At 46.5% G+C, this 97210-nt stretch carries 91 protein-coding genes and 1 pseudogene; 52 read left to right on the top strand and 40 right to left on the bottom strand.

Annotated elements, in window-relative coordinates; genetic code table 11:
• Nucleotides 1-884 (bottom strand): catalase (locus tag KIT90_RS12600; RefSeq protein ID WP_285376930.1); only part of this gene is annotated, 884 nt, incomplete at its 3' end.
• A gap of 259 nt (nucleotides 885-1143) precedes the next feature.
• Between KIT90_RS12600 and KIT90_RS12595 the strand changes: the two genes are divergently transcribed.
• The 4 genes from KIT90_RS12595 (at nucleotide 1144) to KIT90_RS12580 (ending at nucleotide 5249) form a co-directional block, all read left to right on the top strand.
• Nucleotides 1144-1500 (top strand): VOC family protein, encoded by a 357-nt coding sequence (locus KIT90_RS12595; RefSeq protein WP_285376928.1) that lies wholly within the window; start codon nucleotides 1144-1146, stop codon nucleotides 1498-1500.
• 187 nt (nucleotides 1501-1687) lie between these two features.
• Nucleotides 1688-2497: an alpha/beta hydrolase gene (locus tag KIT90_RS12590; RefSeq protein ID WP_285376926.1), complete on the top strand. Its 810-nt coding sequence runs from the start codon at nucleotides 1688-1690 to the stop codon at nucleotides 2495-2497.
• 134 nt (nucleotides 2498-2631) lie between these two features.
• Entirely contained in the window at nucleotides 2632-3525 is an 894-nt protein-coding gene (locus KIT90_RS12585) for a DMT family transporter (protein WP_285376924.1), read from the top strand.
• A gap of 80 nt (nucleotides 3526-3605) precedes the next feature.
• On the top strand, nucleotides 3606-5249 hold the full coding sequence (locus KIT90_RS12580; protein ID WP_285376923.1) for a hypothetical protein: 1644 nt from the start codon (nucleotides 3606-3608) through the stop codon (nucleotides 5247-5249).
• 35 nt (nucleotides 5250-5284) lie between these two features.
• Here the strand turns inward: KIT90_RS12580 and manA are convergent, their stop codons facing one another.
• The 3 genes from manA to malX all read right to left on the bottom strand — a co-directional run bounded on the left by manA (nucleotide 5285) and on the right by malX (nucleotide 9336).
• Nucleotides 5285-6472 (bottom strand): mannose-6-phosphate isomerase, class I, encoded by a 1188-nt coding sequence (gene manA / locus KIT90_RS12575; RefSeq protein ID WP_285376922.1) that lies wholly within the window; start codon nucleotides 6470-6472, stop codon nucleotides 5285-5287.
• 21 nt (nucleotides 6473-6493) lie between these two features.
• Entirely contained in the window at nucleotides 6494-7672 is a 1179-nt protein-coding gene (locus KIT90_RS12570) for a MalY/PatB family protein (protein WP_285376921.1), read from the bottom strand.
• A gap of 92 nt (nucleotides 7673-7764) precedes the next feature.
• Nucleotides 7765-9336, bottom strand: coding sequence for a maltose/glucose-specific PTS transporter subunit IIBC (gene malX / locus KIT90_RS12565; protein WP_020196124.1), 1572 nt, complete (start codon nucleotides 9334-9336; stop codon nucleotides 7765-7767).
• A 237-nt stretch (nucleotides 9337-9573) separates the two neighbouring features.
• Here malX and malI point away from each other — a divergent pair, with 237 nt between their 5' ends.
• Entirely contained in the window at nucleotides 9574-10596 is a 1023-nt protein-coding gene (gene malI / locus KIT90_RS12560; protein ID WP_285376919.1) for a Mal regulon transcriptional regulator MalI, read from the top strand.
• Here malI and KIT90_RS12555 read toward each other — a convergent pair.
• Both KIT90_RS12555 and KIT90_RS12550 read right to left on the bottom strand, forming a co-directional pair.
• Nucleotides 10593-11333, bottom strand: coding sequence for a DNA-binding transcriptional regulator YciT (locus KIT90_RS12555; RefSeq protein ID WP_005436345.1), 741 nt, complete (start codon nucleotides 11331-11333; stop codon nucleotides 10593-10595). The two genes, malI and KIT90_RS12555, sit on opposite strands and share 4 nt — an antisense overlap.
• Nucleotides 11334-11424: 91 nt before the next feature.
• Nucleotides 11425-11814 (bottom strand): VOC family protein, encoded by a 390-nt coding sequence (locus tag KIT90_RS12550; protein WP_285376918.1) that lies wholly within the window; start codon nucleotides 11812-11814, stop codon nucleotides 11425-11427.
• Nucleotides 11815-11972: 158 nt separating this feature from the next.
• Here KIT90_RS12550 and KIT90_RS12545 point away from each other — a divergent pair, with 158 nt between their 5' ends.
• From KIT90_RS12545 to KIT90_RS12490, 12 genes are all read left to right on the top strand, one after another.
• A complete protein-coding gene (locus tag KIT90_RS12545) occupies nucleotides 11973-12452 on the top strand; it encodes a peptide-methionine (S)-S-oxide reductase (RefSeq protein ID WP_050904512.1) in 480 nt (159 codons plus the stop codon).
• A 716-nt stretch (nucleotides 12453-13168) separates the two neighbouring features.
• Nucleotides 13169-13609 (top strand): PTS sugar transporter subunit IIA, encoded by a 441-nt coding sequence (locus KIT90_RS12540; RefSeq protein WP_285376948.1) that lies wholly within the window; start codon nucleotides 13169-13171, stop codon nucleotides 13607-13609.
• A gap of 11 nt (nucleotides 13610-13620) precedes the next feature.
• Complete coding sequence (locus tag KIT90_RS12535) at nucleotides 13621-15021, top strand: fructose-specific PTS transporter subunit EIIC (RefSeq protein WP_005453038.1); 1401 nt, start codon at nucleotides 13621-13623, stop codon at nucleotides 15019-15021.
• A 121-nt stretch (nucleotides 15022-15142) separates the two neighbouring features.
• Nucleotides 15143-17974, top strand: a complete 2832-nt coding sequence (locus KIT90_RS12530) for a GH92 family glycosyl hydrolase (RefSeq protein WP_005429443.1) — start codon at nucleotides 15143-15145, stop codon at nucleotides 17972-17974.
• Between the two features lie 133 nt (nucleotides 17975-18107).
• Nucleotides 18108-20528, top strand: a complete 2421-nt coding sequence (locus KIT90_RS12525) for a GH92 family glycosyl hydrolase (protein ID WP_285376914.1) — start codon at nucleotides 18108-18110, stop codon at nucleotides 20526-20528.
• A gap of 47 nt (nucleotides 20529-20575) precedes the next feature.
• A complete protein-coding gene (locus KIT90_RS12520; RefSeq protein ID WP_203491320.1) occupies nucleotides 20576-23281 on the top strand; it encodes a GH92 family glycosyl hydrolase in 2706 nt (901 codons plus the stop codon).
• A gap of 72 nt (nucleotides 23282-23353) precedes the next feature.
• Nucleotides 23354-25810 (top strand): GH92 family glycosyl hydrolase, encoded by a 2457-nt coding sequence (locus tag KIT90_RS12515; RefSeq protein ID WP_285376911.1) that lies wholly within the window; start codon nucleotides 23354-23356, stop codon nucleotides 25808-25810.
• An 89-nt stretch (nucleotides 25811-25899) separates the two neighbouring features.
• Entirely contained in the window at nucleotides 25900-28380 is a 2481-nt protein-coding gene (locus KIT90_RS12510; protein WP_285376910.1) for a GH92 family glycosyl hydrolase, read from the top strand.
• Between the two features lie 216 nt (nucleotides 28381-28596).
• Nucleotides 28597-30159, top strand: coding sequence for a bifunctional UDP-sugar hydrolase/5'-nucleotidase (locus tag KIT90_RS12505; RefSeq protein WP_285376909.1), 1563 nt, complete (start codon nucleotides 28597-28599; stop codon nucleotides 30157-30159).
• A 34-nt stretch (nucleotides 30160-30193) separates the two neighbouring features.
• Nucleotides 30194-31615 carry a hypothetical protein gene (locus KIT90_RS12500; RefSeq protein WP_285376907.1) on the top strand — a complete coding sequence of 474 codons (1422 nt, stop codon included), beginning with the start codon at nucleotides 30194-30196 and terminating at the stop codon, nucleotides 31613-31615.
• 135 nt (nucleotides 31616-31750) lie between these two features.
• Nucleotides 31751-31930, top strand: coding sequence for a hypothetical protein (locus KIT90_RS12495; RefSeq protein ID WP_009706408.1), 180 nt, complete (start codon nucleotides 31751-31753; stop codon nucleotides 31928-31930).
• Between the two features lie 108 nt (nucleotides 31931-32038).
• Entirely contained in the window at nucleotides 32039-32542 is a 504-nt protein-coding gene (locus tag KIT90_RS12490; RefSeq protein WP_050567178.1) for an ankyrin repeat domain-containing protein, read from the top strand.
• A 53-nt stretch (nucleotides 32543-32595) separates the two neighbouring features.
• Here the strand turns inward: KIT90_RS12490 and KIT90_RS12485 are convergent, their stop codons facing one another.
• Both KIT90_RS12485 and KIT90_RS12480 read right to left on the bottom strand, forming a co-directional pair.
• Entirely contained in the window at nucleotides 32596-32961 is a 366-nt protein-coding gene (locus KIT90_RS12485; protein ID WP_285376904.1) for a VOC family protein, read from the bottom strand.
• A gap of 81 nt (nucleotides 32962-33042) precedes the next feature.
• The gene (locus KIT90_RS12480) at nucleotides 33043-33909 is read right to left on the bottom strand and encodes a LysR family transcriptional regulator (protein ID WP_285376902.1); all 867 of its coding nucleotides are present in this window, start codon (nucleotides 33907-33909) and stop codon (nucleotides 33043-33045) included.
• Between the two features lie 103 nt (nucleotides 33910-34012).
• Between KIT90_RS12480 and KIT90_RS12475 the strand changes: the two genes are divergently transcribed.
• A complete protein-coding gene (locus KIT90_RS12475; protein ID WP_009706412.1) occupies nucleotides 34013-34624 on the top strand; it encodes a LysE family translocator in 612 nt (203 codons plus the stop codon).
• Nucleotides 34625-34732: 108 nt separating this feature from the next.
• A complete protein-coding gene (locus tag KIT90_RS12470; protein ID WP_054822284.1) occupies nucleotides 34733-35083 on the top strand; it encodes a rhodanese-like domain-containing protein in 351 nt (116 codons plus the stop codon).
• 77 nt (nucleotides 35084-35160) lie between these two features.
• On the opposite strand, the gene KIT90_RS12465 is transcribed toward KIT90_RS12470, so the two are convergent.
• Nucleotides 35161-36243 (bottom strand): AarF/UbiB family protein, encoded by a 1083-nt coding sequence (locus tag KIT90_RS12465; protein ID WP_285376900.1) that lies wholly within the window; start codon nucleotides 36241-36243, stop codon nucleotides 35161-35163.
• A 249-nt stretch (nucleotides 36244-36492) separates the two neighbouring features.
• On the opposite strand from KIT90_RS12465, the gene KIT90_RS12460 reads away from it, so the two are divergent.
• Both KIT90_RS12460 and KIT90_RS12455 read left to right on the top strand, forming a co-directional pair.
• Nucleotides 36493-37395 (top strand): LysR family transcriptional regulator, encoded by a 903-nt coding sequence (locus KIT90_RS12460; protein WP_285376899.1) that lies wholly within the window; start codon nucleotides 36493-36495, stop codon nucleotides 37393-37395.
• Nucleotides 37396-37473: 78 nt separating this feature from the next.
• Nucleotides 37474-38469, top strand: a complete 996-nt coding sequence (locus KIT90_RS12455; RefSeq protein ID WP_285376897.1) for a linear amide C-N hydrolase — start codon at nucleotides 37474-37476, stop codon at nucleotides 38467-38469.
• An 84-nt stretch (nucleotides 38470-38553) separates the two neighbouring features.
• On the opposite strand, the gene KIT90_RS12450 is transcribed toward KIT90_RS12455, so the two are convergent.
• A complete protein-coding gene (locus KIT90_RS12450; RefSeq protein WP_285376895.1) occupies nucleotides 38554-39504 on the bottom strand; it encodes a LysR family transcriptional regulator in 951 nt (316 codons plus the stop codon).
• A gap of 189 nt (nucleotides 39505-39693) precedes the next feature.
• Here KIT90_RS12450 and KIT90_RS12445 point away from each other — a divergent pair, with 189 nt between their 5' ends.
• The 3 genes and pseudogenes from KIT90_RS12445 (at nucleotide 39694) to KIT90_RS12435 (ending at nucleotide 42824) form a co-directional block, all read left to right on the top strand.
• Nucleotides 39694-40509 (top strand): enoyl-CoA hydratase/isomerase family protein, encoded by an 816-nt coding sequence (locus KIT90_RS12445; protein WP_285376894.1) that lies wholly within the window; start codon nucleotides 39694-39696, stop codon nucleotides 40507-40509.
• Nucleotides 40510-40630: 121 nt separating this feature from the next.
• Nucleotides 40631-40747: pseudogene (locus tag KIT90_RS12440) on the top strand (DUF2000 family protein); the annotation flags it as partial.
• Between the two features lie 340 nt (nucleotides 40748-41087).
• The gene (locus KIT90_RS12435; RefSeq protein WP_285376892.1) at nucleotides 41088-42824 is read left to right on the top strand and encodes an ABC-F family ATP-binding cassette domain-containing protein; all 1737 of its coding nucleotides are present in this window, start codon (nucleotides 41088-41090) and stop codon (nucleotides 42822-42824) included.
• 52 nt (nucleotides 42825-42876) lie between these two features.
• On the opposite strand, the gene KIT90_RS12430 is transcribed toward KIT90_RS12435, so the two are convergent.
• On the bottom strand, nucleotides 42877-43047 hold the full coding sequence (locus tag KIT90_RS12430) for a hypothetical protein (RefSeq protein WP_162998343.1): 171 nt from the start codon (nucleotides 43045-43047) through the stop codon (nucleotides 42877-42879).
• 98 nt (nucleotides 43048-43145) lie between these two features.
• Here KIT90_RS12430 and KIT90_RS12425 point away from each other — a divergent pair, with 98 nt between their 5' ends.
• On the top strand, nucleotides 43146-44021 hold the full coding sequence (locus tag KIT90_RS12425; protein WP_285376891.1) for a LysR family transcriptional regulator: 876 nt from the start codon (nucleotides 43146-43148) through the stop codon (nucleotides 44019-44021).
• 148 nt (nucleotides 44022-44169) lie between these two features.
• On the opposite strand, the gene KIT90_RS12420 is transcribed toward KIT90_RS12425, so the two are convergent.
• Together KIT90_RS12420 and KIT90_RS12415 are read right to left on the bottom strand one after the other, a co-directional pair.
• Nucleotides 44170-45054 carry a glutathione S-transferase C-terminal domain-containing protein gene (locus tag KIT90_RS12420; RefSeq protein WP_285376889.1) on the bottom strand — a complete coding sequence of 295 codons (885 nt, stop codon included), beginning with the start codon at nucleotides 45052-45054 and terminating at the stop codon, nucleotides 44170-44172.
• A gap of 63 nt (nucleotides 45055-45117) precedes the next feature.
• Nucleotides 45118-45657 (bottom strand): NADPH-dependent FMN reductase, encoded by a 540-nt coding sequence (locus KIT90_RS12415; protein WP_039840493.1) that lies wholly within the window; start codon nucleotides 45655-45657, stop codon nucleotides 45118-45120.
• A 149-nt stretch (nucleotides 45658-45806) separates the two neighbouring features.
• Between KIT90_RS12415 and KIT90_RS12410 the strand changes: the two genes are divergently transcribed.
• Nucleotides 45807-46757: a LysR family transcriptional regulator gene (locus tag KIT90_RS12410; RefSeq protein WP_285376886.1), complete on the top strand. Its 951-nt coding sequence runs from the start codon at nucleotides 45807-45809 to the stop codon at nucleotides 46755-46757.
• Between the two features lie 116 nt (nucleotides 46758-46873).
• On the opposite strand, the gene KIT90_RS12405 is transcribed toward KIT90_RS12410, so the two are convergent.
• The 6 genes from KIT90_RS12405 to KIT90_RS12380 all read right to left on the bottom strand — a co-directional run bounded on the left by KIT90_RS12405 (nucleotide 46874) and on the right by KIT90_RS12380 (nucleotide 52888).
• Entirely contained in the window at nucleotides 46874-47305 is a 432-nt protein-coding gene (locus KIT90_RS12405; protein ID WP_005436283.1) for a VF530 family DNA-binding protein, read from the bottom strand.
• 165 nt (nucleotides 47306-47470) lie between these two features.
• Nucleotides 47471-49075, bottom strand: coding sequence for an ABC-F family ATPase (locus KIT90_RS12400; protein ID WP_078609968.1), 1605 nt, complete (start codon nucleotides 49073-49075; stop codon nucleotides 47471-47473).
• Nucleotides 49076-49281: 206 nt separating this feature from the next.
• Nucleotides 49282-49740 carry a hypothetical protein gene (locus KIT90_RS12395; protein WP_285376885.1) on the bottom strand — a complete coding sequence of 153 codons (459 nt, stop codon included), beginning with the start codon at nucleotides 49738-49740 and terminating at the stop codon, nucleotides 49282-49284.
• Nucleotides 49741-49753: 13 nt separating this feature from the next.
• Nucleotides 49754-51427, bottom strand: coding sequence for an LruC domain-containing protein (locus KIT90_RS12390; RefSeq protein ID WP_009706428.1), 1674 nt, complete (start codon nucleotides 51425-51427; stop codon nucleotides 49754-49756).
• 236 nt (nucleotides 51428-51663) lie between these two features.
• Complete coding sequence (locus tag KIT90_RS12385; RefSeq protein ID WP_078609969.1) at nucleotides 51664-52083, bottom strand: VOC family protein; 420 nt, start codon at nucleotides 52081-52083, stop codon at nucleotides 51664-51666.
• Between the two features lie 4 nt (nucleotides 52084-52087).
• Nucleotides 52088-52888, bottom strand: coding sequence for a PhzF family phenazine biosynthesis protein (locus KIT90_RS12380; RefSeq protein WP_264407738.1), 801 nt, complete (start codon nucleotides 52886-52888; stop codon nucleotides 52088-52090).
• Between the two features lie 168 nt (nucleotides 52889-53056).
• Between KIT90_RS12380 and KIT90_RS12375 the strand changes: the two genes are divergently transcribed.
• From KIT90_RS12375 to cydX, 9 genes are all read left to right on the top strand, one after another.
• The gene (locus KIT90_RS12375; protein WP_050567645.1) at nucleotides 53057-53731 is read left to right on the top strand and encodes a hypothetical protein; all 675 of its coding nucleotides are present in this window, start codon (nucleotides 53057-53059) and stop codon (nucleotides 53729-53731) included.
• Nucleotides 53732-53996: 265 nt separating this feature from the next.
• Nucleotides 53997-54953 (top strand): MBL fold metallo-hydrolase, encoded by a 957-nt coding sequence (locus KIT90_RS12370; RefSeq protein ID WP_005429413.1) that lies wholly within the window; start codon nucleotides 53997-53999, stop codon nucleotides 54951-54953.
• Nucleotides 54943-55257: a hypothetical protein gene (locus KIT90_RS12365; protein WP_005436274.1), complete on the top strand. Its 315-nt coding sequence runs from the start codon at nucleotides 54943-54945 to the stop codon at nucleotides 55255-55257. The genes KIT90_RS12370 and KIT90_RS12365 overlap by 11 nt, the downstream gene beginning before the upstream one ends.
• Nucleotides 55245-56111 (top strand): DUF692 domain-containing protein, encoded by an 867-nt coding sequence (locus KIT90_RS12360; RefSeq protein ID WP_285376881.1) that lies wholly within the window; start codon nucleotides 55245-55247, stop codon nucleotides 56109-56111. Before KIT90_RS12365 ends, KIT90_RS12360 begins: the two co-directional genes overlap by 13 nt.
• Nucleotides 56104-56835: a putative DNA-binding domain-containing protein gene (locus tag KIT90_RS12355; RefSeq protein WP_285376880.1), complete on the top strand. Its 732-nt coding sequence runs from the start codon at nucleotides 56104-56106 to the stop codon at nucleotides 56833-56835. The genes KIT90_RS12360 and KIT90_RS12355 overlap by 8 nt, the downstream gene beginning before the upstream one ends.
• A complete protein-coding gene (locus tag KIT90_RS12350; protein WP_005429408.1) occupies nucleotides 56832-57431 on the top strand; it encodes a DoxX family protein in 600 nt (199 codons plus the stop codon). The genes KIT90_RS12355 and KIT90_RS12350 overlap by 4 nt, the downstream gene beginning before the upstream one ends.
• Nucleotides 57432-57518: 87 nt before the next feature.
• Nucleotides 57519-59114, top strand: coding sequence for a cytochrome ubiquinol oxidase subunit I (locus KIT90_RS12345; protein ID WP_285376878.1), 1596 nt, complete (start codon nucleotides 57519-57521; stop codon nucleotides 59112-59114).
• 9 nt (nucleotides 59115-59123) lie between these two features.
• A complete protein-coding gene (gene cydB / locus KIT90_RS12340; RefSeq protein WP_077262750.1) occupies nucleotides 59124-60260 on the top strand; it encodes a cytochrome d ubiquinol oxidase subunit II in 1137 nt (378 codons plus the stop codon).
• Between the two features lie 10 nt (nucleotides 60261-60270).
• Nucleotides 60271-60378: a cytochrome bd-I oxidase subunit CydX gene (cydX, locus tag KIT90_RS12335; protein ID WP_010453186.1), complete on the top strand. Its 108-nt coding sequence runs from the start codon at nucleotides 60271-60273 to the stop codon at nucleotides 60376-60378.
• Nucleotides 60379-60453: 75 nt separating this feature from the next.
• Here the strand turns inward: cydX and KIT90_RS12330 are convergent, their stop codons facing one another.
• The 5 genes from KIT90_RS12330 to KIT90_RS12310 form a co-directional block, all read right to left on the bottom strand.
• Nucleotides 60454-60948, bottom strand: a complete 495-nt coding sequence (locus KIT90_RS12330) for a GNAT family N-acetyltransferase (protein ID WP_285376876.1) — start codon at nucleotides 60946-60948, stop codon at nucleotides 60454-60456.
• A 33-nt stretch (nucleotides 60949-60981) separates the two neighbouring features.
• Nucleotides 60982-61446, bottom strand: a complete 465-nt coding sequence (locus KIT90_RS12325) for an NUDIX domain-containing protein (RefSeq protein WP_045416085.1) — start codon at nucleotides 61444-61446, stop codon at nucleotides 60982-60984.
• 30 nt (nucleotides 61447-61476) lie between these two features.
• A complete protein-coding gene (locus KIT90_RS12320) occupies nucleotides 61477-61806 on the bottom strand; it encodes a hypothetical protein (protein ID WP_285376875.1) in 330 nt (109 codons plus the stop codon).
• A 141-nt stretch (nucleotides 61807-61947) separates the two neighbouring features.
• Entirely contained in the window at nucleotides 61948-62496 is a 549-nt protein-coding gene (locus KIT90_RS12315) for a nuclear transport factor 2 family protein (protein WP_285376874.1), read from the bottom strand.
• Nucleotides 62497-62507: 11 nt separating this feature from the next.
• Complete coding sequence (locus KIT90_RS12310) at nucleotides 62508-63371, bottom strand: alpha/beta hydrolase (protein WP_306310047.1); 864 nt, start codon at nucleotides 63369-63371, stop codon at nucleotides 62508-62510.
• A 302-nt stretch (nucleotides 63372-63673) separates the two neighbouring features.
• Here KIT90_RS12310 and KIT90_RS12305 point away from each other — a divergent pair, with 302 nt between their 5' ends.
• Complete coding sequence (locus tag KIT90_RS12305; RefSeq protein ID WP_285376872.1) at nucleotides 63674-64579, top strand: helix-turn-helix transcriptional regulator; 906 nt, start codon at nucleotides 63674-63676, stop codon at nucleotides 64577-64579.
• 2 nt (nucleotides 64580-64581) lie between these two features.
• Here the strand turns inward: KIT90_RS12305 and KIT90_RS12300 are convergent, their stop codons facing one another.
• Nucleotides 64582-65496: an AraC family transcriptional regulator gene (locus KIT90_RS12300; protein WP_285376871.1), complete on the bottom strand. Its 915-nt coding sequence runs from the start codon at nucleotides 65494-65496 to the stop codon at nucleotides 64582-64584.
• Between the two features lie 339 nt (nucleotides 65497-65835).
• On the opposite strand from KIT90_RS12300, the gene KIT90_RS12295 reads away from it, so the two are divergent.
• Entirely contained in the window at nucleotides 65836-67080 is a 1245-nt protein-coding gene (locus KIT90_RS12295) for a dipeptidase (RefSeq protein WP_285376870.1), read from the top strand.
• Between the two features lie 61 nt (nucleotides 67081-67141).
• On the opposite strand, the gene KIT90_RS12290 is transcribed toward KIT90_RS12295, so the two are convergent.
• Nucleotides 67142-69565, bottom strand: a complete 2424-nt coding sequence (locus KIT90_RS12290) for a formate C-acetyltransferase/glycerol dehydratase family glycyl radical enzyme (protein WP_045486243.1) — start codon at nucleotides 69563-69565, stop codon at nucleotides 67142-67144.
• Nucleotides 69566-69567: 2 nt separating this feature from the next.
• Nucleotides 69568-70509 carry a glycyl-radical enzyme activating protein gene (locus tag KIT90_RS12285; protein WP_285376869.1) on the bottom strand — a complete coding sequence of 314 codons (942 nt, stop codon included), beginning with the start codon at nucleotides 70507-70509 and terminating at the stop codon, nucleotides 69568-69570.
• A 254-nt stretch (nucleotides 70510-70763) separates the two neighbouring features.
• On the opposite strand from KIT90_RS12285, the gene KIT90_RS12280 reads away from it, so the two are divergent.
• Nucleotides 70764-71438, top strand: coding sequence for a fructose-6-phosphate aldolase (locus tag KIT90_RS12280; RefSeq protein ID WP_285376868.1), 675 nt, complete (start codon nucleotides 70764-70766; stop codon nucleotides 71436-71438).
• A gap of 109 nt (nucleotides 71439-71547) precedes the next feature.
• On the opposite strand, the gene KIT90_RS12275 is transcribed toward KIT90_RS12280, so the two are convergent.
• From KIT90_RS12275 to KIT90_RS12255, 5 genes are all read right to left on the bottom strand, one after another.
• A complete protein-coding gene (locus KIT90_RS12275) occupies nucleotides 71548-71682 on the bottom strand; it encodes a hypothetical protein (protein WP_281419932.1) in 135 nt (44 codons plus the stop codon).
• Nucleotides 71679-72107: a DUF2809 domain-containing protein gene (locus tag KIT90_RS12270; protein ID WP_285376866.1), complete on the bottom strand. Its 429-nt coding sequence runs from the start codon at nucleotides 72105-72107 to the stop codon at nucleotides 71679-71681. Before KIT90_RS12270 ends, KIT90_RS12275 begins: the two co-directional genes overlap by 4 nt.
• Nucleotides 72094-73434 (bottom strand): cell envelope integrity protein CreD, encoded by a 1341-nt coding sequence (gene creD / locus KIT90_RS12265; RefSeq protein ID WP_285376864.1) that lies wholly within the window; start codon nucleotides 73432-73434, stop codon nucleotides 72094-72096. The genes KIT90_RS12270 and creD overlap by 14 nt, the downstream gene beginning before the upstream one ends.
• Before the next feature lie 75 nt (nucleotides 73435-73509).
• The gene (creC, locus tag KIT90_RS12260) at nucleotides 73510-74952 is read right to left on the bottom strand and encodes a two-component system sensor histidine kinase CreC (protein WP_285376947.1); all 1443 of its coding nucleotides are present in this window, start codon (nucleotides 74950-74952) and stop codon (nucleotides 73510-73512) included.
• On the bottom strand, nucleotides 74952-75662 hold the full coding sequence (locus KIT90_RS12255; protein ID WP_285376863.1) for a response regulator: 711 nt from the start codon (nucleotides 75660-75662) through the stop codon (nucleotides 74952-74954). Before KIT90_RS12255 ends, creC begins: the two co-directional genes overlap by 1 nt.
• A 260-nt stretch (nucleotides 75663-75922) precedes the next feature.
• Here KIT90_RS12255 and KIT90_RS12250 point away from each other — a divergent pair, with 260 nt between their 5' ends.
• On the top strand, nucleotides 75923-76435 hold the full coding sequence (locus KIT90_RS12250; RefSeq protein ID WP_009706451.1) for a DUF2799 domain-containing protein: 513 nt from the start codon (nucleotides 75923-75925) through the stop codon (nucleotides 76433-76435).
• 34 nt (nucleotides 76436-76469) lie between these two features.
• On the opposite strand, the gene KIT90_RS12245 is transcribed toward KIT90_RS12250, so the two are convergent.
• The gene (locus KIT90_RS12245) at nucleotides 76470-76928 is read right to left on the bottom strand and encodes a GNAT family N-acetyltransferase (RefSeq protein WP_180826893.1); all 459 of its coding nucleotides are present in this window, start codon (nucleotides 76926-76928) and stop codon (nucleotides 76470-76472) included.
• 162 nt (nucleotides 76929-77090) lie between these two features.
• Between KIT90_RS12245 and eno the strand changes: the two genes are divergently transcribed.
• Entirely contained in the window at nucleotides 77091-78374 is a 1284-nt protein-coding gene (gene eno / locus KIT90_RS12240) for a phosphopyruvate hydratase (RefSeq protein WP_038879500.1), read from the top strand.
• Between the two features lie 70 nt (nucleotides 78375-78444).
• On the opposite strand, the gene KIT90_RS12235 is transcribed toward eno, so the two are convergent.
• Complete coding sequence (locus tag KIT90_RS12235) at nucleotides 78445-78915, bottom strand: GNAT family N-acetyltransferase (RefSeq protein WP_285376861.1); 471 nt, start codon at nucleotides 78913-78915, stop codon at nucleotides 78445-78447.
• 132 nt (nucleotides 78916-79047) lie between these two features.
• Here KIT90_RS12235 and KIT90_RS12230 point away from each other — a divergent pair, with 132 nt between their 5' ends.
• From KIT90_RS12230 to KIT90_RS12220, 3 genes are all read left to right on the top strand, one after another.
• Entirely contained in the window at nucleotides 79048-80238 is a 1191-nt protein-coding gene (locus tag KIT90_RS12230) for an MFS transporter (RefSeq protein WP_285376859.1), read from the top strand.
• Complete coding sequence (yidZ, locus tag KIT90_RS12225) at nucleotides 80213-81184, top strand: HTH-type transcriptional regulator YidZ (protein WP_041056374.1); 972 nt, start codon at nucleotides 80213-80215, stop codon at nucleotides 81182-81184. The genes KIT90_RS12230 and yidZ overlap by 26 nt, the downstream gene beginning before the upstream one ends.
• Nucleotides 81185-81367: 183 nt before the next feature.
• Nucleotides 81368-82207, top strand: a complete 840-nt coding sequence (locus KIT90_RS12220; RefSeq protein WP_285376858.1) for a class I SAM-dependent methyltransferase — start codon at nucleotides 81368-81370, stop codon at nucleotides 82205-82207.
• Between the two features lie 75 nt (nucleotides 82208-82282).
• Here the strand turns inward: KIT90_RS12220 and KIT90_RS12215 are convergent, their stop codons facing one another.
• Together KIT90_RS12215 and KIT90_RS12210 are read right to left on the bottom strand one after the other, a co-directional pair.
• Nucleotides 82283-82408, bottom strand: a complete 126-nt coding sequence (locus KIT90_RS12215; protein WP_285376857.1) for a hypothetical protein — start codon at nucleotides 82406-82408, stop codon at nucleotides 82283-82285.
• A 342-nt stretch (nucleotides 82409-82750) separates the two neighbouring features.
• Nucleotides 82751-83641: an alpha/beta hydrolase gene (locus KIT90_RS12210; RefSeq protein ID WP_285376856.1), complete on the bottom strand. Its 891-nt coding sequence runs from the start codon at nucleotides 83639-83641 to the stop codon at nucleotides 82751-82753.
• A gap of 148 nt (nucleotides 83642-83789) precedes the next feature.
• Here KIT90_RS12210 and KIT90_RS12205 point away from each other — a divergent pair, with 148 nt between their 5' ends.
• The gene (locus KIT90_RS12205) at nucleotides 83790-84707 is read left to right on the top strand and encodes a LysR family transcriptional regulator (RefSeq protein ID WP_285376855.1); all 918 of its coding nucleotides are present in this window, start codon (nucleotides 83790-83792) and stop codon (nucleotides 84705-84707) included.
• 12 nt (nucleotides 84708-84719) lie between these two features.
• Here the strand turns inward: KIT90_RS12205 and KIT90_RS12200 are convergent, their stop codons facing one another.
• Both KIT90_RS12200 and KIT90_RS12195 read right to left on the bottom strand, forming a co-directional pair.
• Entirely contained in the window at nucleotides 84720-85592 is an 873-nt protein-coding gene (locus KIT90_RS12200) for an aspartoacylase (protein WP_199481921.1), read from the bottom strand.
• A 61-nt stretch (nucleotides 85593-85653) separates the two neighbouring features.
• The gene (locus KIT90_RS12195) at nucleotides 85654-86532 is read right to left on the bottom strand and encodes a 6-carboxytetrahydropterin synthase (RefSeq protein ID WP_180826885.1); all 879 of its coding nucleotides are present in this window, start codon (nucleotides 86530-86532) and stop codon (nucleotides 85654-85656) included.
• Nucleotides 86533-86734: 202 nt separating this feature from the next.
• On the opposite strand from KIT90_RS12195, the gene KIT90_RS12190 reads away from it, so the two are divergent.
• The 8 genes from KIT90_RS12190 to KIT90_RS12155 all read left to right on the top strand — a co-directional run bounded on the left by KIT90_RS12190 (nucleotide 86735) and on the right by KIT90_RS12155 (nucleotide 95690).
• Nucleotides 86735-87604: a DMT family transporter gene (locus tag KIT90_RS12190; protein ID WP_285376853.1), complete on the top strand. Its 870-nt coding sequence runs from the start codon at nucleotides 86735-86737 to the stop codon at nucleotides 87602-87604.
• Nucleotides 87605-87995: 391 nt separating this feature from the next.
• On the top strand, nucleotides 87996-90176 hold the full coding sequence (locus KIT90_RS12185) for an FUSC family protein (protein WP_285376852.1): 2181 nt from the start codon (nucleotides 87996-87998) through the stop codon (nucleotides 90174-90176).
• Between the two features lie 10 nt (nucleotides 90177-90186).
• A complete protein-coding gene (locus KIT90_RS12180; RefSeq protein WP_285376850.1) occupies nucleotides 90187-91872 on the top strand; it encodes a TolC family protein in 1686 nt (561 codons plus the stop codon).
• A complete protein-coding gene (locus tag KIT90_RS12175) occupies nucleotides 91872-92075 on the top strand; it encodes a DUF1656 domain-containing protein (RefSeq protein ID WP_005453214.1) in 204 nt (67 codons plus the stop codon). Before KIT90_RS12180 ends, KIT90_RS12175 begins: the two co-directional genes overlap by 1 nt.
• 12 nt (nucleotides 92076-92087) lie before the next feature.
• Nucleotides 92088-92975 (top strand): HlyD family secretion protein, encoded by an 888-nt coding sequence (locus KIT90_RS12170; RefSeq protein ID WP_005436231.1) that lies wholly within the window; start codon nucleotides 92088-92090, stop codon nucleotides 92973-92975.
• A gap of 19 nt (nucleotides 92976-92994) precedes the next feature.
• Nucleotides 92995-93681, top strand: a complete 687-nt coding sequence (locus tag KIT90_RS12165) for a potassium channel family protein (protein WP_005436230.1) — start codon at nucleotides 92995-92997, stop codon at nucleotides 93679-93681.
• On the top strand, nucleotides 93674-94825 hold the full coding sequence (locus KIT90_RS12160) for an AI-2E family transporter (protein ID WP_005436229.1): 1152 nt from the start codon (nucleotides 93674-93676) through the stop codon (nucleotides 94823-94825). Before KIT90_RS12165 ends, KIT90_RS12160 begins: the two co-directional genes overlap by 8 nt.
• Nucleotides 94826-95018: 193 nt before the next feature.
• Entirely contained in the window at nucleotides 95019-95690 is a 672-nt protein-coding gene (locus KIT90_RS12155) for a DUF2057 domain-containing protein (protein WP_045416167.1), read from the top strand.
• 64 nt (nucleotides 95691-95754) lie between these two features.
• Here KIT90_RS12155 and KIT90_RS12150 read toward each other — a convergent pair whose 3' ends face one another.
• A complete protein-coding gene (locus KIT90_RS12150; RefSeq protein WP_285376847.1) occupies nucleotides 95755-96591 on the bottom strand; it encodes a DUF481 domain-containing protein in 837 nt (278 codons plus the stop codon).
• A gap of 126 nt (nucleotides 96592-96717) precedes the next feature.
• Entirely contained in the window at nucleotides 96718-97161 is a 444-nt protein-coding gene (locus KIT90_RS12145) for an RDD family protein (protein ID WP_038894516.1), read from the bottom strand.
• Between the last annotated feature and the right edge of the window lie 49 nt (nucleotides 97162-97210).

Here is a 97210-nt window from a genome sequence, read left to right as displayed (position 1 = left end):
TCCAACCCGTTGTAATCCAGCTTGCTCAGAGCTTCTGGTGACAGCACCTTCACGTAGAGATCCCACTTAGGGTAGTTACCACGCCCAATTTCTTTATACAGGTCATTGGTTAAATGGTTGAAGTCCTTACCCTGCATCGCAGTTACTTCATCAGGACGAAGGCTTTCAATACCTTGTTGGCTCTTCCATTGGAACTTCACGTAGTTCACATCGCCTTGCTTATTGATCCACTTGTAAGCGTGCACACCAAAGCCATCCATCGTGCGATAGCTTGCTGGCGTACCTAGGTTGCTATAAACCCAAGTCAGCATGTTGGTCGCACTCGGCTCATGACTGAAGAAATCAAAAAATCGGTTTGGATCCTGAACGTTGGTAACAGGAGACGGTTTTAGAGAGTGCACCATATCCGGAAACTTAATTGAATCGCGGATGAAGAACACAGGCAGGTTGTTCCCTACCAGATCCCAGTTACCCTGTTCAGTATAAAATTTAGTGGCGAAACCACGAGGATCGCGAAGTGTCTCAGGTGATCCTTTTGAGTGAATAACGGTCGAAAAACGAACGAAAACAGGGGTTACTTTTCCTTTGTTAGTAAAAGGAACGGAAACCGTTAAGTCACTAAAATCACCCGATGCAACAAACTCACCATGAGCACCCGTACCACGAGCATGCACCACACGCTCAGGAATACGCTCTCTGGCAAAACGCTGCAATTTTTGGATTAGGTGAACGTCTTGCAGTAATACACTGCCGTTTTCACCTGCTGTGATTGAATTCTGGTTGTCACCGACTGGTGCACCGTTGTCTCTTGTCAGGGTTTGCGCCTGTAGAGATGTGCTGGCTAAGCCAACTGTAATTAATAAAAAGCTTTTTGACATCTGCATGGTTGCTCTCCAATGCGTGCTAACCATTTGACCAGTCGAGTGGTCAATGGATACTCAAAAGCTCTTTTCTGCCCACGAAGAATATATCTTCAATGATTACATTTGTTTAATGGGAAATAACGATAGATTTAATAGGGATAACCAATGAAATTTTTGAGGTTTTATCAGTTTGATTAATAAAACCTAGACTCGGGCTGAGAAACTAGACCGAAGAGTTAATACACTGACAGAAAAGCACAGCGATGAAAAGGACACCAGAATGCACCAACATGAAAAGTTAAATTACGTTGAGTTTGGCACGCGAGACATCAATGCGACTAAACAGTTTTTCGAGCAAACCTTTGGATGGAGTTTCGTTGATTATGGTCCTGAGTACAGCGCCTTTTCAGGTCAAGGCTTGGACGGCGGCTTTTATGCAGCAGAGCAAGTCAGCCAAACAACAAATGGGGCAGCATTATTGGTGTTCTATAGCTCAGATATTCACGCCACGTTAGCCAAAGTCGAACAGTTCGGGGGGCAAATCATCCGCCCTATCTTCGAATTTCCGGGAGGTTGTCGTTTCCATTTTGCCGAACCAAGTGGCAACGAGTTCGCGGTCTGGTCTGAAAACCAATAATTAGTGACAAGTAAAACAGTAATTAATGACAGGTAAAACAATAACGTACCACCGCATTCGATAATTGACTCGAAGAGTTACAAACCCGCTCGCCCCGCCTTTTCATTTATTGATAGCGCGGGGCTTTTTGACTGCTCAAGTCTTATACAGTTGTTTTTGTTCTTTAAATCAAAAGCAAAGGTAAAACATGGAAGTTTTGAAGCGTTGGTTCATCGCCCTTTCTTTAGGGCTAGTGTTATCGGCATGCGGAGGTGGTGATGGCTCCGGTGTGGATTCCTCAACATCGGACAACAATCTCAATCAAATACAGGCAAGCATCTTTTCCAACATCACGGGCGTCACCTACCCGTATGATGTTTATTTGCCTGAGAACTACGAAGACCGACTTAGTTCTTTGCCCGTCATCTTTGTCTCGGATGGTGGAGGCACGGGATTGAGCTTCGCAGAGCTTATCGATGATTACGGTGCTGAAGTCATTCTCGTTGCCGTTCACGAAGGCCCACCGGGACGCAGAGACATTGATTACTTGCCTCCGGGCGTAGATGACTACTATCTCTTTCTTACGCAGGAACTCATTCCTATTGTTGAAGCAGAGTACGATATCGATCCGACTCAGCGCACGTTAGCTGGACATTCGTTTGGAGGTGCGAAATCCGCTTATGTGATGCTTACGGAAGATGTTGGTGCCGAGTTTTTCTCAAACTTTATCATCTCTGATGGTTCTTTTTGGCGTATTGAAGACACCATTTACCCTGTAGAGGAAGAGCGCTATCTTATTTCTCCTTGGCTCGAAGTGACGGCGATTTTTAGCGCCACATCTGGCAGAACAGGGAATTTTTATTGGGTAGATATCTTCTACAGCCATATTAAATCGAAAGAGTACCAAGGTTTCACTCTCCCTCCTTTGATTCACTACAACGGATTAAATCACGGCGTGATGTGGTACCACACTTATAGAGACAGTCTGCCAATCTTGTTTCCAAAAGAAGAAACTTAAGATCATCAAAACAAGTCAGCGGTAGCCAGATTCGGAACTGGCGTTGCATTTCTGGTTGATCTCATCCTTGGTTTAATCCACTGTTAGCGCAACAATTAATCAATGAGGCGCTAGACCTCGACCAAGGATGTAACATGACCGCAGCCAGTTTTTTTCGCTTACTTTGTCTCGCTGCTATTTGGGGTGGCTCGTTTCTATTTATGCGAGTCGCCGCCAATACGTTCGGACCGGCTTACTTAATCGAATTTCGAGTGGGGTTTGCAGCAATTGCCTTGTTGCTCATCTCCATTTATCTCAAAAAGAGACTCTCCTTCACCGCGCATACCAAACATTTCTTTATTATTGGATTGTTTAACACCGCGGCACCGTTTCTGTTTTTCGCCTATGCAGCACAAACACTCAATGCCTCAACTTTATCGATACTCAATTCAACGGCTCCTATTTGGGGCGCACTGATTGGCTTTATCTGGTATCGCAGCCCGCTGACCAAGAAAGCGATTCTTGGTATGGCGATTGGTATCGCTGGCGTCGCAGTATTGGTCGGTTGGAGTGCGGTGAAGATTGGTGAGGAGGCGATTCTCCCGATCATTGCTAGCTTGTTGGCCGCATGTAGCTATGGAATCGCGACCAACTACACTAAGAATGCTCCTCAGATACCAGCGTTCAATAATGCGCACGGCAGTATGTGGGCAGCAGTGATTTGGGTTCTTCCGCTACTGCCATTTTTACCAATGCGTGCAGAGCCAACCAGTATAGAGTGGAGCTCTGTGGTTGCCCTCGGTGTGGTTTGTACCGGTTTGGCGTATTTGCTTTACTTCCGTTTGGTATCAGAAGTAGGACCAGCATCGGCACTTTCGGTTACCTTTCTCATTCCAGTTTTCGGAATCTTATGGGGCTATCTGATTCTAGATGAGCCAATCGGCTTCAATACCATCATAGGGACCATTCTGGTGCTTAGTGGGACAATGTTGGTAACAGGCTTTTCTCCCGCCGCGATGCTGGCGAAACGAAAAGAGAAAGTGATTTAAAGTATTGTTTCTAACTAATCAAATTCACGAACCAACTTAAAAGTTTAACTACTAAAATTTATTTATAGATTGCATAAAAGATGACCTTTATTGAAGTGAAAAAAATCCCCTACTCTCACCAAGAAAGAGTGAAAGAACTAAATAACATTTTCCATAAAGAAAACATTCCCATACAAATAATTTCCATCGAGTATTTAACGGAGAAACCTAACTCACTAAGCCATGCAAGAGTTGCTTTAGTTTGCAATTATCATGGAGTAACCTTAGATTTCGACAATCCTTACACTCCAACCTTTGACAACTTAAAAAAGAAGACATCTAACAAGAAAAATAAATTCAATGGATGTAATAAGTGTTCAGGAAAATATCATCGAACAGAAAAAGAAACAGTTGAATTATTACAATCAAGTTTAGCAAACAAAAAAGCAGCATTCGTAAGGTTTTATGGAATGGATGTGGGCTGCAAAGGTAAATTCATATATAAATGCCTACAATGTAATAATCTCAGCGATCCTGTTTCTATAAATGCAGGAATAAATGGAAAGGCTGGCTGTAAAAAATGCACATTAGAAAAAATATGGAAACCTAAGTTAGCAATAGGAGAGGATGTTAAACTATTTCTTGATTCTCGGTTTGGCGAGAAAAAATTTCATTGGCTCATAGACCTTAAAAAAAACTATAAAGGTGACGACTTAGTATCTGGTATTTGTCTAAAACACCAAAAAATGGTAACAAAAAAATTAAGAAGCTTACGCCATCGATTTACTTATTCCCCATGCCAAAAATGCTCTGAGGAACATAAAGTAGAAAAAATGACATTAGAATTTGAAGAACAAGAAAATAGAATAAAAAACGCTTTAGCAGATCGACCTTGGATTAAATATAAGCTTGAACATGTAGATAGAGGAAACGAGACAAGAATTGAACTTTATTGCACCATGCATTGTTATCCATTTTCAGCAAAAATTAGTAATGTTGTTCATGGAAAAGCAAATTGCAAGCTTTGCGGTAACAACACTCACCACTTGTCACAAATAATGAGGCAAAGTTCTGTCGACTTTCTACGTAAAAGACAAACGCTATATTCTTTAGAGTTTGTTAATAATAAAACACAACAAAGCTGGTACAAAATAGGAGTAACCGCGAATAATATTCAAGGACGTTACAGTCCAAAGCAACTAAGAATGGATGATTTAAGCATAAAAACTGTAATTTTGAACTTCCAAACTGATGTTTTCACAGCTTCGCTAACAGAACTATTTTTATTATGCGACCTTAGAACAAACACATATAGAATCGACAAAACAAAATATATGAAAAATGTTGGAGGTGGAACTGAGTGCTTTAGAAAATCAATACTGAATATTGACAATGTATCAACATTGATTAATTCTGCATATGCTTCTTATGAGAAGTTACTTACTTATGCATTAAAAGATGAAGAATTAAAATCTGCTCTTAATATCGCTAATGATTATTTTAAGAATTCAGAAACAAGTTCAAATAAAATCTATAAATTAATAACAATAAGAAAATTAGGTAAACTAAGAAAAGCACCAGATGGAATGAGTGAAAAGTCTCTATTAAATATAGTGATAGATAACAATTACGATAAAAGGGAAACGGCTAAATCATTAGGTATTACAATCACGACACTAAACAATTGGTTACGTCGATTCAACTTAACTGAACAAGTTAAAATGGGAGAAAGCAAGTTGAAGTAATGTTTTATTTCAATAAATTTCAAAAAGATCAACAACTAGTTATACGCCCTCGCCAACGTACCATTCCCTTGATATTGGTAGAACTTACAATCGTTAGTGATAAACGCGGATTCTCCGGCTTTAAGAGTCAGACTTGTCTCTGAAGCCGTCACCTCAACACTACCTTCAACACAAAAAACAATCTCAGCACCACGCACAAACTGTTGCTTACATTCATCATCGGAAGAGAGAATATCAAATCCAAAATCGTCCACCGGAATTGGATAGCTCAACTTGCCCTCTTTGTGGATTGGCGGCAGCTTAATCTGTTCCGGTTGCGTGGTGTGAAATGCTGTATTGGCGATAAGCTCATTTACATCAATGTATTTGGGAGTTAGCCCAGCTCTAAGCACGTTGTCAGAATTCGCCATGATTTCCAACGCTGTACCTTGCACATACGCATGAGGCGTTTCGGCATGGAGGAACATCGCTTCACCAGGTGCAAGCTCTATCGTGTTCAACATCAACGGAGACAGCAATCCAATGTCTTGCGGGTAGTGCTTTTGAAATTCCGCCACATAACTGAGCACTTCTCTTTCCAATGCCGTCTTTGGACCACGCTCTAACGCTGCGTCCAGTTCTGCCAAGGCTTGAATTTTATGAGCTTCGCTCAAGGTCATGATCGCCGTGAAGAAGCCTTTCAACCCGTCTTGATTTGGGTGCTCGGCTAACGCTGCCACCTCACCATCTAAACTGCGAATACCAAATTGGCGGAACAGCGTCAGTATTTGTTCTATCGGACGAAAGCCATTCATCGCCTTATAAAAAGTCAGTGCGTAGACCAACTCTGGCTTGTGATTAACGTCTTTGTAGTTGCGATTAGGAGCATCAAGTGGAATACCTTGTTCATTCTCTCGTGCAAAACCAAGCTCAGCTTTACGCTTGCTAGGATGAACTTGAATCGAGAGCGGAGAATCCGCCGCAAGCACTTTGAATAGGTACGGAAGTTCACCGAAGCGCATCATGGTGTAATCACCAAACATGCTTGCTTTGTCTCTCGCAATCACATCAGATAATAACTCACCAGTTGCTGCAAGGCGCGAGCAACCATTAGGGTGTGCTCCCATCCAAATTTCAGCTTGAGGTTGATGGTTCGCATTGTCGATGCCAAATAGTTTAGAAATCGACTCTTTACTTCCCCAAGCGTAGTTTTGAATCACGTTATCTAACTTGAACAGTGACATCTCACTCTCTCCCGCGGTGTTTTAACACTGCAATTTGATCGCTTGAATCAAGGCTGAAACGCCCTGCTCGACTTTGCTTCTTGGGCAACCTAGATTGAGTCTGAGATAGCCTTTCCCAGAATCGCCATAAACATCTCCAGACATGATGGCAATATTGAATTGCTCAATTAACGCCTGATTAAGCAGCGTCATATCTAGATTCAAAACAGATAAGTCAATCCATGCTAAATAGGTCGCGTCTGGGACAAGGTAACTCACTTCAGGAAAGGCGCTTTCCAGTGCTTCTTTCACGTATTGATGGTTAGCCAACACATACTCGTTGAGCGCCTTTAGCCAAGGCTCACCGTGACGATAAGCCGCCATCGTACCAAGCACGCCCATGATAGAAGGCGATGAAAGGCCATCCACCTCTTTGAGTTTATGCAGATAACGTTCGCGAGTTGGTGAATCCGCGATCAACGCATACGCACCATTCAAGGCTGGAATATTGAACGATTTAGACGCCGATGTAACGACAGCCCAATCTTGTGAACGGCCAAACCCCACGTAAGGGATGTGACGCTTAAAGCACACGTCCATGTGGATCTCATCCGAAATCACTTTGACTTGGTGTTGGTTACAAAGCTCCGCCATTTTTTCCAATTCGCTTTGATTCCACACTCGCCCTGTTGGGTTATGAGGGCTGCACAACAACAGCACAGTGTTGTTCTGGTCAGCGAGTTTGGTTTCCAGATCTTGCCAGTCAATTTCAAATCGACCTTGCTGCTTGATGAGCGGACTGCGAACGCACGCACGACCTTGCCCTTCAATCATTTTGTCGAACGCATCATAAGCTGGTGTATGGAACACCACGCCTTGTCCCGGCTGGCTCCATTGCTCAATCAACTTTGACACAATGTAGATAACCGATGGTCCGTACACCACTTGCTGAGTGTCGATTTTGCAGTCAAAACGAGTTTGATACCAGTAGCGAATCGCCGACTTAAAATCCTCATGGTTCCAGCGGCTATAACCTAATACCGGATGCTCTAAACGTTGTTTAAGCACATTCATCACAGGCTCTGGCGCAGCAAAATCCATATCTGAAATGGTAAACGGGAGTAGACCCGCTTTACCAAATCTATCCTGAACGTAGTCCCACTGCGTGCAGTAAGTGCCAGTGCGGTCAATTGGTGTATCAAAGTCGAAATTCTGAGTCATACGAATATTCCAATATTAAGGTCCCTCGTCACAATCTCATTGGGGGGGAGGATGGAGATTGTGCCGAGGGGGAGCATCTATCAAGGCAGTGATTAGCTTGCAGACATGATGGCTTGCATTTCGTTCTTCACTAGGTGAACTTGCGTACCAATCACGACTTGCAGGTTGTGCTCATCAAGCTTCACAACACCGAGTGCGCCGTTGGCTTTCAACTTAGCGTCGTCGACCAAACTCATGTCGTTAACAGACAAGCGAAGACGAGTGATGCAGTTATCCAGAGCCGTGATGTTCTCTTTGCCACCAAGAGCTGCCAGTACTGCGGCACCTTTGCCAGATTCATTGATGAAAGCGGCTTCAAGCTCTTTGTCCACTTCCGCCGTGTCGACTTCACGGCCTGGTGTTTTTAGGTTGAACTTAGTGATCGCAAACTTAAATACTGAGTAATAAACCACGAACCAAACACCCGCCACCAGCGGTACTAAGTACCATTTCGTTGCCGTGCCTTGCAGGATACCGAACACCAAGAAGTCAATCAGGTTGCCGTCTGTGTTACCGATGGTGACATCAAGCAAGCCCATCACCATAAAGCCCAGACCAGTCAGAATCGCATGGACGAAGTAAAGCACTGGCGCAACAAATAGGAACAAGAATTCAAGCGGCTCAGTGATGCCACCTACCACACAAGCTACGACGCCAGAGATAAGCAGTGCTTTAATTTTTGAGCGGTTCTCAGGGCGAGCACAGTGGTACATCGCAAGTGCTGCACCCGGTAAACCGCCTAGGAAGGTTGGCATTTTACCTTGAGACAAGAATGCAGTGACTTCCGGAGTAAACCCCGTTGTATCAGGACAAGACAGTTCAGAGTAGAAGATGTTTAGTGCGCCAGACACGGTTTGACCACACACGTCCATAGTACCGCCTGCTTCAGTGAATCGAATCAGCGCAACTAAGATGTGGTGAAGACCGATTGGCAGCAACAAACGTTCGCCCGTACCAAACAGCATTGGACCGAAATCACCCGCGCCTTCAATTACATGACCGATACCATTGATGCCTGCAGCAAAGTAAGGCCATACAAATGGGATAAACACACCGACAACGCCCAGTACCAATGCAGAAATGATTGGAACAAAACGAGCGCCACCAAAGAACGCTAGCGCATCTGGCATTTTGAAGGTGTAAAAACGCTGGTGAAGTTTCGCAACAATTACACCAACGATCACCGCGCCAAGGATACCAGTATCGATCGATTCAATCCCGATGATGCTTTTCACACCGTAGGCGGCACGTTCCGCTTCACTGTCTAGTACACCTGCGACGGTTAGGAAGAAGTTGATCGCAAGGTTGAAGGCAGCATAACCAACGAACCCCGCGAAACCTGCCACGCCTTTTTCTTCACGCGCTAGTCCAAGCGGGATAGCTACGGCGAACATCACAGGCAAGTAGATGAATGCGACAAGACCGATTTTGGTCATCCACATAAACAGGTATTGCAGAGGGGTGTTGTCTAAAAATGGGATGGCTTCTTTGATAGCGGCGCTAGAAAACGAGCTGCCGACACCAAGAAGAATACCTGAGAATGCCAGCAGCGCGACTGGCAACATGAAGGTCTTGCCGAGGCTTTGCAAGAACTCCCACATGGTCGATTTATTGCTTTTAGACATAGTTTGTCTCCGGAAATTGAGAACTTGTAGGGCTCATACACATCACATTATGTGCGCATGAAGTGTTGTTTTTATGCACTCAATATACGCTGCTAAAAATTTTGATAAAACGTTTTACCAAAAATTCTGTGATCGAGTTAGATATCTTTTTCCACAAACTGTGTAGGGCTTTTAAAATCAACCTAATAGGGTTACAGTTTGATGATAAAACGTTTTTCTAATCCATAAAGTGAATCTATGTCGTCAAAAAAAGTGACCATTACAGAAGTCGCTAAACATGCTGGCGTGTCAGTTACCACCGTCTCTATGGTGTTGGGGAATAAAGGGCGGATCTCTCCAGACACGATAGAAAAGGTCAACGCTGCGGTAGAAGAGCTCGGCTATATCCGTAACCGTGCCGCTGCCAACCTACGATCCAATTCCAGCGAAATCATTGGATTAATCCTCAAAGACATCAGTGATCCCTATTACGCAGAAGTCGCAGCAGGATTGAGTGAAGAAATCGAGCAGCAAGGTTACATGCTGTTTCTGGCTCAAAGTGGGGATAGCCAAGAAAAGTTTGAGAAGTGTGTATTAACCATGGCACGCCAAGGTGTCGGTGGTATCGCCTTTTGCCCGATTGGTGAAAGCCAGCAGTCCAATGTCGAAAACCTCAAGCAGCACAATCTGCCAATGGTGTGCATTTCACGCGCTTCGGTGGATAAGCAAATCGACTACGTGGGACCAGACAACATGTACGCCGCCAAGTTGGCGACGGAGCATCTGGTTAAGCAAGGTCATCGCAGAATCGCTTATGTCGGCGGCGCGAGCAGTTCTTTGTGCCGTGCTGAGCGTATTGGTGGGTATTGCTCAACTCTGATGCAGTTTGGTTTGCCTTTCAAACCAGAGTGGGTGGTCGAGTGTGAGAAAAGCCAAGCGTCTGCCGCTCAAACTGTGCAGCAATTGTTGTTGGAGCATCCACAGATTACTGCAGTCCTTTGTCACCATTCCTCGACGGCACTAGGCGCGGTCTATGGCATACATCGAGCAGGACGTTCCATCGGTAAAGATCAGTTTATCGGCGAGCAAGTATCGGTAATTGGTTTTGATGATGTTGAAGAAGCAGAGTTAATTGAACCACCGCTCACCTTCGTTAATTCCAATGCACGAGAGATGGGAAGACAAGCGGCAAAACGATTGATCAATCAATTGAAGCAAGAAGACAGCGAGCCTTACAGCTTGATCCTACCTCCCAAACTCATTGTTCGTGAGTCGGCTTAACCCAACACCACTTCCACACCTTGCTTTCTCAACTGTTCGAGGTCGCTTTTCGGAGCGGCTTCGTCGGTTAACAGCACCGAGATTTCACTCGTTTTACCAATCGAAGATGGGTAGATTTGCCCAAACTTGCTTGAGTCCGTCAACACGATGTTACGACGCTTTTTCGCAATGATGGTTTCAGCGATTTCTGCGCGCATCATGTCTCGGCTAGTAAAGCCAGTATCTTGATGGAAGCCGTCAATACCCAGGAAAGCCGTGCTGAAGTGAATATTCTCGATACACAGCTTAGTCAGCGGTCCAACTAAGCTCTCGCCTTGATGTTGGTACACACCACCAAGCAAGATGATGTTGGCTGAAGTGTTTCGGATGAGATGGGCGATGTACGCCGATGGGGTAATGATGGTGACGTCACCACGTTCAGCCAACGTGCGAGCCAAGAGCGCATTAGCACTGCCGCCTTCGATTAACACGGTTTCGTTTGGTGATACCAAATCTGCCGCTTTGTTGGCTAACGCTTGTTTGATGTCGAAGCGCACTTCGAGTCGCGTATCAATATCGTCACTTTGTAGCGCCGTCGCAGCGCCGTGTACACGCTTCAAGTAGCCTTGTTGCTCAAGGAAATTCAAATCCTGCCTGATGGTCACGCCCGACACGCCAATGATGTCAGAAAGCTCCGTCACTTGAACGCGTTTGCGGTCATTAACCAATTGCAGGATTTCATTTTGTCTTGAGTTCACAGGCTCGCTCCTTATTGATGAGCTTGCAGTATACGCCCGAACACTTTCATATGAAAGCAGCCTGTGAACGATAGAAATAAGCTAAGTCGCGTTACACCGTAAGCTCAAGACGGTTGCCATCCGGATCTAAGATGCAGCTTTCGTAGTAACCGTCACCTGTTTGTCTCGGACCGTCGATCCATTGGTAGCCATCATCCACTAAGGTTTTGGTTAATTGATCCACTGCCTGCTCTGTTCCTAAGGCGAAGGCAAAGTGTGCCAACCCTGTTACCTGCATCGCATGAGATTTTTCACACGCGCTCACACCCTCCATCGACATCAACTCCAATCGTGCACCACTTTCAAACGAAAGAAAGTAAGATGAAAACTGCTTAGTTGGGTTGTGGTATTTATCGTTAGACACCGCGTTAAAGTATTTCTCATAGAAGGCTTTTAGCTCTTCCAAACGTTCAGTCCAAATCGCGATATGTTCAATTTTCATTAGGATTCCCCCTAGCTCTTAACTGCGTTCAATCTAACGAGGAAAAGCAGCACAAAAAAGAGAGCAAATCACTTCTGAGTTGTTCCTGTTTTATGGTTGGAGTTGTGTTTGAGTGAAAGTGATGCCCATAATGGCGCAAAGATTTTCAGGACAGAATGATGGAAGAAATCTACTTCGCAGGCGGCTGCCTTTGGGGCGTTCAAGAATTTATGCGCCACCTTCCGGGCGTAATTAGCACCGAAGCAGGACGAGCAAATGGCTCAACGGATAACACTCAATCCGAATACGATGGCTACGCAGAATGCGTGAAAACCCAGTTCGACCCTAAGCAGGTTTCGGTTGAAACTTTGATGGGATATCTGTTTGAGATCATCGACCCGCACAGCGTTAACAAGCAAGGTGAAGACGTAGGTGAGAAGTACCGTACTGGTGTCTATAGCCAAAACGAACAACATCTAGCGATTGCTAAAGCATTTATCGCAGCAAGACCAGATGCCGAGAAGATCGCCGTAGAAGTGCTGCCACTCACAAACTACGTGCCAAGTGATGATGAGCACCAAGACCGACTCACGCGCTTTCCCAATGACTACTGCCATATCCCGTTAGATTTGCTGCACAAGTACAAAAATCCGTCTTAATGGATAAGCTAAATCCAGCGTACCAACCTCTCCTAACCTCCCCTTGGCTTCAAATTAGGAGCTTACATTCGCCAATGTGTATCAAGGGGAGGAACTAGCTGGGTTCACTATCAGCTCTCCAAAGCGCTTTATTTCTTTTCTCAAAGAGACAGAAAATTACGTTAATAAAAGGGTTACTATACCCAAGTGACTTCAAGATGCAGGATTCAGAGCGTTGTCATTGATTCGAGGTCAAGGAAAACAACGCAGCGTAATAGCCAGCTCTTTCCAAGTTGTTTGACGCAGAAGTCGAGTCAATGACACGCTCCCAAAGGGCGAGTTGTCTTGGCTTGTATACTTTGTTGTCGATTCTTGATTTAGACCCACTAGACCTTTAAATCGCCGCCGCGTCTACAAACCAAGTCATTCTCGCTGAACCTAGCATCTCGAGGTTACTTGGGTATAGATAGCCTTTAGCACAAAGCCTCTTTTTTATAGCAAAATTGAACCATATTTGATTCCCTTCTCGTTTATTTTCAAGCTTCATTATTAATTTCAAAATAAATGGAATATAAATCACAATACTAATTCCCTTCTAGCTCATTGATATTAATGACTTCTATCACACTTAGCTCTCAGTGATACAAAAATATAGTTATTGGATTTTTTTTACTATTTCAGAAAACCGTAACATTAATTAAATTTGCCTCATTACTTCAGTACCAATGAGTCAAAAAATGATTACAGAACTAACAAACGTCAATTTAATTAAAGGCAACCTTCAAGCAAATAATAAAAAAGAAGTCTTTGAAGAGCTAGCGCAAATGCTATTCGAAAATAATCGAATCAGCAGCAAAGAGGCTTTTTTAACCGACATCGAAGCACGTGAAGCATTAAGCGTTACTTCAATGGACGGCATCGCTTACCCACACGCAAAAAGCAAAGCGGTTACAGAGCCTGCAATCGCTATTGGCGTAAAGCGCGAAGGCATCGAGTATGGCGACGAAGAGGGAGTCAAACCGACTGTATTCTTCATGATTGCCTCACCAGATAACGGTGCCGACCACCATATTTATGTTCTTCAAGAATTGTTCGGTAAATTTAGCGAAGAGTTTATTGAAGATATTCATAACGCAAAAGACGAAAACCAAATACTAAATATTTTAATTAATTCATAAGGCGTGAAATTATGAGTACAATCACAGCTCAAGCTAGTAATAATAGCGATTTCAAAAAAATCCTAAGTACCATGAAAGGTCACCTTTTATTCGGTACTTCTCACATGCTTCCATTTATCGTTGCGGGTGGTGTACTACTGGCGCTAGCGGTAATGGCATCAGGTAAAGGTGCGGTTCCTGCGGACGGTTTATTGGCTGATATTTCTAATATCGGTATTAAAGGTCTGGTGCTGTTCCCAATTATTCTTGGTGGCTTCATCGGTTACTCAATTGCAGACAAACCAGCTCTAGCACCAGCGATGATCTCTTCTGGCATCATGGCTGACATGGGCGGCGGCTTCCTTGGTTGTATCGTAGCGGGTTTCATCGCAGGTGGTGTGGTATTCCAACTTAAGAAGATCCCTCTTTCTGCTAACATGACTGCGTTGGGCGCTTACTTCATCTACCCTCTACTAGGTACGCTTATCTCTGCAGGTATCGTTCTATGGGGTATCGGTGAGCCAATCAAAATCTTCATGGCGTCTATGAACGAATTCCTAGCTTCTATGGCTGGCGCTTCTAAAGTGGTTCTAGGTACGATTCTTGGTGGTATGACTGCATTCGATATGGGCGGTCCAATCAACAAAGTAGCAACGCTATTTGCTCAAACTCAAGTTGATACTCAACCATGGCTAATGGGTGGTGTTGGTATCGCAATCTGTACGCCTCCTCTAGGTATGGCGCTAGCAACATTCCTATTCAAGAAGAAGTTCACTAAGCAAGAACAAGAAGCAGGTAAAGCAGCAGCAATCATGGGTTCTATCGGTATCTCTGAAGGTGCTATCCCATTCGCAGCAAACGACCCTGTACGCGTTCTTCCTTCAATCGTTGCTGGTGGTATCGTTGGCTGTGTGTTCGGCTTCCTAACAGACGTACTACTACACGCACCATGGGGCGGTCTAATCACAGCACCTGTATCAAGCAACATCCCAATGTACGTTGTGGGTATCGCACTAGGCTCACTAACAACAGCAGTTATCGTTGGCTTCTGGAAACCAGTTGCTGAAGAAGAAGCAGAAGACGAAATCGTTGAAGCAGCACCTGCACAAGCTCAAGCGGCTCCAGCAGCAGGCGAAGGCGAGTACGACATCGTAGCAGTAACATGTTGCCCATCTGGCGTAGCACACACATTCATGGCAGCGAAAGCACTAGAGAAAGCAGGTGCAGCAGCGGGTCTGAAAATCAAAGTAGAAACTCAAGGTCAAAACGGTATCCAGAACCGCATCACTGACCTAGATGTAGCAAACGCGAAGCTGGTTATTCTAGCTCACGATATCCAAGTCAAAGACGCTCACCGCTTTGCAAAAGCAAACGTTGTTGAGTGTTCAACGAAAGAAGCGATGCGTAACGCAGCGACTCTTGTGAAAGCTTAAACCTTAAGCTCCTCCCCCTAAGAGCCCTTTCCCCCAAAGGGCTCTATTTCAAGTTTTTAAGTTTTAGTAATACCCCTGATTTTTTTAATTATATAACCCTACAATTTACAAGGCTTTAAAAATGAAATTCAAACCTTCCCTACTCGCTTGCGCAGTTTTAAGTGGTCTAGTCGGTCTGACTGGCTGTAACGACGACACAACCAACATTTATGAAGGCGGTGACACCAACCCTGCGCTGCCGGATATTCCTGACGGCGGCAAGCCAGTATGTCCTCCAGTTGGCGATGGCGACTGTGATGACAAGCCAAACCCAGAAACACCTGAAATCGACATGGGCGTTCACATCCCGGTAGATTTCGCCGATATGGACGTAACACGCTACGTCAACCCATTCATCGGCACAGGTAACCTAGGCAACACCTACCCTGGTGCAACCACACCACACGGCATGGTGCAGCTTTCTCCAAACAACGGTTCTAACGGCTGGGAATACATTTCAGGCTACTACTACCACGACGCACGTACTTCCGGTTTCTCTCATACCCACCTTTCCGGAGCAGGTGCTGGCGACTTGAACGACATTCTCGTCATGCCAATCAACTCGCGTTCGGATTACATGATTGATGAAGGTTCGGCAACGCTAAACCTAGAAGCGTCTCGCTTCCAACATCGTGACGAGCAAGCGACGGCAGGTTACTACAAAGTCGATCTATTGGATTACGACATCAAAGCAGAATTGACGGCGTCTGATCGCGTTGGTGTTCACCGCTACACCTTCCCTCGTGATGAGAAGTCAGAAATCATCGTTAACACTGGCTTCAAAATTAACTGGGACTACACTTCAGATTCTTACTTGAAATGGGACAAAGACAATAACCGTCTTGAAGGTCACCGTTTCTCTGATGGTTGGGCACCAAGCCAAAAAGAATTCTTCGTGATGGAATTCGACCAACCAATCAAAAACGTTCGCTTTGCTTACTACGATAAAGAGCAAGGTCGTTACATGGACGTGCCAGAAGGCATTACGGAAATCGGTAACGAAACACGCGGCAAATACCAATACGCGCGCGCTTACGTCGAATTCGACACATCCAAAGACGGCTTGACGGTTGAAGCGAAATTGGCGCTATCAAACGTTGAGATTGGCGAGAATGGCAAGTCTGGTGCTTCTCTTAACATGACAGAAGTTGCGGGCATGAACTTCGATCAAGTACGCGAAGCGGCAACGAAGAAATGGGAAGACGAACTCGGCAAGATCCAAGTCTCTGGCGACGAAGATTACAAACAGACGTTCTACACCGCGATGTACCACTCGTACCTAGGTCAAACCATTCACTCTGACTTAGATGGTCGCTACCGCCAAGTTCACCAAGGTCGTAACGCATACCCTGATGGCAACACACCTTGGGGTGATAAGATTGATACGCTGAAAGAGTCGATCCGCACTGCCGATGCTAACAAAGATGGCAAAGCAGACTTCACGCGCTACGACACTTTCTCTTTGTGGGATACCTACCGCGCAGTTCAACCGCTGTCTTCGATTCTTGAGCCAGACCGCTTAGCAGACGTTGTGCTGTCTATGCTGTCTTACGCCGAAGAAGAATGGGTGGATGACAAAGGCAACGTGCGCAAAGGTCGTCTGCCTGAGTGGACATTCAAAGGCAACGAAACAGGCATGATGATGGGCATGCACTCAACGCCTGTGATTCATGATGTGCTGTCGAAAGGCTCACTAGAAAAACGCATGATCGACCTTGGCTTCACAGAAGCTGAGCGCAAGGACGTAAAAGAACGCTTAGTTGAAGCGATGATCACTGACGCGCGTGCCGCAACGAGCCAAGGCGTAGCATGGATCAAAGAGTACGAAGAACAAGGTTACGTGCCAGCGCAATTGCACGACACTCCACCAGATTCTTACGGCGGTCATTCACCATTTAAAGACTCTTGGACAGCATCTTACTCGCTTGAATACTCAATGAACGACTGGGCAATCGCACAATCGATCAAGGAAGTCTTCGGTGAAGAAGATCCACGCTACACCGAGTTCGCTAACCGTTCAAAAAACTGGCAAGCGCAATTCGACTTCGGTGGTAAGCAATACCAAGGTTGGTTCAAAGCCCGTGACTACGATGGCGAGTTTATAGATGCTGGTTGGGTAGACCCAATCACTGGTCGTGCGGTGGGTAAAGACTGGCGTCCAGACATGTTCAACTGGGCATTCTCTGAGTCGAACGGCTGGCAATACTCGTTCAGTGTTCAGCACGACATTCATGGCTTGATTGACCTGATGACACGCTTCGACAAGACACAAAACCCTGAAGCAGAACGCGGTGACTTGTTCGCAGCGCGCTTGGATGAGTACTGGTCAACCTACCCAGACCGCAACGCAGGCGACAACCAATTCCCAGTGTTCAACACAGGTAACGTTGGTCAGCACGTACAAGGTAACGAACCAGATATCCACGTACCTTACTTGTACAACTACGTCGGTCAACCTTGGAAAGGTCAGGCAGCCATCGCCGCAGCAACCAACATTTGCTACAAGAACACCGCTGACGGTATTTGTGGTAACGACGACTTCGGTACGCTCTCTGCGTGGTTCGTGTTCCGTGCGCTTGGCTTCTACCCAGTGAATGCTTCTTCTGGCATCTACGAAATCGGTACTCCGCTGTTTGAAAGCGCGTCTATCGATGTCGGCAACAACCAGAAGTTCACCGTTACCGCGAAGAACGTTAGCCGCGAAAACATCTTCATTCAATCGGCTCGCTACAACGGCAAAGACTTCAACCGCACTTACCTAACTCATGACGAAATCATGTACGGCGGTGAGTTGGAGTTCGTGATGGGCGACAAACCAAATCAACGTTGGGGCTCTCTAGAGCAAGATCTTCCACCAGCACAAGGCATCGGTGAGTTCTTGCATGAAGACGAGATGCCAGCAGGTTCTCGTTAATCCCAATAGTGACAACTCAGCCGGGGGAGCGCATCTCCCGGCTATCCCTACAAGAAAATTTTATAAGCAGTCCTTTAGAAACAGTCTCTTATAAACACTTTTTATATACGAATAACGACAAAACGGTATGCACATGTTTAAACGTAATCTTATCTCTTTGGCTATCCTGGTTGGTCTGACGGGTGGCTTGGCTGGCTGTAACAGCGACAACGATTCTTCCTCTTCACTGCCTGGCGATCCAATTGTTGATCTTGCGGTGTTGAAATACGTCGATCCAATGATCGGCACAGCAGCTTCAGGTCATACGTTCCCGGGCGCGACGGTACCGGCAGGTATGGTTCAGCTGTCTCCAGATACTTTCATCGGTTCTAACACAGACCATGAATCAGGACTTAACCCTTGGCACTCGGCATCTGGCTACTGGGATTCATCCAACTACGAAACTGGCGAAGTGGTTAACACTGACGTTCCGCTGTACGGCTTCTCACATACTCACCTTTCAGGTACAGGCGCAACGGACTTAGGCGACATCTTGGTTCTGCCATACGCAGACATGGCGTACACACAACTGAACTCTTTCGACAAAGCCAATGAAGAAGCAAGCGCAGGCTACTACAAAACCAAGCTAAACCAAGGTCAAATCGAAGTAGAACTGAGCGCAACCAAACGCGTTGGTTTGCACAAATACACTTTTGCTGAAGGCGCGGACCGTAACGTGAAGTTCGATTTAAGTCATACCCTAATGAACAACAACGGCAAGTCTTTGAAGAACAAAGTAGAAGTGGTGGATGAATACACCATTCGCGGTCGTAAAACCTCAACAGGCTGGTTCCAAGGGCAAGATCACCAAGGTCAAGACATCTTCTTCTACGCGAAATTCAACCAACCAATCGCCAAAGCACTGTTGGGCGAACAAGATCTAGAACCAACGCGCGAAATGCGTAGTGGTGCGGTTTACTCAGGCGATGATCTGACGGCTTACCTAAACTTCGGCACTGGCGAAGAGCCAATTGAAATCCGCGTCGGTATCTCCCCAGTTAACTGGCAAGGTGCACAGAAAAACTTAGAAGCGGAAGCACCAAGTTTCGACCTAGCAAAAGTAAAAGAAGACGCAGAATACGCGTGGGCTGAGAAGCTAGCAAAAATCAAAGTCGAAGGCGGCACAGACGCAGAGAAAACCAACTTCTACACCGGCATGTACCACATGATGATCGCGCCAATCGAGTTCTACGATGTGGATGGTCAATACGTGGATATGCTTGGCACAGTGCGCACACTGAAAGATGGCGACACACCAAACTACTCGATTTACTCAACGTGGGATACGTTCCGCGCGGTTCACCCAATGTGGACCATCATCGACCCAGACCAAGCAACGCTTTACGTGAAAGACTTGATTCGTAAATCTAACGACGAGTTTGGTCTATTGCCGAAATGGGAAGGTCACGGCTCAGAAACCGGCACCATGATCGGCTACCCATCGGCAGCGATTCTGGGCGATGCGGTGACCAAAGGCTTGATTGATGCAGAGCAAGCTTACACCGCATCAGTGAAATCAGCTCGATACACACCGCATGAGTACCCACAGATTCATGACGACATCCTAAGCTCACTCATGGCAGGTCAGTTGAACTACCACGAGAAAGAACAGTGTGTTCGTTACCCGAACTGGAACTCAGTGTCGTACTCGTTGGAATTCTCCTTCTACGATTGGACGATCGCAGAAATGGCAAAAGCCGCTGGCGATATGGACGCGTATGAAGAGTTCAAAGCTCGTTCTTACAACTCATTGAAACACTGGGATGCAAAAGCAGGTAACGCAGACGGCACGGGCTTCTTTGTACCGACAGAACTGAAAGAAGGTGACCCATGTGCACTGAAATACGCTTCAACTGACTTCGACCCTTACAAATCTGACGCGTTCTACTACACAGAAGGTAACGCGTGGCAGTGGCAATGGGCGTTCATGCAAGACTTAGACAAGCTGACTGAAATCATGGGCGGCACGCAAGGTTTGAACGACAAGCTGAACAACCTATTTACTGCCGATCCAAATGGCGGCGAAGCGCACCAAGACATGACAGGCTACATCGGTCAGTACATTCACGGTAACGAGCCTTCGCACCACGTCATCTACTTGTACAACCGTACTGAAGAGTCTTACAAGGCGCAGGAATACCTAGACCAAGTTTACGACCAGTTCTACAAACCAACGCCAGACGGCATCATCGGTAACGAAGACGTAGGTCAAATGTCGGCGTGGTACTTGATGTCAGCACTGGGCTTCTACCAAATCTCGCCAACCGATCCAACCTACAGCATCGGTCGTCCAATCTTCGACAAAGCGACGGTAGACATTGGCTCTGGCACCTTCACGGTAACGGCTGAGAACAACGGTCCAGACAACATGTACATCAAAGAAGTAACCATCAACGGCAAGCCTTTGGATGTGTACAACACCTTCCAGCACAGCGAATTCAAAGCAGGCGGCGAACTGCACTTCGTGATGACAGCTGACAAGTCTGAAGCAATGCAAGCCAACCTAGGCGAATAATGATTTTGAGGGGACCTTGTGTCCCCTTTTCTCGTGGAATAAAAACAATGAAACTAAAAAGAACCCTACTCTCTACCGCAGTGTTAACCGCCATGCTTGGTCTTGCTGGTTGTGGCAGCGACTCTGATCCAGAAACTCCAGTTATCTCTACCCCTACTTTGGAATTCGTTGATACCTTGATCGGCACTAAAGGTCTTGGCAACGTCAACCCATCTCCAGTTATGCCAGAAGGTATGATTCAACCGTCACCAGATAACTTCGATCCAAACGGTTGGAATGGCAAAGGCTCGCCTGTCGAATACGACCCAGTACACAGCTTGCTTTCTGGCTTCTCAATGACCCACATTTCCGGCGCAGGTAAAGGCGATCTAAACGACTTCGCCTTCTTGCCATACACAGGCTTCAATACCGATGCCGTGACCATGGATAAAAGCTCGGAAGTGGCAGAAGTTGGTTACTACTCGGTTGATCTTGTAGAAACCGGCGTAAAAGCTGAGCTGTCGGCAACCGACCGCGTGGCGTTCCAACGTTACACCTTCAAGCCGGGTGAAGACCGCAAAGTACGTATCGACCTGCAACACGAACTGTTGGAGCAATACGGCAATCACTCTCGCAGCATCTACTACAAACGCGTTAACGACACCACCGTCGTAGGCGCGCGTACCTCAAACGAATGGGGTCAATGGCAAACCGTGTTCTTCGCGGCAGAATTCTCTGATCCAATCATTGAAGAGAACTTGTACACCAAGCTGGCTTCTGAAAGTAAACTGACTCCAACTGACGCTACCGAAGTCGGCTTGGAAGATTACCGTGGCTACGCAGAGCACAAACCAATGCCGGGCGAACCAGAACCTGACCCAGAACGTTTGGCAAAACGCGCAAACGATGTCCTGACGCATTTGAACTTTGGTAAGAGCGATGAGCCATTAGTGGTCAAAGTAGCGATTTCTGGTACTGGCGTTGACGGCGCACTGAAAAACCTAGAAGCAGACACTAACGGCTGGGATTTCGACAACGTCGTACAACAAAACCGCTTGGCTTGGGAAAACATCCTTGGCGAGTTTGAACTGGAAGGTGGCAACAAAGCCGACAAAACCATGTTCTACACCTCGCTCTACCGTACGTTTGTTGCCCCATTCCTATACCAAGACGTGGATGGCAAATACCGTGGCATGGATGGCAAAGTGCACCAAGCAGAAGATGGCTTAGTGAACTACTCAGTGTACTCAATGTGGGATACCTTCCGCGCCGCACACCCACTGAAAACCATCATCGATAAAGACCGCGCAATTGAACACGCACGCGATCTATTGAACAAATACCAAACGGGCGGCGTGCTGCCAAAATGGGAACTGCACTCAGATTACACCGGTGAAATGGTCGGTCACCCAGCGGTCTCGGTAATTGCCGATATCATGGTCAAACACCCAGAAGCCTTTACTGCTGCCGAGTTTGATTTAGCACTGAAAGCCGCTGACGAAACAGTCAACTTCAACCTTGATAAAACCGAAAGCTGGGTGCCTTACCAAGACGCGTGGAACGGTGACAAACGCTTCACGGTCATGACGCGTCATAACGACTACCAAGAAGACGTCGGCTTTATTCCAGCCAACACCAAATGGGCGCCGGATTCAGGCGATAAACCGGGTTACGTGGAAGGCTTGAAAGTCGACAAATACGACGAGCTCGTGAACGAATCGGTGTCTTACGGTCTTGAGAACGCTTACTACGACTGGTGTATCGCTCAGATCGCTAAACTTGCGGGCAACGACCAACAGTACGACCGCTACATGGCGCGCTCTGAATCGTTCAAGAACTACTTCGATTACAACCCAGAACAATACGGCAAGTTGCAAGACACCAAAGGCAACGCATTGGGTGCGACGGGCTTTATGCGTCCGGCTTACATGAACAGCGGCAGCAAGGTTTGGGCAAACAACCTGAAAGCCGAATGTTTAGACGAGAACATGGCGCTGTCTATCCCAGACGGTATGGACTACAACGCGTGTAAAGACCGCAAAGCACTCAACGAAAGTGACGTGTTCTGGCCTTACCGTGCCGAGCACCGTGGTGAAGACTTTACTGAAGGCAACACGTGGCAATGGACATGGTTTGCACCGCACAACTTGAACGGTCTAGCCAACGTGATGGGCGGTGAGCACATCGACCGTACTGACTTCTCTCTTCCTGAAGACGTAACCGAACAAGGCAAAGCGGCATTCCTCGCTAACTTGAATGCGCTGTTTAATGCAGACTCCAACGCTGATACGAGCCAATCACACGACATGTCTGGCTACATCGGTCAGTTCGTGATGGGTAACGAGCCTGATCACCACGTGCCTTACCTATACAACTGGACGGCAGAACCTTGGAAGACACAAGAAATCGTCGACCAAGCGATGAACGAGTTCTACCACCCAACGCATGAAGGCCTGATTGGTAACGAAGACGTCGGTCAGATGTCGGCGTGGTATGTGATGTCTGCATTGGGTTTCTACCAAGTCACTCCGGGCGAAGCAAGCTACACCATCGGTCGTCCTTTGTTCGACAAAGCCGTGATTCCAGTCGCGGACGGTAAATTCACCATCACCTCAGAAAATAACAGCCAAGAGAGCATCTACGTGAAGTCGGTGACCATCAACGGCAAACAATTGAGTGACAACTTCAGCTTCGCGCACAGCGATTTGAAAGACGGTGGTGAGCTGCATTTCGTCATGACTTCAGACAAATCTGAAGCGATGAAAGCGCAGTAACCGATACCCATCCAAATAACGAAAGGGGGCACCTAGCCCCCTAAAAAACTTCACTTCAGTGGAACCATAAAAATGAAACTAAAAAGAACCCTTATCTCTACCGCTATACTCGCTGCCATGTTTGGTCTTGCTGGTTGTAACAGCGATGACGACAACAGCAAATCTGGTACTCCATCCCTCGACACCACGCTAACCCAATACGTCAACCCATTGATTGGTACGGGCGCAGACGGTCACACCTTCCCGGGGGCTGTTGTGCCTTACGGTTTAGTGCAACTTTCTCCTGATACCGAAATGGAAGGCTGGGGCTCTGCCGCCGGTTACTTCGACCACGGCAAGCTGACTGAAATCCCAGTGTATGGTTTTTCCCACACTCACCTTTCTGGCACAGGCATTACCGACCTTGGTGACATCTTAGTTTTGCCTTTCACCAAGAAAGAAAACGCCGTTTTCAATACCTTCGATAAAGACAACGAAACCGCAGAAGCAGGCTACTACGCGGTTGAACTGAACAAAGGCGAAATCAAAGCGGAACTAACTACCACGCAACGTGTTGGCTTCCACCGCTACACCTTCAAAGAAGGCACCACGCCACACATCAAGTTCGATTTAGACCACACTCTCAACAAAGGTCACTTCAACAACCGCACCATGAAGGGTGATTTAGAGTTCATCGACGCTTACACCATTCGCGGTTTACGTAGCTCGAACGGCTGGGCGAACAACCAACACGTGTACTTCTACGCCACCTTCAACCAACCTATCGTCAAAGCCATTGCTTTAGTTGACGGCGCAGAAACGGAAATCGATGTGAACAACGACAACATCGACGCAGTGAAAACCATCGCTTACCTAGAATTCGCACCATCATCAACACCGTTAGAAATCCAAGTAGGCTTGTCACCAACAGGCACAGAAGGTGCTGAGAAGAACCTAGAGGCAGAAGCGAAAGACGTGTCATTTGATACTGCGCGCGCTCAAGCCAACGATGCATGGCACCAAGAGCTTAGCCGCATGATGGTATCTGGCGGCACAGAAGATCAGAAAGAGATCTTCTACACCGCGCTTTACCACGCCTCTATCGCGCCAATGATTTTCCAAGATGTCGACGGTCAATACCCAGCGATGCGCACTCGCATTCAAAAAGACGCGGGTGACACACCAAACTACTCTGTGTACTCCATGTGGGATACCTTCCGTGCAGCGCATCCACTGAAAACCATCATCGACCCAGAACGTGCCGAAGAGTTTGCCAACGACCTGATTCGTAAATACGAAGACGGTGGCATCTTGCCGAAATGGGAACTGCACAGCCATTACACGGGCACGATGATCGGCTTCCCTGCGGTTTCTATCATTGCTGACGCGATGGCGAAAGGCTTAGACATCGACCCACAACTGGCTAAAGAAGCGACTGAGTTTACGGTGCGCTACCACGAGGCATCTGAATTCCCAGATTGGACGGAAGACAACAACATCGGCGCAGCAAACGTTGTGCAAGTGAAGGTGTACGAAGAAAACGGCTTTGTTCATCACGGCTACTGGAACAGTGCGTCTTACACGCTTGAGTTTGCATATGGCGACTGGGCAATGGCAGAAATCGCGCGCATGGCTGGCGATGTAAAACTGCAAGAAGAGTTTATGACTCGTGCCGACAACTGGCTTAACCATTGGGATGCCGAGACGGGCTTCTTACGTCCGAAAAACCACCCGCTAAGCTCATCACCAAACAAACCGCCTTTGGAGTTCAACCAACCAATTGATGAAGAGCGTTTGGATGAGTGTGAAATGGTTGAATGGCCAGAAGGCTCTGGCGTGATGAAAGAGAAATGCCCACTGCTACCATTTGACCCTTACTACGTGGACGAGTTTGCCTACACCGAAGGGAACGCGTGGCAATGGAAGTTCCAACCAATGCACGATTTCAACCGCTTGAAACAAGAAATCTACCAAGCAGACTTGGCGCAAGGCAAAGACACCACACCAGAGAAAGCCTTCCGTGAAGATTTGGACGAGCTATTCAACGCGCGTTCTTCAAACACAGGCGAAGAGCTACCAGACCTAACGGGTTACATCGGTCAGTACATGCACGGTAACGAGCCATCGCACCACATTCCTTACCTATACGCACTAACGGATGAGCCATGGAAAGCGCAAGAGTACCTAGACCGCATCATGTCAGAGATGTACACCAGCGAGCCAACTGGTTTGATTGGTAACGAAGACGTGGGTCAGATGAGCTCTTGGTACTTGATGTCGGCAATGGGCTTCTACCAAGTGACGCCTGCAGATCCGGTCTACACCATCGGTCGTCCTATGTTTGATGAAATCACCATTCCAGTGGAAGGCGGCGAGTTCACAGTCATCGCAGACAACAACAGCCCACACAACAAGTACGTGAAGTCCGTAACCATCAACGGCAAACCGCTGGATGCCAACTTCACCTTCAAGCACAGCGAAATCAAAGCGGGCGGCGAGCTTCACTTCGTCATGACGGGTGACAAGCAAGAAGCGCTTCAAGCTCAGTAACGTTTTATGTAATTCGTGTTTAAAGAATAAGCAGATAGATTAACTCAGTGGCAGGACGTAACTCGCTTCCTGCCTAAGGAATCAAGATTATGAACTTTACGAAAACCGCTATCGCCACCGCAGTAATTGCAAGTGTTATTGGTTTGGCTGGCTGCAACGATGACGACGATAACACCTCACCAAGCGTCGATACTTCCAACCTAAAATACGTCGACCCATTCATTGGGACAGGGTTTAACGGACACACTTTCCCGGGTCCTGTTGTGCCAGAAGGCATGGTGCAACTTTCTCCAGATACCGAGCTGATCGGCTGGCACTCTTCATCAGGTTACCACTTCGATAAAAAGACTCTATTTGGCTTCTCCCACACTCACCTTTCTGGCACGGGCATGGGCGGTTTAGGTGACATTCTGTTCCTGCCGTTTACCGAAGATAAAGCTAAATACATCGAAGACAGCGACGACTACCGCGAAGCGATTTCGGTCAAGATGGACAAAACCTCAGAAGTGGCAGAAGCGGGTTACTACTCTGTGAAGATTGCTGAGAACGGTATCAAAGCTGAGCTTACAGCTTCTGAACGTGTCGGCTTCCATCGTTACACCTACCCGCAAGGTCAACCACAACGTCTGAAGATTGACCTCAACTCCATCCTAAATAGTGACTGGGGTTCGACCTCTCTGCGCAACAAACTGACGGTGAGCGAAGACGGTCATACCATCACGGGCGAGCGCGATGCAGCGCACTTCTCTGGCTGGGCGAAAAACCAAAAAATCTTCTTCTATGCGACTTTCGATAAGAAGATCAAAGACGTCTACATCCTTGCCAATGGTGAGCCTGTTGACGGCCTAACGGCAGAGCACGTTTCTGAATTGATTTACGATGACCAAGGTAATCCAGTTAAGCGTGTCAAAGCGGACGTCACTGCCTACATCGAATTTGAAGATGAAGGCTCACAAGAGCTGAATGCGCAAGTGGCGTTATCTGCGGTTGACCCACAAGGCGCAGAAAACAACTACGATGCCGAAGCGAATGTCTCTTTCGATACTGCGCGCAACAACGCACGTGAGAAATGGGCAAAAGCACTCAACTTCTCAATTGAAGGGGGCACAGAAGATCAGAAAGAGATCTTCTACACTGCGCTTTACCACACCAAGATTGCGCCTATGGTGCATCAAGACGTAGATGGTCGATTCCGTGGCATGGGCAAAGGCTCAATTCGTGAAGGCGAAGGGGAATACTCCATCGCTTACGGTCAAGCAACAGAAGAACAGCCAAACTTCTCGGTTTACTCTCTATGGGATACCCAACGTGCATTACACCCACTGAAAACCATCACAGAACCAACCCGCGCGGTGCAATACGCGAAGAACCTAGTTCAGAAGTACACTGAAAGCGGCTTGCTGCCGAAGTGGGAACACTTAGGTGACGAGACAGGCACCATGGTCGGCTACCCAGCGGTAGCAGTGATTGCGGATGCAATGACCAAATTCCCAGAAGAGTTTACTCAGCAAGAGAAAGAGCTGGCGCTGAAAGCAGCGATCGACTCTTCGACTTACGACAACTACCCTGCACTTCAAGCCGATTGGGATCAGGGCGTATTGGATCGCACTTTAACCAAGCACATCGATTACATTGAGAAAAACGGCTTCACGCCAGCTATCCAACGTGTAGATGGTGAGCCAGTATTTGAAGATTACACGGTTGAGTCTGTTTCTTACGGTCTAGAAAACGCGTTCTACGATTGGGCTATCGCACAAATTGCCAAAGCAGCCGGAGATACTAAAGCGGAAGAGCAATACCTTGAACGCTCAAAAGGCTACAAAAAATACTTCGATTACAACCCAACGGAATACGCAGAACATGGCGTGACGGGCTTTATGCGCCCATTGATGATTGATGAAACCTTCATGACGCCATTCGACCCATACGGCACAGAACACGAAACAGGCAACTACACCGAAGGTAACGCGTGGCAGTGGACTTGGTTTGTACCGCATGACATCGCGGGCTTAAAAACCATCATGGGTGGCGATGCTGAGTTCCAGAAAAACCTAGAGGCCACCTTCACCGCAGAAAGCCAAGGCACAGAAACACCGGATATGTCTGGTTTGATTGGTCAAGTTGCGTTTGGTAACGAACCTTCGCACCACATTCCTTACCTATTCAACTGGACCGCAGAACCATGGAAGACACAACAAGTCGTCGACCACATTCTTGATGACATGTACTTTGCAGCGCCAGAAGGCGTCATTGGTAACGAAGACGTAGGCGCAATGTCCGCTTGGTATGTGATGTCTGCATTAGGCTTCTACCAAGTGAACGCGGCAGAACCTATCTACACTGTGGGTCGTCCGCTATTCGACAAAGCAGTGATTCCGGTGAAAGGCGGCACGTTCACCATCACCACAGAGAACAACGCCGATGACAACATGTACATCAAGTCTGTCACCATCAATGGCAAAGCTTTGGATAACGGTTTCTTCTTCGACCATTCCGAGTTCAAACCAGGTGGTGAGTTGCACTTCGTGATGACGGGCGAGCAATCTGAAGCGATGAAAGCGCCTCAATAAGTCTCTACCACTCTTCCCTCTTCAAAGGTCAGTTCGCGAGAGCTGGCCTTTTGTTTTTAGCCTTTCACTTTCACCAACACAAATGATCACTCTGCGACAATTAATCATAAGCTCAGTAAATTTATGTGATCCAATTCAAGCGAACTAAACGTTTGCTTTTTTAAAGTTGCCCCGTTTCGCGAAACCCAATTTTCATTCGACTTAACCGGATCAGCTATGAACACATTTTCTAAAAAGCCGTTACTTTGCGCCTTGGCCGCAATTTCTATCGGTGCTTCATTTTCTTCATTTGCGGAAGTTCGCAATGTCACGCTGCTGCACACCAACGACATCGAGAGCGTTTACGAACCTGTTGATGCCTTTTGGAACCCAGACATCTCACACATCGGTGGTATTCCATATCTAGCCACCTTAATCAAACAAACCCGAGCGCAGGAAGAGACCAGTTTCTTGTTTGATGCGGGTGATATTTTCACCGGGTCACTTGCTAAGAAGACTCAAGGCAAACTCTCTTTCGATTTGTACAGCGCTATGGGTTACGACGCGATTACACTCGGCAACCATGAATTTGAATACGGTTGGCAAACACTGAAAGAGAACATGCCGAGAGCGGCTTACCCTGTGTTGAACGCCAACATCAAGTTCGAGCAAAACAATGCCCCATTTGCTTCGCCCTACACCATTATTGAGCGCGATGGCGTTCGTGTAGGCGTAATAGGTGTCATGGGCGTAGATGCGTTCTACAACACCATGTGGAAAGGCAACCGCAAGGGTTTAACCATTGATGACCCTATCGAAGTCACTCAATACTGGGTGGATAAGATTCGCGATGAAGTGGACATGATTGTCGTACTGACTCACCAAAACAAAACGGCGCCAATGCAAACCGACAAAGAAGCAGACCCAGAAGTGCAACGCGGTTTTGATGAAGACTACGACATGGCTGGCAAGCTAAAAGGCGTGGATGTGATCTTTGGTGGTCACTCAGACCATGGTTTGTGGAAGCCAGTTGTGCACCCGAAAACTGGCACCGTTATTGGTCTTACCTTCGGTCAGGGCAAATACTTGGGTTACACCAAGCTCGCGGTGGATACAGAAAAGCACGACGTAAAACTGCTCGATGGCAAACTCATCCCTGTTGAATCCGACAAGCTGGAACGAGACAAGAAAACCAGCGACCTTATCGCCAATGCACGCAGCAAATTCCCTGAGTTAAGCGAGCAACTGGCGACCATCAACGACACTGCTTACCGCCGTTACTACCGCGAATCAAACGTCGGCAACTTGGTGGCTGATATGATGCGTGAAGCTGCCAACGCTGATGTAGGTATGATCAGCTCTGGCAGTATTCGGGTCGACTTAAACAAAGGCCCAGTGACGATGGAAAACGTGATGGATCTTTTCCCATTCACGGATAAACTCTCGGTCGTGACATTAAGCGGTGAACAGCTCAAAGAACTGTTGGAATACAGCTACACCTTGCCTTACGGTCTGGCGCAATTCTCTGGTATCGAAGCGCGTTATGACAACGAAAAACCAGAGGGTCAACGCTTGGTGAGCCTAAATGTAAACGGCAAACCAGTGGACAATGCTGACTCATACAAAGTTGCGACTTACTCTTACGCAGCAAGTGGTGGCGACGGCTATCATGTGTTTGAGAAAGGCACGTTTGAATCGGAAGGCGATTCAGTAACACAAGTGCTGATTGACCAGTTCAAAGCGAAGAAACAAGTGACCGTTCCAGAACTCGGTCGCCAAGTAGACGTAAGCCAAAACTAAATCCAATACGGACTTAGCTCGGAGAATAAGCACCATGACATTTCGTCAAGAATACAATGGCTGTAAGTCGTTTGGTTGCGCCAATTGCGGCGTACCCGACTTGAGCTTGTATTCGCGCTCAAACCGACTCGGTTACGATGCGTGGCATTGTTCTGAGTGTGGTGCTTATCCTCCTGTTTTGGTGAACGAGCCCATTCTCGCGTTAGCCAATCAACTGGAACAACACACCTTCAAACTCGATTTATTGCCTCAATGCCATTGTGCAAAAGCGTCTTGGCAACGTTTCGGACGCACAACCTCTGGCACCGAACGTGTGCAATGTCGGCAATGCAAAAAGACCGCAACGCTGATCAACTCAAATAAAGCATCATCAAACCTACAACCAATGCTGGATGCTTTGATTTCTGGCGTTCCTCCCCAAGAGCTACAGCAAGCTTTAGGGCTCAATCACCGTGCGTTTTCTCTGCGAATGGAACAATTGGCTGAGCTACTCAATACCTTCAGCCGTTTGTTTGAAGCACAACTTGATTTCTCAATCCTACAAACTCGTTCGTTTCTTCAAGTCGCGCGATCTGGGTTTAGACACGATAGCCGCTCTCAAAGTAGCGCGCATATTTGGACATTATCGACGGCCGATGCCAAGATGGGATATGTACTGTTGATCAGTGATAATGCTCTGGTGGAGAAAGATTCGTTACCCGAAGAGGTACAAGAGCAGAGCCGTTATCGACTCACCAAAAAAGAGCTCGCTCCCACAGAAGAAGACGTACTGCTTCAAGCGCAGAAGACTTACGACAAGATCTTAAATCGCAGCCAGTTTGATCAACTCGGTTACTGCGATGCCCAACATGCCCAATCCAAGGAAGTGCTCTTAACTCGTCCTGTATTTGCCGCTCACGCTCACATGCAGAACTTGGCAAAATATCTAAAATCTCAGCCACCAAAAGCTTTATTGCTCGAGCATGAAAGCTTTATTCGCGGCGCTGCGATTACCGCATTTACACCAACGGTAATCAGTGAAAACACACATCTGTACTACTGCCATGTCGCCTCACGTAACGTTTACGACACTAACAACAGCGGTAAGCAAAACATGAGTTGGTGGGATGAAACGTGGCGACGAGTGAATATTGAAAATGCACTGGGCAAGTGGCAAATCGGCTTGGGTTTATTGACCAAAAAAGGCGAGCTCGATGATTCCGCTATTCACTCCCTTTTCCCCACACATCCAGATTGGAATTCACGCTTCTGGCAGCGCTATACCGAATGGCTACAACCTAGCTACGCGTCTCACCTCAGCTTGGCTCGAATACAACAGTGGCAAAGCATTTATCGCTTTTTGCACAATTTCACACTTTGCCAGCATGAAATCAAAATTGGATCTCGATTCATCGAACCAAGCCAAGTTACTGACTTAGTTGACTTCATAAACCATCATTCACTAACAAGTGAATAACCATAAACATCTGATTAAAAATGCTTTTTTATTGATAATAGCATTTTCATTTTTGGCTCTTTGTACAATGCCGTATTGCAGGTTAGAGAACTCTGTAATGTATAGTTTTCCGAATGATAAAAAGGACGAACTATCATGAAAGACTATGACGATGGCGGGCTTCAATTGGTTGACGAAGTCGTTGGCAAAGGCAAGCTGGCATTTATCAATAACATCCCATTTGACCAAAACCCCTACCCAATCGTGACCCTTGAGTTCATGAGTTGGTGGTACGGCTGGTTGCTAGAAGAAGAACGCCAAACCATGGCTGCGTAACCCGCGTAATGACACCTTATTTCCACAATTAAACCGTTTCCAAGTTTACCTAATGCCAACAAGCGTCAGGTGCGCTTGCGGCTTTTTATTTTTTAAATACAGGTAGATATGGACATCAATACAACAATTAGAACCACAATCTTTACCCTATCGTTTATCACTACTTCATTCGCACTGTTTTTGAAGCATTCCCTCACCGAAGAACGAATGATGTTGTGCGCATTAGGAAATGATATTCCGGTGTTTGATAGCGAAGATTGCTTATTCTATTTTGAGACGTTTGGCGTTTCGCAAGATTTACTAAGCTTAGTCGAGTATCAATATGGTATTTCGTCGATTCTAAGTGGTGACAGTCATAGCCGCTTTCGTATGGCAAACACCTTAATCGCACATGGGTTCGACGTAAATTGGCTGAACGAAAGTAACAGCCCGCCTCTGCACTCCGCCATCATTCATGATGATTTCGAAGCGTTTAAATGGCTAATGCAGCAAGGGGCAAACAAAGATCTTTATTGCCCTAAAGTAGGAAAGAACGCCACTGAGTTTTTGGATTGGATTTACACCGAGAACCCGACCGCCAATCGCGGCGCTATGTACGCACTTTTACACTAGAGCTTCAAAAAAGGGAGCCGCTCGCTCCCTTTGTCGTTTTTATCGTTTTGAAATTAATCGATATTCTGGCTTATGCGCCACAGCACGCCACTAGGATCGTGCAAACAGAATTCTCGCATCTTCCAAGGTTGAGCAACCAGTTCTGTCATCTTGGCTCCGAATGACGCCAGATCGACATTCGAAACATGTTCATGCCAGCTGGCAACATCTTCCACCAACAAATGCATCATGAAATTATTGCAGTGTTTTGGCTCATAAAAATCTTGCAACAAGAATGAGCAACTGCCCTTGAAGAAGTACGCCACACCACCAAAATCCGAAGGCATCTCAAAACCCAACGCCTGATAAAAACGCTTTGATAACTCGTAATCTTTCGCCGGAACAAAAGATTTAATTTCAACAATATTGAGGTTTTCCATTTCCTAAATTTCCATTGTGTAGCACGTATTTAACCACTCTAGGTAACTCAACGCGCCCTGACTAGGCTCTCTCTCTGTTTCTTAGGTGCAAGGCACACACTCCGCCATTTGGGTTTGCAGCCAAAGCACAAATTTTTGTTCCAGTTCAGAGCGTGCTTTGTCTTGAGTCAATAAGACATAGTCATGCCCTGACGGCACAAAACCAAATGGTGCAACGAGACTGCCACGTTCGAGGTCGTCCATCACTAGAGGATAAGAGCCCATCGCCGCACCTAAGCCATCGACTGCAGCTTGAATGCAGAAATAGAAATGCGCGAAAGACTGTTCTGCTTTTCCGCTTATCGACGCACCACCAGAGCGCTGAATCCATTCTTGCCAAGCTTCGGGTCTGGTTTGGCTGTGTAATAACTTCACGGAGTCCAAGTCGCTTTTCACTTGCTGCCAATAGTCAGGTGAAAACACGGGACCCACCCACTCTTCCACTAACTTGGTTTTTGGGTAGTGATACACAGGCTCAAAGTCATCTCGACGAATCGCCATAGCAAGACCCGTCGAGCCAAGCGTTACAGGTCCTCCCGCAGTCGAAAGACGAACATCTGCGTCACAACCATCATTAAACGCGGAAAGCCTTGGCATCAACCAACGCATGGTTAACGTTGGCTCACAAGAGACTTCAAGGTATTGATGCTTTTCCTGCACCAGCTTGTTCACGCCAGTTTCCAGCGCTTGGAATGCTTGCTCGGTGTAGCTTTTCAGCATCTCACCCTCTTTAGTGAGCAGCATATTACGCCCCTGTTTGTAGAACAGAGGTTGAGCCAGATAGGTTTCCAACACTTTGATCTGCTTACTCACTGCACCATGCGTAATATTGAGCTTGTTTGCTGCTTCACTAAAACTCGCAGACGATGCCGCGACATGGAAAACATGGAAGGATTTAAGATGCCTCATCTGTGACTTTTTCTCACACTTAGCGGAATTTGTTTCGATTATAGTCTCCGAACTCTCGACCTACAATTGCCCCATTAATAACAACGAAGAAACAGGAAACACTATGGAGCTTTTCAGCCTTGCCTTATTAGGTATACTCATCGTTATAAGTCCCGGAGCTGATTTTGTATTGGTTCTTAGAAACAGCCTCAACAATGGCAGACAAGCGGGAATTTGGAGTGCCGTGGGCATTAGTCTTGCGATTTCGGTGCACATTACCTATTCATTGCTTGGTATCAGTTACTTAATCTCACAGAACGAATGGTTGTTCAGTTTGATTCGCTACCTCGGTGCGGCTTATCTGATCTATCTAGGATTAAAAGGGATTTTTGGGACTGACTCTCAGCAGAAGATAGAGGGGGAAACACAACAAAGCATCTCCATTTGGCAGTTCTTTTTCCAAGGCTTTTTGTGCAATGTGCTTAACCCAAAAACCATGTTGTTCTTCTTGAGTATCTTTAGCCAAGTCATCGATCCGAATGCAGCATCACAGCACCTAGCTTTAGGTTACGGTGTCTACATGATTGCGCTACACGGGATGTGGTTTTCTATGGTTGCCATCTTGTTTACCTCACCGCGATTACAGAGCTTATTACTGCGCGTGAAACATAGGTTGAATCAAGCTTGTGGCGCTGGGTTATTGGTGTTTGGCGCAATGTTAGGATTAAAGTCATAACACGCTAGGTTACGACATTTCGACCGATGCCACATCGAAGTTTGATAATCGCACGTATAATCTTGATCAGAACGATTAAGGGCAATTGACCTTGAGGAAAGGAACTCAATGAAAAAACTACTTCCGATTGTATTCACTTGTTTGAGCTTAGCTTTCTCCGCACCATCGGTATTTGCTTCTGAACGTGCAGAGCAGGGTTGGCAATGGATTGAGCAAGGCGCAATGATTGTCGATGTACGCACACCACAAGAGTTTGCCGATGGTCACTTGGACAATGCGGTTAACTTCCCACTTTCAGAGTTAGATAAACACTTTGCTAATGTCGATAAAGACACGCAAATCGTGCTCTACTGCCGCAGTGGTAATCGCTCAGGGCAAGCGTATCAATACCTACAATCGCAAGGGTTTACCAACCTTCATAACGCAGGTGGTTTAGTTGAGATGCAACAAGCGAAGTAGCACAACTTAGCACCTACCTAGCCAACTGAACGGAAAGCACACCTCTCGTGTGCTTTTTGTTTTCTCGACGCCGAAAACTAAAGTTGGTACTGCAACACGAGTTCGTGTTTCTCTTGGTAGGCTTGAATCAGTTCGGCTTTGCTTTTAGCTGCATTTTGATAAAACAACGCACCTCCCTCAGCCAAAAAATCATAATGGTGCTGCAGCATATCCAAAACAAACTGCACCCGTTTAATTGTGGTTGGCGTGCAACTTTTACCATCCAAATCATCTTCAATATCGAGCACATGCGAACGAAACATCTCAAGCGTAAAAAGATGTTCCAATTGAGCATCAGACTTTAGCGCTGTTTGTATCTTTTCCATTGACGTTTGCACTCGCTCTACGATTTCTAGCGTGGCATCGTTTTGAACTAGCCAGTCCCGCTTGTATTCAAGTATCTCAAGGGCTCGTTGTTTCACGTTTTTGAATAGCTGCATTGCCTCTTTTCGGGAATAATCTTGCTCCAATAACCAACCAGAGAGGAAACGCGTTTCAAATCGCTCACAAGCATCAAACAGAGGGTCATGCAGGCCATTGCTGTTGAACTCTGTTAACGGGTCAAAGCGATACATATAGCCAAAGTCGAACAACTTTAGCTGACCTTGTTCATCGACCAGCAAGTTACCTGAACACAAGTCCCACTCAAACAATCCACTTCGCTCACAAGCAAACAGAGTCGAGAATAACTGCCCTAATAGGTCCTCAGTTAGGGCTTGAATTGACGAGCCTTCAATCCAATCTGAAACAATGATCCCTAAACGGTAATCAGCGTAGACAGTCTCAACAATGTGTTTGAAGTCCTCGGCTAAATTCGGATTATCTTTTTGAGTTTGAAAATCAAGGCGACGTTGTACTTCATTTAGAAAGGAGTACTGACCATCAGGGTTTTGCACTTTCGCCTGTGGGCGTTTTTTCTTGAGCGTATAGTCTCGTCCGCAGACACGAATATGAAATACCTGCGCCGTCAGACCGCTTTCAAATGTTTCGACAACATATTCTGAGTCCGCTGTCGTTAACGCCAAGGTTTCCGGTGGCATAGGGCATTGATTCACATTACCGACAATTAAGTTTTGCTCACTTAAGTCAAATGCTTGCTGCTGTAATTGGCGTTGGTTCATGAAGTGCTCCCTGCTAACAATTTCGATATTGTTTACTTTATCGACAATGAAGCACATGACCTCCCCCTTTATGACCAAAGTCATGGTTGAGTGCTTGGGTGGAGTCCCGTTTAATTCGATGAATTGACTCAGATGTTGTCTTGTTCAGAGAACTGGCGAAAGTAGTCTTCCAGTCGATGACAAAGGTCTGGACTCTGTTGGGGTCTTACATTAGGTTTGAATAAGACACTTTTGTAGGACCAAATCATCATGCACATCAGTTATGAGCAAGTCACCGCCTTTGTCGCTGTTGCGGAATGTGGCTCCTTTAGCGCTGCAGCAAAACAATTAAATAAGCATCGCACTACGCTTGGCCAGGTGATCACCAACCTCGAAATTGAAATCAACATGACATTGTTTGACCGTTCGACCCGCTATCCTCAATTGACGGAAGAAGGCTTAGCACTGTATCAACATGCTAAAAACCTCGCGGAAACGACCAAGTCTTTTGAGCGTCTTTGCCAGAGCACCGAACAAGGGAATGAGAGCCAAATTACTATCTGCCACAGTGAATTGGTGCCGGGAAAACTGATTCAAGATGTGATGATTGGGATTCGAAAAAAATTCCCATTAGTCAAAGTGAACTGGCTTCACAAAAACAATCACGAAACGAAAGCGCTGTTCGAACAAGACGCCGCAGACCTTGGTGTCATGCTCGTTCCAACGGGCAATGCGACGACAGCATTTAGCTACACTTATCTGCTCAATCTTCCCTTTGTTGTCTGTGCCACCAGCGAATTTATTAAACAACATCAGATTGTTGACCTCACCTCTCTAAAGCGAGCAAGGCAGTTGTTGATGGCGGATTTTCACCATACTGGCATCGCACAAACATTGACGATATCGAATCTTGCCCAACAAATCGAAAGTGTGAATGTGCTCAAAAACCTATTAGTCGCAGGTGATGGCTGGGCAATTGTCCCTACCCATTGCGTGGAGGACCTTTTATCAACTCAGCAATTACAGACCATTGAGATAGACGAACTCCATGCCGTGCTTCAGTTTCCTATCAACCTTTGGCAACACAACCGCTTAGCCGGTCCTGTTACGCGAGAAATGATTCGACTGTTTAAAGAACACAGTCATGCCCACACCATCCCAAGTGAGGATTGAATGCTCATAACGTGATTTAGGTGTTTTTGTTTTCCACCATACACTCCAAATCGTTCCTAAACATGAATCGGAGTTACTATGAAATTGAAAGCAATCACCCTAGCCCTTCTTGCTGGCACCCTTACTACTGGTGTAGCGCACGCTTGTACCTCAGTCGCATGGAATACCGACTTGGGCACTTTCACTTCTAGAACGATGGATTGGATGGAATCAACCTCACCTGTGCTAGGTACAATTAACAAAGGCGACATTCGTTCGCTTCAAGGTAATGGTCTAGGTAATACCTACACGGTGAAATACGACATGGTTGCGGTACTGGCTTATGGTGAGTTAGTTGCCGATGGCGTAAACAGCGAGGGCATGCAAGTCAACGCTCTGTTCTATCCAGATATGACCATGAAAAAGGCAGAAACAGGGTCAGAAGTCACGCAATTTACCATCGCTGAATACCTGTTAGCTAACTACGCAACAGTCGATGAAGTGGTTAAAGCGCTACCAGCATTGGAATACGCGACTATCCCTATGGAAGGCATGCCCGTTGAAATCAAACTGCACTGGTCTGTCACAGACAAAAGCGGTGATCGCCTAGTGATTGAGATGGATAAAGACGGCTTGCACACCTACCGCGGCGAAGAAGCGATGGTAATGACTAACGACCCTTCGATGAAAGAGCACATCGAAATGCGCAAGAAGGTTCAACCAACGTGGGAAAACGCGAGTCGTGATACCGACTATGGCTCCATTGGCAACGGTAACTCACACAGTCGCTTTGTTCACGCGAGCTACTTTATGAGCAAACTCACGGAGCCGACCAGCATCACCAACGGTATGATGAAGCTGTCGACAGTTCCTTATCGCGTACCTGCGGATGCGCCATACAAAGACTTTGGCAACGGCAATGGTATGTCTGGTTACGCAACAGAATGGACCATGACACAAAGCTTGGATACGGGTGACAGCGTATTCGAATACAACTTTGAAGAAAACTGGAACACGGTGAAATTCAACGTTTATGAAATGATGGGCAAAGATTTCCGTCTACCACTGACTAAATCGTTTATGGCGAAGTTCTAGTCGCTAACAAGATACTGAGTGCCATTTCGCACTCAAACAAAAGCACCGTAACGTCGGTGCTTTCTTCGTTCGAGCACCAAGCCACTAACGTCCTCGCCCATACATCTTGTCGAAGTTTGGGATGTTCTTCTCCCAAATGGGCGTCTCTTCTCCCACAATGGATTTGAGTGTATCGATAAACAACTTGGTTTTAATTGGCGCATCTCGGTGCGGATACACGGCGTAAAAGGTGCCGAAATCATCAATGTTCAAGTGCGTCATGATTGGCACTAGCTTGCCTTGCTTGATTTCGTCTTGAACCATTTGTGCAGTCACCACAGCAAGCGTATTTCCTCCAGCTGCGCTTCTTGCCAACATTTCCACATCATTCACTTTATAAGCGACATTAAGCTGAAAATGCTGTTGTTTACCTTGCTCATCTTGATAGCCGAATTTATCGAATAACAAACCTGGGGCGGCGTAAATAGTGGCGGGTAAAGATTCCAACTTCTCCAGACTGTTCACCTCACCATGCTTTTCTAAAAACGCAGGGGCAGCAACAATCAAAAGGCGACTTCGCGCAATCTTACGGGTAATCAAGCTTGAGTTTTTAGGTCGCCCAATGCGGAAGCCAATATCAAAGCCCTCTTGCACCATATCCACCATGCGATCTTCTAAGCGCAATTCAAACTCCACATCTGGGTATTGTTGTTGAAACACCGAAATCGCATCTTGAACATATTGACGCCCGAACATGGTCGAGCTGGTAATGCGCAAGACACCACGAGGCTCCTCGTGATAATTCTGCGCCAAACGGTGAGTATCACTGAGAAGTGACCGAAGGGATTTGGCTTGGTTGACCATTTCATTCCCAGCAGCCGTTAACGATAAAGAGCGCGTGGTTCGGTTGAGCAATCGAACACCCAACTCCTCTTCCAAACGGCTGATCTGCTTTGAGATCACCGAACGATCCACATTCTTCTGTTCTGATACCTTGGTGAACGAGCCAAGCTCGACTACTTCAAGTAACAGCAGTAAACGACTAGAGAAATCCATAACGCCTTACCTAAAAAACTATTGTTGCCAGTAGAGCACCAATCATGTGCTATTTGGCTTATTTTTCTCATCTTATAACAAATCTATAGTAGCTGCACACAACGGGAGAGAGACAAACCTCCTCAATACCAAACCAATAAATTCGCGTTACCGAGGTCTGCTGATCTTACTAACGCTGAGGAAACAGCTATGAAAACTCTATCAATCACACAACAAAATGGCATCACTACTGTTGAAATCAACAACCCACCAGTGAACGTACTGACCATCGATTTGATTAATGAAATCAACGAATTTTTACTATCACTTAAAGATGACCGCGATACAAAAGTGGTGGTATTCAAATCACTTCATGAGTCTTTCTTCTTGGCGCATTTAGATTTGAACGTTATCAACGGCACACAAGGTGGTCAGGCAGCATCAATTGAATTCAACCACATGATTGCCAACATCAAAGCGATGAAACAAGTATCGGTTGCTGTGGTTGATGGTGTGGCTCGTGGCGGCGGTAATGAGTTTGTGATGGCATGTGACTTGGCTTACGGAACTGAAAGCGCAGCATTTGCTCAGCCAGAGATCCACGTCAACATCCCAACGGGTGGTCAAGGTGCGGTGCAGTTCGCTCGTCGCATGGGTAAAAACAAAGCACTTCAAGCACTACTACTTGGTAACGACTTTACGGCACAACAAGCAGAGCAGTTAAACATCATTACTCAGTTTGTTCCTAAAGCAGAGTTGGATGGATTCTTGGCGGCAACATTGGGCGTGATTAGCCAACTAGAAGTGCGTGACATCGTAATGTACAAAGAGATCATCGCAACCTCTATCAAAGATGAAGACGCAGGTGCAGAGCTAGAGTTGCGTTACTTCTTAGAGCGCGCAAAAGAGCAAAAAACCGCAGCGATCATCGACGCGTTCCTAAAACACGGTGGTCAAACAGAGCGTGAAGCGAAAGACATCCAAGGCATCTTTGTTGATACAGCGGCTGAGCTAAACAAACAATAGAACCTGGTTCACTCGACCTAAGGCACCGACAGTCCGTTGGTGCCTTGTCTATTAGAAAACTCGGGAAATCTTATTGCATGAAAAACAAATAAATCATTCGTTTATTGCAAACTTGGCTTATCAACAGCAAACCACCAAAAACACACCGGAAGCCGAGTTAGAATACTTGGGTATTTGCTTGTTCGGCGAGACTGAAACTCTTCGAGAATTGACCAAGAAGTTCAGCTTATATCGCTAAAAGCGTGTGATACCTTGGTGATCCTCTCATCATTTTTTCATCAAGCTATCTGTACATTGCCACTTTTAGGGTTAGAATCTAGCGCATCTATCAACCAAAAGTGGCAACACTTACAACGAAATTAAGGAGGAATTTATGTCTTTGTGGTGTTCAATCAACCCACGTTTTTATGGCATGAAGGACCGCTCAAGAGTTTCAGATTTCGCGCTGCGATAATCTCGACTTGAGCGAATAATTACCTTTCGACGAAAACACGTCACCCGAGTACTTTCCCTCAAGCTCGAAGAATTATTGTCAGCTATGACAACGGCGCCTTACGCCCAAAATTCTTGAGAACACTATGAGTACTTTTTTAACTGCACAATCATTAACCCTTTCTCACACAGCAACACCAATCTTCAAAGCTCTAACGTTTACGATTCATCGTGGCGACAAAATTGGTCTTATCGGTCATAACGGCTGTGGTAAAAGCTCCCTACTCAAACTGCTTAGCGGTCAATTTGAACCAAGCCAAGGCACGGTTGCCAAAGCAAGTTCATGTTTGATGCGTTATGTTGAGCAGCATTTACCTGAATCTTTATGCACACATTCTGTCTTAGATGCGTTAGCGGAATCCTTATCCGATGATGAGATTTGGCGCGCCGAACTCTTATTGGATGAACTCGGATTTTCAAACACAGAACGACACATGCCGGTTGAGAATTGCAGCGGAGGTCAGCAAATGCGACTCCTGCTTGCTCGTGCGATTATCCATCAACCTGACTTACTGCTTCTGGATGAACCAAGCAACCACTTGGACTTGCCATCGCTCCTTTGGTTAGAGCAATTCCTATCAAACTGGAAAGGCTCATTCGTATTGGTATCTCACGATCAAACCTTACTCGATCGCGTCACCAACACCACTTGGGTCATGCGAGATCGCTCTTTGCATCATTTCTCTTTACCTTGTTCTCAAGCAAGACAAGCATTGAAAGAGAAAGATGAAACCGATCAACTTCGCCATGCCAGCGAGCAGAAAGAGATCGACCGAATCGAAAAAAGCGCCAAGCGTTTAGCCACTTGGGGCAAAGTCTACGACAACGAAGATCTTGCTCGAAAAGCCAAGACGATGTTTGCGCGCAAAGAACGTTTAGAGGAAGAACAAACCGAACTGACAGAAGGCACACCGTGGGCGCTACAACTTCAAGGTGAGTCAATGCCAGCAAATCGACTGTTAGAGGTTCTGCCTTTCTCAGTAACACCACCAAACAGTGATTATCACTTGTTTGATATGGCAGAAATGCGCGTGAAAAGTGGCGACCGAATTGCCGTTCTAGGCAGTAATGGTTGCGGTAAATCGACTTTGTTGAATCTGCTTTATCGTCAGTATGAAGCATTCCAAAATGACCTAGGCAACCAACATGAGAGTGTGACTTTCCACGATCGCTGTCGCTTGGGTTACTACGATCAATCCCTAAAGCAACTCGACGATCATCAATCCATCACGGATGCGTTGCAGTCGTTTGCCAGCATCAGCAGTGAACAGGCAAAACGTTCGCTAATTGGTGCAGGATTCGAGTACGCAAGACACGAACAGAAAGTCGTCAGTCTAAGTGGTGGAGAGCGAGCAAGGCTGCTGTTTGTTGGCTTAACCCTCGCTCGTTATCACATGTTGTTTTTAGACGAACCGACCAACCATTTGGATATGGAAGGCAAAGAAGAGCTGATTGAAACTCTGCAAAACTTCGAAGGTGCCGCCTTATTGGTGAGTCACGACCGAAGCCTGATAGAGCAAAGCTGTAATCGATTCTGGTTTATTGAAAATGGCTCACTGACGGAGTATTTAAGCGCGGAAGAGGTGTATCAGCGCGTAGCTGATACTGCTCCCAAATCTGCCATATCGCATCATTGCAATGAAGTAATGTCGATGGAAACAAACACCGCATCTGATGAGCAATCCGAAGAGCAAATGCTAGAAAGACTGTTGGAGCTGGAAAGCTTGCTGGAAGCCGATTTAGGGCGGAAACCCAAACATCAAAAACCAGCGATGCAAGAGCAATGGCAGCAAGAGATAGAGGAAATTACGGCGCAGCTATAAAAACAAAAGGCACCATCAGTTGGTGCCTTTCTACTTTCTCGGAGGGAACTTATTAGTCTTTTTCGAACGTAGCCACGGTCTTAATCACACCAGACATCATTTCGTTAGCGTCTGATTTCTTAGCCGAACTTTGCATGGTCTGAGTGTTTTGACGCAAGCGTTCACGCAATGCTTCAAGTTCCTTTTGTGTATCCGATAATTCCGCAGATTGATTGTTACTCATCTTATTCTCTACTTGTACTTAACGATTAATGGAGCGATTGTCATCTAAAGTTTTTATAAGATATAGTTGGATACCATCTAAAAATTAGATACATCGTTATGTTCAATCTTCAACAACTTGAAACGTTAGTCATGTGCGTGGAGTGTGGTTCGTTTTCTGCGGCGGCAAGAAAGCTTGGTAAAGCACAGTCTGCGGTCAGTACTACGATTTCAAACTTGGAAATAGACACAGGGCTGACCATCTTTGATCGTACTTCTCGATTACCTACCTTAACGGCACAAGGCGAGCGACTGCATGCTCAAGCCATCTCCTTGTTAGAGCACGCACAACACGTACAAAATATGCTGCAAACGTTCAATGTGGGAGTAGAAGATAGGATCTCGATAGGAATCAATGCGCTTTTACTAACACCGCAGTTTTTTTGCGTCATTGAGGAGTTTTATCAGCAATTCCCGCACACCGAGCTCAATCTCAATGTCTTGAAAAACAATGACATTGCTGATGCTGTCGCGAGTAATGAAGTGGATATCGGTTTTATGTTGTGGGGCAGCACACAGCCTAAGAACGTGATTTTAGGTTCGATTGGCTATGTGCCGTTTTCTATCGCCGTGCATCAATCACATCCACTACTGGCTGAAGACTCCGTTTCTTTTGAAGCACTTAAGGCGTATCGGCAAATCGTATTAAAAGACTACCCTGCTCACTACAACGCAAACTTATCTAATTCACTAACCAAAGTGAATGACTTAGAAACCCTAGTAGAGTTGATAAAACTGAATAATAACTGGAGCTTGATACCTGACCACCTGTTTCAAAAGCACTCAGATATCGTTCCCCTTAAGCTACAAGGGGAAGAGAAAGATTGGCTTTTACAAATTGACCGTGTGACGGGTAAAGCAAAAGAACCAGGTCCTGTTATGCAGTGGCTTACGGAGCGTTGTTTGGATTTTTATCCTAGCGTACAGCCCAAGTAATAGCCCAGAGAGTAAACTGCTCAATATTACGAGTGAATTTAAATGTCATCAGCCATAATACGTTTCTGATGACATTGTGCTCATTACTAATCAATGGTGATTGGTGAACCAAGCTTATTCTCGGTCCACGCTTCATTTTTCATCTTGTTTAAAGCCACTCAATTTCAGGTCCTGCGGGCACAATCCCATTTGGGTTGATGTGCTTGTGCGAGAAGAAATAATGCAGCTTCATGTAATCAATATCGATGGTGCTGCGAATACGATCATCGGCAACCAAATCCAGCAGGTAACGATACAAGTTATGGTACGCCTTTAAGGGCTTTTTGTTGGCTTTGAAGTGCACTTCATACACCGCCTCGAAGCGCACTAATGTTGGCAGCAAGAACAAGTCTGATAGGGTAACGTCTTCGCCATGCAAGTAGCGCGACTGTCCCAAACGCTGATCCAGTTGCGCTAACGCATCAAACAAAGTTTCGCTCGCTTGGTCATATTGCGCTTGCGTGGTTGCAAAGCCGACTTGATACACCTTGCCATTCACATTGCTGTGAAGCCATCGATTTAGGCTTTCGATCTCTCCACGCAATGCGGCGGGTACCAACTCCACCGGATGTTTTGCCAAAGGTAGCCAATTCGTAGCGAGGTCCATTGCCATTGCGGCTGAATCATTGCCCACAATCGCATGGTTTTGCTTATCCCACAGTAGAGGGACAGTTACGCGTCCGGTGTAATCGCTTTTCGCTTTCACATACAACGCCGCTAGATTATCCGCGCGGTATAGAGGATCAGGATGTGCGTCATCAAACTCCCAACCATTGCTGTAACGCTTTGCAGCAACGGAAGAGACGGAAATGACCTCATCCAAACCAAGGTACTTGATCACTAGGTAAGGGCGATGGGCAAATGGACAAGCCAACGACATATACAAGTGATAGCGATCCGCTTCGATCTGACTTGGTAACGCGAATTGATCTTCTGCTGTCAGCTCACTTGCGTCTTTGTTTGGATACCAAACGCCTTGTTCTAATACCGCCATACCTTACCTACCTTTCTTGATTAGCTACCCTGATGAATCACTACTTATGCGAGTATAGATAACTTACAGAGACTTCTCGAAAGACGTCATTAGCTCACTCAGTTCCGCTGAGGTCGCAGCATCAAATTTGCCATCTTGGAACTTGTCGTAGAAGCCGCCTAGGCTGTATGTGCCTTTTACATCGCCCCCCCACCAAGGCATCAACTCAGCCATGGTTTTGATGTTAGTTGCGCCGCCGTTTGCACCTGGAGATGTGCTCACTAGCAGAACTGGTTTCTTAGTGTCACCAAAGAAAGACGTACCTTGAGGTGCAACACGTGATAGCCAATCAATCGCATTTTTCAGGAATGCTGGCATTGAGCCGTTGTGCTCTGGTGATGCAATGATGATCGCATCGTATTCGTTTAACGTTGCACGCAGTTTGTGTGCGTTTTCTGGGATGCCCTGACCTTCAACGTCCAAACCGTACATTGGCAACTCAAAGTCGTTTAGGTCAATGGTGTTTACTTCTGTTTGTGTAGCTTGGTTTGCCAGCGCTTGAACCAATAGGCTGTGGATTGATTGGCTGTTGTTGCTACCAGTAAATGCGACGATCTTTTTCATAGTGGAATCCTAATTACGTTTGCCCCTACTTATGTCGGGCACTCAGTGAATGAGGTGATATTAATTAACTCCCACTAGTGAATAAACACTATAATAGTGGCTATATAGTTCACCAACAGTGAACAATAAGAACATGAGGAAACTAATGCGTGGATAAGATCAGAGCATTAACCGTATTTCGTCGAGTGGTGGAGCTAGGTAGCTTCGTCGCGGCAGCAGAAGATTTAAATCTCTCAAAAGCCGCCATCAGTAAAAACATCAATGAGTTAGAGAGCTATTTGAAAAGCCCTTTGATTAACCGCACGACGCGTAACTTGCACATTACCGATAATGGTCAGCTCTATTATCAGCAAGTGTGTCAGGTTCTCGATGCACTCAACAACGCAGACCGCTCGGTGATTGAGTCTTCCCACACATTAAAGGGCGCACTAAAAATCAGCATGCCGATGTCATTAGGGTTGATTGAGCTAAACCCCATCATCTGTGAATTTATGAAGCTGCATCCAGAGCTATCCATCGAAGTAGTGATGAGTGATGAACATATCGATTTGATTGAGCAAGGGGTCGATATTGCCATTCGTGGCGGAGGCGAATTGGGTAACTCTAGCCTACGCTCGCGCAAACTATTGGATATCCGCCGTGTACTTTGCGCTTCCCCTCAATACCTTGAAGAGTCGCAGCCGTTTAAATCTCCACGTGACGTTATAAACCATCGCCTACTTAGCTATAGCCTCTCTTCAACGTCTCGCCGTTGGACATTTCAAAATGGCAGTGAGGTATTGGAAGTTGATCTGCCTGCGAGTGTTTACACTGTCAACAGTGGTTTGGCGCTCACCCAAGCGGCATGTGCCGGACATGGGGTTGCGTTGTTGCCAGACTTCTTTGTTGAGCCTCAATTGGCATCCGGTGAATTGGTTGAGATTACCCCTGAATGGCAGATGGAAAAGCACGCGCTCTACATCGTTTACCCTTACCACAAAGAGCAATCGCAAAAGTTACGAGCCTTTATTGATTATGTGGTGGAGAGCTTCCAAGCGCGATTCAGCCGTCAGTCAGATCCGCAACAGATGTACTCTTCGATTATCAAGCTAGGGTCTTAATAACTGGGTTTAGCCAAAGAAAAGGCAATAAAAAAGCCAAACAGGATAGTTTGGCTTTTCATCAAAATCATCCTGCTCTTAGACATCGAGCCTACAAGAACAAGAAAACTGAAAGTTTATCGACGGCGGTTATTAAAGCGAGCACGATCTGAGCGTTGCTTTGCTGAACGCTCTTTGTGCGCAGACGCAGCCTTCGCTTGTGAAGCCAGAATCGATTCAACCGTCAGTTCCATTGGTTCACGCGGCTCCAATCCATGACGGAAAGTACGTGCGCGTGGTGGCAGGTTGTACTCGTATTCAGATGCCTTTGGCATGCGCTTGTAGCGGTATAGGTAGAAGTTCTCTACACGCTCGCGAGCCCATTCTGTTTTCTTCAGGTACTTAACACTGCTTGCAATGCTTGGCTTGGTGTTGAAACAGTTCATACGCATTGCTGTGTCGAGGATTTCCCAACCGTAATGGTCAACAAGCTGCTGCAACATGTCTTCTAATTTAAGACCGTGCAGAGGGTTGTTCTTCTGCAGTTCAATACGTTCTTCGTCGGTCATAAATTCATGGCTCATGAACGGCTCCTTAATTGTGGGTGGCGAGCGTTGTACTCACCACCTTACCTCTATTAGGTTTAGATTAAATCACTATTGCGAATAATCTGTTGTTTTCTTCGTCTCAAAGACGATCTTTACGTCCAATTATTCACGATGATCGGCGCTTGGTTACGCAGCGCTAAGCACCTTTTGTTGGTGTGCCATGTACTCTTCAAATGTACCTTGGAAACTCACCAACTGTTTGTCTTTTACATCAATGATTGAAGTCGCCAATGACGATACAAACTCACGGTCATGACTAACAAAGATCAAAGTGCCCGTGTAGTCTTTTAATGCGCTGTTTAACGCTTCAATCGCTTCCATATCCATGTGGTTAGTTGGCTCATCCATTACCAAAACGTTGATGTCTTGCATCATTAGCTTACCAAACAGCAGGCGGTTCTTCTCACCACCCGAGCAGTTTTTCGCTTTTTTGTTGGCATCATCAGCGGTAAATAACAAACGGCCTAGAATGCCACGCACCATTAGGTCATTGTGCTTCACGGTACGCCACTGAGAGATCCACTCAAAGATGGTCAGATCATTATCGAAGTCCGCACTGCTGTCCTGTGGGCAGTAACCAATTGAAGCGTTTTCAGACCATTTTACTACGCCCTGAGTTTGCTCTAGTTCGTTCACTAAGCAACGCAGCAAGGTCGTTTTACCCACACCGTTTTCACCAATGATCGCAAGGCGAGTGCCTGCTTCAAGTAACAAGTTGCCTTTTTCAAACAACAGCTCATCACCAAACGAGTGACCAAGGTCTTGCAGTTCCAAGGCTAAACGATGCAGTTTTTTGCCCTCACCGAAATCAATCGATGGGCTAACACGACTACTTGCTTTCACTTCGTCGAGTTGGATTTTTTCCATCTTCTTCGCGCGAGAGCTGGCTTGTTTTGCTTTCGATGCATTCGCACCAAAACGGTTTACGAATTCTTGAAGTTCGTTGATTTCAGCGGTTTTCTTCGCGTTGGAAGCCAGTAACTGCTCACGACGAAGGCCAGATGCCTCAAGGAAGTATTCATAGTTACCAGGGTAAATGCGCAGTTCGCCGTAATCGATATCTGCCATGTGAGTACACACAGAGTTTAGGAAGTGACGGTCGTGCGAGATGATGATCATCGTACACTTACGTTGGTTCAACTCTTCTGCCAACCAGTTGATGGTGTGGATATCCAAGTTGTTGGTTGGTTCGTCGAGCAGCAAAATATCTGGGTTAGCAAACAGAGCTTGCGCCAAAAGCACACGCAGTTTCCAGCCCGGAGCAACTTGCTGCATCAAACCAAAATGCAGCTCTTCTTCAATACCCGCTTGAAGCAAAATATCGCCAGCACGGCTTTCTGCTGTGTAGCCGTCCATTTCTGCGAATTCGCTTTCAAGCTCAGCGACTTTCATGCCGTCTTCTTCGCTCATTTCTGGTAATGAATAGATGCGGTCACGTTCCTGCTTCACTTCCCAAAGCTTGCGATCGCCCATGATCACGGCATCAATTACACTGTATTGCTCGAACGCAAACTGATCTTGGCTCAATACGCCCAGCTTCAGCCCCGGAGTAATAGACACATTGCCCGAGCTTGGCGCGAGTGCTCCGCTCAGGATTTTCATAAATGTCGACTTACCACAGCCGTTTGCGCCAATCAGACCATAACGGTTGCCGTTGCCAAACTTAGCAGAGATATTTTCGAACAGTGGCTCGGCACCAAATTGCATGGTGATATTGTTTGTACTAATGATAGCGGCGTCCTCGAAGGAAATTTCTTTTAAATAACAAGTTGTTAATTCACTTTCGAGATACGGTTAGAAAAGGGCATATTGAAAGTGGCCGCCATTCTATCTGATTCGTTCAATAGGTGATATAGATCACGCGAATGTTGCGAAGGATTTTTATCAAAAATAAAGCGTGGCTTTAACCACGCTTTGCTTATTAACGACATCTTGGATTAAAAATCGAGATGGTAATTGTTGTTGGATTGATTCAACGAAATCACCCAGTTCTTCTCAGATTCACCAGCATTCATTGGGACCCATTGCGCGTACAACTTGGTCCAATTGCCATTCACCTCTAACTCAACCTGATTGGTTCGGGTCGGATAAATAGTAGTGATGCGTGACATTGGGTCTGCAATCACATCGCCGTTTTCCGCCGTAAATGCCTCTTTGGTGTAAAGATGCAATGCACCATCAGAAGCCCCTTGGTAGTTCATAGACAAGGTAATGGTCTCGCCAACATCAAAGGAAAAGTCACGCTGTGCCACAATGTCTTGTGTGTCATCAGTCTCATCCACCACTGGCGCAGGAGCTGGGGTTGAAGAGCTGCCCCCTCCACCACCACCGCCTCCACAAGCAGCGACTAGGGTTGAAGCAAACATGATGGTCAAAAGTTTTGTCGAAGTATTCATGTGATGCTCCTTGCTATTCCGTTGCTGAGATAACTTTGCCACTCGCTGGCGCGTTGTACCAACTGGTGTCTGTTTCGCCACTGCTGGTTACCCAAGTTGGGAATCCTGTGTAGGCATGGCTGATGTCTGTGTTCTCGGTTGGGTGATCCCATTCATCACGAATGTTGATTGCCCAAGGCATGTTGTTGCTGGTTAGGAAGTATTCCGAGCCGCCTGTGTCATCATCATGCAGGTTGAACAATGCGTTATTCATATCCCCAGTGCCTGAGAATGTCTTAAAGTGGGTTTGCCATGTCATGCCTGGGAAGGTCGCAACAAAGTCTCCGTGGTACGTACCTTCTGCCGCAAAGATGAATGAGTCATATGGCGGGTAACCGATTTGATCTCGTGCGACTGGCGTGGTCAGTTCGACGACCATCTGATAGCTGAGGATGTCGGTCGCTTGCTGATTCAAGCAATTGCTCTGAGTACGGTAATAAGTACAACCTGAAGTCAGAACACCAAGCGCATCCAGTTCTGCTCTTAAATCCTCCGATACCACCAACACAGTTTCGCTGCCAGATTGAAGCACGGTATGTTCCACTGCTTGACCATTTTTGGTCACCGTTACCGATGCCACGTTGGACGAATCCACATTAGGCAGCTTCACGGCAAAACCATTGGAATAACCTGCCCCCATCGCTTGTAGGGTGTAATCGACGGTAATGGTCTTCAATTCACGTTGGCCATTCAAGAGTTCGGTCACACGATAGCGCCACACCACATCGTTAAAGTCGTAGTCACCCATTAACGGCCAGCGATCTTCGAATGCCATCGTCGCATACGTATCAGAACTTGGGTAAACCGACGTCACAGTCACCTCTGGGTTGTTCTCTTGGACCAACACTTCGTATTTCGAATCGGTAGTGCCATCGGTGTTCACACCATCCACCGCCGAGAAAGGTGAAATATCCACGGTAAAAATCAAATCGTTGAAATCGTTATCGCCACTCGGACGGCGAATGTCTTCAAAACCAAGCACCAAAAACTCATTCTCGGTATCCAAGAACGCAACGTTATGGCGGCGGTAATTGGCGGTCGTCTCTGGATTCAAACTGGATAAGCTGTAAAAAGGTGTGTTCCAAGGACCAAGGTAAGGAATGTTGTTATAGGTACTCACATACCAACCATTCGGGATGACGAAAAACGCAAGCGTCTGACCCGCGGTTAACTGCACATCGAGATCGATAGTGTCACCTTCCTGCATGTCACCATCTGGCGCTTTCGAAGCATTTGGGAAAATAACCATGTGCGTTTCGATATCGTCTTTACTGGTTGGCGGATTGTTGGTGTCGTAGACAAAATAGCCTAGCGAATTTCGATAGCCAGCCCCCTCATTAAGAAACGTCACTGAGGCCGTCGCGTACTCAGCGCCATCAAGCTCGTCATCGATATCAATATTTGAATAGCGTTCCGGTGCAATAAACGCACTGTTAACGTAAGTCCCTTCAGGAAGCATCGAGTACACATTGGTCAGCGTATCCTGAGGTAAGGTTTCCGCAATAGAAGTGGTCTCTAATGGTTTACCTTTGATGGTGTAGTTTGCATTGTCACTGCCTGATTCGAACGATAAATCACTGGTAGTGAGCGCGTATCCGGACATCGACACGCAGCAACTGGTTAGCGCAATAAGTTTCCCTGCTTTCATGTTATTCCCCTCATCAACTGAATCGTTGGTCGTAGAGGGTTAACGCAAATATGATGCCGAAATTACCTCATTTAAAAACATAGAGTTATATTGATTCAAATATCATTCTCATTTTGAGAATTAAGCTGATAGGCAAAGTGAAGCGAAATGGGAAGAGAAGAAAGAAATGCGAGAGGCAGACACCTGAAACAAAAAGAGCGCCCCAAAAGACGCTCTTAATATCGATGAGTTCGAACCTACGAACGCGACGCCATTGGGTGGCTTGGGCTCATCTCCAACAAGTCCCACAAGTTGCCATAGAGATCTTCAAATACGGCGACTGTGCCGTAGTCTTGCTCCGCAGGCGGGCGAACAAATTTAATGCCCTGCTCTACCATTCGGTTGTAATCGCGCCAGAAGTCATCGGTATTCAAAAATAGGAACACACGTCCACCAGTTTGGTTACCGATGAAGTCACGTTGCTCTGGCTTAGACGCTTTGGCTAACAATAATGTCACACCATTGGAACCCGGTGGAGAAACCACAACCCAGCGCTTATCTTGCTCTGGTTGGTAAGTATCTTCCACCAGCTCAAACTTCAGCTTATTCACATAAAAGTCAATCGCTTCATCGTAATCTTTTACGACCAAAGCAATATGGATAATGGATTGTTTCATCGCGTTATACCTTTAGTTTTCCGCTGATTACCGTCTTTGCGGAGCCAATCAGTTTAATACGTCCGTTTTCAAGCAGTTCGGTTTGTAAGTGACCGCCACGTGCTGAGGCTTGATAAGCTTTAAACTGATTTTGACCGAGCTTCTGCGCCCAAAACTGAGTCAGTGCGCAATGGGCTGAGCCTGTAACAGGATCTTCGTTCACGCCCACCCAAGGGGCGAAGTAGCGCGAGATAAAGTCGAGCTCTGGGGAATTCGATAGAGCAGTGACCACCACGCCACGCCCTTGAATGTTCTTTAATGCGTCAAAGTTAGGCTCGAGATCCAGCACGGTTTGTTCACTGTCGACTTCAATAAAGCCTTTGCTGTCAAACTGAGCGTAAGAAACCACCTGCTCTGCTTTCAATCCAAGTGCTGCTAGCAACGTAGCATCTTGCTCAACATCCATTTCAAGATGAGTCGAAGGAAAATCGAGCTCAATTGTCGACTCGTTTACTTTTGCATGAAGCTCACCAGAGAGAGTTTGAAAGGCAATGGTATCGCCAACCTTCGCTAATCCTTGTTCTTTTAAGATTTGCGCTGTGGCTAATGTGCCATGACCACACAGCGCCACTTCTACCTTAGGTGTGAACCAACGCAGTCGCATGTCTTTCAAACAGAGAAAAGCGGTTTCTGATACCGCCATTTCTTCAGCGATAGAGAACATCAATGCCTCTGGTAACGGTTCTTGTGAGAGGCAGACTCCTGCAGGGTTTCCTTTGAAAGGTTCGGTGGTGAAAGAGTCCACTTGGTAGATATCGAGATCCATGATGCCTCCATTTTTTGAAAGCCCCAATGTATCAACTCTCGCTTGTTGAGCAAATCCCAATTAGTGAATTGTTTCATTAACTCTAAAAAATAAAGTACGACATACCATTTACATGAAAACAATTAACAGTACAATGAACCGTATAAATCAAAAGGCGAAGAGAATACCATGAAGAAAATCTTGTTAATCATTGTTTCATTTGCAGCATTGGCTCTTTCAGGTTGTGCGAGCAAACCCTACTACGGTCAAGTTCAATCAATTGATGCGCCAGATGTAGGCCTTGTAACAACAAAATCATTGGGCGAACCAATTGTCGAATACAGCTACGCACAAACTAAAGATTCATTTAGCGTACACACCCCACTTGATCTGAAGGGTGGCTTGCTTACGATGGAAGTCGGTACCTACGTAAAAGTAGCGGATGCAAGCAGATATGACGAGTACATGGCGGTCTCACCTACGGCAGGGATGGATTCAGGCTTTACTCTGCATAAAACCAATATCTACCTAGACAAAACCAACAACACTGTCTGCAACTATGACGTTTTGTATTTCTGTACCGACGAAAATGCACCCGTTTCAATCAAGCCAAGAACAGTGGAAGGCGCTGACTCTCAATTTAAAGAAATGATTTATACGGGTAAACATGGCTCAAAAGTGAACTTCATGTACCGTGAGTTCACCAATAACATGATCAGAGGAGCATTTACTGTTCCTGTCGAATATGACCTGACAGAAGGGAAAGTCATCTCTTACAAAGGAGCTGAATTCGAGATCATTGAAGCGACCAACCGTCATCTCAAATACATCGTAAGAAAACACTTTACTCCTCTAAGCCTTTAACAGCTTAGGTTTGAAGACAAACAAAAGGCACCCTTCGCGGTGCCTTTTTACATTCTGATGCTTGTTCAGCTCAAACCAATAACGTTCAATTTACCTGAACGAAACTTTAAAATTACTAGATATAATTAACCATTCATATTGGATATCTTATTCCCGTGCTTTGACGGACATCAAAAACAAATCGTTTTTCCTGCCTCTTCAACACTTCTTTGGATGCTCACCCAAAGAAAATAAATAAGAAAAATCAAACTCATAGGTATTCAATATGAAACAGCCTTTAAAAGCGTTAGTGCTGGCTCTAGGGTTATCCTTAGGTGCAGCCAACTGTTACGCATTAACTGTCGAACCGCTCGAAAAAGATTTTACTTTGCAGCTACTCGGATCCGGTGGACCAATCTCTGATGACCTTCGTGCATCGTCTGGTGAACTGATTTGGTGGAAAGGAAAATCACGCGTGATGATCGATGCCGGTGGTGGTGTTTATCTGCGTTTTGGCCAAGCGGGAGGCAAACTGGAAGACTTAGACTTCCTTGGTTTAAGCCACTTCCACACCGACCACGTCGCCGACGTTCCTGCCTTATTAAAAGGTGGCTACTTCTTTGACCGTCAAGATCCCCTTGATATCGCAGGCCCAGAAGCTGGCTCTGCATTTCCTAGCTTAACCGGTTACATGAAAGCGCTTTTCGACGGTGATGAAGGCGCGTACGCATATCTGAACGGTTTGTTTGATGGCAGCGATGGCTTGTTCCCAGTCACCATTACTGATGTGCCATACAAAACTTCCCAAGGCACCAAGGTGTACGAGCAGGATGGGTTAACCATTTACGCTCTCGGCATCCCACACGGTGACGTACCTTGTCTCGCTTTCCGAATCGAAAGTGCCGAAGGCGTGATGGTGATTTCCGCCGACCAAAACGGCAGTAACCCTGACTTCATCGACTTTGCTAAAGGTGCCGACATTTTATTGATGCCATTGGCAATTCACGAAGAAGCTGACGAAGTTTCGTCATTTATGCACGCTAAGCCATCGGTTGTCGGCAAGATCGCCGCAGAAGTAAATCCAAAACTCTTGGTGCTTAACCACTGGATGGGCTTAGGTCTAAAACTCAAACCCGCTTCCATCAAGATCGTTAAAGAGTACTACCACGGTCAAGTTATCGCTGGTCACGACTTATCTAGCTACCCAATGAGCGCAGCGAAGGAGATGTCTCATGAACAATAAACTCGCTCTATCTATCGCGATGACATCTGTCATTACTTTGAACTCAGGCATGGCGTTTGCCGATGCACCCACAGAAGCTCCCGTAGAAGCTCAATCCAGCTCTCAACATGGCGGTAAGTGTGCGGCTGGTAAATGTGGTACAGAGAAACGCTTCGAGAAACAAGAGTTAAAAGATGATCCGCAAGGCCGTTTGGTACGCGCCCGAGACGGTAAATGTGGTGTGACAGGTGAAGGTATTAACCCTTCGGCTGAAACCATCAAATTAACCAAAAGCAAAATCACAGGTGGGGTATGCGGACAATAACCGATACATCAAAAGGGATTGGGCTGCGCAGCGAACACGTTGATTTGCTGTGTCAGTTGCCCGAGCACCCAGATATCGATTTCCTCGAATTGGCACCGGAAAACTGGATGAATATTGGCGGCTTGAAACGTGAACAACTGCAAGACATTGCTAAATATTATCCGCTTGTCGCTCATGGCTTGAGCTTATCGATTGGTGATTGCCAACCGTTAAACGAGTCTTTTGTACGAGACGTCGCACGCTTTCTCGATGAATTTAATATCGACATCTATAGCGAACATCTGAGTTTCTCTAGAGACAATCAGGGCTATTTGTATGAACTGCTTCCGATCCCTCGACATAAAGAGAACATTCCGTATTTGGTCGAACGCATTCAACGCGTGCAAGACATTATTCAGCGCCCATTAGCGTTAGAGAATATCTCTTACTACCACGATTACGGACATGAAATGCCAGAGGGCGAGTTTATCGCTGAAGTGAGTGACTGCAGTGGATGTGAGCTGCTGATCGACATCAACAATGTGTTCGTCAACAGCCGAAATCATCATTTCTGCCCTTACGACATGCTGAGCACTTTACCAAGCGATGCGATTCGCTATTACCACATTGCGGGTCACTTGAAACAGCGTGACGACTTCTTGCTCGATACCCATGGTAAACCCGTACCTGATGAAGTGATTGATCTGGCTCGTTACACCTACTCGGTGCATGGCAGTAAGCCTTTGCTTCTTGAGCGCGACCACAATGTGCCGTCGCTGCTTGTTCTGGCTGAAGAGCTTCGCAGCATTCATGGCGAGATCTTGGATTTCAGCCAAACCCTCGAAGTTTTATGTAAGGAGGTGCTCAATGCTTAATCCTCCGAGCAAAATGCGCGCGCAAACCGAGTCCCTAACGGCTCTGATTCGCACGCCTATGAATCAGCATGCGCTGTGTCGATATAGCGAATTTATCCGCGACAACATCTTGGGTGTCGTTGCGAATACGTTCCCTCTATTTTCTTCGCAGTTCGCTGATGAACAACTTGAACGCATGGTGGATGACTTTGTGGTGATGCATGGCGCTTCCGAGCCTGAGTTTCATCATATTGCCACCGAGTTTGTTCAGTTTTTGCAGCAGAAAGCGCATCAAGATTCCAGCTCCATCTCTGCCGATCAGAAGGCGTTATTGGAATATGAATGGGTGGCGTTCAATGTAGAAATTGACACCTTAGTCGCGGCATTCAATTCACCCTCGAATCCGATATTCGACGAGAACCAAGTGCTGCAACTCAACCCAACATTAAAGCTGGTCGAAGTGCCTTTCTTGCTGCATCAAGACTCCGTGACCTTCTTAACTGACAGGCGTCACCCTGTGTTTTATGGCGTGTTTCGGAACTCACAGCATCATGTGATCTCGCAAAAGCTCAGAGAAGTGGATGTCGCATTGATTCAACTATTACAACAGCAACCAAACCTGACTCTGGCGCAACTACAACAAATGATTGCTCAGCAACTCGCCAGATTCAGTTTCATGGAGTGGGCTCAACACTTCAGTGAACTAGGACTCGTCAGCGTCCGCCCTTCAGGAGAAAAATTATGATTAAGTCAGCCCTCAATTGGTTCGACGGTCTCGTCGAGAAATGCAAAAGATACGATTACTTAGCGTTACTTGCGATTCGTCTCTACCTCATTCCGGTCATTTTTGTTGGCGCTCGCTCTAAGGTGCTGGGTTTCTCTGGCACCGTCGCGTGGTTTGGCGCGTCCACCGCAGATGGTGGTTTGAACTTACCATTTCCCGAGTTGTTAGCGTTTCTTGCCGCAGGTACGGAAGTGCTTGGCTGTATTTGTATCGCTTTGGGTTTGTTTACCCGAGTGATGTCGATTCCGATGATTTTCTTGATGAGTGTTGCGAGCGCAATGGTGCACTGGAAACACGGTTGGGATGCCATCGCTACTGGCGGCATGGAAGCAACGGTGCGTTTGAACGGCTTTATTGAATGGTTAGCAACTAACTTCCCAGGTCGATACAACTACATCACCGAATTGGGTGACCCAGTAATGCTCAACAACGGTATGGAGTTCGCAGCGACCTACTTTGTGATGTTGCTGGTGCTGTTCTTCTACGGCGGTGGTCGCTACGTAAGCTTGGATTACTGGTTGAGAAAACCTTTCTCTCGCACACCAGCAAAAGCGTAACTCAAGCGCCCAAGCTTTAACGTCTAATTAAACAGACTAATAATAACCTTATCTAACCCGCTACTCTGGTAGCGGGAAGGAGTCCTTATGTTTGCAGATGTCGTTGATCTGTCGCGGTTTCAGTTCGCTAGTACCGCACTCTATCATTTTATATTCGTCCCACTGACCATAGGTTTGTCTTTCTTGCTGGCCGTTATGGAGTCTTTGTACGTCATGACGGGAAAAACCATCTACAAGGACATGACCAAGTTCTGGGGTAAGTTATTCGGGATTAATTTCGCCGTGGGCGTGGCGACCGGTCTTACCATGGAGTTTCAATTTGGTACCAACTGGGCGTATTACTCTCACTATGTGGGCGATATTTTCGGGGCACCGCTTGCCATCGAAGCCTTGATTGCCTTCTTCCTCGAATCCACCTTAGTCGGTATGTTCTTCTTCGGTTGGGATCGATTATCAAAACGCCAACACTTGTCGGTCACTTGGCTGACAGCGCTAGGTTCTAACTTCTCTGGGTTGTGGATTTTGATGGCAAATGGCTGGATGCAAAACCCAGTCGGCGCAGAATTCAATTACCAGACCATGAGAATGGAGATGATCAACTTTGCTGATGTGGTGTTTAACCCCGTCACGCAAGTGAAGTTTGTTCATACCGTGGCTGCCGGTTACACCACAGGTGCTCTGTTTGTGATGGGCATCAGTGCTTACTACTTACTCAAAGGGCGAGATATCTCATTCGCTCGCCGTTCGTTTGCGGTGGCATCCGCATTTGGCATGGCGGCGATTGTGTCGACATTGATGCTGGGTGATGAATCGGGTTACGAGCTTGGTGACGTGCAACAGGTAAAACTGGCGGCAATTGAGTCCGAGTGGCACACCGAAGAAGCACCCGCCTCGTTCACGCTATTTGGCTTACCAAACCAAGAAACCATGGAAACCGACTACGCCGTTAAGATTCCATATCTAATGGGGATCATCGCGACTCGCTCGCTGGATGAGCCAGTGATGGGCTTACGCGATCTGATGGCACAGAACGAAGATCGTATCCGCGATGGTATCCAAGCTTATGGCATGCTAGAGGAACTTCGCGCAGGTAACGATAGCCCTGAAAACATCGCTCAATTCGACGAGATGAAGAAAAACCTCGGCTACGGTCTGCTATTGAAGAAATACACCGAGAACGTCACCGACGCGACTGAAAGCCAAATCAAGCAAGCTGCGCAAGACACGATTCCTCAAGTGGCACCACTATTCTGGAGCTTCCGAATCATGGTGGCGTGTGGGGTATTGATGTTCGCGATTATCGGTTTGTCTTTCGTCCAAGTCTGCCGCAGAAAATTGGGTTCGAGCCCTTGGTTATTGAGAGCGGCACTATGGGCGATTCCATTGCCTTTCATTGCTTGTGAAGCGGGTTGGTTCGTTGCCGAATACGGACGTCAACCATGGGCAATTGGTGAGGTGCTTCCGGTCAATATGGCGGTATCTAACCTCGCACCAAGTGACATTTGGATTTCGCTCGGCTTTGTTTATGTACTCTACACAGCGTTCTTGATTGTAGAAATGTTCTTGATGGTGAAGTTTGCCAAACGTGGACCAAGCGTACTCAAAACGGGCCGCTATCACCATGAAGAAAACAACGAAAAAGACAAACAACCCGATACATTCAAACTGATTGATCAGCACTAAGGAGGCACTATGTTTGATTACGAAAACCTACGCCTATTTACTTGGGCGATCGTTGGTGTGCTGTTGATTGGTTTCACCATCACTGACGGATTCGATATGGGGGTGGCCGCGCTGCTCCCAGTAATGGGGAAAAAGAACCTCGAACGTCGCGTAATGCTAAACGCTATTGCGCCACACTGGGACGGCAACCAAGTTTGGCTAATTACCGCTGGCGGTGCCATCTTCGCGATATGGCCCTTGGTATACGCCGCAGCGTTTTCCGGCTTCTACATTGCCATGCTATTGGTGCTCGCATCCCTTTGGTTGCGTCCTATCGGTATGGATTACCGAGCTAAAATCGATAATCCGCAATGGCGCAACGCATGTGATATCGCCTTGTTCATCAGCGGTGTGATTCCGCCGATTATCTTTGGGGTTGGTTTCGGTAACTTGTTAGTCGGTGTGCCGTTCGAGTTAAATAACTTGCTGATGTTGGATTATCAAGGTGGGTTCTTTGACTTGCTTACTCCATTCCCAATTCTGTGTGGCTTAGTGAGTTTGACCATGGTGGTGACGCAAGGTGCTGCTTTCCTTCAAATGAAAACCAAACATGAGCTACGCAGTCGAGCACAAAACATCACGCTGTGGGGCGCGGGTGCAACCATGTTGCTGTTTATGTTTGGCGGTTTGTTCGCGGCATCTCAATCGGGTTACATCATCATCGGCGCAATGCTTAAAGATGGCATTTCAAACCCACTCAACAAACAAGTGGTGAGCATCGCGGGTGATTTATTGCATAACTTCAGCGAAATGCCGCAACTTTGGTTGATTCCATTCACTGCGGTAACGAGCTTACTGGTGTGTTTTTGGGCAACAGTCTCTCGCCGTGCTGGGGTGGCGTTCACTATGTCGAGCATTGCGATTGCTTGCATCATCTTAACTGCAGGCGTCACCTTGTTCCCGATGATCATGCCGTCAAGCATCAACCCATCGCACAGCTTAACGTTATGGGATGCGACATCGAGTGAGAAAACGCTCGGAATTATCTCTATCGTTGCCATCATCGTTGTGCCTGTGATTCTGGGCTACACCGCATGGTGTTACTACAAAATGTTCGGACGTTTGGATAACAACTACATCCGCAGCAACAGCTCATCGCTCTATTAAGGAGGCAAGTATGTGGTACATGTGTTGGGTACTTGGCGTATTACTCGCCTGCGCCTTTGGTGTCATCAATGGTTTATGGCTAGAGAACACTGGACGCTTTGAAGAGGAAGAGTTCTAATTTCTCACTTCAGAACGGAACATTCCCAATAACAAACGCCCTCAATCACGAGGGCGTTTGTTCATCTCAATGAGTTTACTCTGCCGACAATCGATAGCGGCGCACTTCGTATTGGTCTTGTTCTGAATAGAATGTATTGAGGAACTCGCCACCCGCTTTTTCGATCACGCGTCTTGATGCAGTATTGTTCACATCACAAGTGACGATAGCAAAGTCCTGAATGATTTCGGTTTTCACCCAATTCAACATGAATGTGGCGATGCCTTTACCTTGAGCATCTGGCGCAGTTTCGTAACCAATGTGCCCAATCACATTTTCAAGGTAGTGGTTATTACCGTCACGAACTCGAATCGAACCAAGTATCACCCCTTCCTCGATACAGAAGTATGTCGAAGACGGCGTCCAACCCTCTGGCAACCCTTCGCCTTTCGCATATCCAATTCGTTTTTTCAGCAACGCTTCGCTGTCACTTTGGGCGGCAACGTACATTTCCATTCCCGCCTGAGCACACTTTTCAACATACTGGGCAAACGCCTTTAAATGGCCAATGTTGGCTTTGACTATTTGCATTTTCTTCCTTGTGTTAGTTTGAGTGAGCATCCGTTACGAAACCAATGGCTCGATGTTTTCTGCAAATAAGCACTCAAGAGGATAACGCAAAGCAAGTGTCGGCATATCTGTTTTCGAAAACCAAGCCAGCTCGCTAGTCTCGTCATCTAGTTGTTCTTCAAAGTGTCCCGTTTGCAGACACTTTAATAAGACAACTGTGTATTCGACTTGGTCGCCGTTTGGATAAGTAAAACCAAATCCTTCTCCACCGAAAACACCGAGCACACGTTCAACTTTAACCTTGAGTCCGGTTTCTTCTCTGACTTCTCGAATCACAGCTTGTGAGGGTGATTCGGCAGGCTCAATCATGCCTGCAGGTAAACTCCAACTGCCATCTGATTTCTTTTGCAATAGAAGCTGGTTGCTTTGATTGAGGATCACAGCGGCAACGCCCGGAATCATTAACACGTGATTACCAACTTTGCTGCGTAACTCTTTTATGTAGTGACTGGCACTCATTTATCTTCCTTGAACTTAATGTTTAGTTTCTCACCAGACATTCATTTTGAAATACAACAAGAAGCAGGTAATAAAAATTAAGCCGCACCATGCGAGAAAGATCTTCGCTTTTTGCTCTGCACTGGCTTCTTCTGGATCTGGTTGCAGGATGAAGTAGTAACAAACAATGGGAATGAGTTCGTAGGTTTTAGCAATGTATTGATGCCCCATTTCAAGAAATGGCGGGACGTACAAATACACCACGGTATAAACAATGAAGTAAAATGTACCAAGAATGCGGTGCAAACCGATGGATTGCCCTTCTCGGAAAAACCAAACTAATGCTGCCAAACCGGCAAAGACTGCGACGAGTAAAAACATCCGTTCTTCTACCCTTCTTTTGAAACTTTCTCCTACCCTATTGAAACCACTCAATTAATCAAATGGTTATGTTGCCAAACACGATAAAGCTCAAACAGAAAAGGCACCAATTGGTGCCTTTGTGACGCTCTGACGCGTTTATTAGTACGTTACTTTAAGTGCCTCGCGCGCTTTTAGGTTTTGCGCGGCATGCTTAGGCGCTTCTGCCAAGATATCTCGGCTGCCTTGCTCTGCTTTTCGATTCAGTTTCACTGAGGTGATTTGCCAGTTATCGCCTGCTCGTTGCAACCCAAACTCGTATTCACCCGAAACCGCCCAGGAACCTTCTTCACCGAGCCAATGACTTGCGGTGAAATCTACTGTCGCACTCGCCTTATCACCATCAATAGAGACGTTCAGATTGCTCAAGTCATGAAATGTCGCATCAAAACCAGGCAGGAATCCCGCCCACTGCTGCATTAAATCTTGGCGTTTAACTTGTTGAGCTTCACCGCCAAACAACGAAGTGTAATCCACCGTTAATTCTGGAGCGAACAGTCGACCTAAGTATTCAAATGCGCCTTGGTCTGCCAAAGCCGAGAAGCTGTTAATGTTGCTACGAATTTTCGCTTCGTCCAAGGACATGGTTTGAGCATTCACATTCATGGCAATCACTCCGATAAACAGCAACCACAGTTGTTTAAGCTTCATCACGTGATTCCTTATAGGTTCGCTTCGAAGTGCTCTACAACTTCGTCGACAGCCAGTTTTACCGCTTCTGGTTGGTCATAGAAATCGAATTGATTGATGTCGTATAGCCATACTGCGTTAACGTTGCTACCAGCATTCTCGATGTAACGATGCGCACCAGCAGGCAGAGCCATGGCTTCAGATGCCACCATTAGCACTGGTTTATCTTGTGTTGCTGCACTCGCTTGAGCGTCATAGTTCAACCAACCAGTCCATGATGCAACGTTGTATTGGTTGTCATATTCAGGAATCAAACCACGGTCAGTCTCTGTGTAGTAAGGCGCTTGGAACATCAACGCGTTCTCATTGGTTGTGCTTGCTGCTTCGATGTAAACGGGAGTCGCTGAATGTGCTGCCTCTTCCGCTGCTGCGAGTAAGTTTTTCGCACTTTCTTCGCCACCATAAATTTCAGTCGCCATCGCTTTATCGTGCAACCAAGGAGCAACCACTGCCGCGGCTTTTACTTTGTCATTACCGGCAACCGCATCTAGCATGTAGCCCGCCGATGCACAGATACCCAGACCACCGATGCGTGATGCATCAACGCCATCGAGTTGACTCACCGCTTCAATCACTGCGCGAATGTCTGCGGTTTTACGTGCAGGATCTTCTAAGTACATCACTTGGTCTTTGCTTTCACCCCAACCACGGAAATCAAACGTCAATGCCGCGTAACCTCGCTCTGCCAATGCTTGGGCATAAACCGCCGGCATCTGCTCTTTCACTGTTGTCCACGCACCCGTCACGATAACAACTGGGGCATTTTTCGCACCTTTTGGTAGGTAAAGGTTTGCAGCTAGTTGACCAACTTGAGTATTGAGTTCGATGTGTTTCATGGTGGTGTCCTCTAAAGCTAAGTTCATGTTGTTGTCATTTGCAGAAACTGAGTAAGCAAAGGTGGTGAACGGCAAACTACCTAATAGTAGTAAAAGCGATGTCTTAAACATGGCATCCTCTCTGTCTTATGTTTTGTCTAAGCTGTCCGGCTAACTTGGGTATAGATTAGCGCTGCACCGCGAGAGAAGATTGAACATTCCTGCCCAAGTTTTTGTACTTTATTGCCCCCTCAATGAGTTGACGAAATGTGCAAAACTCGGCTAATTTCAGCTAGCAAGTGGAAGAGAACAAAGGAAAGAAAATGAAGTCCGAGCTTAAGTTTTATGACTCTGAATCTAATGCGCTATCAAGCTGTGGCGACGTGCTGGATATTGAGTTTTCAAACCATGGATTAGATTGGTCGGGCGTATTGGTAGAAAAAGGCACGTCCCCTTATTTCTATCCGAAGAATGTCTACACCCCCTACTTCTACTTTGCATTGGCACTAGAAAAAGATTTGAATTGGAGTGTTGAAAAAGATGGCACGTTCGCCGATCTGAAAACCAGCCCGGGCAACATTTGGATTAACCCGCCTAAAACCCCGTTTACCCATGATGTGGCAGAGCCTTGTTACTTCGTGATTTTAGCGATTGACGAACAGGAGTTTTTCTCGCACTGCCCGCTCAATTTAGAGGGAATTGAGTTGCAATTTTTGAACAACTACAACGTGTTGGATGAGACCATCAAAGGCATCATTGAGCTGTTTATGTTGGAAGCGAAAGCCAAAGGGCGAAACGGCAAAATCTACCTCAACAACTTGGTTTCACTGCTGGCAACCCACTACATTCAAAACTACTCCAACTACTTTGACCTTAAGAACAACCAGCTTGCAGCCTCTAAGTTCGACCACCACCAAGTCGATAAGATTGACCAATACATCGAAGAAAACATCGGCGACAACATCGCGGTTGATGACCTCGCAGACTTACTCGGTTGCAGTAAGTTTTACTTTCTGAGGGAATTCAAAAAGCTCATCGGCGTAACGCCCTATCAGTACCTGATGAATAAGCGTTTGGAGCAAGCACGAGTGGCGCTCTCTTCTGGTTCAGTCAATATCGCTTTAACGGCGCACGAGCTTGGCTTTAATGACCAATCCCACTTTACTCGTGCCTTCAAAAACCATTTCGGCATGACTCCGGGACAATTCGTTAAACAACAAGAAAGCTAATCTTAAGACTGGTTGGCTTTCTTCCACTGCAAAGGGGTGATGCCATTCGCGCGTTTAAAGGCACGCACAAACTGAGTGGCATCAGCGTATCCCAAGTGCACAGCAATATCTCCAACGGCACTGTTTCTTTGAATCAAAACGCGTTTGGCAAAAGCAAAGTTGAGCGCCTCTTTTACCTCACGAAAACTGGTGCCTTCTTGCTTCAAACTACGCTGCACCGTGCGCTTTGAAATGCCAATTAACTCGCTAAACACTTCCAAACACATATCAACTCGCCCTACATACGCAGACAAAGCTTGCTCAACATAGTAAGCAAAAGGCTTGTCTTCCGCGCACAAATTTATGCTATCGATCTCTTCTAAAGTGGGATACTCCAACACTAAATGTTCTTGACCAAGAAACTGCGGAATATCGTTTCTGATTTGGAGCTCAGTTAAGGGCTGGCCTTGCGGGTGAAGCAGATAGTAAGCGCTCGGCTCTTGCAGATTTGGGTACCAAGCTTTCATATACGCATGAAGATAAACCGTTAAAAACAGCTCGGCTTCTATTTGCTCAAAAGCACTAGCGTGAGCATCTACACGAGTGACATTAGCTGACGTTTCAACATTCAAGGCTCTTAGCCCTAAGCTCGTTATGACGTTTTCCGGCGTGGCTTGATTGAACTTCAAATTAACACTCGCTTGCTTCGCGATACGTTGTAATGAAGAGACAAATACCTTTGCGCCTAGGTGCTGCCTCAACCCAGATAGCAACCGAGAAAAAGCATGGAAAGGAATGAACTCAGCCGTTGAAGTGTCTAGCGCAAATGGCATGTCTGCTTGCTCTTGCAGTTGCGCCAATGCTTTAGGATCCAGAACTAACTGACCAAGAAAATCATACACGATTGTTTTTCTAATCAATGGGATGGAATGACTCACACCTTCTCCTAGGTTCAACACGTCTCTTTTCATTACACGAATTCTGACGTTACTTGACTGGCTTTTCAAAAGATAGAACACGTGGCGCAAAATGCACATTTTCACATTCCTAACTGAATAACATAACCACATCGCTTGAGTGAAGTTAAGGCAAAAATTTGAGCCATAGATCGTATTTCACATCAAGTTTCCGTTATCGCTTAGAGATTGGCAGCAAGAACTTGAGTTTTGACTAATATTCAATTAGTTGAATTAAACCGTTAACGACAAAAGCCATCTCTAAACGCTAGATGCACCCATCAAAATAAACGGACTTACACTCACTATTGAGAGGTTACTATGATCAAGAAAATGTCATTGGCAGCAATCACTATCGCCGTATCAATGGGCTCCGCTTACGCCAGCGTAGAAAGCAAAACGTGGCCAGCCTCAGACAAAGCAAAAGCCTTTGTTCAAGACACCATTGTGATTGGCATGCTAGCAAGCCCTTATGGTGCTGGTTGGACAGACGATCAACAACTTCTCGATTACTTCCAGTTAGCACGCGACAACGGCATTACTGGTCATGAATATACGATTACTGCGGCTGACCATAACTTTGATGACTTCATTTTCCACCACCACAAACACCGTGCAGCCATGGCGAAAGAACCAGACAACTTTATTGTTGCCCATTCCAACCAAGACATTGAGAAAGCGCACGTAGAAGGCAAAACCGCCGTTCTTTGGAATAGCCAAACTGCCACCATTTTGGAAGAAGACGTGACTCGTATGGCGCTGCTTAAAGACATGGGTTTAAAAAGCATGATCTTGGCGTACAACGATATTTTTCGTACCGGTTCAGGTCAATTAGCGGCCTATAATGGTCGCGATATTGGCTTAACGCCCTGGGGCCAATCAGTGATTGATGAGATGGTGAAATACCGCGTAATTCTCGACTTGAGCCATACCGGTTCCAAGACCGCCAATGATGCGATGGATTACATGGAAAAGAATCATGCAGGAACGCCATTTATCTACTCTCACTCAGTCCCTGCGGGTTTATATAAGAGTGAACCTGATGCAACACCAAAAGGCTGTTATCGTGCAATCCCTGATGATGAAGCAATTCGTGCTGCGAAGTCAGGCGGCTATGTATCTCCAACCTTTACTGAGTGGATGATGGATGGTGTATGGCCAGAAGACATCTCGCCAAAACAAGCAGCAGATATGATCGATTACTATGTGAAATTAGTCGGCGTTGACCATGTTGGTATCGCTACCGATGACATGTTCTCAACAAAAGGCGTGGTCGATTTTGCGATGAAAAACGCCAAGATGTATGACGATGGCGGCTACATGATTGACGCCTTCAACAAGGGCGCAACAGGCAACGGCGAACTATCCAAGATCTTAGCCGCAATTACTGATGACTTATGGGCACGAGGCTACAGCAACGAAGACTTGGCGAAGATTTACGGTGGTAACAAGATGCGAGTCTACGCTCAAGTTTCCGAAGGCGTTAACCCAAAAGCGTTCCAAGAGCAGTATTCAAAACGCTTGGAAATGCTAACAAAAATGCGCCACGAGCATATGGGTAAATAGACGCACTCCAAAACGTAAAAAGGCACCAATCGGTGCCTTTTTCTTTACTTAGTGAGTGTACTTACAGCTCGTGCTCAGTACGTGCGATGATGTCGTCTTGCGCATCTGGTGATAGCGCGGTGAAGAAGGCTGAGTAGCCTGCAACTCGCACAACAAGATCACGATATTGTTCAGGGTTCTTCTTCGCAGCTAGCAAGGTCTCGCGAGAGACGATGTTGTACTGCACGTGCCAGCCTTTGTGGTGGTTGAAGAAGGTGCGAATCAACATAGAGAGCTTGAGCTTATCCCCTTCAGACTCAACCGCTGCCGGACTTAATTTCTGATTAAGCAGCACGCCACCAAGGATCTTATTCGCTTGGATCTTACCGACCGAGTTGTACACAGCCGTTGGACCTAAACGGTCTGATCCAGATGACGGGCTTGCACCTTCTGCGAGTGGTGTTTTCGCTTTACGACCATCTGGCGTTGCCATGGTTGAAGCGCCGAATGGGACGTTTGCCGATATACTTGATGTACCTGCGTAGTAACCGCCGCCAATTGGACCACGCCCATGACGCGTATTAACGAACTGCTCTAGCTCATCAATGTACACTTGGTACGCGTCTGCCAGTAGTTGATCTACCGCGTCATCATCGTTACCGTATTTTGGTGCAAAGTTGATAAGACGTTGGCGAAGCTGCTCGTTCTCCATGCCGTCGAAATCTTCAGCCAATGCTTTTGCTAGCTCTGGCTGAGTGATTTGCGCATCATCGAAAACAAGGTGCTTGATGGCTGCTAGGCTATTACCTAAGTTTGCGATACCGACTTGTAAGCCAGATACCCAGTCGTATTTCGCACCACCCTCTTTCACGGTTTTACCGCGAGCCAAACAGTCATCCACCAGCGTTGAACAGAAGATGTCTTGTGCCTGCTGTTCAAGCACACTGTCAACTACCGTATCAATCTCAATCGATTTACGGGTGTAGTAGCGGATTTGCTCTGCCCAAGAAGCCGTCACTTGCTCAAAGTTCTCAAAGTTACCTTTAGCTAATGACTTATCGTGAGGCAAGAAAGCTTTACCCGTTGTTGCATCCACACCTTCGTTCAATGAAGCGAGCAAGATACGAGCGAAGTTAATGAAGCTCATGCCCGTACAACGGTAACCCCATTTACCGGGAACCGCCGTCTCGATACAGCCGATAGATGCGTAGTTGTAAGCGTCTTCTTTCTCTACACCAAGCTTGATGAATTCAGGAATAACAATCTCATCGTTGTTGAACGCTGGCATACCGAAGCCGCATTTAATCACTTCGATACAACCCATTAAGAACTCTTGGTTCAAACCTTCGTGGTAACGCACACTCAGGTTAGGTTGCGTCGAACGCAACTGACCGCAAGATTCCAGAATCGCCCAAGAAAGGGGATTTACTGCGTCTTCAGGCTCACCCTTTTCATTCAACTTCTGACCGCCGATACACACGTTTTGGTACAGCGGAGAACCTGCCGATGCTTTCGAGTGCGCGCCAGAGCGAATCTTGTTTACTTCAAGCAGCTTCAACCAGCAGCTTTGTAAAAGCTCTAGTGCAAAGTCTTTTTCGATCGCGCCGTTTTCGATATCGCGAACATAAAATTCGTTTAGGAACTGGTCCATACGACCGAAAGAAACCGAGTGACCGTTCGATTCGATTTGTAGCATCAATTGAACAAAGTAGCTCAATTGCAGTGCTTGCCAGAAGTTTTCTGGTGCGTGACTTGCTACATGACGACAGTTTGCCGCAATGCTTTCTAACTCAGCTTTGCGCAGCGGGCGCGTCTCTTCAAGCGCCATTTTTGCCGCCAATTCAGCGTAGCTCACCATGTGATCTTGAATCGCAAGCAGCACGATTTCGACCGATTTATAGAACTGCTCTTTCTTCAAGCCTTCAAAGGTCGAAACATCATTGTTAGCACGGTGCTGACGAACATCCTCTAGTAAGCCGTTCATGCCTAGCTTCAAGATTTTCTCGTTATCCACCGCAAGGTGCGCGTCACCCGAAGTCATGTTGCCTTCAGCTTTAATGATGGTGCTGGCTAAGATTTCTTGCTGCTCATCAGTAAACAAGCCATAACAACGGTCTTGAACGGTTTTACCGCGCCAGTACGGTGTGATGCTGTGGATGCTTTGCTTATCTTCTTCAGTAACCGCAAAGCCTGCACCAGGACGGTCGGCTAGCTCATCAATTTCCGCTTCAATCCAACGTACAGTGTATTCTGGGAAAATAGGCGCAGCGCGTACTTTGCTCGCTTGGTTACCGACGATTAACTCATCATGCTTAATCCAAATCGTACGAGTGCGTAAGTGCTCTTGCAGTGCTAGCGCACGTTGGACAATTACAGGTTTGTCTTCGTTCGCTTGATAAGCACGAGTGTATGCCTCTGCACGCTCGGTACAGACAGGTGGCGTTACGATATTTACCAGTGCCGATTTGTGCGCTTTGATACGCTCAGGAAGGTAATTCAGGTCCATAGTTAACCTCTTACAATCACGTTAAGTTGGGTGTTTTCGCTTGCGTATTGCATGGCGCTTTCTAGCAGTTCTGGTTTGTTTAATGGCTTGTCAGAACACTCGTAAGGCATATCGAGCAAACGGTATTTATTGATGCCGAGCGTGTGGTACGGCAGCAAGTGAAGTTCTTGGCAGCTTTCTAGTGAAGCCGCAAAATCGATGATGTCTTTCAACTCTTCGATGGTGTCATTGAACCCCGGCACCACTGGAACGCGAATCACAATGCGTTTCGCGATAGGTGCCAGTTTTCGGAAATTGTCTTTGATGCGTTTTAGTGAACCTTTCGCCCAGCTAAGAAACTTCTCTTCATCGGTGTGTTTTAAATCTGCCAACCAGCAATCAATATGCGGCGCGGCTTTTTCGACGTTCTTCCACGGCACATGCATGCACGATTCAATAGCGGTAGAGACTTGGTTGTCATGCAGACGCTGCGCGAGTTCCGCCACCAAATCTGCTTGCATGAGTGGCTCACCACCGGAGAAGGTCACACCACCTTGGCTTTGGTCGTAGAAAGGTTTGTCTTTCATCAAGGTGTCGAACAACATGTCTGATTTCGCCTCTTCACCACATACAGTCAGTGCTTGCGTAGGACAGACGTCTCGCAGCGCGATCAGCTGGTCTTCTTTGATGGCTTTGCGATTGATGATGATCTGGTTGTCGATGCGTTGAATACCATCGCTCACCGTTTCACTATCCGCTCTGGATTGAGTTGTGGCTTGATAAGCAGAAACGCACAGTTGGCAACCTTCCATACAGCTTTGCTGATCAAACAACAGTGAATGTTTTTCGCTGCGACTTTCTGGGTTTTGACACCAAGGGCAAGACAAGCTGCATCCTTTAAGAAAAAGAATGGAACGAATGCCATCGCCATCATGGGTAGAGAATCGTTGGATATTGAAATACATCTCTGCTTGCCTCTTGGTCTGTGCTACCGCTGTGTACTTAATCCGTTTCTTGCTGGTTAAGTCTTATGAGCGGCTTTTCTTTGTTCGAACTGAAAGCTTCATTTGAGCGTTTACAAGTTTCACTAAACTTTCATTTAATGAAATTATTATAGTTTCAAATGAAATTTCAATTGATCAAAATCAAGATCTCGTTCGATTGTCAGATCTATAGTGATCCCATCATCAAAACGAAGATTTTGTTTAAGGTAGAAACCATGATTGAACTTTATTTAGATACTGCTGATGTGGCAGAAGTAAAACGCTTTAACCAGTGCCTACCGCTAAAAGGCGTGACGACAAACCCAAGCATTTTGGCGAAGTCAAAACAGGGACTGAATGAAACCCTAGCAGGCATGCAAGAAGCACTTGGCGGTACACCTCGCTTTCATGCTCAAGTTGTGAGTTCAACCGTCGAAAGTATGCTGGCAGAAGCGCGCCAACTGAATGAATTGCCTTACGATATGGTGGTAAAAGTGCCAGCAACAGAAACCGGCTTAGCAGCAATTAAGCTAATGAAAAAAGAGGGAATTCAGGTTCTTGCCACCGCTATCTATTCAGCTCAACAAGGTTTCCTTGCAGCACTGTGCGGTGCAGACTATCTAGCACCTTACGTAAACCGCATTGATGCGATGAACGGCAACGGTGTAGAAGTGGTCGCAGATCTTCAATTGTTGCTCGATCAAAACCAACTACCAGCGAAGATTTTGGCAGCCAGTTTCAAGAACACTCAACAAGCGATGGAGGTGATGAAACTGGGCATCGAAGCGATTACTCTACCAACTGATGTGGCGGCACAAATGTTCGCTCACCCAGCAGTAAAACCGGCGGTTGAACAGTTCGATAAAGACTGGAAAGAGACGTTCGGCGAGAAACTTTCATTTGAAAGCTAATTAAAAGTAGCAGCTAGACGTCTCAATGAATAATAAAGGGAATCTTAACTCACCCTGTGCGCCGGTGAGTTTAAGATTCCCTTTTGTATTTCATATAAACAGGTGAGGTTTACAGCAGTTCTCTATTGGTCAGTGACCAAAGGTACACGCGCTTGAGTAAACTGATTTTGATCCTTTTACGAATACCTCGTTTGGAATGTCGACGTCGGTCTGGTAGCGCAATAGCTTTCATCTCGGTTTTCATTTCTTTTCCATCCAACAACACAGTAGACCTCCGATGCAGTAAGCCAGCAGATCTTTCCAATCAAATGTAGCGCCCAAAATTACAGCCAGAGGCGATGAAGATTCGATACCAAGCCAAGCTGCGACCTGAAGCAATTGCCCCAACTCTACGGCAAACGCAATCAACACCACCAATGAAACCAGCCAGTTAACGGGCATAGAGAACATACTTGCAAGAAAGTAGTAGAGCCAAACCACAACGAGAACATCACCAAATGTCGGACGAATAAAGCTGTCTCGAACATAGAGTGCGATAACGACCAATGCGATAAAACACACCAAACTTTTCAGTCCATTTTTTACCGAAAATCGCAGGTGGATAGCGGACGTTTCTTCCATCATATTGCTTGGCTGCCCAGTGAGAATTGCTCGTTTAAACATCTTCATGATTCGCCTTTGCGCTTTCTTCCGCTTTCTTATTTCGTGCGTACCAGTCGATGTTGCGTGTAATGACCATAGTGAAGCTCAAAATCGCGAAACACAGCAATGTCCCCATCACCAATGCGTAGCTTTCTGCTTGTAGCAAGCCAAACAGTAATCCGTAGAGAGTGAGCAAACACGCTCCGAATATCGCGCCGTGCTTGGTGTTGCTCAACATACCGCTCACGTACACACTTAAAAGCCCCGTCGATGCGACTGCTGACACCACATACGCCCAGTTAAAGCCGAGGTGTTCACTCATCGAAATCAGCAATAGATAGAAAAGTGCTAAAGCCAGACCAATAAAGCCGTATTGCACTGGGTGAACCGGACGCGCTTGGAACAGCTCCAGTAAGAAAAAACTCGCAAACACTAATGTGATAACCAACAGTGAATAGTTCACAGCTCGGTGAGACTTCAAATAGTGATCAACAGGGTCAATCAAATCTACGCCCATTTGTCGCTGTTCAAGCTCGTGACAAGCGTGATTCGATGACAAACAGCTTTGGAACAGCTGCGCGATATTGGTTGAGAAGTTGTTGCTCGCCCATTGCGCGTTAAATCCATCTTCAGATACCTCTGACGACACCGGTAAGTAATCACCAATAAAGCTTGGATGTGCCCAAGTTGAAGAGAGTTCAACCGTTGTCTGACTGCCGATTGGTGTGACTTGAAGCTGACCCATCCCTTGCAGCAAGAAGTTAAGATCGAAAGCCAAAGGTTGTGCTGGGTTTAGGTCTGCAAGTGTCAGATCACTGTGGAAGCCTTGTGGTAACTGGTCTAGCCCCGTTCCCGGTGCGACTTCGATATCAGAGCTCGCCATGGTCATGTCATCCAAACGAATCAATCCACGGCTGTCTTCAATGCCAACCACTAGGCTCATATCTTCAATATCAAGTCCCTGCAACGCTGCGAGATCGTCTGCATCAAAAGTGCCTTTCAGTGCCACTTGTGCTTTGTATAAACGCGCACGGTAAATGCCTCGGTACTTTTCAAAACTGTCCAGATTCGCGCTCATATCAAAAGTGCTAGGTAAAAGAAATTTACGACGCTCTTTAATCTGTACTTTGTCATCTCGGTAACTGGTTTCGGTGTAGTTAACCATGATGAATGGACCAATGATGCGCTGTTCGCCGCTGCTGCTGCGTGCGATGTCGTTTCTGACTTCATCTTGGCGATATGAGCGTTCTGAAATCAGCCCTGTGACCATTGAAAGCGGGATTTGCAGTAAGACAAACAAAAACAGCACGAAGGCGAACTTCGTGCCGAGTTGGTTATTGAGGATCTTTTTCATGTTTCATTCTCCATTTGCTGATGGGAGTAATCTAAATCAGCAATTTGGAGAACGAATGGAGCTAATGTGGAGTTTCTATGGAGTTGGTAAAATCAGGGTCACTTTCACGCCAGAATCGACGTTTTCAACTTGTAACTGACCTTTGTGCAGCTTGATCACTTGCTCAACAAAATTCAGCCCGAGCCCAGTGCTCTTAACGCCATTTCCCCGAGCTAGGGAGTAGAAGCGTTCCGTCAAACGCGACATCGCGTAGTCGGGAATGTGAGGACCTAAATTGAAAATCGACAGGCACACTTTCTCTTTCGCGACCTCAGCTTTCCATTCAATGCATCCCTCCGAATCAACAAAATCCAGCGCATTGTCCATCAAGTTAAAAACGGCTTGTTTCAGTAAGAAGGCATCACCAAGCACGGAGAGATGGTCATCAATTTGGATGTTGGCAATCACCGACTTTGCACTCAAACGCGCATCCGCCGATTCAACCACTTCATTGACCATTTGTTTTAGCGAGATAGCTTCGACTTGTTCTAGCTCGGGGCGCTTTTCAAGACGAGCAAGTTCTAGCAACTTATCAATCAATGACTGCATGCGGTCGCTTTCTCGCTCAATGTTGCCAGCAAAGCGCGTGACCTTTTCTTCAGGCAATGGCATTTGCAATATTTCACTCGCGCCTTTAATCGCTGATAACGGACTTTTCAGCTCATGAGTCAGCGTCTGTACGTACTCTTCCACATATTGTTTACCATCGAGCTGATTGCGCATTTTCTCCAATGCGTCGCTTAGCGTGCCGTACTCATAAAAGATACGAAATGTTGGCTTAGAGACCTTTTCACCTTCACCCATTTTGGTCGCATAGTCTTCCAGCTTGTTCAGTGCCGAGTGAATTCGCCAAGCAAACAATGCCCCTGCCAATAGCACTAAACCACTCATCCACACCATCCAAAACAACACATTGCGTTTAGAAAGATCGATGAAGGGTTGTACTGAGCGATTGGATTTTGCCACCGTCACGCTGCCAATGATCTCGCCTTTGTGGTAAATGGGCGCAGCAACGTGCATAACGGTTGAGAGCGGATCTTTCGGGTCTTCGATGGTACTGCGCGCGCCGTATTGACCACGCAACGTGAGATACACATCGTTCCATTGCGAGTAGTCTTTGCCTACGTCTTGCTGCCAAGAATCCGCAATCACAATGCCTTGTTTATCGGTGATGTAAATTCGATGGTTAATCGCTTTTTTGCCAATTTCCCAAATGCGCGCTTGGGGTTCTCGCTGCCCATAAGCCGCTAGTAGTTTGGAGAAGCGACTCTCAGACAACTTTCCGTTTGCAACGTCTTCTTCCGCCAATACCGCAAGCAAGTTCGCCATATCCACCAGTGTCTCTTCGGTGGTTTGACGTACGGTTGGCTTAAGTTCTTGGACAACGGTTTTGCTCACCATGTAAGCCGTCATCCCGACTAAGATGAAGTAGAGAAAAAACAGTCTGAGTCCAAGTGGGATCTTCGGCCAGCGATTCATCATTCACCTTTAATGCAGTAAAAGTAACCAAAGCCACGCTTGGTACAGATGCGTTCAGACATCTCAAACGGCTTCAACTTATGGCGAATAGCTTTGATGTGGGTATCGATATTGCGCTCGTATGCAGCCTCTGGCGCCATGTCTGCCGCGACCATGAGCTGCTCTCGGCTCAATACATTGGAAGAGACGGAAATCAGTTTATCGAGAATCTTAAATTCGACCGCAGTTAACCCAAGCATTTGCCCGCCAACACCATAATCGAAGTTTTGCGCAACCAAATCATGGCTCAATTGAGGTTGTTCTGGAACAGCCACAGGCTCTGGTTTGTGCTCCATCATTGGCGCTTTAGCTTTGATTCGAAGTTTAATGCGCGCTAGCATTTCTCGCGGGCTAAATGGCTTAGTCACGTAATCATCCGCGCCAATCTCCAAGCCCACTACGCGGTCAATTTCATCGCTTCTTGCGGTGAGAAAGATAATGGGAATATCAGAAAACTCACGGATGGTTTTGCATAATTCAAAACCATTGCCATCCGGTAAGCCCACGTCCAACACAAGTAACGCTGCAGAGTTATGCTGCAAAAAGGCTAAGCCCTCTCCTGCCGTTGCAAACCACTCTGCGTGGTAGCCATCCATATCTAATACATGAATCAGGTTCTCTGCAATGGCAGATTCGTCCTCAATAATGACGACGGTCGATTGGTCGCTCAATGTTCTAACCTCACTGACGATACTTGCTTAGATGCACATCTTTTTCACTTACTTTGGCGCAAAGGCTATCGGATTGATACCACAAAGGCAAAATCCGTGAATAATATTAATCAAACACCCTCTCATTCAGCGTGGTGAACTTATCACTCACACTGATGAGTCACTACAATTGTGAATACAATGATTTCAACCATTGATATGAACAGTGTTCATTTTACACTCGAGTTATCAATTCGATTTTGTTTAAAGGACAGTAACTGATGAAAAGAGCGCTAATCCCCCTAGCTTTACTCACTTTGCTCTCTGGTTGCGCCAGCATGTCTCCGGATGAGTGCAAGACGGCGAACTGGTACAAGGTAGGTTATCAAGATGGCCGAGACGGCAACGATCCAAACGTTATCAATAGCTATACCGAAGACTGTGGTGAAGCGGGTGTGACACCAGACCGAGCGAAATGGAAAGAAGGTTTTGATAAAGGCACTATCCAATATTGCTCACCAGACAATGGTTACACTGTCGGTATCGAGGGCAAGGAATACTACGGTGTGTGCAGCAGCAAAGAATTCATTGAAAACTACCAGTTAGGTCATCAAGAATATCAACGCCAGCAACGCATCCAAGAGATCGATACTGAAATCTCGGTCATCGATAATCAACTTGATGGCAACCCAGACAAAGACAATGCTAAACGTCTGAAAGAGAAGAGAAAGCGATTGGCTGACGAGCGTTCAGACCTGTTGTCGCCAACCATCAACTTGAATCTAAATTTCTAAATCGATTGGATTTAGCTTCTAAAAATTAATGGCCCTAGCTCAGTTCTAGGGTCATGAATTGACTGTTCGGATCGAGTTCGTAATCCCCGAACGGCTCGCAGTACACAAAGCCATGCTTTTCATACAGCAGGCGCGCAGGTTTAAAAAATTCCATCGAGCCCGTTTCTAAACTCAAGCGCTGCAAGCCTTTTTGCTTCGCTTGCTCAATCACATGAATCAATAACTGAGACGCCACTCCTTGGTTTCTTGCCGCTGGCGTGGTGCGCATGGATTTCAGCTCCGCGTGTTGGTCATCCAACTCTTTAATCGCAGCACACCCAAGCAGTTGTTCACCCTTCCATCCGGTCCAAAATGTCACTTCTGGTGCTTTGAGCTTATCCAAATCTAGCGCATGCACGCTCTCTGGTGGCGACGTGGCGTACATGTCTTGCAAATGTTCTTCTAGCAATGCAATGACTGCTGTTCTTTCTAAATTGTCGACTTCTATCTTCACGACTCTTCCTTGATCACCAATGGCCTTTCTGGAATTTATGTGAAAACAGCCACATAAACAACTGTCTTCAACATCAAAGATATCAAGAGTCATCGTAATCAAAAATCTGTGTCTACACTCTTAAAGTCATTTCCCCACCTAACTGATCATTGAGGACATACTATGGATTTCTTGATTGAGGATATTCTGGCGCGCGAAATTTTGGATTCACGCGGAAATCCGACTGTGGAAGTCGAAGTCACACTCGGCTGTGGCATTGCAGCAAGAGCATCGGTGCCATCGGGTGCCAGTACTGGTTCACGAGAAGCGGTTGAACTGCGAGATGGTGACGACACCCGCTTTGGTGGCAAAGGTGTGCTCAATGCCGTTCAACTGATCAACACCGAAGTGCTTGAAGCCATTGTTGGTTTGGACTCACGCGATCAAGCGTTAATTGACCGCATTATGATCGAGTTAGATGGCACCGAAAACAAATCCCGTCTCGGCGCGAATGGCATTCTTGGTGTCTCCCTTGCTGTTGCTCGCGCAGCTGCACTAACCGCTGACGTACCGTTGTATCAGTATCTTGGCGGTGTGGGCGCTAATCTATTACCTGTGCCTTGTATGAACATCCTCAACGGCGGCGTGCATGCTCGTTGGCAAGGTCCGGATTTTCAGGAATACATGATTGCGCCATACGGTGCTGAAAACTTCAGACAGGCGGTGCAATGGGGCAGCGAGGTGTATCATGCATTGCGCCAAGTTCTGTTGGAGTCCAATCACTCGGTCGGCGTCGGTGATGAAGGTGGCTTTGCGCCAGCTGTGAAGTCCAACCGCGAACCATTAGAGTTGATTGTCAAAGGCATTGAGAGAGCCGGATTAAAACCTGGTGTCGATGTCGGTATCTGTATGGACCCTGCTTCTAGTGAGTTCTATGAGAATGGTAAATACAAGCTACGCTCAGAGAATCGTGAACTGACCTCTGCAGAGATGATTGAATACTACGAGAAGTTGGTAGAAGACTTCCCTGTGGTTCTTCTCGAAGATGGACTTGCCGAAGACGATTGGGATAACTGGCCACTATTGAATGAGAAGCTCGGCGGTAAGATCGAAATTGTTGGTGATGATCTTCTGGTTACTAATACCAAATACATCCAAAAAGCGATCGACATGAATGCTGCTAACTCAGCATTGATCAAACTGAATCAGATTGGTTCGCTAACCGAGACCATTGAAGCGATTCAAATGTGTCATCACGCTGCATGGGGCGCGTTTGTTTCTCACCGTTCGGGTGAAACCACAGACAGCTTTATTGCCGATATGACCGTAGCACTTCGCACCGGTCACCTTAAAACAGGTGCACCATGTCGCGGTGAACGTGTCGAAAAATACAACCAGCTAATGCGCATTGAAGACGAATTAGGCTCAATGGCGGTGTTCGCTGGTCGCAAAGCCTTTGTGCGCTAATCGCTCAATACACCTAAAAGAAAGCCGCCCAGTGTAGAACTAGGCGGCTTTTTAGTGTCTGGAAAACTGATTACAAGGCTTGTCGCATAATGTGCTGAGGCCCAACCGGACCACCATGATACAGCTCATTAGTATCTTCAAAACCTGCTTTCAAATAGCACTGATAAGCCGGTACATTGCGGCAATTAACCGTCAAATAGAGAAAATCAAAGCTCGGAAAATGCAATTTCGCATAATCAGCAAACTGGCTGATGGCTCGCTTGGCAATGCCTTTGCCTTGGTGACGATGATCCAACAATAACCAACGCACGCCTAGGCTCTTTTCCGGACAGAAGTCGTAATTCTCACTGTATCCGGCATCGAAGACAAAAAAGCCGACCACTTGATCATCCAATAAGATCAAATGCGCTAGCTCTGTCGGTTTAAGACTTTCCAATAACTCAGGAATATTTGCGACTGTGTATTGGATTTGATCCTCTAAGACTTGCAGCTCAAGGGTTTGCTCATGACGGCATGGCGTGTACTTTTCAATGGTAATCATAATCATCCTTGCTGTTTTTATACCCATTTCATACAGGGTATGTCGTAAATGGAAAAACCTGCTGTCGTATTTCCCACTCGCAGGCAAACGTTTAGCACACTATTATCCTCATCAACTGTTAGTGAGGTTGTCATGTTTCGTTTTCTGCTTTGTAGTTTCTCTCTTGTTTTACTCTATCCTACCGCCATTGATCTTTATCTTGTAGGGTTGCCTCAAATTGCCGCGGATTTAAACGCCAGTGAATCACAATTACACATCGCGTTTTCTATTTACCTTGCTGGTATGGCAACCACCATGCTGTTTGCAGGTAAGATCGCCGACTCCGTTGGCCGCAAACCCGTAGCGATGGTAGGTGCAGCCATTTTTATTGCAGCATCATTGCTTGGCGGAATGGCAGAACAATCCAACACGTTTTTAATCGCACGTTTTGCACAAGGTATTGGGGCTGGATCTTGCTATGTGGTTGCTTTTGCTATTTTACGCGACACATTGGATGACAAACGCCGCGCTAAGGTGCTGTCGATGCTTAACGGCATTACCTGCATTATTCCTGTTATCGCCCCCGTTGTTGGCCATCTCATTATGCTCAAATTCCCTTGGCCAAGCCTATTCACCACAATGGCTGGCATGGGTGTGGTGGTTTGTTTGCTTTCGATGGTAGTGCTGAAAGAATCCAAGCCTAGTGCATCGCCACAACAAAGCACCGCTTCAGCTTCTACCCAAGAAACGTTCGCGGAGCGCTTTTTCATCAGCCGACTCATCATTACGGCCATCGGCGTGACCACCATTCTTACCTACGTGAATGTCTCTCCAATGCTGGTGATGGGCGAACTTGGTTTTGATCGTGGTGGCTATTCTTCTGTCATGGCAGGCACTGCATTAGTCAGTATGATCACTTCTTTCTCTGCGCCATTGGCTTTGTCCTACTTTAAGCAACGTACTCTGATGCTGACTTCGCAAACCTTGCTTGTCAGTGCGGCGATGGTGATTGGTTTTGCTCACCTAAACCAATGGGGAATCCCATTTTACTTATTCGGATTTGGGCTGATTTGCGCTGGCTTCTCGATTGGCTTTGGCGTGGCCATGAGTCAAGCGCTCAGCCCTTTCTCTCTGCGTGCTGGTGTAGCAAGCTCCCTACTGGGCATCGCTCAAGTGTGTTGCTCTGCCCTCTACATCTGGTTTATGGGTTTAATCGGCGTTAATGCGCTGAATATGTTGGTGTTTGTGCTAGCTATAGGTGGCGCAATCAGCTTGGCTCTAATACTATTTATTCCTAAGCCTGCTCATGAAAGCCACTATGAAGAAATCACTAGCCCGTCTTGATCTCAACTTGTTATTCACTCTGCAATTGCTGCTGCAAGAGCAGAGTGTTTCCAAAGCATCGAAGAAATTGAACGTTACGCCGTCAACGGTAAGTAAATCGCTTAATAAGCTTCGTGACTGGTTTGATGATCCTCTGTTTGTGAAAACACCGAAAGGATTAGCACCGACTCCATTAGCGCAAAGCATGGAGCAAGATCTGGCGGAATGGCTACAAATTGGCAGCCAAATTGCGGAGAAACGCAGCGATATAGCCCCCAAAGGCGTGCGCTTTGATCTGACTATTGAGTCACCTTTAGTGCTGACGATTCTTGATGATCTTCTTGTTGCAATCCATCAACGCTACCCAGATGCGAAAGTCAAAACCAGCAACTGGGATTACGATTCACTCGACGCGATTGTGCGCGGAGAGGCAGACATCGGCTTTACCGGCAGAGAGAGTCATCCTCGCTCGAAAGAGTCACTCGACCTACTTCCTTACTTTCTTGATTTCGAAGTACTGTTCTCAGATTTACCTATGGTGTATTTACACAAAGATCACCCCGCTTTGGAGCAGGAATGGAACCTTGAGACCTTTTTGAGTTACCAACACATCAACATTGTTTGGGAAAAGAGTGAAACATGGGCTTTGGATGAAGTATTGAGTGAGCTTGGCTTACAGCGCTCCATTGGCTTAACCATGTCGAGCTTCGAACAGTCTCTGTTTATGGCCTCGCAACCACACCACAATATGCTGACCACAGCACCGCAATACTGTGAGAGTTACACCAAGAAGCTGCATCCAGATTTGGTGTGCTTACCCATTCCTTTAGAACAGCCACAGCAAGAGAAGCTGCTGATCCCATTCACCATGATTTGGCACAAACGTAATGCGTACAATCCCAAACTGGTGTGGTTGAGAAACACCATCAAGTCGCTTTATGGGGAGAAGAGCAGCAGCAATACGTGATTGCTTCTTCCACACATTACTGATAAATTTCGCGCGTTTTTAACCCTATTTTCAAGGAGGTATTTCCAATGATTCGTTTTCAACACACTCATTTTAATCAACGTCCTTACGTTGTTTTAGGATAACTAAAACCCCTAAATTCAAGTAAGGACGACAAGCTAACTTATTGTCGGAATTACAACTATGTTTAAAAAACTGAATGAAGCAACCGCTAAACCAGTCGTTTGGTCAGCATACACCGCAGACGTACTGTGGACAGATAACCACATTGCGAAACAGATGCTCAGCTTCCATCTAAACCAAGAAATCGAAGCCGCGTCGCGCTCATTCAACTTCATTGATGAATCTGTTGACTGGCTGGTGTCTGAATTTGGTCTCAACCAAGATTCAAAAACCATCGATTTTGGTTGCGGCCCTGGCCTTTACACCCAACGCTTAAAAACGCGTGGTGTAGGCACGGTGCTAGGATTGGATTTCTCGCAAAACTCACTGGAATATGCGACTCAACAAGCAGCGTCTTCTAACCTCGCTATTGAGTATCACTTAGGCAATTACCTAGAGTTCAGTGACACACGACAGTTTGATTTGATCACGCTTGTTATGTGTGACCTTTGCGCGCTCAATCCAGCTCAACGTGCGACGTTGTTTGCTAAGTTCAAAACACTGTTGGCTGAGAATGGTGCGATTGCATTAGACGTGTACACGCAAACACGTTTTAACAAGCAAGCTGAAGCACTGACACTCAATCAAAATGCTATGAACGGTTTTTGGAGTGCAGAAGATTACTGGTGTATTCAGTCTTCATTCAAATACGACACTGACCTTGTCACGCTAGACAAGTACGTGATAACTGAAGCGCAACGAGAATGGACAGTCTATAACTGGCTGCAACATTTCACTTTAGACATGCTTAAAGCAGAACTTGCGCCGCATGGTTTAGAAGTTCAAGCAACCTACAGCGACTTGCGCGGAAAGCCGTTCGCAGATGGTGACGAAATGGCGGTGGTGATTCGTCATAAATAATGACCAACCCACGCTAGAGCGGCACTGCTACCAATAGCAAAAGGGGCGATATTCTCGCCCCTTTTTCGTATTTCGCTATTCGCATTTGTTACGCATGAACCAACTCAACAGGCCCGTGATCGTCACAGTGATCGCCGTGTTGATGGTGAAGTCGACCATCGACAATGTAATCCACATGATCGCCATGCTGTATTGCTTCATGTCCACAACCCGGCCCATGTACATGCCCACCGCAAGAGTGAACAGGATGACATCCATCAGGATTGGTATCACTTAATCCAATAACATGTTCATCGCAGTGATCACCATGTGGATGATGCAAGGTTCCGTCCACTAAGTAATCAACATGACCATCATGACGTATTGCCGTATGTCCACAATTTGGACCATGAGCATGGTTTGAATGTGAATGTGTTTTTGAGCAAGCCATTGACCCACCTCCCTTTTATAGGTTTATGCTTTCATATCAATGTTAGCTGTTGTGTTGCTACGCATTCCCTATATTTTAGATTATGTGAGAGGCTTCATGTGTACCATGCATGATCAATGAAAAAACTCGATGATCTGCTCGACTGCTTGATCAACATATTCGTCTTCATCATACAGCGCGATGTGATTCGCTCCTTCAATTCGAATCAGCTGTTTGGGTTGCGAAGCTGCATCAAACATTTGCTCGCTTTCGTATGCAGAATCCGCTTCTGTACCGACAATCATCAGTAGTGGTGTCGGCGTCAGGTTTGCAGCAATATCCAACGCTGAAAAGTTAGCCAACGTCTCATAAGACCAAGGCAAAAACTTGCTCTCGTACAAGCCTTTTGCTCCGCGCTCTGTCATGTAGTACTGGTAGAACTCTCGGAACAGACGTGGCATTTCCTCACTGTCTTCTGCTGGCGCGTGAGGCAGAAAATCAATCTGCCCAGTAGCAAGATATCGTTCTCTCGCTTCATTACCTTTACGTAGCAAGTCTAACAAACCTTCTCGGCCAATTACGTTGTGATAAAAGCCTCTGTGGTCAAAGTAAGAACTCACGGTCGCAAGTGATTTTACGCGTCTATCTGTCGCAACGGCATGAGCTAAATATCCACCGCCAGAACAAACACCTAACCCATAAATATGCTCACTGTTTACATACGCTAAGGAACGTAAATAAGTGACCCCGTTGCGGCAATCTTCCGCTTTATTGTATGGGTTCTCATGAAATCTTGGCGCACCTTCACTGGCGCCAAAACTGGCATGATCAAACGTTAATACCACAAATCCCTTGGCCGCAATTTTCTCGGCGTAGATTCTTACCGTCTGCTCTTTTACTCCCGCCTGCGGCGCAGCAATCAAAACCGCTGGTAAAGGATTTTCGACTTTGGATGGACGATGAATTTCCGCTGCAAGTCGGTTGCCATTGCTGAAAAATGAAGCCTCATATCTTGTTACTTTCACTCGATTCACTCTCTATGTTTAACGGTGTTTTAGACGATAAAGACGAGCATTCACAAACATTTGCACTCTGCTCCTCTCTTTTAAACAAGTATAAGGAGCGCTATTATTCGGATATATATATGCATTATGAAAACACTGTTAGGTTTATATGAACAATCTATCTTGGCGAGGCATTCGAGCGTTTATTTATGTCGCGGAATGTGGAAGCTTCACCTCCGCAGCCGAAACGATGGGCGCATCAAAGGCAAACGTAAGTCAGCTCGTGAGTGAATTAGAGTCTTCTCTAGGTGTTCAGTTACTCTATAGAACCACACGTCAGCTCCGCCTTACTGAAATTGGCGATGGTTACTTTCGTAAATGCAAAGAAGCGATGCTACAACTGGATGCCGCTGCAGAGTGGGCACAGCAAGCCACCAGCGAAATTAAGGGGCGGATTCATATGAATTGTGTTGGAGGTCCGATTGGCGAAGAACTTATTGCACCATTGGTGATGAGTTTTCAAGCCGCCTACCCGAACGTAGAAGTAGAGCTCAATTTCTCAAAACATCGCGTCGATCTCATTGAAGATAGCTACGACTTGGTGCTTCGTGTCGGCGAGATGCCAGACTCCACCCTCATCGCGCGTCGACTCACCACACTCCGCACACACTATGTCGCAAGTCCAGATTTTCTGGAACGACACCCGAACATCTTCGCCCCAGAAGATCTTAAAACCTTGCCTTTGATTCATGGCAGTGTTGATCATTGGGTCATGAAGAATCATAAAGAGCAGCGCATTATCAACGTAGGGCAAGGTATTAAGGCAGCTACAGGCAGGACCATGCGCCACGCGGCGATTTCTGGGTTAGGGGTAACGCGACTAACCGATGTGTACTGCCATGCTGATTTAACATCAGGGAGACTTATTGAAGTGCTCCCTGAGTGGTCAGAAAAAACCTTACTTTCGCTCGTCTGTCCGCCAGTCAAATATCAACTGCCAAGAGTCAAAATGCTCATGGACTGGATAAGTGACCGATTTGAAGAGCACTATAAACAGTTCAAAATTGAGGGCGAACATTCAAGCTAAGCTCGGTTTCAATTACTCCGCGCTCACAACCTTTTTCTCAGCAAGTGCCATAGCGATATTAGCTTTGCTGTAAGCACTCTCATTGATGAAGTGCGGATAGATATCCTGTTTGCCTTCCCAGAAAATGTCGTAACCAAAGAAAGTCGCGAGTAGTGGTTCGCCCGGTTTGACTACCTCGAAGTCTCGTCCACAGATCATAGGGTGAACTGTCGCGACACGCATACCATCGTGATCGACAGGAATCATCACTTCTTCAGTGTAAAAATAAGCATCGTAGTCGTTCAGCTCACCAACTTGTCCAAGGTTATGCTGTTCAAGGTAATCGAGCACCATGGTCAGCATCTTCTTCATTAGCTCTAACGTGTCGTACTTCAGTGAGCCATGCGCTTGAGCTCCAACCTCGATCATCACGCCATGTTGCCCAGTGGTGCACAAGTATGGTTGGTCATCCCACGCTTTTCTGTCTTCAAACAAGATGTTGGCTTCTGGCATACGTTGCTTCACATACGCACCCATCTTGCGATAGAACACGTCGTTAGAAACCAAAATCAAAGTCGCACCCATGTTACTGGTGGTGTTGTGCAGATCGATGATCAATTGATTCTCTTGGTGAGCATGTACTTGCGTGAATTGCTGCGCGATTTCAGTTTCTTGCTGAGTCGCAGGCGATGATTGATTCGCCAAGGCAAATTCACGGTTGAGATCGGTTTCAACATAACGAACGTTTTGCTTTACCGCTTCAGGGTTACCAAGTACACACTGAGTATTGAACGTTGAACGGTCAGCAACATAAAGGCGATCTTTGATGAGCTTTTGAAGATAAATGCCAGAAAGCTCATTACCATGCGTACCTGCCACAAGCAGAACACGATTAAGTTTGTCCATAAAAGTGATATTCCAAATATTGAGTAAAAGTGAGTTTTGATTGAGATTGAGCAGCGCCTTCTTAGCGAAACGCCATTGCGCCTTTCCCTACGCCTTCATAAGCGATGATTTGTAACGACTGTCCTTCTTCCAGTGAAGGTGCAATTTCATTGGCGATAAACACAGCCAACAGCTCTACCGTCGTATCGGTGTTCAATACCTCGGTTTCGCTGTGCGCAATAGCAAGTTGAAAGTCACCTTGTGAAGTGGTGTATCGGAAGCCAAAATGCGTATCGCAGTTGATGAGGCTTGCATGTTCGCTCAGTTCCAAATGACTAATCTCAACCAGATCTTCGATAGAAGCGAGGTAGATATCCTGCCAGCGCTGCGCAAAAGCGTCCTCACGAGCGGTATCGCGCTGACCATCAACCAGAATTTGAATCGGCGAACGATGACCATGTGCAATGCGCTGACAGTTGCCATCGTGCTTTTTTAAACCGTGGGTGTAGTGGTAGTAAGCGCCATCGAGTTCTTCATGACGCAAGGTCACGTCAATCGATGCCACATTAGTTGGTAAATGACCTTGCAGAACTTGGTGGATGTGTTGCGTTACACTCTCGATTGAGATTTCTTGTGCATTCACGAAGCAAAAAGCTTCATCCGGGCAATGCAGGTGAATGCTCTTTTCTCCGCGCATGAGATCAACTTGGGTATAGCCTGCTTTCGTGTTCGACCTTTCGACTGCGGAATTCTTTACGGGGACAAGCAAGCGGTGATCAACGTACTGATCGACCAATTGTTTGATTTGTTTTTTTACTTTCGAGAAATCCAGCACCATGCTCATCTCGTTGAGATCGCCGTGCATTACTACGTCCAGAATCCAACTCTCGCCGACCATACCTCGTGTTTCACACAAATACGAAGCATCAATAACCGTGAGATCGTTAACAAATAGATTCAATCTGAATTCCTCATTTTATGTTGAGTCTAAAAATCAAATGTTATGTTATAACACTTACCGCTCTCGCTCAATTTCGTAAAGTGATGTTCTTTCCGCTCTGCGTTGCGCTATGGTTTCAGCTATAACTAATCACTTTATCAACTAATTAGCCCTTTCGATTTAACGCTACACTGCGACTCTTAATGAGATTTGAGGATAAGAAATGTCGACATTTTTACTGACCGCGATTGCCATGTTGGCGTTTGCCGCCAACTCGCTGTTGTGCCGTTTGGCATTGGCAGCAGGTTTGATTGATGCGGGCAGCTTCACTCTCATCCGTTTACTCTCTGGCGCCGTGACTCTCGTCGTCATCATGCTTTTGCGTGGGAACTGGCGCAGTCAAATTCCAACAACTCGATTCAGTCTGTTCGCTGGTGTGGCCTTATTTGGATATGCGGCACTGTTCTCTTTTGCTTATGTAAAACTAGCAGCTGGCACTGGAGCCTTGTTACTTTTTGGTGCCGTGCAGCTGACTTTGCTCGCACTCTACTGGTGGCAAGGGCAACGGTTTAAAAGACTCGAATTGATTGGTATTGCGGTTTCTTTGCTTGGGTTTGCGTGGTTAATGTTGCCATCGGCGACACGTCCTGATGTTTGGTCAGCTTTGTTAATGGTGTTGTCAGGCATTTGTTGGGCAGGGTTTACCGCCTTGGGTAAGCAAGCTCCCACTCCTAGCAGCGGCATTACTTGGGGATTCATTACCGCTTCTATCTTTGGGCTTTTACTCTCTCCTCTTCTACTAGAGTCCATTCACGTTACGTTGCAAGGCGTAGTGCTCGCGGTTGCATCCGGCGCCATCGCCTCTGGTTGCGGTTACGTCCTTTTGTATCAAGTGATGCAAAAACTGACCTTGCTGCAAGCGGCAGTCAGCCAACTTTCTGTCCCTGCGATTGCGTTAGTCTTAGGAAGCGCGTTGTTAAGTGAGCCGCTCACTACCCACTCAATCATCACCAGTGCCATCACCCTTGGTGGTATCGCTTTAGTATTTTTATCTCGCTCCCAAAAACCGACAAAGACTCCAGCAAGCCAATAAAAAATAAAAACTTTCCTCTCAACTTATCTCCCATCATCTATGCTTTTTGTTAGGCACTTGTTTTCACAGCACTTTGGACGTGAGCAATGCCTAACACGCTGGCGATGAGCCTTGAATAGAAATTTGGTTTGGTAACTCCTGCAAAACTGTATCAGTAATGAGATTTTCTAGTTAAACGTTTTCTTGGTCATTTTTCCCTCACGCCATAGGTAACGGGGTGTGAACGGCGATTTGAGCATTTTGACCCAATTTGGTTTTGACAAAGGATTTACAAACCACCTCTTTTCAATCGCTATATTCCGCCTCCGCAATTTTTTCAGAACGAAATTCTGATTATTGACTGAGTAAATTCATCCACTTACAAACATAAGCCTGAGCTAACTTTGAGACTATGAACGATAAAAGCAAATTTGCCACAAAAGTAGCGCTTAGCCTGACTCTGGCTTATCTGATCCCATTTGCCATGGGTTGGCCGCAAGCGTCGACGGCAGCAACGACAGTCATGTTGATCGCTTCAACAGGCAGCCGCCGTGAATCGCTAGCGAAAGGCACATTGCGTGTGTTGGGTACATTGGTCGGTGCTGTGATTGGCTTGTTGCTAGTTGGAATGTTTGCTCAAGACCGCTTCATGTACATGCTCAGTGTCTCTGTGGTTGTGTCCTTTATCTTCTATTTCCGTAACGCTTACCAAAAAGACCCAACCCTGCTTGCCCTAACCGGCGTAATGACTTTGATGATGTCGAACGGTGGTGATGCAGAAGGCGCATTTATGTACGGCGTTGACCGCGCGTACATGACCATCTTTGGCGTGGTGCTTTACACCTTGGTGGGCACATTCTTATGGCCAACAAAGACAGAGCAAAACCTTCGTCAGCTTATTGAGCAACTTAACCAAGCTCAGCAAGCGCTGTTCGCGGCGATTTTACAGAACTTCGAACAAAGGCATGCTCAACAACAAGGGTTGATTCCGGCTTCGGGTACTCTGGACAGTGAGGAAGACGAAGAACCAAAGCCCACTATCGACGAGTTGCTAGACAAAGTCTTCGCCGCGCAAAACGCGCTGGAGCAACGCTTTGCAACCGTGAGTGTCGAGTGCAGTGATGTCTCGGCCTACATGAAAGAATGGCAACTTGCCGTCCACTTCAATAAGCAAATCACCCAAGAACTCAGCGTGGCAGCACACAGCCACTTTAGCCACCAGCAAGACCGAAGCTGCATCAACAACTTCGACCAAGCCATCGAAGAAATTCAAACTCTATTCAAAACCTGTCAAGAAATGTGGGACAACGAAGGCCCAGCCTATCGCGCGCAGGAATTTAAAGTTGATTACAACCAACAGGCTTTATCGGACGCCCCACACCTTGCAAAAGGCTCCGCGCTCACGCTTGGTCACTTGCTTAAATTAATGCACCAAAGCTTATCTCGCTTAGCAGAGAGCATCAGCTGTATTGATTCTGTGACCAACAATGTTTCGTTCAAACAAGAATTGCCGAAGCAGAAGAGCAAGTTCCTTTGGTGGGATGCCGAAAACTTCAAAACCGCAGTGAAAACCTTCACCACTTACTGGGTGGCAGGGTTGATTTGGATTTATTTCAATCCACCGGGTGGTTACTCGTTTGTTACCTTCTCGACCATCTTTATGTCACTGCTGTCGTTCGTACCTGTTCACCCATTCATGTTGCTGATTTTGTTTACGTTTGGCTTCCTATTTGCGGTGCCTTCGTATGTCTTCATCCTGCCGGGATTAGAACTCGGCGGTGAACTCGGCTTGTTCATTTTCATCTACACCTTTATCGGCTTCTACTTGTTTAAAGGGCCGGTGACCATCTTCTACATGATTGGCTTGTTTGTCCTCGGTCTCGACAACAACATGACCTATCACTTTGGCATTCTGATGACGATCATGACCTTGTTCTACATGGTGGTGTTCATGATCATTTTCGCTCACTACTTTCCGTTCAACTCCCGTCCGGAGCACTTGTTCTTGACCATGAAGGAGCGGTATTTCAGGCATGTGGGCGATTTGTTCTCCAGCTACCACGAACAGTCTGAATCGACTTACAAGAAGATGAAACGTTCACTTCACTTGGTCACACTGAACGTCTCTTCGAAAAAGCTCAAAGTGTGGGGTTCTAAGATCAACCACAAGCTGTTCGACAAGACACCGCCAGAAGCGATTGGTGCATTCAGCAAGTCTTGTGACGCCCTGAGCAACCACGTCAACATTCTGATTGCTGCCGAACAAAAGCTATTAAGTAACCCACTTATCAAGCAGTTACGCAGCAAACATACCGACTCCATATTACCTCTGATGGCTGGCGCACTCGCAAACCATCAGGCGACCGACGAACTCGATTCTGTGTTCGAAAAATACAGCCAGGATTACCAATCCTTTGAAAATAAACTGGAAGATTTCTTTAGTGAGTTGGATTTATCTGACTACGCTTATTCAGAGATTGCCAGTTTTTATATCTTGCTGAATTTAAAACGGAACGTGTTCGAAGCGATCAACCAATGCAAGCAAACCTACGAGGATATCGATTGGGTGAACTTACGTCAGAAGCGGTTTTAAAGGTGAGGATATGATGCTTCTAAAACTAACTAAACCAAGCCTCGCCATACTCTCTGTACTCGGATTGAGTGCGTGTACGACTTTGGGTCCGGACTACGTCCATCCAGAGCAAACCGCCTTACCAAGTGATTGGTCGGTAGAAAAAGCGGCGCAAGACACACAGCAGTCTGAGCAAAAACTGCAGCAGTGGTGGCAGCAGTTCAACGATCCAACACTGAACCAACTGGTTGAGATGGCGAGCCAACAAAACCTCGATCTTGAGGCGGCGGGTTTGCGCATCGTCCAAGCACGTTCGCTATTGGGTATCTCAACTGGATTACAATACCCACAAGTGCAAACTGTCTCCGGTAACTTAGCCAGAGCTTATGTGAACGACCAAGGTGTGAATAACGCTGCGCTATCGTTTGATGCTGGTTGGGAGATGGACATCTGGGGCAAATACGCACGTGGCATTGAATCAGCTGAGGCTGGTTACTATGCATCGATTGCGTCATACCACGACATCATGGTGACCATCACCTCTGAGGTGGCACGTAACTACATCAACTATCGCACGTTCCAAGAGCGTATTTTGCTTTCTCGTCGAAACATCGAGATCCAAGAGCGCGTGGTGAATATTACTCAGGTGCAGTTTGATTCGGGTAACGTAACCGAGCTTGACGTTCAGCAAGCGAAGAACCAGCTCTTCAATACTAAAGCGGCGCAACCTTCGCTTGAAATTGCAATGAAGCAGTCGCGCACGGCATTGGCACTGCTGTTGGGTGTCCTGCCAGAAGACGTTGAAAAGCTACTGCAATCTGATGGTTTTGCCCAGCGTATGGCTGATTACGAAAACCAGTTTAAATCCTCAGGCAGAAAACCTGCTTTGTCTGGTAATGATGAACGTTCCATCGTACCTCGCCCTCCTCTGTTGGATGACAAAGTGGATGCGAACCTAGTAATGCGTCGACCTGACTTGCAGGTTTCAGAGATGCAAGCACGAGCGCAAAGTGCTCAGATTGGCGTTGCAGAAACAGCACTGTACCCAAGCTTCACCCTGTTCGGCTCGATTGGTATCGACAGCACAGTACCGGATGGTAGCAGCTTTAGTTTCAGTGACTCGTTGACCATGGTCGCGGGGCCAAGCTTTAGCTGGAACATTTTTCAGTACGGCCGAGTGAAGAACAACATCCGCTTTGAAGATGCACGCTTCCAAGAAACCATCACCAACTACAACAAGAAGGTGCTGCAAGCGGTTAATGAAGTAACCAATGCGCTGGAAGCTTACGACTTGTACTTGGAGCAAAAGTCGTTGCGCCTGCAATCGGTGAACTCATCCATTCGCGCATTCAACATCTCGATGACCCAGTACGAAAACGGTCAGATTTCTTTTGAGCGTCTTCTGAATTCAGTAGAGAAGATGACTCGCGCAGAAGACAGCTACGCCACCATCAAAGGTAACGTCGCAAACCAAGTAGTTGCCCTCTACAAAGCACTCGGTGGTGGTTGGGAAACCCAAACTGGTAAGCCTTTCTTATCAGAAACCGTTGCAAAACAGATGCAAGACCGCAGCGATTGGGATGATTTGCTAGACGAAGAAGAACGCGTTCTGCCACCACTGCTTCTTGAGCAACCATCAGACAAAGAGCAAGCGGACAGTCCTGAGCAAATAAGTGATGAGCAAAACAGTGCCGAGCAAGATGGGGAGGTGCAGTAATGCCACACGAACTCTCTTGGGGTGACGTTTATTTCTCACCGCTGCTTTTGGTGCTGATTCTTGCAGTCACCGCTACGTGGATAACGGTGATCATTTTGAACAAGACGCGCTTGTCTCGTTTCATTGCGTTTCCGTCTCTGACATTCATTGCCATCATGGTGTTCTACGTGGTGGCCATCGACAGTTTTTATATACAGTTTTAGGTGCCCAACAAGATGAAAAAACTACTCGTTATTGCACTCAATCTTGTCATTCTTGGTGGCGCGGCGTGGTTCGGCTATCAGAAGTTCGAAGAGTATTTTAATAACCCATGGACCCGCGATGGTCAGGTACGTGCGAACGTTATCAAGGTCGCACCTCGTGTGTCTGGCCCTATCGTCAATGTTGCGGTGATGGACAACCAAGAAGTAAAGAAAGGTGATCTGCTGTTTGAGATCGACCCAACCACTTACGAAGTTGCCCTATCACAAGCCGAAGTGGCGTTAGAGAAAGCCATCGTTAGCTCTCGCGGTAAAAAGATCGAATACGATCGTTTGAAAGACATTCGTGCGAAAGACCGTGGCGCTGTCTCTCACAAAGATCTGATTCGTCGTGAGATCACTTACGAAGAATCACTACTGCAAATCAAATCGGCAGAAGAGCAACTTAAATCCGCACGCCTGAATCTTGGTTACACCAAAGTGTACGCATCGGTTGATGGCTTTGTATCAAACCTCGATATCCGTGACGGTACACAAGCGGTTGCAAACCAACCATTAGTAGCACTTATCGACAAAAACAGCTTCTGGGTCTTTGGCTTCTTCCGTGAAAACCAATTGGCTCAAATTGCTCCGGGTAGCGATGCGCGCGTGACCTTGATGTCTCATCCAGATACGCCAATCGATGCAACGGTGGACTCAATTGGTTGGGGTATCGCACCAAAAGACGGCACCGTGGGCTACAACCTACTGCCGAACGTGAATCCAGTCTTCCAGTGGATTCGTCTAGCGCAACGTATTCCGGTTCGCGTCTCTCTGCATGAACTGCCAGAAGGTGTCGATCTTCGATTCGGGCTTTCTGCTTCCATCATGGTGATGAAGGACTCATCACAAGAACAAGAGTAGGAGTTAAACAGGCATAACCATGGTTATTGGAAAAAAACTCAAAAACATCAATGAAGAAAACAACTTCTTCTATCTGACCTTAGCGCTTATCGGGCTTTTGATCGGCGGTGCGTTTGTACAGGTCGTTGGAGAAGGTGCGATGGAGCACTTACTGCAAGGCTTCACCATCATCACCTTCATCGTCTGTATGGCGAGCTTGCGCTTTGACAAAAATTGGTCACGTTTCCTCTATACCCTATTGGGTACTTGGGTTGTGGTGATTGGTATCAAAGCCGTACTAGGCATCAAAGAAATGGACGTAGTGATGCTCGCCCTCACCTTTGCGTTCTTCTTCGGCACATTTAAGTCTATCGCAAGGCAGATTCTGTTCACTGGGCATGTGAACACCAACAAAGTCATTGGCTCTGTTGCTCTATTTTTGCTGCTGGGTCTGATGTGGGCAATTGCTTACCTCATTCTTCTTGAGTTCTCTCCAAACTCATTCACCGGGATGGAAGCCATCTCTTGGGGTCAGAACTTCTCTAATGCAGCGTATTTCAGTTTCGTCACCTTAACCACACTCGGTTATGGCGATATCAGCCCTCTAACACCATTGGCGCAAGTCGTTGTGTATTTAGAGGCCATCGTAGGCGTGTTTTATATGGCGATTGTTGTTTCAAGTCTCGTCAGTTCCAACATTGAACATCAGGTAAACAAAAATGGATAAACAATCGGTAAAAATCGAGAGTAAGGTTTTCATCAGTAACATGGTGGAATCCGCAATACGTATCGGCTTGATCTTAGTCTTGCTGATGTTTACATACGACATCATCAAACCTTTCATTCTTCCTGTGATTTGGGGTGCCATCATTGCCGTTGCATTGATGCCAATCTGTAAGAAGCTGGCAAAAGTTTATGGTGGTAAACGTGGCCTAGCGGCAACGACAATCGCCTTGTTGGGTATCGCACTATTGGTTACGCCTTTAGTCATGGTATCTGGCTCTATCGTCGATGGTGCAACACATGCGCTAGACGTTTTACAAAGTGGCGATATTAAGATCCCAGGTCCAAAACCTTCTGTCGCAGAATGGCCGTTGGTCGGTGACAAGCTTTACGAAGTATGGACACTGTTCGCAACCAACCTAGAAAAAGCCATCCAAACCTTTATGCCTCAAATTAAGGCGGGTCTGACTTCTCTGCTTGGCATGGTAGGTGGCGCACTAGGTAGCTTGCTACTGTCAATCATCTCTCTAGCAATTGCCGCTGGCTTTATGACTTACTCTGAGTCTTTGGCTTCTGGCCTGAAAACCATCGCAGTTCGTACTGCAGGGGACAATGCGAAAAGCTGGACAACACTGATTGCTGCGACCATCAAGAGTGTGTTACTTGGCGTAGTTGGTGTAGCAGCTATTCAAGCACTATTGATTGGTGCAGGTTTCTTCATCTTTGGCGTTCCGGCTGCAGGTCTACTAACGCTGGTGCTGATGATTCTTTGTATCGCACAGCTACCTGCTCTATTGGCAGTGCTGCCAGTCGTTGGCTACATGTACATGACGCAAGACACCAGCACAGCAACCATGTTTACCGTTTGGGTTGTGGTTGCAGCGCTGTCTGAAAACCTATTCAAACCAATGCTAATGGGCCGTGGTGTTGATGTACCAATGCCTGTCATTCTGCTAGGTGCCATCGGTGGTATGTTGTTCTACGGCATCGTTGGTCTGTTCTTAGGTGCGGTTATTCTTGCGATTTGGTACGAGCTATTCGTGTGGTGGTTGAACATTGAAAAAGCTCAACAACAGCAAGAAGCGTTAGCGGAAAATGCCGAACAAGCTTCAGAACAAAACGAAGCTGGACATGGCGCTGGTATCTAATCGTTCTATCAATTGAAACAAACCGCTGCCCTTTGCAGCGGTTTGAGCTATTTAGCTCACAGTTTCATAGTTTGGTATCCGATTAAAATGACGTTCTTGTTAAATTTTCAATCTTCTTACATTCGGGAGTTGCAATCGAACAATGAACGATGCACTCTCGATGACCACTAATTCAGTGCTTAGGATAAAAACAATGAAATTGATCAAGCCTTTAACTTGCGCGCTTGCTTTGGCTATGAGTGGCATGGCATTCGCGGATGTGACAGTAACCGTTCCTGACGACGTTTCTATTTTGGCGGCTAACGGCGAGAAGGTGAAACTATCTGGCGGCTTCTTTGCTTCAGAAAAATCATTCACGCTACCTGACGGCGTAAACCAAGTTGTGTTCCGCTACGCACCTTACTTCAGCCAAGGTAATGATCGCCTAAGCGTTGAGAGTGACGTTATCGTAACTCGCTTCGACGCAACGGACGCTGAACTAAGCCTACAAGTTCCTGAATATCGCGACCTTCGCCAAGCAGAAGACAAAATCAAAGACCTAGATTGGAAACTGATTGATGCTTCTGGCAACGCAATTGCGGTAGAGCAAGACAAGCTAATCAAGCCCGGCATGCAAATCGGTCGTGATTACGTACGTGAAGTGGAAGACTACAACAAGACTGGCGGCGTTGCGGCAGTTGGCGTTGTAAGTGCAGCGGTTATCCAACCAGCAACACTTCCTGCAAAGATCCCAGCAGACATGAAGCAAACTAAGCCTGCGACAATGAAAGCAGATTCAACGGCTGAAGAAATGCTGCATTTCTGGTACCAAAAAGCAGACGCTGAGACACAAGCGCGCTTTAAAGACTACATCAACCAACAATAATCCCGTTGGTTTAGTCGTACAGACTAGATGTAAAAAGCCACACTCAAGTGTGGCTTTTTTATTATCAGAATTTATACGCTAAGGTCAGCATCGGCCCATAGAATCGATAGGTAACATCGAGCGCTGAATTATCGCTTTCGTAATCCACCCCGACTTCGTAATAGTTGAACGACCCGGTCATACTAAACTGGTCGGTGAAAAGGTATTTCGCGCCAAAATCGACTTCCAACAAGTATCCCTCAATATCGTCTACTGCTAGATAAAAGACTTGGGCGTGACTTTTCAAAATCCAATCTTGATTCAGCGAATACTCCGCCCGAATGCCTAAATCTGGCAAAGGTGCCGTAACATCACTCAGTACAGTCTCGTCCACAAACATCACCGGAAACTCATCAACGCCACTTGCCTTAGCGCCAAGCTTGCCGTCCAAGCCCAGCGACAACCACATCACGTGCAATCCGGCCAACACATCCACCGCCCACTTGTCACTGGTGTAAAACTGGTAGCCATAACCTAGGCGCGCAATATCGATATTTAGCTCAGTGGTCAGCTTTGAACCCGCTTGAACCGCGTAAGTCGTTCCATCCACCGTGACTTCAAAAGGCTTAGTCACTGCAGTGCGGGTCGCTTCTCGGTGTAGGCTTCGCCAATCCACATAGACGCTGTGTTTTTTATTGAAGTAATACTCGACCTCAACATAAGGCAGCACAGTAAACTCTTTCAAATCGAGATCCGATTCGACATCAATAGTGCGTATTTGATCGAGGTAAGGGTCGTAAGCGTTCAGTTTGGTGTCAGTGCGAGAGAAAAATCCGCCCGCTTCAATCTCCCACTCACCAGCGATAGTGGCAAAGGAAGTAAGCGTGGCAAGGCACACTGTCCAACCAGCTTTGTTCATCATCCTTGAATCCTAAGCGATTGAATTTATGTCTGAAGTAAGTGTAGTGGTAAGAAGAGAAATATGGAAAGTTGACTCGCTCGCAACTCTGAGTGAAACAACCGCTTTAATACAAGATCAGCGAGTAATTTAACAGTTGACGACTTTAGTGCCAGAGAGCATGTCGTGTAACAAGCGACGTTCTGGGTGACAAAAGAGCAAAATGACGTTCACTAATGGCGTAAATGGAATCAGCATTTCAATTAAGTAACTGATGCACAATCGAAGTGAAGCGGTGACTTTCGTCGTGTCGTGGCCGTTCTTCATCACCACTTTAATCCCCACTAAACGCATACCTATGGTTTGCCCTTCGCGCAGTAGATTCCAATTCACTAGCATCAACATGGGGATGGTAAGTACGTAGCTCGCCTTTGTATCCTTTACCAGTTGAAGATTCTCACTCACAGAGAGTTCAAAGTCGTTCACAAATGAATTGATGGTCAACGCAATCAGTAATACTAACCCAGTTACGATCATCAGATCGATGAGACCACCAATCATCCTTCGTTTTCTATTGGCAATTGAACACCACATACCTTATCCCCTCAAATGCAAGCTGATGCATTCTAGGGATGAGGGTAAG

The sequence above is a fragment of the Vibrio sp. B172a genome (assembly GCF_030248355.1).
Taxonomy (GTDB): domain Bacteria; phylum Pseudomonadota; class Gammaproteobacteria; order Enterobacterales; family Vibrionaceae; genus Vibrio; species Vibrio owensii.
This window is presented reverse-complemented; position numbering and strand designations above follow the sequence as displayed.

Excerpts from the sequence above, each read along its gene's own strand:
- eno (WP_038879500.1), top strand. The coding sequence starts at position 77,091 with ATGGATTTCTTGATTGAGGATATTCTGGCGCGCGAAATTTTGGATTCA.
- KIT90_RS12490 (WP_050567178.1), top strand. The coding sequence starts at position 32,039 with ATGGACATCAATACAACAATTAGAACCACAATCTTTACCCTATCGTTT.
- KIT90_RS12495 (WP_009706408.1), top strand. The coding sequence starts at position 31,751 with ATGAAAGACTATGACGATGGCGGGCTTCAATTGGTTGACGAAGTCGTT.
- creD (WP_285376864.1), bottom strand. The coding sequence starts at position 73,434 with ATGAAAAAGATCCTCAATAACCAACTCGGCACGAAGTTCGCCTTCGTG.
- KIT90_RS12455 (WP_285376897.1), top strand. The coding sequence starts at position 37,474 with ATGAAATTGAAAGCAATCACCCTAGCCCTTCTTGCTGGCACCCTTACT.
- KIT90_RS12145 (WP_038894516.1), bottom strand. The coding sequence starts at position 97,161 with ATGTGGTGTTCAATTGCCAATAGAAAACGAAGGATGATTGGTGGTCTC.
- KIT90_RS12305 (WP_285376872.1), top strand. The coding sequence starts at position 63,674 with ATGAAGTCCGAGCTTAAGTTTTATGACTCTGAATCTAATGCGCTATCA.
- KIT90_RS12180 (WP_285376850.1), top strand. The coding sequence starts at position 90,187 with ATGATGCTTCTAAAACTAACTAAACCAAGCCTCGCCATACTCTCTGTA.
- KIT90_RS12595 (WP_285376928.1), top strand. The coding sequence starts at position 1,144 with ATGCACCAACATGAAAAGTTAAATTACGTTGAGTTTGGCACGCGAGAC.
- KIT90_RS12175 (WP_005453214.1), top strand. The coding sequence starts at position 91,872 with ATGCCACACGAACTCTCTTGGGGTGACGTTTATTTCTCACCGCTGCTT.
- KIT90_RS12285 (WP_285376869.1), bottom strand. The coding sequence starts at position 70,509 with ATGTATTTCAATATCCAACGATTCTCTACCCATGATGGCGATGGCATT.
- KIT90_RS12370 (WP_005429413.1), top strand. The coding sequence starts at position 53,997 with ATGAAACAGCCTTTAAAAGCGTTAGTGCTGGCTCTAGGGTTATCCTTA.
- KIT90_RS12270 (WP_285376866.1), bottom strand. The coding sequence starts at position 72,107 with ATGAAGATGTTTAAACGAGCAATTCTCACTGGGCAGCCAAGCAATATG.
- KIT90_RS12320 (WP_285376875.1), bottom strand. The coding sequence starts at position 61,806 with ATGTTTTTACTCGTCGCAGTCTTTGCCGGTTTGGCAGCATTAGTTTGG.
- KIT90_RS12360 (WP_285376881.1), top strand. The coding sequence starts at position 55,245 with ATGCGGACAATAACCGATACATCAAAAGGGATTGGGCTGCGCAGCGAA.
- KIT90_RS12205 (WP_285376855.1), top strand. The coding sequence starts at position 83,790 with ATGAACAATCTATCTTGGCGAGGCATTCGAGCGTTTATTTATGTCGCG.
- KIT90_RS12580 (WP_285376923.1), top strand. The coding sequence starts at position 3,606 with ATGACCTTTATTGAAGTGAAAAAAATCCCCTACTCTCACCAAGAAAGA.
- cydB (WP_077262750.1), top strand. The coding sequence starts at position 59,124 with ATGTTTGATTACGAAAACCTACGCCTATTTACTTGGGCGATCGTTGGT.
- KIT90_RS12465 (WP_285376900.1), bottom strand. The coding sequence starts at position 36,243 with ATGAACCAACGCCAATTACAGCAGCAAGCATTTGACTTAAGTGAGCAA.
- KIT90_RS12570 (WP_285376921.1), bottom strand. The coding sequence starts at position 7,672 with ATGACTCAGAATTTCGACTTTGATACACCAATTGACCGCACTGGCACT.
- KIT90_RS12310 (WP_306310047.1), bottom strand. The coding sequence starts at position 63,371 with ATGAAACACATCGAACTCAATACTCAAGTTGGTCAACTAGCTGCAAAC.
- KIT90_RS12395 (WP_285376885.1), bottom strand. The coding sequence starts at position 49,740 with ATGAATACTTCGACAAAACTTTTGACCATCATGTTTGCTTCAACCCTA.
- KIT90_RS12200 (WP_199481921.1), bottom strand. The coding sequence starts at position 85,592 with ATGGACAAACTTAATCGTGTTCTGCTTGTGGCAGGTACGCATGGTAAT.
- KIT90_RS12215 (WP_285376857.1), bottom strand. The coding sequence starts at position 82,408 with ATGAAGCAATACAGCATGGCGATCATGTGGATTACATTGTCGATGGTC.
- KIT90_RS12450 (WP_285376895.1), bottom strand. The coding sequence starts at position 39,504 with ATGGATTTCTCTAGTCGTTTACTGCTGTTACTTGAAGTAGTCGAGCTT.
- KIT90_RS12220 (WP_285376858.1), top strand. The coding sequence starts at position 81,368 with ATGTTTAAAAAACTGAATGAAGCAACCGCTAAACCAGTCGTTTGGTCA.
- KIT90_RS12345 (WP_285376878.1), top strand. The coding sequence starts at position 57,519 with ATGTTTGCAGATGTCGTTGATCTGTCGCGGTTTCAGTTCGCTAGTACC.
- KIT90_RS12190 (WP_285376853.1), top strand. The coding sequence starts at position 86,735 with ATGTCGACATTTTTACTGACCGCGATTGCCATGTTGGCGTTTGCCGCC.
- KIT90_RS12250 (WP_009706451.1), top strand. The coding sequence starts at position 75,923 with ATGAAAAGAGCGCTAATCCCCCTAGCTTTACTCACTTTGCTCTCTGGT.
- KIT90_RS12540 (WP_285376948.1), top strand. The coding sequence starts at position 13,169 with ATGATTACAGAACTAACAAACGTCAATTTAATTAAAGGCAACCTTCAA.
- KIT90_RS12535 (WP_005453038.1), top strand. The coding sequence starts at position 13,621 with ATGAGTACAATCACAGCTCAAGCTAGTAATAATAGCGATTTCAAAAAA.
- KIT90_RS12475 (WP_009706412.1), top strand. The coding sequence starts at position 34,013 with ATGGAGCTTTTCAGCCTTGCCTTATTAGGTATACTCATCGTTATAAGT.
- KIT90_RS12165 (WP_005436230.1), top strand. The coding sequence starts at position 92,995 with ATGGTTATTGGAAAAAAACTCAAAAACATCAATGAAGAAAACAACTTC.
- KIT90_RS12350 (WP_005429408.1), top strand. The coding sequence starts at position 56,832 with ATGATTAAGTCAGCCCTCAATTGGTTCGACGGTCTCGTCGAGAAATGC.
- KIT90_RS12355 (WP_285376880.1), top strand. The coding sequence starts at position 56,104 with ATGCTTAATCCTCCGAGCAAAATGCGCGCGCAAACCGAGTCCCTAACG.
- KIT90_RS12530 (WP_005429443.1), top strand. The coding sequence starts at position 15,143 with ATGAAATTCAAACCTTCCCTACTCGCTTGCGCAGTTTTAAGTGGTCTA.
- KIT90_RS12500 (WP_285376907.1), top strand. The coding sequence starts at position 30,194 with ATGACATTTCGTCAAGAATACAATGGCTGTAAGTCGTTTGGTTGCGCC.
- KIT90_RS12445 (WP_285376894.1), top strand. The coding sequence starts at position 39,694 with ATGAAAACTCTATCAATCACACAACAAAATGGCATCACTACTGTTGAA.
- malI (WP_285376919.1), top strand. The coding sequence starts at position 9,574 with ATGTCGTCAAAAAAAGTGACCATTACAGAAGTCGCTAAACATGCTGGC.
- creC (WP_285376947.1), bottom strand. The coding sequence starts at position 74,952 with ATGAATCGCTGGCCGAAGATCCCACTTGGACTCAGACTGTTTTTTCTC.
- KIT90_RS12545 (WP_050904512.1), top strand. The coding sequence starts at position 11,973 with ATGGAAGAAATCTACTTCGCAGGCGGCTGCCTTTGGGGCGTTCAAGAA.
- KIT90_RS12280 (WP_285376868.1), top strand. The coding sequence starts at position 70,764 with ATGATTGAACTTTATTTAGATACTGCTGATGTGGCAGAAGTAAAACGC.
- KIT90_RS12365 (WP_005436274.1), top strand. The coding sequence starts at position 54,943 with ATGAACAATAAACTCGCTCTATCTATCGCGATGACATCTGTCATTACT.
- KIT90_RS12525 (WP_285376914.1), top strand. The coding sequence starts at position 18,108 with ATGTTTAAACGTAATCTTATCTCTTTGGCTATCCTGGTTGGTCTGACG.
- KIT90_RS12505 (WP_285376909.1), top strand. The coding sequence starts at position 28,597 with ATGAACACATTTTCTAAAAAGCCGTTACTTTGCGCCTTGGCCGCAATT.
- KIT90_RS12415 (WP_039840493.1), bottom strand. The coding sequence starts at position 45,657 with ATGAAAAAGATCGTCGCATTTACTGGTAGCAACAACAGCCAATCAATC.
- KIT90_RS12380 (WP_264407738.1), bottom strand. The coding sequence starts at position 52,888 with ATGGATCTCGATATCTACCAAGTGGACTCTTTCACCACCGAACCTTTC.
- KIT90_RS12470 (WP_054822284.1), top strand. The coding sequence starts at position 34,733 with ATGAAAAAACTACTTCCGATTGTATTCACTTGTTTGAGCTTAGCTTTC.
- KIT90_RS12510 (WP_285376910.1), top strand. The coding sequence starts at position 25,900 with ATGAACTTTACGAAAACCGCTATCGCCACCGCAGTAATTGCAAGTGTT.
- KIT90_RS12170 (WP_005436231.1), top strand. The coding sequence starts at position 92,088 with ATGAAAAAACTACTCGTTATTGCACTCAATCTTGTCATTCTTGGTGGC.
- KIT90_RS12230 (WP_285376859.1), top strand. The coding sequence starts at position 79,048 with ATGTTTCGTTTTCTGCTTTGTAGTTTCTCTCTTGTTTTACTCTATCCT.
- KIT90_RS12160 (WP_005436229.1), top strand. The coding sequence starts at position 93,674 with ATGGATAAACAATCGGTAAAAATCGAGAGTAAGGTTTTCATCAGTAAC.
- KIT90_RS12325 (WP_045416085.1), bottom strand. The coding sequence starts at position 61,446 with ATGAGTGCCAGTCACTACATAAAAGAGTTACGCAGCAAAGTTGGTAAT.
- KIT90_RS12585 (WP_285376924.1), top strand. The coding sequence starts at position 2,632 with ATGACCGCAGCCAGTTTTTTTCGCTTACTTTGTCTCGCTGCTATTTGG.
- KIT90_RS12385 (WP_078609969.1), bottom strand. The coding sequence starts at position 52,083 with ATGAAACAATCCATTATCCATATTGCTTTGGTCGTAAAAGATTACGAT.
- KIT90_RS12290 (WP_045486243.1), bottom strand. The coding sequence starts at position 69,565 with ATGGACCTGAATTACCTTCCTGAGCGTATCAAAGCGCACAAATCGGCA.
- KIT90_RS12235 (WP_285376861.1), bottom strand. The coding sequence starts at position 78,915 with ATGATTACCATTGAAAAGTACACGCCATGCCGTCATGAGCAAACCCTT.
- KIT90_RS12515 (WP_285376911.1), top strand. The coding sequence starts at position 23,354 with ATGAAACTAAAAAGAACCCTTATCTCTACCGCTATACTCGCTGCCATG.
- KIT90_RS12155 (WP_045416167.1), top strand. The coding sequence starts at position 95,019 with ATGAAATTGATCAAGCCTTTAACTTGCGCGCTTGCTTTGGCTATGAGT.
- KIT90_RS12420 (WP_285376889.1), bottom strand. The coding sequence starts at position 45,054 with ATGGCGGTATTAGAACAAGGCGTTTGGTATCCAAACAAAGACGCAAGT.
- malX (WP_020196124.1), bottom strand. The coding sequence starts at position 9,336 with ATGTCTAAAAGCAATAAATCGACCATGTGGGAGTTCTTGCAAAGCCTC.
- KIT90_RS12425 (WP_285376891.1), top strand. The coding sequence starts at position 43,146 with ATGTTCAATCTTCAACAACTTGAAACGTTAGTCATGTGCGTGGAGTGT.
- KIT90_RS12275 (WP_281419932.1), bottom strand. The coding sequence starts at position 71,682 with ATGAAAACCGAGATGAAAGCTATTGCGCTACCAGACCGACGTCGACAT.
- KIT90_RS12315 (WP_285376874.1), bottom strand. The coding sequence starts at position 62,496 with ATGAAGCTTAAACAACTGTGGTTGCTGTTTATCGGAGTGATTGCCATG.
- KIT90_RS12460 (WP_285376899.1), top strand. The coding sequence starts at position 36,493 with ATGCACATCAGTTATGAGCAAGTCACCGCCTTTGTCGCTGTTGCGGAA.
- KIT90_RS12430 (WP_162998343.1), bottom strand. The coding sequence starts at position 43,047 with ATGAGTAACAATCAATCTGCGGAATTATCGGATACACAAAAGGAACTT.
- KIT90_RS12590 (WP_285376926.1), top strand. The coding sequence starts at position 1,688 with ATGGAAGTTTTGAAGCGTTGGTTCATCGCCCTTTCTTTAGGGCTAGTG.
- cydX (WP_010453186.1), top strand. The coding sequence starts at position 60,271 with ATGTGGTACATGTGTTGGGTACTTGGCGTATTACTCGCCTGCGCCTTT.
- KIT90_RS12405 (WP_005436283.1), bottom strand. The coding sequence starts at position 47,305 with ATGACCGACGAAGAACGTATTGAACTGCAGAAGAACAACCCTCTGCAC.
- KIT90_RS12375 (WP_050567645.1), top strand. The coding sequence starts at position 53,057 with ATGAAGAAAATCTTGTTAATCATTGTTTCATTTGCAGCATTGGCTCTT.
- KIT90_RS12550 (WP_285376918.1), bottom strand. The coding sequence starts at position 11,814 with ATGAAAATTGAACATATCGCGATTTGGACTGAACGTTTGGAAGAGCTA.
- KIT90_RS12295 (WP_285376870.1), top strand. The coding sequence starts at position 65,836 with ATGATCAAGAAAATGTCATTGGCAGCAATCACTATCGCCGTATCAATG.
- KIT90_RS12520 (WP_203491320.1), top strand. The coding sequence starts at position 20,576 with ATGAAACTAAAAAGAACCCTACTCTCTACCGCAGTGTTAACCGCCATG.
- KIT90_RS12485 (WP_285376904.1), bottom strand. The coding sequence starts at position 32,961 with ATGGAAAACCTCAATATTGTTGAAATTAAATCTTTTGTTCCGGCGAAA.
- KIT90_RS12480 (WP_285376902.1), bottom strand. The coding sequence starts at position 33,909 with ATGAGGCATCTTAAATCCTTCCATGTTTTCCATGTCGCGGCATCGTCT.
- KIT90_RS12185 (WP_285376852.1), top strand. The coding sequence starts at position 87,996 with ATGAACGATAAAAGCAAATTTGCCACAAAAGTAGCGCTTAGCCTGACT.
- yidZ (WP_041056374.1), top strand. The coding sequence starts at position 80,213 with ATGAAGAAATCACTAGCCCGTCTTGATCTCAACTTGTTATTCACTCTG.
- KIT90_RS12150 (WP_285376847.1), bottom strand. The coding sequence starts at position 96,591 with ATGATGAACAAAGCTGGTTGGACAGTGTGCCTTGCCACGCTTACTTCC.
- KIT90_RS12330 (WP_285376876.1), bottom strand. The coding sequence starts at position 60,948 with ATGCAAATAGTCAAAGCCAACATTGGCCATTTAAAGGCGTTTGCCCAG.
- manA (WP_285376922.1), bottom strand. The coding sequence starts at position 6,472 with ATGTCACTGTTCAAGTTAGATAACGTGATTCAAAACTACGCTTGGGGA.
- KIT90_RS12390 (WP_009706428.1), bottom strand. The coding sequence starts at position 51,427 with ATGAAAGCAGGGAAACTTATTGCGCTAACCAGTTGCTGCGTGTCGATG.
- KIT90_RS12435 (WP_285376892.1), top strand. The coding sequence starts at position 41,088 with ATGAGTACTTTTTTAACTGCACAATCATTAACCCTTTCTCACACAGCA.